This is a genomic window from Limnohabitans planktonicus II-D5 (assembly GCF_001270065.2).
Classification (GTDB): Bacteria; Pseudomonadota; Gammaproteobacteria; order Burkholderiales; family Burkholderiaceae_C; genus Limnohabitans_A; species Limnohabitans_A planktonicus.
The window spans coordinates 57,672-170,773 of sequence record NZ_LFYT02000004.1; the positions used below are offsets into that span (position 1 = coordinate 57,672).

At 59.4% G+C, this 113,102-nt stretch carries 106 protein-coding genes and 1 pseudogene (2 of these 107 cut by a window edge); 69 read left to right on the forward strand and 38 right to left on the reverse strand.

Annotated elements, in window-relative coordinates; translation table 11 throughout:
* A protein-coding gene (locus H663_RS24735) for a sulfatase family protein (protein WP_053171176.1) crosses the window boundary here: on the forward strand, nucleotides 1–105 show its final stretch. Its footprint begins 1,236 nt before the window's first position; the window shows 105 of its 1,341 coding nt (coding positions 1,237–1,341); its start codon lies beyond the left edge, outside the window; its stop codon occupies nucleotides 103–105.
* A gap of 23 nt (nucleotides 106–128) precedes the next feature.
* Entirely contained in the window at nucleotides 129–1,811 is a 1,683-nt protein-coding gene (locus tag H663_RS24740) for a SulP family inorganic anion transporter (protein ID WP_053171173.1), read from the forward strand.
* A gap of 37 nt (nucleotides 1,812–1,848) precedes the next feature.
* On the opposite strand, the gene H663_RS24745 is transcribed toward H663_RS24740, so the two are convergent.
* Entirely contained in the window at nucleotides 1,849–2,805 is a 957-nt protein-coding gene (locus H663_RS24745) for a putative transporter (RefSeq protein ID WP_053171171.1), read from the reverse strand.
* Between the two features lie 330 nt (nucleotides 2,806–3,135).
* Here H663_RS24745 and H663_RS24750 point away from each other — a divergent pair, with 330 nt between their 5' ends.
* A complete protein-coding gene (locus H663_RS24750) occupies nucleotides 3,136–4,215 on the forward strand; it encodes a CobW family GTP-binding protein (protein WP_053171672.1) in 1,080 nt (359 codons plus the stop codon).
* 305 nt (nucleotides 4,216–4,520) lie between these two features.
* Here H663_RS24750 and H663_RS42155 read toward each other — a convergent pair whose 3' ends face one another.
* On the reverse strand, nucleotides 4,521–4,700 hold the full coding sequence (locus tag H663_RS42155) for a hypothetical protein (protein WP_133239965.1): 180 nt from the start codon (nucleotides 4,698–4,700) through the stop codon (nucleotides 4,521–4,523).
* 67 nt (nucleotides 4,701–4,767) lie between these two features.
* Between H663_RS42155 and dksA the strand changes: the two genes are divergently transcribed.
* The 17 genes from dksA to lpxC all read left to right on the forward strand — a co-directional run bounded on the left by dksA (nucleotide 4,768) and on the right by lpxC (nucleotide 24,513).
* Complete coding sequence (gene dksA, locus H663_RS24760) at nucleotides 4,768–5,484, forward strand: RNA polymerase-binding protein DksA (protein ID WP_420844035.1); 717 nt, start codon at nucleotides 4,768–4,770, stop codon at nucleotides 5,482–5,484.
* 537 nt (nucleotides 5,485–6,021) lie between these two features.
* Entirely contained in the window at nucleotides 6,022–6,450 is a 429-nt protein-coding gene (gene mraZ / locus H663_RS24765; protein WP_053171162.1) for a division/cell wall cluster transcriptional repressor MraZ, read from the forward strand.
* Between the two features lie 5 nt (nucleotides 6,451–6,455).
* Nucleotides 6,456–7,385 (forward strand): 16S rRNA (cytosine(1402)-N(4))-methyltransferase RsmH, encoded by a 930-nt coding sequence (gene rsmH / locus H663_RS24770; RefSeq protein WP_053171159.1) that lies wholly within the window; start codon nucleotides 6,456–6,458, stop codon nucleotides 7,383–7,385.
* Nucleotides 7,382–7,672 (forward strand): cell division protein FtsL, encoded by a 291-nt coding sequence (ftsL, locus tag H663_RS24775; protein ID WP_053171156.1) that lies wholly within the window; start codon nucleotides 7,382–7,384, stop codon nucleotides 7,670–7,672. Before rsmH ends, ftsL begins: the two co-directional genes overlap by 4 nt.
* Nucleotides 7,669–9,405: a peptidoglycan D,D-transpeptidase FtsI family protein gene (locus H663_RS24780; protein ID WP_053171154.1), complete on the forward strand. Its 1,737-nt coding sequence runs from the start codon at nucleotides 7,669–7,671 to the stop codon at nucleotides 9,403–9,405. The genes ftsL and H663_RS24780 overlap by 4 nt, the downstream gene beginning before the upstream one ends.
* Nucleotides 9,405–10,910: a UDP-N-acetylmuramoyl-L-alanyl-D-glutamate--2,6-diaminopimelate ligase gene (locus H663_RS24785; protein ID WP_053171151.1), complete on the forward strand. Its 1,506-nt coding sequence runs from the start codon at nucleotides 9,405–9,407 to the stop codon at nucleotides 10,908–10,910. Before H663_RS24780 ends, H663_RS24785 begins: the two co-directional genes overlap by 1 nt.
* Nucleotides 10,907–12,334 (forward strand): UDP-N-acetylmuramoyl-tripeptide--D-alanyl-D-alanine ligase, encoded by a 1,428-nt coding sequence (locus tag H663_RS24790; RefSeq protein ID WP_053171149.1) that lies wholly within the window; start codon nucleotides 10,907–10,909, stop codon nucleotides 12,332–12,334. Before H663_RS24785 ends, H663_RS24790 begins: the two co-directional genes overlap by 4 nt.
* Nucleotides 12,324–13,502, forward strand: coding sequence for a phospho-N-acetylmuramoyl-pentapeptide-transferase (mraY, locus tag H663_RS24795; protein ID WP_053171668.1), 1,179 nt, complete (start codon nucleotides 12,324–12,326; stop codon nucleotides 13,500–13,502). Before H663_RS24790 ends, mraY begins: the two co-directional genes overlap by 11 nt.
* Before the next feature lie 3 nt (nucleotides 13,503–13,505).
* Nucleotides 13,506–15,329, forward strand: coding sequence for a UDP-N-acetylmuramoyl-L-alanine--D-glutamate ligase (gene murD / locus H663_RS24800; RefSeq protein ID WP_053171146.1), 1,824 nt, complete (start codon nucleotides 13,506–13,508; stop codon nucleotides 15,327–15,329).
* Nucleotides 15,330–15,367: 38 nt separating this feature from the next.
* Entirely contained in the window at nucleotides 15,368–16,618 is a 1,251-nt protein-coding gene (ftsW, locus tag H663_RS24805; RefSeq protein WP_240620379.1) for a putative lipid II flippase FtsW, read from the forward strand.
* Nucleotides 16,615–17,679 carry an undecaprenyldiphospho-muramoylpentapeptide beta-N-acetylglucosaminyltransferase gene (gene murG, locus H663_RS24810; RefSeq protein WP_053171143.1) on the forward strand — a complete coding sequence of 355 codons (1,065 nt, stop codon included), beginning with the start codon at nucleotides 16,615–16,617 and terminating at the stop codon, nucleotides 17,677–17,679. Before ftsW ends, murG begins: the two co-directional genes overlap by 4 nt.
* Nucleotides 17,676–19,085 carry a UDP-N-acetylmuramate--L-alanine ligase gene (gene murC, locus H663_RS24815; RefSeq protein ID WP_053171140.1) on the forward strand — a complete coding sequence of 470 codons (1,410 nt, stop codon included), beginning with the start codon at nucleotides 17,676–17,678 and terminating at the stop codon, nucleotides 19,083–19,085. Before murG ends, murC begins: the two co-directional genes overlap by 4 nt.
* Nucleotides 19,082–20,047, forward strand: a complete 966-nt coding sequence (locus tag H663_RS24820) for a D-alanine--D-alanine ligase (protein ID WP_083451093.1) — start codon at nucleotides 19,082–19,084, stop codon at nucleotides 20,045–20,047. The genes murC and H663_RS24820 overlap by 4 nt, the downstream gene beginning before the upstream one ends.
* Nucleotides 20,044–20,832 (forward strand): cell division protein FtsQ/DivIB, encoded by a 789-nt coding sequence (locus tag H663_RS24825; RefSeq protein WP_053171133.1) that lies wholly within the window; start codon nucleotides 20,044–20,046, stop codon nucleotides 20,830–20,832. Before H663_RS24820 ends, H663_RS24825 begins: the two co-directional genes overlap by 4 nt.
* Before the next feature lie 41 nt (nucleotides 20,833–20,873).
* Complete coding sequence (gene ftsA / locus H663_RS24830) at nucleotides 20,874–22,103, forward strand: cell division protein FtsA (RefSeq protein ID WP_053171130.1); 1,230 nt, start codon at nucleotides 20,874–20,876, stop codon at nucleotides 22,101–22,103.
* 132 nt (nucleotides 22,104–22,235) lie between these two features.
* The gene (gene ftsZ / locus H663_RS24835; protein WP_053171128.1) at nucleotides 22,236–23,444 is read left to right on the forward strand and encodes a cell division protein FtsZ; all 1,209 of its coding nucleotides are present in this window, start codon (nucleotides 22,236–22,238) and stop codon (nucleotides 23,442–23,444) included.
* Between the two features lie 145 nt (nucleotides 23,445–23,589).
* Complete coding sequence (gene lpxC / locus H663_RS24840; RefSeq protein WP_053171125.1) at nucleotides 23,590–24,513, forward strand: UDP-3-O-acyl-N-acetylglucosamine deacetylase; 924 nt, start codon at nucleotides 23,590–23,592, stop codon at nucleotides 24,511–24,513.
* Nucleotides 24,514–24,550: 37 nt separating this feature from the next.
* Here lpxC and H663_RS24845 read toward each other — a convergent pair whose 3' ends face one another.
* Nucleotides 24,551–25,438 (reverse strand): DMT family transporter, encoded by an 888-nt coding sequence (locus tag H663_RS24845; protein ID WP_053171122.1) that lies wholly within the window; start codon nucleotides 25,436–25,438, stop codon nucleotides 24,551–24,553.
* Between the two features lie 12 nt (nucleotides 25,439–25,450).
* Entirely contained in the window at nucleotides 25,451–25,924 is a 474-nt protein-coding gene (locus tag H663_RS24850; RefSeq protein ID WP_165803856.1) for a MerR family transcriptional regulator, read from the reverse strand.
* Between the two features lie 61 nt (nucleotides 25,925–25,985).
* On the opposite strand from H663_RS24850, the gene H663_RS24855 reads away from it, so the two are divergent.
* The 5 genes from H663_RS24855 (at nucleotide 25,986) to H663_RS24875 (ending at nucleotide 29,928) form a co-directional block, all read left to right on the forward strand.
* Entirely contained in the window at nucleotides 25,986–26,585 is a 600-nt protein-coding gene (locus H663_RS24855) for a methyltransferase family protein (protein ID WP_053171115.1), read from the forward strand.
* Nucleotides 26,586–26,634: 49 nt separating this feature from the next.
* Nucleotides 26,635–27,486: an orotidine-5'-phosphate decarboxylase gene (pyrF, locus tag H663_RS24860; RefSeq protein ID WP_205872678.1), complete on the forward strand. Its 852-nt coding sequence runs from the start codon at nucleotides 26,635–26,637 to the stop codon at nucleotides 27,484–27,486.
* Nucleotides 27,487–27,532: 46 nt separating this feature from the next.
* Nucleotides 27,533–27,967, forward strand: coding sequence for a nucleotidyltransferase substrate binding protein (locus H663_RS24865; RefSeq protein WP_053171112.1), 435 nt, complete (start codon nucleotides 27,533–27,535; stop codon nucleotides 27,965–27,967).
* Nucleotides 27,954–28,262: a nucleotidyltransferase family protein gene (locus H663_RS24870; RefSeq protein WP_053171109.1), complete on the forward strand. Its 309-nt coding sequence runs from the start codon at nucleotides 27,954–27,956 to the stop codon at nucleotides 28,260–28,262. Before H663_RS24865 ends, H663_RS24870 begins: the two co-directional genes overlap by 14 nt.
* Nucleotides 28,263–28,806: 544 nt before the next feature.
* Nucleotides 28,807–29,928, forward strand: a complete 1,122-nt coding sequence (locus H663_RS24875) for a 3-deoxy-7-phosphoheptulonate synthase (protein ID WP_053171106.1) — start codon at nucleotides 28,807–28,809, stop codon at nucleotides 29,926–29,928.
* Nucleotides 29,929–30,279: 351 nt separating this feature from the next.
* Here H663_RS24875 and H663_RS24880 read toward each other — a convergent pair whose 3' ends face one another.
* The 3 genes from H663_RS24880 to H663_RS24890 are packed head-to-tail and all read right to left on the reverse strand — an operon-like array spanning nucleotide 30,280 to nucleotide 32,646.
* Nucleotides 30,280–30,738, reverse strand: a complete 459-nt coding sequence (locus tag H663_RS24880; protein ID WP_053171102.1) for a DUF3429 domain-containing protein — start codon at nucleotides 30,736–30,738, stop codon at nucleotides 30,280–30,282.
* Complete coding sequence (locus H663_RS24885; RefSeq protein WP_053171100.1) at nucleotides 30,735–31,442, reverse strand: DsbC family protein; 708 nt, start codon at nucleotides 31,440–31,442, stop codon at nucleotides 30,735–30,737. The genes H663_RS24880 and H663_RS24885 overlap by 4 nt, the downstream gene beginning before the upstream one ends.
* Before the next feature lie 34 nt (nucleotides 31,443–31,476).
* Nucleotides 31,477–32,646, reverse strand: a complete 1,170-nt coding sequence (locus H663_RS24890; RefSeq protein ID WP_053171661.1) for an FAD-dependent monooxygenase — start codon at nucleotides 32,644–32,646, stop codon at nucleotides 31,477–31,479.
* Nucleotides 32,647–32,767: 121 nt separating this feature from the next.
* Here H663_RS24890 and ychF point away from each other — a divergent pair, with 121 nt between their 5' ends.
* A complete protein-coding gene (gene ychF / locus H663_RS24895) occupies nucleotides 32,768–33,859 on the forward strand; it encodes a redox-regulated ATPase YchF (protein ID WP_053171097.1) in 1,092 nt (363 codons plus the stop codon).
* Between the two features lie 78 nt (nucleotides 33,860–33,937).
* Here ychF and H663_RS24900 read toward each other — a convergent pair whose 3' ends face one another.
* Nucleotides 33,938–34,180 carry a hypothetical protein gene (locus H663_RS24900; RefSeq protein WP_053171094.1) on the reverse strand — a complete coding sequence of 81 codons (243 nt, stop codon included), beginning with the start codon at nucleotides 34,178–34,180 and terminating at the stop codon, nucleotides 33,938–33,940.
* Between the two features lie 1,200 nt (nucleotides 34,181–35,380).
* Here H663_RS24900 and amrB point away from each other — a divergent pair.
* Nucleotides 35,381–37,069 carry an AmmeMemoRadiSam system protein B gene (gene amrB, locus H663_RS24905; protein WP_205872679.1) on the forward strand — a complete coding sequence of 563 codons (1,689 nt, stop codon included), beginning with the start codon at nucleotides 35,381–35,383 and terminating at the stop codon, nucleotides 37,067–37,069.
* The gene (gene amrS, locus H663_RS24910; protein ID WP_053169735.1) at nucleotides 37,059–38,150 is read left to right on the forward strand and encodes an AmmeMemoRadiSam system radical SAM enzyme; all 1,092 of its coding nucleotides are present in this window, start codon (nucleotides 37,059–37,061) and stop codon (nucleotides 38,148–38,150) included. Before amrB ends, amrS begins: the two co-directional genes overlap by 11 nt.
* A 363-nt stretch (nucleotides 38,151–38,513) precedes the next feature.
* Here amrS and H663_RS24915 read toward each other — a convergent pair whose 3' ends face one another.
* From H663_RS24915 to H663_RS24935, 5 genes are all read right to left on the reverse strand, one after another.
* Nucleotides 38,514–38,999 (reverse strand): RES family NAD+ phosphorylase, encoded by a 486-nt coding sequence (locus H663_RS24915; protein ID WP_053169733.1) that lies wholly within the window; start codon nucleotides 38,997–38,999, stop codon nucleotides 38,514–38,516.
* Nucleotides 38,999–39,496, reverse strand: coding sequence for an antitoxin Xre/MbcA/ParS toxin-binding domain-containing protein (locus H663_RS24920; protein WP_083451039.1), 498 nt, complete (start codon nucleotides 39,494–39,496; stop codon nucleotides 38,999–39,001). Before H663_RS24920 ends, H663_RS24915 begins: the two co-directional genes overlap by 1 nt.
* A 69-nt stretch (nucleotides 39,497–39,565) precedes the next feature.
* On the reverse strand, nucleotides 39,566–40,648 hold the full coding sequence (locus H663_RS24925; protein WP_133239966.1) for a tyrosine-type recombinase/integrase: 1,083 nt from the start codon (nucleotides 40,646–40,648) through the stop codon (nucleotides 39,566–39,568).
* Nucleotides 40,572–41,951: a VCBS domain-containing protein gene (locus tag H663_RS24930; protein WP_165803857.1), complete on the reverse strand. Its 1,380-nt coding sequence runs from the start codon at nucleotides 41,949–41,951 to the stop codon at nucleotides 40,572–40,574. Before H663_RS24930 ends, H663_RS24925 begins: the two co-directional genes overlap by 77 nt.
* Before the next feature lie 97 nt (nucleotides 41,952–42,048).
* The gene (locus H663_RS24935; RefSeq protein WP_053169725.1) at nucleotides 42,049–42,405 is read right to left on the reverse strand and encodes a hypothetical protein; all 357 of its coding nucleotides are present in this window, start codon (nucleotides 42,403–42,405) and stop codon (nucleotides 42,049–42,051) included.
* Nucleotides 42,406–42,621: 216 nt separating this feature from the next.
* Here H663_RS24935 and H663_RS24940 point away from each other — a divergent pair, with 216 nt between their 5' ends.
* The 3 genes from H663_RS24940 to H663_RS24950 are packed head-to-tail and all read left to right on the forward strand — an operon-like array spanning nucleotide 42,622 to nucleotide 45,212.
* Nucleotides 42,622–43,845 carry an MFS transporter gene (locus H663_RS24940; RefSeq protein ID WP_053169723.1) on the forward strand — a complete coding sequence of 408 codons (1,224 nt, stop codon included), beginning with the start codon at nucleotides 42,622–42,624 and terminating at the stop codon, nucleotides 43,843–43,845.
* A gap of 25 nt (nucleotides 43,846–43,870) precedes the next feature.
* Complete coding sequence (locus H663_RS24945) at nucleotides 43,871–44,368, forward strand: nuclear transport factor 2 family protein (protein WP_053169721.1); 498 nt, start codon at nucleotides 43,871–43,873, stop codon at nucleotides 44,366–44,368.
* Between the two features lie 31 nt (nucleotides 44,369–44,399).
* On the forward strand, nucleotides 44,400–45,212 hold the full coding sequence (locus H663_RS24950; RefSeq protein WP_053171431.1) for an enoyl-CoA hydratase: 813 nt from the start codon (nucleotides 44,400–44,402) through the stop codon (nucleotides 45,210–45,212).
* Nucleotides 45,213–45,411: 199 nt separating this feature from the next.
* Here H663_RS24950 and H663_RS24955 read toward each other — a convergent pair whose 3' ends face one another.
* The 6 genes and pseudogenes from H663_RS24955 to H663_RS24980 form a co-directional block, all read right to left on the reverse strand.
* Entirely contained in the window at nucleotides 45,412–46,278 is an 867-nt protein-coding gene (locus tag H663_RS24955) for a CoA transferase (RefSeq protein ID WP_053169719.1), read from the reverse strand.
* Between the two features lie 620 nt (nucleotides 46,279–46,898).
* A complete protein-coding gene (locus H663_RS41530; RefSeq protein WP_420844036.1) occupies nucleotides 46,899–47,660 on the reverse strand; it encodes an alpha/beta fold hydrolase in 762 nt (253 codons plus the stop codon).
* A 135-nt stretch (nucleotides 47,661–47,795) separates the two neighbouring features.
* A pseudogene (locus H663_RS42465) lies at nucleotides 47,796–47,987 on the reverse strand (lipase family protein); the annotation flags it as partial.
* A 4-nt stretch (nucleotides 47,988–47,991) separates the two neighbouring features.
* Nucleotides 47,992–50,655, reverse strand: coding sequence for a DNA mismatch repair protein MutS (gene mutS / locus H663_RS24970; RefSeq protein ID WP_053169717.1), 2,664 nt, complete (start codon nucleotides 50,653–50,655; stop codon nucleotides 47,992–47,994).
* A 190-nt stretch (nucleotides 50,656–50,845) separates the two neighbouring features.
* Complete coding sequence (locus H663_RS24975) at nucleotides 50,846–51,676, reverse strand: TPM domain-containing protein (protein ID WP_053169715.1); 831 nt, start codon at nucleotides 51,674–51,676, stop codon at nucleotides 50,846–50,848.
* Nucleotides 51,677–51,678: 2 nt separating this feature from the next.
* Nucleotides 51,679–52,323, reverse strand: a complete 645-nt coding sequence (locus H663_RS24980) for a LemA family protein (protein ID WP_240620370.1) — start codon at nucleotides 52,321–52,323, stop codon at nucleotides 51,679–51,681.
* Between the two features lie 75 nt (nucleotides 52,324–52,398).
* Between H663_RS24980 and H663_RS42040 the strand changes: the two genes are divergently transcribed.
* The 3 genes from H663_RS42040 (at nucleotide 52,399) to H663_RS24995 (ending at nucleotide 54,108) form a co-directional block, all read left to right on the forward strand.
* Nucleotides 52,399–52,620: a hypothetical protein gene (locus tag H663_RS42040; RefSeq protein WP_205872680.1), complete on the forward strand. Its 222-nt coding sequence runs from the start codon at nucleotides 52,399–52,401 to the stop codon at nucleotides 52,618–52,620.
* A gap of 406 nt (nucleotides 52,621–53,026) precedes the next feature.
* Entirely contained in the window at nucleotides 53,027–53,461 is a 435-nt protein-coding gene (locus H663_RS24990) for an Hsp20/alpha crystallin family protein (RefSeq protein ID WP_053169709.1), read from the forward strand.
* Between the two features lie 185 nt (nucleotides 53,462–53,646).
* Nucleotides 53,647–54,108 (forward strand): CBS domain-containing protein, encoded by a 462-nt coding sequence (locus tag H663_RS24995; protein WP_053171428.1) that lies wholly within the window; start codon nucleotides 53,647–53,649, stop codon nucleotides 54,106–54,108.
* 187 nt (nucleotides 54,109–54,295) lie between these two features.
* On the opposite strand, the gene H663_RS25000 is transcribed toward H663_RS24995, so the two are convergent.
* The 3 genes from H663_RS25000 to kefF form a co-directional block, all read right to left on the reverse strand.
* Nucleotides 54,296–55,255, reverse strand: coding sequence for an inositol monophosphatase family protein (locus tag H663_RS25000; protein ID WP_053171425.1), 960 nt, complete (start codon nucleotides 55,253–55,255; stop codon nucleotides 54,296–54,298).
* Nucleotides 55,256–55,503: 248 nt separating this feature from the next.
* Nucleotides 55,504–57,297, reverse strand: coding sequence for a glutathione-regulated potassium-efflux system protein KefC (gene kefC, locus H663_RS25005; RefSeq protein WP_053169707.1), 1,794 nt, complete (start codon nucleotides 57,295–57,297; stop codon nucleotides 55,504–55,506).
* Nucleotides 57,294–57,842, reverse strand: a complete 549-nt coding sequence (gene kefF / locus H663_RS25010; RefSeq protein WP_083451037.1) for a glutathione-regulated potassium-efflux system oxidoreductase KefF — start codon at nucleotides 57,840–57,842, stop codon at nucleotides 57,294–57,296. The genes kefC and kefF overlap by 4 nt, the downstream gene beginning before the upstream one ends.
* A gap of 159 nt (nucleotides 57,843–58,001) precedes the next feature.
* On the opposite strand from kefF, the gene H663_RS25015 reads away from it, so the two are divergent.
* Entirely contained in the window at nucleotides 58,002–58,733 is a 732-nt protein-coding gene (locus H663_RS25015) for an RNA methyltransferase (RefSeq protein WP_053171422.1), read from the forward strand.
* Nucleotides 58,734–58,744: 11 nt separating this feature from the next.
* Entirely contained in the window at nucleotides 58,745–59,512 is a 768-nt protein-coding gene (gene cysE, locus H663_RS25020; RefSeq protein ID WP_053169703.1) for a serine O-acetyltransferase, read from the forward strand.
* A gap of 725 nt (nucleotides 59,513–60,237) precedes the next feature.
* Here the strand turns inward: cysE and dnaG are convergent.
* Nucleotides 60,238–62,337, reverse strand: coding sequence for a DNA primase (dnaG, locus tag H663_RS25025; protein ID WP_053169701.1), 2,100 nt, complete (start codon nucleotides 62,335–62,337; stop codon nucleotides 60,238–60,240).
* Between the two features lie 136 nt (nucleotides 62,338–62,473).
* Here dnaG and H663_RS25030 point away from each other — a divergent pair, with 136 nt between their 5' ends.
* Nucleotides 62,474–64,132, forward strand: coding sequence for an acyl-CoA synthetase (locus H663_RS25030; protein WP_053169699.1), 1,659 nt, complete (start codon nucleotides 62,474–62,476; stop codon nucleotides 64,130–64,132).
* Nucleotides 64,133–64,266: 134 nt separating this feature from the next.
* Here the strand turns inward: H663_RS25030 and H663_RS25035 are convergent, their stop codons facing one another.
* From H663_RS25035 to H663_RS25060, 6 genes are all read right to left on the reverse strand, one after another.
* Complete coding sequence (locus tag H663_RS25035; RefSeq protein WP_053169698.1) at nucleotides 64,267–64,500, reverse strand: hypothetical protein; 234 nt, start codon at nucleotides 64,498–64,500, stop codon at nucleotides 64,267–64,269.
* Between the two features lie 86 nt (nucleotides 64,501–64,586).
* Complete coding sequence (locus tag H663_RS25040) at nucleotides 64,587–65,135, reverse strand: NUDIX hydrolase (protein ID WP_053169696.1); 549 nt, start codon at nucleotides 65,133–65,135, stop codon at nucleotides 64,587–64,589.
* A 113-nt stretch (nucleotides 65,136–65,248) separates the two neighbouring features.
* The gene (locus H663_RS25045) at nucleotides 65,249–66,565 is read right to left on the reverse strand and encodes a TRAP transporter large permease (RefSeq protein WP_053169694.1); all 1,317 of its coding nucleotides are present in this window, start codon (nucleotides 66,563–66,565) and stop codon (nucleotides 65,249–65,251) included.
* Complete coding sequence (locus H663_RS25050) at nucleotides 66,562–67,050, reverse strand: TRAP transporter small permease (protein ID WP_053169692.1); 489 nt, start codon at nucleotides 67,048–67,050, stop codon at nucleotides 66,562–66,564. Before H663_RS25050 ends, H663_RS25045 begins: the two co-directional genes overlap by 4 nt.
* Before the next feature lie 139 nt (nucleotides 67,051–67,189).
* Nucleotides 67,190–68,221, reverse strand: coding sequence for a TRAP transporter substrate-binding protein (locus H663_RS25055; protein ID WP_053169690.1), 1,032 nt, complete (start codon nucleotides 68,219–68,221; stop codon nucleotides 67,190–67,192).
* 254 nt (nucleotides 68,222–68,475) lie between these two features.
* Nucleotides 68,476–69,171 carry a fumarylacetoacetate hydrolase family protein gene (locus tag H663_RS25060; RefSeq protein ID WP_053169689.1) on the reverse strand — a complete coding sequence of 232 codons (696 nt, stop codon included), beginning with the start codon at nucleotides 69,169–69,171 and terminating at the stop codon, nucleotides 68,476–68,478.
* Between the two features lie 127 nt (nucleotides 69,172–69,298).
* Between H663_RS25060 and H663_RS25065 the strand changes: the two genes are divergently transcribed.
* Nucleotides 69,299–69,736 carry a MarR family winged helix-turn-helix transcriptional regulator gene (locus tag H663_RS25065; RefSeq protein ID WP_053169687.1) on the forward strand — a complete coding sequence of 146 codons (438 nt, stop codon included), beginning with the start codon at nucleotides 69,299–69,301 and terminating at the stop codon, nucleotides 69,734–69,736.
* Nucleotides 69,737–70,054: 318 nt separating this feature from the next.
* Here the strand turns inward: H663_RS25065 and H663_RS25070 are convergent, their stop codons facing one another.
* The 5 genes from H663_RS25070 to rho all read right to left on the reverse strand — a co-directional run bounded on the left by H663_RS25070 (nucleotide 70,055) and on the right by rho (nucleotide 75,331).
* Nucleotides 70,055–70,357 (reverse strand): antibiotic biosynthesis monooxygenase family protein, encoded by a 303-nt coding sequence (locus H663_RS25070; protein WP_053169685.1) that lies wholly within the window; start codon nucleotides 70,355–70,357, stop codon nucleotides 70,055–70,057.
* Nucleotides 70,358–70,467: 110 nt separating this feature from the next.
* On the reverse strand, nucleotides 70,468–71,826 hold the full coding sequence (locus H663_RS25075) for an MATE family efflux transporter (RefSeq protein WP_053169683.1): 1,359 nt from the start codon (nucleotides 71,824–71,826) through the stop codon (nucleotides 70,468–70,470).
* A gap of 3 nt (nucleotides 71,827–71,829) precedes the next feature.
* The gene (locus H663_RS25080; protein WP_240620372.1) at nucleotides 71,830–73,401 is read right to left on the reverse strand and encodes a hypothetical protein; all 1,572 of its coding nucleotides are present in this window, start codon (nucleotides 73,399–73,401) and stop codon (nucleotides 71,830–71,832) included.
* A 322-nt stretch (nucleotides 73,402–73,723) separates the two neighbouring features.
* Nucleotides 73,724–73,984: a type B 50S ribosomal protein L31 gene (locus H663_RS25085; protein ID WP_053169681.1), complete on the reverse strand. Its 261-nt coding sequence runs from the start codon at nucleotides 73,982–73,984 to the stop codon at nucleotides 73,724–73,726.
* An 84-nt stretch (nucleotides 73,985–74,068) separates the two neighbouring features.
* A complete protein-coding gene (gene rho, locus H663_RS25090) occupies nucleotides 74,069–75,331 on the reverse strand; it encodes a transcription termination factor Rho (protein WP_053169679.1) in 1,263 nt (420 codons plus the stop codon).
* A 656-nt stretch (nucleotides 75,332–75,987) separates the two neighbouring features.
* Here rho and H663_RS25095 point away from each other — a divergent pair.
* From H663_RS25095 to H663_RS25185, 19 genes are all read left to right on the forward strand, one after another.
* Nucleotides 75,988–77,268, forward strand: a complete 1,281-nt coding sequence (locus H663_RS25095) for an ABC transporter substrate-binding protein (protein ID WP_053169677.1) — start codon at nucleotides 75,988–75,990, stop codon at nucleotides 77,266–77,268.
* A gap of 89 nt (nucleotides 77,269–77,357) precedes the next feature.
* The gene (locus tag H663_RS25100) at nucleotides 77,358–78,077 is read left to right on the forward strand and encodes an ABC transporter ATP-binding protein (RefSeq protein ID WP_053169675.1); all 720 of its coding nucleotides are present in this window, start codon (nucleotides 77,358–77,360) and stop codon (nucleotides 78,075–78,077) included.
* Entirely contained in the window at nucleotides 78,074–78,766 is a 693-nt protein-coding gene (locus H663_RS25105) for an ABC transporter ATP-binding protein (RefSeq protein ID WP_053169673.1), read from the forward strand. The genes H663_RS25100 and H663_RS25105 overlap by 4 nt, the downstream gene beginning before the upstream one ends.
* Nucleotides 78,766–79,653, forward strand: coding sequence for a branched-chain amino acid ABC transporter permease (locus H663_RS25110; RefSeq protein ID WP_053169671.1), 888 nt, complete (start codon nucleotides 78,766–78,768; stop codon nucleotides 79,651–79,653). Before H663_RS25105 ends, H663_RS25110 begins: the two co-directional genes overlap by 1 nt.
* 17 nt (nucleotides 79,654–79,670) lie before the next feature.
* Nucleotides 79,671–81,212 carry a branched-chain amino acid ABC transporter permease gene (locus H663_RS25115; RefSeq protein ID WP_240620375.1) on the forward strand — a complete coding sequence of 514 codons (1,542 nt, stop codon included), beginning with the start codon at nucleotides 79,671–79,673 and terminating at the stop codon, nucleotides 81,210–81,212.
* Between the two features lie 22 nt (nucleotides 81,213–81,234).
* Entirely contained in the window at nucleotides 81,235–83,568 is a 2,334-nt protein-coding gene (locus tag H663_RS25120) for a N,N-dimethylformamidase beta subunit family domain-containing protein (RefSeq protein WP_053169667.1), read from the forward strand.
* Between the two features lie 105 nt (nucleotides 83,569–83,673).
* Nucleotides 83,674–84,720, forward strand: coding sequence for a helix-turn-helix transcriptional regulator (locus tag H663_RS25125; protein ID WP_053169665.1), 1,047 nt, complete (start codon nucleotides 83,674–83,676; stop codon nucleotides 84,718–84,720).
* Nucleotides 84,721–84,936: 216 nt separating this feature from the next.
* Nucleotides 84,937–85,677 (forward strand): type 1 glutamine amidotransferase, encoded by a 741-nt coding sequence (locus tag H663_RS25130; RefSeq protein ID WP_053169663.1) that lies wholly within the window; start codon nucleotides 84,937–84,939, stop codon nucleotides 85,675–85,677.
* A complete protein-coding gene (locus tag H663_RS25135; protein ID WP_053169660.1) occupies nucleotides 85,674–86,939 on the forward strand; it encodes a cytochrome P450 in 1,266 nt (421 codons plus the stop codon). The genes H663_RS25130 and H663_RS25135 overlap by 4 nt, the downstream gene beginning before the upstream one ends.
* Before the next feature lie 11 nt (nucleotides 86,940–86,950).
* Entirely contained in the window at nucleotides 86,951–88,243 is a 1,293-nt protein-coding gene (locus H663_RS25140; RefSeq protein ID WP_053169658.1) for a type I glutamate--ammonia ligase, read from the forward strand.
* A 10-nt stretch (nucleotides 88,244–88,253) separates the two neighbouring features.
* The gene (locus H663_RS25145; RefSeq protein ID WP_053169656.1) at nucleotides 88,254–89,546 is read left to right on the forward strand and encodes an NAD(P)/FAD-dependent oxidoreductase; all 1,293 of its coding nucleotides are present in this window, start codon (nucleotides 88,254–88,256) and stop codon (nucleotides 89,544–89,546) included.
* Between the two features lie 79 nt (nucleotides 89,547–89,625).
* Entirely contained in the window at nucleotides 89,626–89,940 is a 315-nt protein-coding gene (locus tag H663_RS25150) for a 2Fe-2S iron-sulfur cluster-binding protein (protein ID WP_053169654.1), read from the forward strand.
* A gap of 8 nt (nucleotides 89,941–89,948) precedes the next feature.
* Nucleotides 89,949–91,424: an APC family permease gene (locus H663_RS25155; RefSeq protein ID WP_053169652.1), complete on the forward strand. Its 1,476-nt coding sequence runs from the start codon at nucleotides 89,949–89,951 to the stop codon at nucleotides 91,422–91,424.
* A gap of 16 nt (nucleotides 91,425–91,440) precedes the next feature.
* Entirely contained in the window at nucleotides 91,441–92,925 is a 1,485-nt protein-coding gene (locus H663_RS25160) for an aldehyde dehydrogenase (protein WP_053169650.1), read from the forward strand.
* 18 nt (nucleotides 92,926–92,943) lie between these two features.
* Nucleotides 92,944–94,308: an aminotransferase class III-fold pyridoxal phosphate-dependent enzyme gene (locus H663_RS25165; RefSeq protein WP_053169648.1), complete on the forward strand. Its 1,365-nt coding sequence runs from the start codon at nucleotides 92,944–92,946 to the stop codon at nucleotides 94,306–94,308.
* On the forward strand, nucleotides 94,305–95,564 hold the full coding sequence (locus H663_RS25170; protein ID WP_053169646.1) for a Tm-1-like ATP-binding domain-containing protein: 1,260 nt from the start codon (nucleotides 94,305–94,307) through the stop codon (nucleotides 95,562–95,564). The genes H663_RS25165 and H663_RS25170 overlap by 4 nt, the downstream gene beginning before the upstream one ends.
* Entirely contained in the window at nucleotides 95,557–96,225 is a 669-nt protein-coding gene (locus H663_RS25175) for an HAD-IA family hydrolase (RefSeq protein WP_053169644.1), read from the forward strand. Before H663_RS25170 ends, H663_RS25175 begins: the two co-directional genes overlap by 8 nt.
* 166 nt (nucleotides 96,226–96,391) lie before the next feature.
* Nucleotides 96,392–97,387, forward strand: a complete 996-nt coding sequence (locus H663_RS25180; RefSeq protein ID WP_053169642.1) for a Bug family tripartite tricarboxylate transporter substrate binding protein — start codon at nucleotides 96,392–96,394, stop codon at nucleotides 97,385–97,387.
* A gap of 76 nt (nucleotides 97,388–97,463) precedes the next feature.
* Entirely contained in the window at nucleotides 97,464–99,026 is a 1,563-nt protein-coding gene (locus H663_RS25185; RefSeq protein WP_053169640.1) for a malonate--CoA ligase, read from the forward strand.
* A gap of 99 nt (nucleotides 99,027–99,125) precedes the next feature.
* Here H663_RS25185 and H663_RS25190 read toward each other — a convergent pair whose 3' ends face one another.
* Nucleotides 99,126–100,346, reverse strand: a complete 1,221-nt coding sequence (locus H663_RS25190) for an ABC transporter substrate-binding protein (RefSeq protein WP_165803859.1) — start codon at nucleotides 100,344–100,346, stop codon at nucleotides 99,126–99,128.
* A gap of 183 nt (nucleotides 100,347–100,529) precedes the next feature.
* Nucleotides 100,530–100,973 carry a universal stress protein gene (locus tag H663_RS25195; protein WP_053169636.1) on the reverse strand — a complete coding sequence of 148 codons (444 nt, stop codon included), beginning with the start codon at nucleotides 100,971–100,973 and terminating at the stop codon, nucleotides 100,530–100,532.
* Nucleotides 100,974–101,148: 175 nt separating this feature from the next.
* Between H663_RS25195 and H663_RS25200 the strand changes: the two genes are divergently transcribed.
* The 9 genes from H663_RS25200 to H663_RS25240 all read left to right on the forward strand — a co-directional run bounded on the left by H663_RS25200 (nucleotide 101,149) and on the right by H663_RS25240 (nucleotide 108,986).
* On the forward strand, nucleotides 101,149–103,434 hold the full coding sequence (locus tag H663_RS25200) for a heavy metal translocating P-type ATPase (protein ID WP_053169633.1): 2,286 nt from the start codon (nucleotides 101,149–101,151) through the stop codon (nucleotides 103,432–103,434).
* Between the two features lie 10 nt (nucleotides 103,435–103,444).
* A complete protein-coding gene (gene ccoS / locus H663_RS25205) occupies nucleotides 103,445–103,582 on the forward strand; it encodes a cbb3-type cytochrome oxidase assembly protein CcoS (protein ID WP_053169631.1) in 138 nt (45 codons plus the stop codon).
* A gap of 70 nt (nucleotides 103,583–103,652) precedes the next feature.
* Nucleotides 103,653–105,089, forward strand: coding sequence for a cytochrome-c oxidase, cbb3-type subunit I (gene ccoN / locus H663_RS25210; protein ID WP_053169629.1), 1,437 nt, complete (start codon nucleotides 103,653–103,655; stop codon nucleotides 105,087–105,089).
* A gap of 13 nt (nucleotides 105,090–105,102) precedes the next feature.
* Complete coding sequence (gene ccoO / locus H663_RS25215; protein WP_053169627.1) at nucleotides 105,103–105,729, forward strand: cytochrome-c oxidase, cbb3-type subunit II; 627 nt, start codon at nucleotides 105,103–105,105, stop codon at nucleotides 105,727–105,729.
* Nucleotides 105,730–105,742: 13 nt separating this feature from the next.
* Nucleotides 105,743–105,883 (forward strand): CcoQ/FixQ family Cbb3-type cytochrome c oxidase assembly chaperone, encoded by a 141-nt coding sequence (locus tag H663_RS25220; protein WP_053169625.1) that lies wholly within the window; start codon nucleotides 105,743–105,745, stop codon nucleotides 105,881–105,883.
* Nucleotides 105,884–105,919: 36 nt separating this feature from the next.
* Nucleotides 105,920–106,837 carry a cytochrome-c oxidase, cbb3-type subunit III gene (ccoP, locus tag H663_RS25225; RefSeq protein ID WP_053169623.1) on the forward strand — a complete coding sequence of 306 codons (918 nt, stop codon included), beginning with the start codon at nucleotides 105,920–105,922 and terminating at the stop codon, nucleotides 106,835–106,837.
* 72 nt (nucleotides 106,838–106,909) lie between these two features.
* On the forward strand, nucleotides 106,910–108,376 hold the full coding sequence (gene ccoG, locus H663_RS25230) for a cytochrome c oxidase accessory protein CcoG (RefSeq protein ID WP_053169621.1): 1,467 nt from the start codon (nucleotides 106,910–106,912) through the stop codon (nucleotides 108,374–108,376).
* A 23-nt stretch (nucleotides 108,377–108,399) separates the two neighbouring features.
* Nucleotides 108,400–108,663, forward strand: a complete 264-nt coding sequence (locus tag H663_RS25235) for a nitrogen fixation protein FixH (protein ID WP_053169619.1) — start codon at nucleotides 108,400–108,402, stop codon at nucleotides 108,661–108,663.
* A 29-nt stretch (nucleotides 108,664–108,692) separates the two neighbouring features.
* A complete protein-coding gene (locus H663_RS25240; protein WP_053169617.1) occupies nucleotides 108,693–108,986 on the forward strand; it encodes a hypothetical protein in 294 nt (97 codons plus the stop codon).
* 69 nt (nucleotides 108,987–109,055) lie between these two features.
* Here the strand turns inward: H663_RS25240 and fnr are convergent, their stop codons facing one another.
* Nucleotides 109,056–109,778 carry a fumarate/nitrate reduction transcriptional regulator Fnr gene (fnr, locus tag H663_RS25245; protein WP_053169615.1) on the reverse strand — a complete coding sequence of 241 codons (723 nt, stop codon included), beginning with the start codon at nucleotides 109,776–109,778 and terminating at the stop codon, nucleotides 109,056–109,058.
* Between the two features lie 206 nt (nucleotides 109,779–109,984).
* Here fnr and hemN point away from each other — a divergent pair, with 206 nt between their 5' ends.
* From hemN to H663_RS25260, 3 genes are all read left to right on the forward strand, one after another.
* Nucleotides 109,985–111,367 (forward strand): oxygen-independent coproporphyrinogen III oxidase, encoded by a 1,383-nt coding sequence (gene hemN / locus H663_RS25250; RefSeq protein WP_053169613.1) that lies wholly within the window; start codon nucleotides 109,985–109,987, stop codon nucleotides 111,365–111,367.
* A gap of 64 nt (nucleotides 111,368–111,431) precedes the next feature.
* Nucleotides 111,432–112,109 (forward strand): sulfite exporter TauE/SafE family protein, encoded by a 678-nt coding sequence (locus H663_RS25255; RefSeq protein WP_053169611.1) that lies wholly within the window; start codon nucleotides 111,432–111,434, stop codon nucleotides 112,107–112,109.
* 102 nt (nucleotides 112,110–112,211) lie between these two features.
* The gene (locus H663_RS25260; protein WP_165803860.1) at nucleotides 112,212–112,967 is read left to right on the forward strand and encodes an SIMPL domain-containing protein; all 756 of its coding nucleotides are present in this window, start codon (nucleotides 112,212–112,214) and stop codon (nucleotides 112,965–112,967) included.
* 42 nt (nucleotides 112,968–113,009) lie between these two features.
* On the opposite strand, the gene H663_RS25265 is transcribed toward H663_RS25260, so the two are convergent.
* Nucleotides 113,010–113,102, reverse strand: partial view of a sulfite exporter TauE/SafE family protein gene (locus tag H663_RS25265; protein ID WP_053169606.1) — the final stretch only. The gene runs 723 nt beyond the window's last position; 93 of the gene's 816 nt are visible here — the last part of the coding sequence; the start codon falls outside the window, past its right edge; its stop codon occupies nucleotides 113,010–113,012.

The window sequence follows — 113,102 nt, forward strand, 5'->3', positions numbered from 1 at the left end:
ACCATGCGCGCTGCGTGGGAAGCCTGGGATGCGACCGTGCCCGCCATTCCCGAAGACGCCACGGTGAGCCTGGGCTACTCTGTCAAGGACATGCCCCAGCGCTGAAGCCCCGGCGGCTAAGATCGGTCATGTCTAAGATGCAACGGTATTTAACTTTTCGCCAGTGGCCCCGCCTGAGTGCATCGCTGGCCCGCAACGAAGTGCAGGCGGGTCTGACGGTGGCCTTGGTCATGGTGCCGCAGGCTGTGGCTTATGCGGGCCTGGCCGGCATGCCCCTGGTCACCGGCCTATACACCTGCTTGATCCCCGCGCTGTTGGCCGTGCTGTTTGGCAGTGCTAACCGCCTGTCGGTCGGGCCTGCCGCATTGACCTGTGTGTTGATCGGCGCATCGCTGACCGGCATGGCCGAACCCGGTTCTGCCGAATGGGTCGCTCTTGCGGTGTGGTTGTCGCTGCTGTCGGGGGCCATTCAGCTGCTGCTGGGCTTGGGTCACTACGGCTGGCTCATCAACCTGGTCAGCGCCCCGGTCATGATGGGGTTCACCCAGGCCGCATCCTTGTTGATCATGGCTTCGCAAGTACCCGGTTTGCTGGGCATCCAGGCCTGGAGCTGGGATGTGTACAGCTGGCCTGCATGGTTGACCGGATGGCCTGCACTGTTTGGCTTGACCAGTCTGGTGCTGCTCTTGTTGTTGCGCAGGTACAAGCCCCGCTGGCCCGGCATCATGCTGGTGATGGGCGCAGCCTCTGCCGTGGGCTACGCCACCGATTACCAAGCCCATGGTGCCGTGGTCGGGCAGTTGCCCTCAGGCCTGCCCGATTTTTATTGGCCACATTGGCCGGGCCTGGAGGTGATCAACCAGTTGTGGGTGCCCGCCATGGTGATTGCGCTGGTGAGCTTTTTGGAAACAGCGTCCAGCGCCCGCATCGAATGCCAGCGCGACGGCAAGCGCTGGGACGACAGCACCGAACTCTTCAGCCAGGGCTTGGCCAAACTGGCCTCAGCCTTCTCAGGCAGCTTCCCGACCAGCACTTCGTTTTCTCGCTCTGCGCTCATGCTGTATGCAGGCGCCCGCTCAGGCTGGGCGGTGGTCGCCTCGGTCGCTTTTGTGTTGCTGGCCTTGCTGATCCTCATGCCTGCACTGGCCTACGTGCCGCGCTCGGTCATGGCGGCGGCCGTCATCGTGGCCGTGCTCAACCTTTTTCAGCCCAGGCAGTTTTTGAAAATTTGGCGCATTGACCGGATCGAAACCCTCACCGCTGGCGTGACCTTTGCCATCACGCTGGCCACCGCCCCGCGCATTTATTGGGGTGTGATGACCGGTGTTTTGCTGGGGCTGAGTCACTTTCTGCACACCCGGCTGCACCCTCGCATCATTGAGGTGGGCTTGCACCCCGATGGCAGCTTGCGTGACCGCCATTTGTGGAAATTGCCTCCATTGGCGCCCCATCTGTATGCCCTGCGCATGGACGCTGAGCTCGACTTTGCGGCCTCCAGCGACTTTGAGCGCGCCATTGCCGCTCAACTGGCGAGCCAACCGGACACGCGCCATGTCTGCTTGTTTGCGCAACCCATCAACCGCATCGACGCCACGGGCGTGGAAACTTTCGGGCAAATCCATCGCCAATTGAGCAACCGGGGCATCACTTTGCACATCAGCGGCATCAAATTGCCGGTGGAAACCACCTTGCGCCGTGCGGGCGAATTGAGTGAGGGACCCTGGCTCAAGATGTACCGCACCGATGCGGAGGCCCTGCAAGCGCTCCAAGCGATTCAACCCATCCCCCCGGATACTGGGGTCGCCACCTGAGTTCAGCCCCCTCAAGCGCCGCAGGTCCAAGCCATGCTCAGGCCAGACCCTTTTCAAACTCGCTCAGTCGCTTGTAGATGGAACGCAACTCGGTGATGTCGGTCCAGCGCTCAATCAGGTAAGAAAACGCATCGTTGACCTTGCCAAACGCATTGCTCACCTGCTGGATCACGCCCAGTGTGATCAAGCCCGTGAACAGCGATGGCCCCATCAGCAGATACGGAAAAATGATCATCGTCTGGCTGTAGAAATTGCTCCAGAGGTTGAAGTAGGCATAGTGGTTGAACAGCCGGAAATTGTTCAGCCGCACTCCGGTAAACAGGCTCAGGGCCTGCGACAAATCCATGCGGCTGCGGTCGTCCTCGGCATACACCAGCGTCTTGCGCAAGGCCGCCTCGGTCTTTTGGTTGTTGTATTCCAGACCCGGCAGACGAATGCCTACAAACCACGCCAAGACCGTGCCCCCCAAGGCGGTGGTCAGGGCCACCCAGAACAGCGAGCCTTCAAACTGCAGCCACACTATCGCCATGCCCTTGGACAATCCCCACAAAATGGGAATGAAGGAGACCAAGGTCAAGACCGCCCGCACCAGACCCAGCCCCAGGTTTTCGGTCTGGCGGGCAAAACGCATGCAGTCCTCCTGAATGCGCTGAGAAGCCCCCTCAACGGTGTAGAACGTGCGCTGCCAGCGTGGCAAATACAGCTCGGTCATGGCCTGGCGCCAGCGAAAGGCGTAGTGCGAGGCCAGATAGGTCTCCAGACTGCGCAGCAACATGTAGGGAAAAGCGATCCAGGCAAACTGCTCCATGAACCCCCAGAACTTGTCCAGCCCACCCGCTTGTTCAGGCTTTTGCAGCAAGTCATAAAACTCGCCATACCAAGCGTTCAGACGCACCGTTTGCTGCACCGTGATGAACACCATGGCGATCAAAACGAACAAACCTCCCCAGGCCCACAAGGCCCAGCGTCGAGAGAGGAAGAAACTGCGGAACATACAGACTCCTTGAAATGCGCACCCACGCTGCGACCCGCTTGAATGCCCAGTGGCCATGCACCCATGAGGCCACACCGCCGTCTCTGAGCATACCCGACCACCCATTGAACATTCGAATGGCAGATCCGCACGCTCAGAGTGCAAACTTGAAGCCATTGAATGCCGGGGTGACCGCACAAGCTGCATGCCATACCTTGCTTCGGCATGACAAGACACACTTCACCCATGATGCATGCCAAGCTGTCGGTGGCAATCCTGGGTCAATCACCCGACTTGCTTTCGTCGCTACACTCCCCACCTCTTGTTGTTGATCTTTTTGCGGAGCATTTCATGGCCCTGATTCCTGCGACCATCCTCACCGGCTTTCTTGGCTCGGGCAAGACCACGCTGCTCAAGCGCGTGCTGACTGAGGCTCATGGCCAAAAAATCGCCGTGATCGAGAACGAATTTGGCGAGGAAAACATCGACAACGACATCCTGGTGTCCGATACCGAAGAGCAGATCATTCAGATGAGCAATGGCTGCATCTGCTGCACCATCCGCGAAGACCTGCGCGCCACGCTGCAACTGCTGGCCGCCAAGCGGCGCAAAGGTTTGCTCAGCTTTGAACGCATCGTGATCGAGACCACAGGATTGGCCGACCCCGGTCCAGTGGCGCAGACCTTTTTCATGGACGACGAGATTGCCGAAACCTTTTTGCTCGACTCCATCCTGACGCTGGTGGATGCCAAACATGCTGCCCAGCAACTCAATGACCGTCAGGAAGCGCGCCGCCAGGTGGGTTTTGCCGACCAGATCTTCATCAGCAAGGCTGATCTGGTGTCGCCCCAAGATCTGGACGCCTTGCAGCACCGCCTCAAGCACATGAACCCGCGTGCACCGCAAAAGGTGGTGCACTTTGGTGAAGTGGCACTGAGTGAGGTGTTTGACCTCAAGGGTTTTAACCTGAACGCCAAGCTGGACATCGACCCGGACTTTCTGCGTGATGACGACCACGACCACGCGCACGGGGAACATGGCGATCACCATGACCATGAACACGGCGAGCACTGCGACCACCCTTCGCATGCCCACGAAAACAGCCATGGCCATGGACACCACCATCACCACGATGATGATGTCAAGAGTTTTGTGTTCAGGTCCGAGCGCGCGTTTGACCCGGCCAAGCTGGAAGACTTTCTGGGTGCCATCGTCAACATCTATGGTCCGCGCATGCTGCGCTACAAAGGCGTGCTGAACATGCGCGGTACTGAGCGCAAAGTCATTTTTCAGGGCGTGCACCAACTCATGGGCAGTGATTTGGGCCCGATGTGGGCCGATGGTGAGACCAAAATGAGCAAAATGGTCTTCATTGGCATCGATTTGCCCAAGGACATCTTGTTGCAGGGGCTGGAGCAATGCTTGGTCTGAATGCAGGGCTGCCAGGCGAAACGGCCTTCTTTTTTCTGCCAGACACGTCTTTAATCAGGGACAAGGCGTTTTTTGATGGATCTAGTCGCTACAATCGCCCGCCTGAAAGCCTCCCCTTTGAGGGCGGCTTGAGAACCCCAAAAGGTCTATAACACGGGTTTGAAATGAACATGAACAGGTGTTTTGTGTGTTTGCTGTGTTTGCGCATCGCCCAGTCACCTGCCCTTTCACACGGCTAGGAGACAAGACGTGAAGACCTCGAACAAAGCGGCAAGCAAGACGGCAAGCCCCCAGGCTAAAGCCGCTCAGCCGAAAAAAACGGCAGCTTCTGTCAAGGCAGCCCCCGCCTCGGGCAAGGCGGCTGCAAAAACCACCAAAGCCGCACCCGCGTCCCCGGTGGTGACCCAAGCCGCGCCAGCGAAAAAGACGGCCAAAGCCGTTGCGGAGACCAAAGCCAAAACCCAAGCTGCAAAGCCGACGGCCACCAAAGCCTCTGCTGCAGTCTCTCAACCCAGTTCTGCTGCCCCCTCCAAGGCAGCTTCTGCGGCGTCTGTGAAAAAGTCAGCGCCTGTCTCTCAAGCGAAATCTATGACCGTTAAAAAAGCGGAGCCTGTCATGGCTCCTGTTGCTCAAGCCCCTGCCCCTGTTGCTGTGCCTGCTGGCCCAGATCAATTGGTGCGTGCCACCCGCCCCTCGGCGCGGCTGGCGCAAATCACCGTTCCTTCTTTGCCGCCAGCGGTGGCGTCTACTGCTGCCAAGGCGAGTTTCTTGCCCAGTGCGCCAGCGCCGACCGTGATGTCCTTCGTGCCGGTCAAGAAAGATCTCAAGCTGGCCAACAACTGGAAAACCAAGAGCCTGCAAGAGCTGACGGACGCCGAAATTCTGGCCATGCCCGACAGCGAGTACATGAACGATGTTCAGATGGCGTTTTTCAAGCGCAAGCTGGTCAAGCTCAAGCAAGACATCCTCAACAGTGCTGGTGAAACCACCGAGCATTTGCGTGAAGACACCGTGGTGGTGCCCGATCCAGCAGATCGCGCCACGATCGAAGAAGAGCATGCGCTGGAATTGCGCACCCGCGACCGTGAGCGCAAGTTGCTCAAGAAAATCGAACAATCCATCATGTTGATCGATGCCGGTGACTACGGCTATTGTGATGAAACCGGCGAACCCATTGGCGTGGGCCGCTTGCTAGCGCGTCCCACAGCCACTCTGTCCCTCGAAGCGCAACAGCGCCGCGAGCTCAAACAGAAGATGTTTGGCGACTGAGCCTTTGTCAGGGTCTTCGACCGCCGGGCTGTAAAACACCCACCCCGATGTTTGGGCCAATCGGCCATTCAAGCCCTTGGAGGGCGTGCCTCACCGCGCTTGCCCTTGACAAGGCGTGAGGGTGTGACCGCATTGATGGAGGTTCATGACCGCCGATCTGCGAAAGCCCCCCCAGATATTTTTCAGGTCGATATCCGACGAGTTCGACCTAGGCGGTTCATCGCCTGAGCGCTGGGTCAGCCAGTGCATTGCTTTTGATGAAAATTTTCCTGGTATTTATTTTTTAATGAATATTGTGTATTTGAGATTTTTATTTCTTCAGGCGTCACTTTCACTGCAAACTCTAAGTGTTTAATTTATAAAGATATTCCTTCTTCAAGGATGTTCATTTTCTTCGCTAAGCCATTGATTTCATTGAAAAAAATCTGTCAACGCATCTTTGTGGTGCCATGAATTCCTGATACAGTGCAAAAAAGTGCAATTAAGTGGGTAAAAGTGCCTCTAATTGCCGGTTGCAACTGAAAAAGGGTCTTCGCAGTGTTTCAAGGGGCTTCATCGCTGAGTCTGGATGCCAAGGGGCGGCTGTCTGTGCCGACCCGGCACCGTGACGTCTTGAGCACCAGCGCGCAAAGCCAATTGACCATCACCAAGCACCCCCATGGTTGTTTGATGATGTTCCCTCGTCCCGAATGGGAAAAATTCCGCGAGCGCATTGCCCAGTTGCCCATGTCGGGGCAGTGGTGGCGGCGTATTTTTTTGGGCAATGCCATGGATGTGGAGATGGACGGCACGGGCCGCGTGTTGATTTCTCCTGAATTGCGACAAGCTGCAGGCATCACCAAAGACACCATGCTGCTGGGCATGGGGGCCTATTTTGAGCTGTGGGACAAAACCGTCTACGACGCACAAGAGGCCATGGCCATGCAGGGCGAGATGCCCGATGTGTTCAAGGACTTTGCTTTCTGATCGCCATGAGCACGCCCACACTTACCCACACCACGGTGCTTTTGCAAGAAGCCGCTGACGCCCTGCTCGATGGCGCAGCCGGTGCTGACGGCGCTTATGTGGACTGCACATTCGGGCGAGGAGGGCACTCGCGCCTGATTCTTTCGCGTTTGTCTGCACAAGGGCGTTTGCAAGCCTTCGACAAGGATCTGGAAGCGATTGCCGAGGCCGGGCGCATAGACGATGCCCGGTTTGCCATTCGGCACGATGGTTTCTCGCACCTGGCAGAGCTGCCCGCTGGCAGTGTCGATGGTGTGCTGATGGATCTGGGCATCAGCTCCCCGCAGATTGACAGCCCCGAGAGGGGTTTTTCTTTTCGTTTCGACGGCCCGCTGGACATGCGCATGGACACCACGCGCGGAGAAAGTGTGGCCGATTGGCTGGCAACGGCAACAGTGGATCAAATCACGGAGGTGATACGTGACTATGGCGAAGAACGGTTTGCTTTTCAGATTGCAAAGGCGCTTGTGGCTCGCCGACAAGAGCGGGGCCCAATTTCAAGCACCTCCGATTTGGCCCAGCTCGTGGCTGACACGGTCAAAACCCGCGAGCCGGGTCAGAACCCTGCAACGCGGACATTTCAGGCTTTTCGGATTTTCATCAACGCCGAGCTTGAAGAGCTCGAACAGGCGCTAGAGGCCAGCCTGAGCGTGCTGGCCGAGGGCGGACGCCTGGTGGTGATCAGCTTCCATTCGCTGGAAGACCGCATCGTCAAGCAATTCATCGCCAAGCACTCCAAAGAAGTGGTGGACAGGCGTGTGCCCTTCGCAGCGCCTGTGGCCATGCGCCTCAAAGCGCTGGGTCGTGTCAAGCCGAGTGAAGAAGAAGTGCGTGGCAACCCGCGTTCACGCAGCGCCATCATGCGCGTGGCTGAGCGCACGGGGGTGCCTGCATGACCCGTTTGAACCTTGTGTTGCTGGTAGCGGTAGTGCTCAGTGCCTTGGCGCTGGTGCACAGCCATTACGAGTCACGCCGGATGTTCATGGCCCTGGAGAGCGCGCGCAAAGAGGCCAAACGGCTGGAGCTTGAGCAAGACCGCTTGCAGGTCGAGCGCCGGGCGCAAGCCACACCTTTGCGGGTGGAGCAGATTGCACGCCAACAGCTGCAAATGCGCGACGCCACACCGGCCATCACGCAGTATGTGACGGCCGCATCTGCTGCGGACAAAGGAGGGGCACCATGAGCGCCCGCAGCGTGCAGTTGTCATCAAGCCCCTTGCTGGCCAGCAAGACGCCCGTTTGGCGCAGCAAGTTCATTGTGGCTGCGATCGCTTTGGGCTTTCTGGCTTTGATGGCGCGTGCCGTCTATGTGCAGGTGATTGCCAATGATTTTTTCATCCGACAAGGTGAGGTCCGTTTTGCCCGCACCCTGACATTGCCTGCCAACCGAGGCCGTGTGTTGGACCGCAACGGTGTGTTGCTCGCCTCCAGTGTGCCTGCACCCAGCATTTGGGCCAACCCGGATGAAATGGACCGTGATCCGCGCAAAGAGCGGGAGCTGGCCCGTTTGCTGGAGATGAGCACGGCGGAGCTGGATCGCAAACTCAAGGATGACGAAAAGACATTTGTCTGGTTGCGCAGGCAGCTCGATGAGTCGGTGGTCAAAGACATTCTGGCGCTGGGCATCAAAGGTGTTTATGACATCAAGGAATACAAGCGTTTGTATCCCGAAGGTGAAGCCGCAGCCCACATCGTGGGCTTTACCAATGTGGAAGACCAAGGCCAAGAGGGCGTCGAGTTGGTCTTCCAAAAGCAGCTGTCCGGTCAAGCAGGCTCGCGGCGCGTCATCAAGGACCGTTTTGGCCGGGTGGTCGAAGACGTGGGTGAAACGGTGCCGCCCATCGACGGGCAGGATTTGCAGTTGAGCATTGACAGCAAGGTGCAGTTTTTTGCCTACCAGAAGTTGCGAGAAGCGGTGCTGGAGCACAAGGCCAAAGCGGGCAGTGTGGTGGTGCTTGATGCCCAGTCGGGCGAGATACTGGCACTGGCCAACTACCCCAGCTATTCACCGGCCAAGCGGGTCAACCTGAGCGGCGAACAATTGCGCAACCGCGCTTTGACCGACACCTTTGAGCCAGGCTCCACGATGAAACCCTTTGCGGTTTCATTGGCGCTTGAAAAAGGCATCGTCAAACCCGAGACGCCCATTCAAACCGCTCCAGGGCGCATCAACATCACCGGCTCGACCATCACCGACGCGCACCCGCATGGCATGCTCACCGTCAGTCAAGTGATCCAGAAGTCGAGCAACGTGGGCACGGTCAAGATGGCCATGCAAATGCAAGCCCACGACATGTGGGAGATGTTCACCCAGGTCGGGTTCGGTCAAAAACCGCAGTTGCCGTTTCCGGGTGTGGTGGCAGGGCGCTTGCGCCCTTACAAAACCTGGCGCCCGATTGAACAAGCCACCATGAGTTATGGCTACGGCATTTCGGCCAGCTTGTTCCAGGTAGCCCGGGCCTACACCATCTTTGCCCGCGACGGTGAGGTGGTGCCCTCCACCCTCATGAAAACCGAGCATCAGGTCGCGGGCACCCGTGTGATCAGCGCGCAACACGCCAAGTCCATGCGCAAGATGCTGCAAATGGCCGCAGGCCCAGGCGGCACAGCCCCCAAAGCACAGACCATGGGGTATTCCGTGGGGGGCAAATCGGGCACGGCGCGCAAGCAAGAAGGCAAAGGCTACGCGAGTAAAAAATACCGTGGCTTCTTCGTGGGCATGGCCCCGATTGAGGCGCCACGCATCGTCGTGGCCGTGATGATTGATGAGCCCAGCAATGGACGCTACTACGGTGGCGAAGTGGCAGCGCCCGTGTTCAGCCAGACCGTGCAGCAAACGCTGCGTCTGCTGGGGGTTCAGCCCGACATGGCCGTCAAGCCCCAAGTGGTGACGCATGCCGTGGAGGAGTCGTTCTGATGCAGACCTTGCACACGCCTTTGGAAGCGGCCCAATGGTTGCGCCAGCGCGTGACCGGGCAGTTGCGCACGGACAGCCGCCAGGTTCAGCCGGGCGATGCCTTCATTGCCTGGCCCGGTGCGGCCACCGATGGTCGCCAATACGTGGCGCAAGCCTTGGCGCAAGGCGCCAGCGCCTGTTTGATGGAGCAGCAAGGGTGGGAGGCCTGGCCTGCGCTGAACGGGCCAGTCGCTGACCCTCGTCTGGCGGCCATGCCAAGCCTCAAAGCCCAGACCGGCAACGTGGCCGATGCGTATTACGCGCACCCCAGCCATGCCCTGAATGTGTTGGCCGTGACCGGCACCAATGGCAAGACATCCACCGCCTGGTGGCTGGCGCAAGCCTTGTCATCCTCTGTGCTGAACCAGCGCTGCGGGTTGATTGGCACGCTGGGTGTGGGCCAGTTGCCCCACCTGATCACCACCGGCATGACCACGCCCGACCCGGTGCTGATGCAGCAACAGTTCCGCACGTTTGTGGATGCGGGTGTCACCCATTGCGCCATAGAGGCATCGTCCATCGGTTTGGCCGAGCACCGCTTGGCTGGCACGCATATTCGTGTGGCTGTGTTCACCAACTTCACCCAGGACCATCTGGACTACCACGGCGACATGAACGCCTACTGGGCGGCCAAAGAAGCGCTGTTTGACTGGCCCGGTCTGCAGGCAGCGGTGATCAACATCGACGACCCTCAAGGGTCCCGGCTGGCTGAGCGCTTGCGCCAGGGCGATCTGGCCGTGTGGACATGCTCTCGCCAGTCGGCGGCCCGTCTGCAAGCCCGTGCAGTGCCCAGTCCGGACGGGCTGGCGTTTGAAGTGCGCGAAGGCGATCAGGCGCACACCCTGCACACCGCCTTGGTGGGTGACTACAACATCGACAACTTGCTCGGTGTGCTGGGCACCCTGCGCGCTTTGGGCGTGGCTCTGGCCGACGCCGTGCAAGCATGCTCGCAGCTCTCGGCGGTGCCCGGGCGCATGCAGCGCGTGGGCACGCAGGCCGATGCGCCTTGCGTGCTGGTGGACTACGCCCACACCCCCGATGCCGTGTGGCATGCCCTGACGGCCTTGCGCACGCAAGCGGCGCAGCGCGGTGGTCGCTTGTGGTGTGTGTTGGGCTGCGGGGGCGACCGTGATCCGCACAAACGCCCCTTGATGGCTGCAGCCGCCGAGGCCTGTGCTGATCAAGTGGTACTGACCAGTGATAACCCGCGTTCGGAGTCGCCCGAAGCGATTTTGGCGCAGATGGTGCAAGGCCTTCAAAAACCCGCGCAGGTGCAGATTCAGCCTGATCGTGCGCAGGCCATTGCGCAGGTGGTGGCCCAAGCCGATGCGCGCGATGTGGTCCTGGTGGCGGGCAAGGGCCACGAAACCTATCAAGAAGTGCTGGGCGTGCGGCAACCTTTTTCTGACGTCGCACAGGTCCAGGCGGCCTTGCAGCGCCGTGCAACACAAGGGGTGACGGCATGAGCGGTATGCAGCTGAATCTGAATCTGGCGCTGACTTGGCTCAGCGGGGCCCGTGGCGAACGCCTGGATGGCGTGCTGGCCCAGCGTGTGCACACCGACAGCCGCAGTGTGCAAGCCGGGGACCTGTTTGTGGCTCTGCGCGGCGAGCGTTTTGACGGCAACCAATTCATGGCGCAAGCCCAGGCCCAAGGCGCGGTGGCTGTGGTGTGCGAGCACTCAGGCCAAGTCACAGCTGCCGCTTTGGGTTTGCCCGCATTGGTGGTGCCGGATGCGCGCATCGCCCTGGGCGAGTTGGCAGCGGGCTGGCGCGGGCAGTTTGATTTGCCCGTGATTGCGGTCACCGGCAGCAACGGCAAGACCACCGTGACGCAAATGATCGCCTCGATCCTGCGGGCATTCGCCGGGGACGATGCCTTGTCCACCCAAGGCAATTTCAACAACGACATCGGCGTGCCCCTGACCTTGTTCAACTTGCGTGCGCACCACCGCATCGCCGTGGTCGAGCTGGGCATGAACCACCCCGGTGAAATTGCCGCCCTGGCCCGCATGGCAAAGCCCACGGTGGCACTGGTCAACAACGCGCAGCGCGAACATCAGGAATTCATGGGCACGGTGGAGGCCGTGGCGCGGGAAAACGGCACCGTGCTGCAAGCCTTACCAGGCAGCGGCGTGGCGATTTTCCCGGCCGATGAGGATTACACCGGCATCTGGCAGGCACTGGCGGGACCGCGTGCCCAGCGCACCTTTGCGCTGCAGCAGGCCGATGTCTGCGCCGCTGTGGTGCTGTGGCAATCGGGGGCCTGGCAATTCACCCTCAAAACCCCTGAAGGCACGGCCCCTGTGCGTGTGCATATCGCAGGACGCCACAACGTCAAAAACGCCCTAGCGGCCAGCGCTTGCGCCCTGGCCGCCGGTGTGCCGCTTGAAGCTGTGGCCCAAGGCTTGCAGGCCTTCGAGCCGGTCAAAGGCCGTTCACGGGCCTGCGTGGTGCCCGGTACCGACATCACGCTGGTGGACGACACCTACAACGCCAACCCCGATTCGGTGCTGGCCGCCATCGACGTGCTGGCCGAGTTGCCGGGGCCGCGTTTGTTGGTGCTGGGGGACATGGGTGAAGTCGGCAACCAGGGGCCGGAATTTCACGCCGAAGTGGGGGTCTATGCCGCCGCACGCGGTGTGCAGGCCTTCTACACCTTGGGCGAATTGTGCGTGCATGCGGAAAAAGCATTCAGCGGGGCATGTGCCGGTGCACGGCACTTTGAAGACATGGCCGCCTTGCTGGATGCCGCCACCCGACACGTCCAAGATTTTCAAAGCATCGTGGTCAAAGGCTCGCGTTTCATGAAGATGGAGCGGGTGGTGGATGCGCTCATGGCGCCAGGCGCTACACAACATACACAACAGGGAGAAGCGCATGCTGCTTAGCTTGGCGCAATGGTTACAAAGTTTGTCCCCGGAGTGGGGCTTTTTGCGTGTTTTCCAATACATCACCTTCCGGGCCGTGATGGCGGCGCTGACAGCGTTGTTGATTGGCCTGGCCGCAGGGCCTGCCGTCATCCGGCGCCTGACGGCGCTCAAAATCGGTCAGCCCATCCGGGGCTATGGCATGGAGTCGCACCTGTCTAAAAGCGGCACACCCACCATGGGCGGTGTGCTGATTTTGCTGTCGATTGCCGTGTCCACCTTGCTGTGGTTTGACCTGTCCAACCGCTTTGTCTGGATCGTGCTGATCGTGACCTTGGGCTTTGGCGCTGTGGGCTGGGCAGACGACTGGCGCAAAGTGGTCAACAAAGACCCCGAAGGCATGCCCTCGCGTGAAAAGTATTTCTGGCAATCGGTGATCGGGTTGCTGGCGGCCCTGTACCTGGTCTTCAGCATTTCTGAAAGTTCCAACCTGCGGGTGGTGGACCTGTTTGCCAAATGGGTAATGTCCGGTTTTGATGTCAACTTGCCGCCCAAAGCCGGTTTGATGGTGCCTTTTTTCAAGGAAGTCAGCTACCCGCTGGGCGTGTTCGGCTTTGTGATCCTGTCCTACCTGGTCATTGTGGGGGCCAGCAACGCGGTCAACCTGACCGATGGCCTGGATGGCCTGGCCATCATGCCGGTGGTCATGGTCGGTTCGGCCCTGGGGGTGTTTGCCTACGTGACCGGCAGTTCGGTTTACGCCAAATACCTGTTCCTGCCCCACATTCCCGGCTCCGGCGAGCTGATGATTTTTTGCTCGGCCATGGCGGGGGCCGGTTTGGCCTTTTTGTGGTTCAACACGCACCCCGCACAAGTCTTCATGGGCGACGTGGGCGCGCTGGCGCTGGGCGGTGCCTTGGGCACCATTGCCGTGATCGTGCGCCAGGAAATCGTGCTGGCCATCATGGGCGGCATCTTCGTGGTCGAGGCCTTGTCGGTGATGGCGCAGGTGACCTACTTCAAGTACACCAAAAAGAAATATGGTGAGGGCCGACGCATTTTGAAGATGGCGCCTTTGCACCACCATTTTGAAAAAAGCGGCTGGAAAGAAACGCAAGTGGTCGTGCGTTTTTGGATCATCACCATGCTCTTGTGTCTGGTCGGCCTGTCCACCTTGAAGCTGAGGTAAACCATGCAGCTTCAAGGTCAACACGTTCTGATTCTCGGTTTGGGTGCTTCGGGCCTGGCAATGGCCCGTTGGTGCGCCCGTGCCGAGGCGAATGTGACCGTGGCCGATACCCGCGCAGCACCGCCGCAGCTGGCTGCGTTGCAGGCCGAGTGGCCGAACGTGCGTTTTGTCTCAGGCGAATTCAGCGCCGCACTGGTCGAAGGCACGGACGTGCGGGCGGTCTTTCGCAGCCCTGGCTTGGTACCCGAAGTGGTGGCACCCGTGTTTGATGCGGCCAAGGCCATGGGTTTGTGGCAAGGCGGCGAGTTGGCCTTGTTTGCCGCTGTGCTGCAAGACTTGAAAACCACCTATGGCTATGCCCCGCAGGTGCTGGCCATCACAGGTACCAACGGCAAAACCACCGTCACATCGCTGACCGGGCAATTGGTGGCGCGTGCGGGCAAGCGCGTCAAGGTGGCGGGCAACATCGGCCCCACCTTGCTCGACACCCTGGCCGAGGCCTTGCAAGAAGCCCAGGTGCTGGTGGCTCAGCAAGCGCTGGAGGCCGCTGAACGCGAGGCCGAAAGTGCGGCCGAAAATGCGGCTGAAAATGCCGCGCAGGCCGCAGCGAATGCGCCTGTCACTGCAAGCAAACCGTCAATGGCCAGCGCCCCACCGCAGTCACCCACAGCGCAAGAGGTGGAACAGGCCGATACCGATACCGATCAGCCCATCACTGCGTCTGCTGAGCCAGTCGCCGAGCCCGAAGGGGCGTCTGCCGAGCCCATGTCGCCAGCGTTTCAGACGCCTGCTGAGACAGCCCCCGTGGACCCCATGGCCCTGGCATTGCCGCAGGTCTGGGTGCTGGAGCTGTCGAGTTTTCAGCTCGACAGCAGCGAGGGCTTTGAGCCCACGGCAGCCACGGTGCTCAACATCTCGCAAGACCATCTGGATTGGCATGGCTCCATGAGCGCCTATGCCGCCGCCAAAGCGCGCATCTTTGGCCAGCAAGGACTGATGGTGCTCAACCGTGAAGACAAGCTCGTCATGGCCATGCGGCCCGAGCCCGTTCGCGTCAAGTTGCAGCGCCCGCAAGAGCGGGCCTATGTGTCCTTTGGTGGCGACATGCCTCAGCGCCCGGGGGATTTCGGCATCGAGGTCATGAACGGCATGACGTGGCTGGTGCGCGCCCTGGAAGCGGACGAAACCCGCCGCCGTCGCAAAGACGAGGCCGAAGAATTGCATATCCAGCGTTTGATGCCAGCCGATGCCCTGCGCATTCGTGGACGGCACAACGCCATCAATGCACTGGCGGCACTGGCACTGGCCAGCTCGGCCGGCTGTGCATTGGCCCCCATGCTGTATGGCCTGCGTGAATACCGGGGCGAGCCGCATCGGGTGGAGCCCGTTGCGCTCATCCATGAGGTGGAGTATTTCGACGACAGCAAAGGCACCAATGTGGGTGCCACGGTGGCTGCCTTGAACGGCTTGGGGGCTGACCGCCGGGTGGTTGTCATTCTGGGCGGCGATGGCAAAGGACAGGACTTTTCCCCTCTGGCCGATCCGGTCAGCCGATATGTGCGCGGTGTGGTGCTCATGGGCCGCGATGCTGCCCTGATCCGCGAAGCGCTGGGCCTGTGCGGTGTGCCCCTGCAAGACGCAGACAGCTTGCCTGCTGCGGTCACGCTGGCCAAAGACATGGCCCACAGCGGCGATGCGGTGCTGATGTCGCCTGCATGCGCCAGTCTGGACATGTTCAAAAACTATGAGCACCGTGCCCAGGTCTTTTGCCAGGCGGTGGCCGAATTGGCAGATGCCGCGGGTGTGTCGATGGAGGGCGGTCTGTGAGTGAAACCCTGAATCTGACACAACGCGCGCGCGCTGCACTGGTCCGCCTGGGAACATTGTTCTCCGGCGGCACGCCAGTGGTCAGCCACGCGGGTTTGCCAGTCAATTTAGGGGGTTACGAATATGCAGGCCAGTCGGGCTCAGCCGGTGCGCGGCTGCAAGGCGTGGATCAGGCCCTGGTCTGGGTGGTGGTGGCGCTGCTCATGTGGGGCATGGTCATGGTCTATTCGGCCTCCATTGCCATGCCGGACAACCCCCGTTTGGTGCGCTTGACCCACACCCATTACTTGTGGCGTCATGTGTTGTCGCTGTCACTGGGTGCAGTGGTGGCTTTGCTGGCGTTTCAGGTGCCCATGGTCACCTGGGAAAAAATGGCGCGCCCTTTGTTCGTTTGTGCCTTGGTGCTGCTGGCCTTGGTGCTGGTGCCTTACATCGGAAAAAGTGTCAACGGTGCGCGTCGCTGGATTCCCTTGGGCGTCATGAATTTTCAGCCCTCCGAACTGGCCAAGCTGGCGACCATCATTTATGCAGCCAATTACATGGTGCGCAAGATGGACGTGAAGGAAGACTTCTTCCGTGCTGTGTGGCCCATGGCGGCTGCCGTCACGGTGGCGGGTGTGTTTTTGCTGGCCGAGCCTGATATGGGGGCCTTCTTGGTGATCGCTGTCATCGCCATGGGCATCCTGTTTCTGGGCGGGGTCAATGTCCGCATGTTCATGCTGATCCTCAGTGTGCTGGTGGTCGCCTTTGTGATCATGATTGCGCTGTCGCCCTGGCGTCGTGAGCGGATTTTTGCCTACCTCGATCCATTCAATGCAGCTTATGCCCTGGGCAAGGGCTACCAGTTGACGCATTCGCTGATTGCCATTGGCCGGGGCGAAATCTGGGGCGTGGGCCTGGGCGGCAGTGTCGAAAAACTGCATTGGTTGCCTGAAGCGCACACCGATTTTTTGATGGCTGTGATTGGTGAAGAATTTGGCCTGGTCGGGGTGTCTGTGGCCATTTTCATGTACTTGTGGCTGAGCCGCCGGATCATGGTGATTGGCCGACAGGCCATCGCACTGGACAAGGTGTTTTCTGGCTTGGTGGCCCAGGGCGTGGGCATCTGGATCGGCTTTCAGGCTTTCATCAACATGGGCGTGAACCTGGGTGCCTTGCCCACGAAAGGGTTGACCTTGCCGTTCATGAGCTACGGCGGCTCAGCCATCATGATGAACCTGGTGGCCATCGCCATTGTGTTGCGCATCGACGCCGAAAACAAACAACTCATGCGAGGAGGGCGTTCATGAACAAACCCTGTGCATTGGTGATGGCGGGCGGCACAGGCGGGCACATCTTCCCGGGCCTGGCCGTGGCGCAAGCCTTACGCGCCGAAGGCTGGCGCGTGCACTGGATGGGCGCGCCAAACAGCATGGAAAGCCAGCTGGTGCCGCCGCGCGGTTTCGCGTTTGAGACTGTGGAGTTTGGTGGTGTGCGGGGCAAGGGCCCCATGACCTGGCTCAAGCTGCCCATCAAGCTGGGGCGGGCTTTCTGGCAAAGCCTGCAGGTGGTGCGCCGCGTGCAGCCCGATGTGGTGCTGGGCCTGGGCGGCTACATCACCTTGCCGGGTGGACTGATGGCGCGCTTGTGTGGCAAGCCGGTGGTGTTGCATGAGCAAAATTCGGTGGCGGGTCTGTCCAACAAGGTGCTGGCCCGCGTGGCCAGCCGGGTGCTCACCGCTTTCCCCGATGTCTTCACCCAGGGGGCCTGGGTGGGCAATCCCTTGCGCCCAGAGTTCACCGAACAAGCGCCACCCGCGGTGCGATTTGCAGGCCGCAGCGGGCCACTGCGCGTGTTGGTGGTGGGCGGCAGTTTGGGCGCCAAAGCGCTCAATGACATCGTGCCGCAAGCACTGGCATTGCTGCCTGTTGATCAAAGGCCGCAAGTCATCCACCAAAGCGGGGCCAAACAAATCGAGGCTTTGCGGGCCAATTACGCAGCCGCTGGCGTGCAGGCCGAGTTGACGCCTTTCATTGACGACACTGCCAGCGCTTTTGCGCAGGCTGATCTGGTGATCTGCCGTGCAGGCGCAAGCACCGTGACCGAAATCGCCGCAGTCGGTGCAGCGGCCCTGTTTGTGCCGTTTCCGCATGCGGTGGACGACCACCAGACCACCAATGCCCAGTTCTTGGTGGCGCACGGCGGGGGCTGGCTCATGCCGCAATCGCAGTTGAACGCACAAGGCCTGGCCCTGCAGCTGGCGGGTTTGCAGCGCGAGAGCTTGCTCGCTTGCGCCGAAAAAGCTTACGAACAGAAAAAAACAAATGCCACACGCGATGTCGTGATGGCTTGCAAGGAGTTGAATGCATGAAACACGCCATCCGAAACATCCATTTCATCGGCATTGGTGGCTCGGGCATGAGCGGCATTGCCGAGGTCTTGCTCAATCTGGGTTACCAGATTTCAGGCTCTGATCTGTCCGACAGCGCCACCTTGCGCCGACTGGCCGCATTGGGCATTCAAACGCATGTGGGCCATGCGGCTGATCATGTCAAGGATGCCGATGCAGTGGTCACATCGACTGCTGTGAAAGCCGACAACCCCGAAGTGTTGGCCGCGCGCGAGCGCCATATTCCCATCGTGCCGCGTGCAGTGATGTTGGCCGAGCTCATGCGCATGAAGCAGGGCGTGGCCATTGCCGGCACACACGGCAAGACCACCACCACCAGCCTGGTGGCCAGCGTGCTGGCCGAAGCCGGTCTGGACCCCACCTTTGTGATCGGTGGTCGTCTGAACAGCGCCGGGGCCAATGCCAAGCTGGGCACGGGCGACTACATCGTGGTCGAGGCTGACGAATCGGATGCCTCGTTTTTGAACCTGCTGCCGGTGATGGCGGTGGTGACCAACATCGACGCCGACCACATGGAAACCTATGGCCATGACCTGGCCAAACTGAAGTCGGCATTTGTCGATTTTTTGCACCGCATGCCCTTTTATGGCACGGCCATTGTGTGCAGCGATGACCCAGGCGTGCAATCCATCGTGGACGACATCGCCCGTCCAGTGACCACCTATGGTCTGAACGAAGGCGCTCAAGTGCGTGCCGTGAATGTGCGCGCTGAAAACGGCCAGATGCATTTCACGGTGCAGCGCAGCAACGGTGTCACCTTGCCTGACCTGGATTTGGTGCTGAACCTGCCAGGCCTGCACAACGTGCTCAATGCCCTGGCCGCCGTGGCTGTGGCCGTGGAACTGGGTGTGGATGACGCCGCTGTGCAGCGGGCGCTGGCCGGTTTCAAAGGCGTGGGGCGGCGCTTTCAGCGTTATGGCGATGTGGCCGTGCCGGGGGGCGCTGGGCGCTTCACGGTCATTGATGACTACGGCCACCACCCGGTTGAGATGGCTGCCACGCTGGCCGCAGCCCGTGGTGCTTTTCCGGGCCGTCGTTTGGTGCTGGCCTTTCAGCCGCACCGATACAGCCGCACACGCGACTGTTTCGAGGATTTCGTCAAAGTTATTGGCCAGGGCTGCGACAGCGTGTTGCTGTCCGAGGTGTATGCCGCAGGCGAAGCGCCGATTGTGGCCGCCGATGGCCGCTCGCTGGCGCGGGCCTTGCGCGTGGCGGGCAAGGTCGAGCCGGTGTTTGTTGACGACATCGCCGACATGACGCAAGCCGTGTTGAGCAACGCCCGCGATGGTGATGTGCTCATTTGCATGGGCGCAGGCTCCATTGGGGGTGTGCCCGCCAAAGTGGTTGAGACAGGAGGTGCCCTGTGAGCGCAACAAACGCAGGCAAGGTCGCTGTCCTCATGGGCGGACGCTCGGCAGAGCGGGAAGTCTCCTTGATGTCTGGCCAGGGTGTGCTCAGTGCCCTGCAGGCCGAGGGCGTGAACGCGCACGCGTTTGACCCGGCCGAGCGCGAACTGAGCGAGTTGAAACGCGATGGCTTTGACCGATGCTTCATCGCCCTTCATGGGCGCTTCGGTGAAGACGGCACCGTGCAAGGCGCGCTTGAATTGCTGGGCATTCCCTACACCGGTTCGGGCGTGATGGCGTCCAGCATTGCCATGGACAAAACCATGACCAAGCGCGTCTGGCTGGCTGAGGGTTTGCCCACGCCTGCCTATGTGCTGGTGCGCCGTGCCCAACTGGCCACTGTGTCTGTGGCGCAGCTGGTCGAGACTCTGGGCTTGCCGATGATCGTCAAACCGGCGCGCGAGGGCTCGTCGATTGGCGTGAGCAAAGTGCTGCATGCGCAAGATGTGCCCGCCGCCCTAGCGGCCGCCGCACAGTGCGACGCCGACATCCTGTGCGAGCAATGCATTGTGGGTGACGAGGTCACTTGCCCGGTGCTGGGCGAAGGCGACACCGCCCGAGCCTTGCCCATCATTCGCATCGTGGCACCCGAAGGCAATTACGACTACCAGAACAAATACTTCACCAACGATACCCAGTATCTGGTGCCCAGTGGTCTGCCCGCTTTGGAAGAAGCCGCCATTGAAGCCCTGGTGGTCAAGGCCTACCAGGTGCTGGGTTGCCGAGGCTGGGGGCGCATTGACGTGATGATTGACGCCGCCACACGCCAGCCCTATCTGCTGGAAATCAACACCTCGCCGGGCATGACAGGTCATTCATTGGTGCCCATGTCGGCACGCGCTGCGGGCATCAGCTATGAGGTCTTGTGCAGCCAGTTGCTGGCATCGGCTGCGTTGGACAACGCACAGGAGAGCTTGGGATGAACCCCACCATGCCCTTGCCGCTGGATATCCGGCTCATGAACATGACCACGGCCATGCTGGTGGTCGTGCTCGTGTTGCTGGGTCTGGCCAGTGGGGCATGGTGGTTGATCCGTCACCCGATGTTTGCGATCGAGTCCATCACCGTGCAAGGAGAAGTCGGGCACAACAACGCGGTCACCTTGCGCGCCAATGTGATGCCGCAGCTCAGTGGCAACTTTTTCACGCTCGATCTGGCGCAGGCCCGTGAGGTTTTTGAAGATGTGCCATGGGTGCGCACGGCAGTGATACACCGCGATTTTCCCAACCGCTTACGTGCCATTTTGCAAGAGCACCGTCCGATTGCTTTGTGGGGCGATGAAGATGCGAACACCATGGTCAATGAACAAGGCCAGGTGTTTGAGGCCAATGTGCAAGACGTGGATGTCGAGCAATTGCCCCGAATGAAGGGGCCAGAGGGTTTGTCTTTGGATGTGGTGCACATGTACCGCTACCTGTCACCGTTGTTGGATGCGGTGGACATGGGGATCGAGCAGATTGAACTGACGCCCAGAGGCAGCTGGCGTGTCTTGCTGCAAGGCGGTGCGCAACTTGAATTGGGCCGGGGTACAGAGGCTGAGCTGGGTGCCAATGTGCAACGATTTTTGAGAACGCTGTCACAGGTCACGTCCCGTTACGGCAGAACGCCAACGGCCTTGTTGGCTGCGGATTTGCGTCACAAAGATGGTTATGCCCTGCGACTGCGTGGTGTCAGCACGATTGACACCCCCACGAAGCAAAAGCCCTGAGCGATCAGGCCACGAAAAATGAAACGGAAACGGTGAGTCAAATGGCAAAAGAGTACAAAGACCTGGTCATCGGCTTGGATATTGGTACCTCCAAGGTCATGGCCGTGGTGGCCGAGGTGATGCCGGACGGTGAGCTCAAGATCGCCGGGCTGGGCATCGCGCCGGGCAATGGCCTCAAGCGGGGTGTGGTGGTCAATATTGATGCCACCGTACAAAGCATTCAGCAGGCCCTCAAAGAGGCCGAACTGATGGCCGACTGCAAGATCACCCGTGTGAATTGCGGCATCACAGGCAGCCACATCCGGGGCATCAATTCCAGTGGCATGGTGGCCATCAAGGACAAGGAAGTCACGCCCGCCGATGTGGCCCGCGTGATGGAAACAGCGCGTGCCATCAACATCTCGACCGACCAGCGTTTGCTGTTGGTGGCACCACAGGAATTCGTCATCGACAGCCAGGAAGTCAAAGAGCCCATTGGCATGAGTGGCATGCGGCTTGAAGCCAAGGTGCACATCGTGACGGGTGCCCAAAGCGCGGCAGAAAACATCATCAAATGTGTGCGCCGCTGTGGCCTGGAGGTCGAGCAGTTCCTGCTCAACCCCCAGTCATCGAGCCTGGCCGTGTTGTCCGAAGACGAGCGCGAATTGGGCGTGGTCTGTGTGGACATCGGCGCAGGCACCACGGATGTGGCCATTTTTGCCAACGGCTCGATCCGCCACACAGCTGTCATTCCGATTGCGGGCGACCTGATCACCAGCGACATCGCCATGGCGTTGCGCACGCCCACCAAGGACGCTGAAGACATCAAGGTCGAAAGCGGTTATGCCAAGCAACTGCTGGCCGACCCGGATGCGCAGGTTGAAGTGCCGGGCCTGGGCGACCGTGGCCCCCGCATGTTGAGCAAGCAGGCGCTGGCCGGTGTGATCGAACCGCGCATCGAAGAAATTTTCTCGCTGGTGCACCAGGTCATCCGCGAGTCGGGCTACGAAGAAGTGTTGTCCTCGGGCATCGTGCTCACGGGGGGGAGCGCCGTCATGCCGGGGATGGTCGAGTTGGGCGAAGACATCTTCCTCAAGCCAGTACGTCGGGGGCTGCCCAAATACAGGGGCAGCCTGGCCGATATGGTCAGTCAGCCACGCGCGGCCACCGTCATGGGCCTGCTGGAAGAAGCGCGCATGGCGCGTCTGCGCGGCTACAAAGTCACCCAAAAGCAAAGTTCAGTGAACAACGCCTTTGGCCGTCTGCGTGATTTTTTTGTGGGGAACTTCTGATGAATCCCAAAAAACACTTTCTGATCAGAGGCAGCCCACCCGCATTCAGGCCCAGGCGATGTTGAAACGCCCGCAAGCTGCGCACACACCCCACATTCAGGCAAAACCCATTTTCAGATTTAGGAGAGCACCATGAGCATCGAAATGATTCAAAGCGAAGAATTCAACCAAGGCACACAGATCAAAGTGATCGGCGTCGGTGGCGGCGGCGGCAACGCCGTCGAACACATGATCGAGCGTCAGGTTCAAGGCGTGGAGTTCATCTGCGCCAACACCGATGCACAAGCGCTGGCGCGCAGTGCGGCGCACCGTTTCATTCAGTTGGGTCAAACCGGTCTGGGTGCCGGCAGCAAGCCAGACAAAGGCCGCGAAGCCGCTGAAAGCGCGGAAGCCGATATCCGTGCAGCCATTGAAGGCGCGCACATGTTGTTCATCACCGCGGGCATGGGTGGCGGCACGGGCACGGGTGCTGCGCCCGTGATTGCGCGCATCGCCAAATCCATGGGCATCCTGACGGTGGGCGTGGTGACCAAGCCTTTCGACTTTGAAGGCAAGCGCCGCATGAGCAATGCCGATGAGGGCATGGTGGAGCTCGAAGCCAACGTGGACTCACTGATCGTGGTGCTCAATGAAAAATTGATGGAGTTGCCCGGTGGTGAAGACATGACGCAAGATGTGGCGTTTGCGCATGCCAACGATGTGCTCAAAAACGCCGTGGGTGGCATTGCCGAAATCATCAATGTGCCTGGCCATGTGAACGTCGACTTTGAAGACGTGCGCACGGTCATGGGCGAGCCAGGCAAGGCGATGATGGGCACGGCAGTGGCCAGCGGTCCGGACCGCGCCCGCATTGCGGCAGAGCAAGCCGTGGCTTGCCCGCTGCTCGAAGGCGTCGATCTCAAAGGCGCTCGCGGCGTGCTGGTTCTGATCAGCGCTGCCAAAGGCTCCTTGAAGCTCTCGGAATCCAAGCGCGCCATGGACACCATCCGATCCTGTGCATCCGAAGACGCCCATGTGATCTATGGCACAGCGCACGATGAGAACTTGGGTGAAGAAATCCGAGTCACCGTGGTGGCCACCGGCTTGTCCAAGCAAGGCGCACGACGTTCAAACCCCATGCAAGTGATCCGCACCGGCACCGACAATGTGCCTTTCATGATGGGCGGCCAAGATGCTGTGGCGTCTAGCGCGAACACTGCAACTTCGTTGCCCAACAGCATGAGCACACCTGCCATCTGGCGCAACAACCGCACCCACGCGGCCACCCGTGTGGACGGCATGTCGGCCGCCGGCATGGATGACATCGAAATCCCGGCCTTCTTGCGCAAGCAAGCTGACTGATCGACTCAATCAGACCCAGGTGCTTTTGGGGCCAGAGGGGCTTTGCCCGTCTGGCCCCATTTTCATGGGCCGTCATGTGCAGTGCATGCTCGTCCTGCAAGCCCTTGTCATGACAGCGCCAGGCCTTGCCAACTAAAATTCAGCCATGCTTGCTCAACGCACCCTCAAAACCTTGACCCATGCCGTCGGCGTGGGTTTGCACAGTGGCCAGCGGGTCGAATTGACGCTGCGTCCTGCGCCACCGGACACGGGCATTGTGTTTCGCCGCATCGATTTACCCGAGCCCGTGGACATCCCTGTGAAAGCCGAGTCGGTGACCGACACCCGATTGGCGTCCACCATTTCTGTGGGGCAAGCCAAGGTCTACACAGTGGAGCATCTGATGTCTGCTTGCGCAGGCTTGGGCATCGATAACCTGTATGTGGACATCACCGCTGAAGAGGTACCCATCCTGGACGGCTCGGCCTCTTCGTTTGTGTTTTTGCTGCAAAGCGCAGGCATTGCCGAGCAAGCCGCCCCCAAGCGTTTCATCCGCTTGCTCAAGACCGTGCAGGTCAGCGAAGGCGAGGGACAGAACATCAAGTGGGCACGCCTTGAGCCCTATCACGGCTACAAATTGAGCTTTGAAATCGACTTTCACCACCCCGCCGTGGATTCCACGGGGCAGCAGGTGGTGTTTGACATGTCCGAAGGGGTGTATGCCCGCGACATCGCCCGCGCCCGCACTTTTGGCTTCACCAAAGATGTGGAAATGCTGCGCGCCAATGGCCTGGCCTTGGGGGGCGGCTTGGACAACGCCATCGTCATGGACGACTACAAAGTGCTCAACTCCGACGGGCTGCGGTATGACGATGAATTCGTCAAACACAAAATCCTCGACGCCATGGGCGATCTGTACATCGTGGGCAAACCCTTGCTGGCCGCCTACAGCGCTTTCCGCTCGGGCCACGCCATGAACAACTTGCTGCTGCGCGAGCTGCTGTCCCAGCCCGATGCCTACGAAGTGGTGAGCTTTGACAAAGCCAGCTTGGCGCCCAAAGGATTTGCGGCTTTGCAGCCTGCTTGGTAAGCGCTTGGGGGCTTGCCCCCCAGTGTGGGCAAAGGCATCAGGCCACGGCCTTTTGGGCTGGCCACAGCACAAAAGCAATCGAGGCCGTCATCAATCCAACGGCTGCCCAGTCTTGCCAGTGCAACACCTCACCCAGCCACACCGCGCCGCTGAACACCCCCAGCACCGGGATCAGCATCACGCTCAGGGTGGAAGCCACAGGCGGCAAACTGCGCGCCAGAAAAAACCAGGCAGCGTGTGCAAAGCCAAACACCAGCACCGCGTTGTAGCCAATCGCAAACCAGTTGGAAGGCGTGGGGGCCACCCAGCGATCACTCTCCAGTAGCACGGCCAGCACGCTCATGACCCCGGTGGTCAGCAAGGTCATCCAAAACGAAATCGTCAATGTGGAAATCGGCATCTGCGAGCGGCGCAACATTTGCGTGCCCAGCGCCCAAGTGCTGGCCGCCACCAAGGCCAGCAAGACCCCTGTGGGCCGACCGCTCAGGTTGGACAACTCGTGCCACAGCAAGAGCACCACCCCCAGACTGGCCGCAGCCACACCGGCCCAAGCGCGTTTGGCCAACTGGTCGCCAAACACCCACGCCCCCAGCAAGGCCGAAAACATGGGCATGGTGTAGCCCAAAATCGCCGCGCGTCCGCTGGACAGCGATTGCACCGCGATGATGATCAGCGCGTGCCAAATGAACATGTTGAACACCGCCAACACCAGCAACTCGCGCCAATGCGCACGGGGAATGCGAAACGGCACCTTCATGGCCAGCAAAGCCAGCCCCAATACCGGCGTGCCCAGACACAGGCACATGGCCCGAAAGGTCAAAGGCGGAAAGCCCGTGACGCCCATTTTCATGACCGGCCAGTTGATGCCCCAGACCAGGGTGAGCAAAACCAGCAGGGTCCATTGGCGGGGAGAAAGTTTGTGCATGGGGTGTGTGGTTCAAAGGTGTCGAAGGTGATGGCTGGACCGTGATTTGGAGCTGGCCTCCATTTGCCCCATGGCCGCTTGCGTTGGGCATTCGGCATCGACGGGGTGTTGGCAAAGTCCCTGCAAGGCTTCAAGCCTGCTCTTGAGTTCTTGCAGTTCCTCGATCCTGTGTGCCACATGCTCCAGGTGCTCCAGCAACACCTGTGACGTGACTTCGCAAACGGTGGGTGAATCACCGGGCACCTGCAGCAGGGCTTGAATTTCCTGGATCGACATGTCCAGACTCCGGCAAGTGCGTATGCGCCGCAAGCGTTCAACGTCTTGTGCACTGTAAGCGCGGTAGCCATTGCTGGAGCGTGTTGCCGGACTCAACAGGCCTTGTTGTTCGTAAAAACGGATGCTGGCCGTGCTCATGCCGCTGGCCAGAGCCACTTGGCCAATGCGAAGAGTAGGTGTCGAGAGCTTGTTCATGCAGGGTGTTGACATTGCAGCAGCTTGAAGGTTTCCAATCATCTCATCTTCAATCAAATGACTTCTGGAGTTGTATATGAACCATTTCGCGGGATATTTATGGGTTTACTTTGTCGTTTATGCCGGGGCTGTCATCGTGTGGCGATCGCTGAGTATTTACCGTGCCACCGGGCTGAACCCCATGCGACTGCCCGCCACGGACGATGCGCAGGGGTATGTCGGGCGCATGTTCAAAGGGGTGTTGGCCTTGTGCTTTGTCTATTTGACGGCACTGACCCTGGGGTGGCCTTCCGACGAGATCGCACCGCCCGTGGCTTGGCTGGACAAGGCTTATGTGCGCGCATTCGGGTGGTGCATCTTGGTGGTGAGCGGCTTGGGGGTGGTCTGGGCGCAGCGCCAAATGGGCATGTCCTGGCGCATTGGCTTGGATGCAGACACCCCCGGACCTTTGGTGACGCACGGCCTGTTTGCCCGTTCGCGCAATCCGATATTCCTGTCGATGCGCCTGAACTTGTGGGCGCTCTTGTGCTTGCTGCCCAATGCCTTGACTTTGTTGTTGCTGGTGTGCGGTGAGTTGTTGATCCAGATCCAGGTGCGACTGGAGGAGGCGCATTTACCACTTGTTTACGGCCAGGCGTACGAAAGCTACCGTGTGAAAGTGCCGCGCTGGTGGTGAGGCGGCGTTAAAAAGGGAGGAAAAGGGTGGAAAAGTACAATCCACCCCCATGACCTTCCTCGACATGCTGCGCGCCGCTGAGCGCCAAAACGGCTCCATGCTTTGCGTGGGCCTGGACCCCGAACCCACCAAGTTCCCCGCCGCCTACAAGGGCGACGCGAACAAAATTTACGACTTTTGCGCCCGCATCGTCGACGCCACGGCCGACCTGGTCAGCAGCTTCAAACCCCAAATTGCCTACTTTGCCGCGCACCGCGCCGAAGGCCAGCTCGAACGCCTGATGGAACACATGCGCCGCGTGGCCCCGCATGTGCCCATCATTTTGGACGCCAAGCGCGGCGACATCGGCTCCACCGCCGAGCAATACGCCAAAGAAGCCTTTGAGCGCTATGGCGCCGACGCCGTGACCCTCTCGCCCTTCATGGGCTGGGACTCGGTGGCCCCCTACCTCAAGTACGAAGGCAAAGGCGCATTCTTGCTCTGCCGCACCTCCAACCCCGGCGGTGACGACCTGCAAAACCAGCGCTTGGCCACGGTGGAGGGCCAACCCCGTTTGTACGAACACATTGCCCAACTGGCCCAAGGCCCCTGGAACCTGAACGGCCAACTCGGTTTGGTGGTGGGTGCCACCTACCCAGCCGAGATCGAGCGCGTGCGTGAATTGGCCCCTACGCTCCCCTTGCTCATACCCGGCGTGGGCGCACAAGGCGGCGACGCCGTGGCCACCGTCAAGGCCGGCTGGCGCGGCCATGCCGACGGCTCCAGCGTAGGGGCCATCATCGTCAACTCATCGCGTGCGGTGCTGTATGCATCGAGCGGTGACGACTTCGAGCAAGCTGCGCGCCAAGTGGCGATGCAGACGCGGGACACGCTGGAGGCGGCCAAAGGCATAAAGGCTTGAAAAGACGGTGATCGTCTCAAGCAGCGAAGACATACAAGGAGCGAACATGACTTTGAATGTGACGCATCTGGAGCGCACCGCTGCCACCTTGGAGCAAGCCTTGCTGGCCATTGATCGGCATCCTGAATCGTCAGACAGCGTGCTGTTTGACTTGTACCGCAATGCCGCGATCAAGAGTTTTGAGTTGTCGCTTGAAACAGCGGGCAAGTTGTTGCGCAAAGCACTCAAGGCGTTCGAAGCTTCGCCTCGCAGTGTGGACGCGCTGGTGTTCAACGATGTCTTGCGCCATGCAGGCAAGCACGGCGTTTTGAGCAGCGCCGAGGTGGAGCGCTGGCTGGCCTACCGGGCCAACCGCAACAGCACCGCGCACGACTATGGCGCAGGATTTGCCAACGACACCCTTCAACTTTTGCCTGCTTATCTGCAAGACGTGCGCAATTTGGCGGCCGTACTGCAAAAAGTTTTTGATGCCAGCGCTTGATCTGCCCGAGCGCCACCTGCACACGCTGCTGGCGCTGCTGAAAACTCACACCCCGCAAGCGCAAGTGTGGGCCTATGGCAGCCGCGTCAACGGCAAATCCCACGAAGGCAGTGACCTGGATCTGGTGCTGCGCAACCCCTCCAATTTGAGCCAAGACGTTCCCGGTTGGATCGAGTTGAAACAAGCGCTGCAAGACAGCAACTTGCCCATGATGGTGGACGTTCATCAGTGGTCCCGCTTGCCACAGGCGTTTCACGCCAACATTGAAGCGGGGTACGTGTGTTTGCAGGTTTGAGCAACAAGTCTTTGCGCATGGATCGAGTGGGCATGATTGATCCGGCCCCAAGCTGTTTACATTGCCACCCCTTTGTAGAGGCGGGTAGTGTCAGAATTTCAGTGTGTGAGGCCACACCAAAGAAAAAGGGCCCGAAGGCCCTTTTCTTGATTCTTGTTGCAAGAGTCTTGCGAGTTTCCTTTGCCTCTGCTGGTGTGCAGACCTGTATTGCTACAGGCGGCTGGTTCGTTTGCTCACTCGCTCTCGAACTGTCTTCGTTCAATAACAGCAAATTGTTGCTGGGCCATGGGAAGCGGTTCACCCCCATCCGAACCTTTGCCCACCCCCTTCTTCGGGCAAGCCCTGACAAGTGCCGTCATCAACCTGTGATACATTGAAGCCCATGTCTTCGCGCATCGCTTTTTACTTTTTTTACTTTTGGTTCTCAGTCCCCGGCGGACGAGAGGCGAGCGCATAAGCACCCGAATATCTCGATACATACCGCCGGAGCCCCAAAGCCCGGCGGTTTTTTTTCACCTGTTTTTTCCAATCTGAGGAGTCCAAGATGAATGCCAAAACCACCGCACCAGAGAGCTGGTATCCCCATGCAGCAGACCGCACCGGCCAGACCGACGACGAACGCATCAAGGACATCACTGTGCTCCCACCTCCAGAACATTTGATCCGGTTTTTCCCGATTGCAGGCACTGCTACGGAAACCCTGATTTCCCAAACCCGCAAATCCATTCAGAACATCGTGCACGGCAAGGACGACCGCCTCTTGGTCATCATCGGCCCTTGCTCGATCCATGACCCGGCCGCTGCCCTGGACTACGCCCGCCGCTTGAAGCCTCTGCGCGAAAAATACGCCGACACACTCGAAATCGTGATGCGCGTGTACTTCGAAAAGCCCCGCACCACCGTGGGCTGGAAGGGGCTGATCAACGACCCCTACCTGGACGAGAGCTACCGCATCGACGAAGGCCTGCGCATCGCACGCCAGCTGCTGATCGAAATCAACCGCCAGGGCTTGCCCGCAGGCAGCGAGTTCCTGGATGTGATTTCCCCCCAGTACATTGGCGATCTGATCAGCTGGGGTGCCATTGGCGCCCGCACCACCGAAAGCCAAGTGCACCGCGAGCTGGCTTCGGGCCTGTCGGCGCCCATCGGCTTCAAGAACGGCACGGATGGCAACATCAAGATCGCGACCGATGCCATTCAGGCGGCAGCCCGTGGCCACCACTTTTTGTCGGTGCACAAAAACGGCCAGGTCGCCATCGTGCAGACCCAGGGCAACAAGGATTGCCATGTGATCTTGCGCGGCGGCAAAGCGCCCAATTACGACGCCGAAAGCGTTGCAGCCGCTTGCAAGGAGCTTGAGGCCGCCAAGCTGCCTGCCACCTTGATGGTGGATTGCAGCCACGCCAACAGCAGCAAAAAGCATGAGCGCCAGATCGACGTGGCCAAGGACATCGCCGCGCAGATCAGCGGCGGTTCACGCCAGGTGTTCGGCGTCATGGTCGAAAGCCACCTGGTGGACGGTGCCCAGAAGTTCACGCCCGGTCAGCATGATGTGGCGAAACTGACCTACGGTCAGAGCATCACCGACGCCTGCATTGGCTGGGACGACAGCGAAGGCGTCTTGCAGGTGTTGTCCGATGCGGTGAAGGCACGCCGCGCTGGGTGAATGAGAAACGTCGGACTCTGCGAGTGCCGACCTACGGGGAGAGGCTTGTTGTAGGTCGGTGGTCGAAGACCCCGACAATTCCCCGCAGTTGTAGGTCGGTGGTCGAAGACCCCGACAATTCCACGCAGTTGTAGGTCGGTGGTCGAAGACTCCGACAAATGCCCGCAGACTGATATGGCTCGCTCAGGCCGCGTGGGTGAATGAGAAACGTCGGACTCTGCGAGTGCCGACCTACGGGGAGAGGCTTGTTGTAGGTCGGTGGTCGAAGACCCCGACAATTTCTCGCAGTTGTAGGTCGGTGGTCGAAGACCCCGACAATCGCCTGCAAATCGACAAAGCCAGCGCTGGAGATCAGGTCGCGCCAGCGGCCAAAAAGCAGCTGAGCGACGCCACGATGGTCAGCTGCAAGCGCATGGGCAGCCAGGGGGCCAGGCCTGCTGCGGGCCAGGTGCGGCGGTCCATCACGTAGCAGCCGATCAATATAAAGCCCAGCAAGGGCAGGCCAGCAAAGGCGGGCATCATCACACCCACCCAGGCCAGCAGGGTGGGGACCACACCCCAGGTGAAATGGATGCTCGGTGCTTGAGGCGTGATCAGCGCATTGCGAAAGCCCACGCCCCAGTGAATGCCACCCAAAAACGACACGATGACCGCGCCATAGCCTTGCATGGACAGCGCCACATAGGGGTGCAGCTCAGGCCCGACCAGCCACAGGCACAGGGCCAGAAAAACAAAGGGAATCAGTCCGGCATAGCCCAAACGGCGGATCAGGCGCCAGGTGCTGTCTTCAGGGTGCTTGGTGGGGATCATTTGATGTCGTTCAGCAGTTTTTCGACTTGGGCCATGGGCACGGCGCCGGGCACACGGGTGCCGTCGGCAAACAACAAAGTGGGCGTGCCGGTGATGCGTTGTTTTTTGCCAAATTCGACGATGGCGTCGATGGCAGCGGTGTCGCAGTTGGCCGCAGCGGGGGCTGTGCCGTTGATCATCCAGTCGTTCCAGACCTTGGCTTTGTCTTTGGCGCACCAGATGTTTTTGGACTTGGTTTTGGAGTCTTCACCCAGGATGGGGTAGAGCAGGTGGTAGATCGTCACGTTTTCCAGCTTTTGCAGGTCTTTTTCAAAGCGCTTGCAGTAGCCGCAGTTGGGGTCGGCAAACACCACCAGTTTGCGTTTGCCGTTGCCACGCACCTGGGTGAAAGCGTTTTTCAGGGGCAGTTGGTCAAAGGGGATGGCCGAGAGTTTTTCCATTCGCTCTTCGGTCAGGTTGCGTTTTTGCTTGACGTCGATCAGCGCGCCCTGGATCAGGAAGTTGCCTTCGGCGTCGCTGTACATCACATCGTTGCCCATGCGCAGTTCATACAGCCCGTTCATCGGCGTTTTGCTGATTTCGTCGATCTTGGGCAGGTTGCTCAGGCGCTCGGACAGGTTTTTGCGGATGGTGGCTTCCTGGGCAAAAACCGGGCTGATGGCCAATGCCAACAGCGAAACCAACAGCGGACGTACAAATTTCATGGGATCTCTTTTCTGAGTGTTGCAGGGCCAGGGCTCAGGCCGCAGGAGGGGTGTTGGTGGCGCCCATGGCTTGGCGCGTCATCCAGTGTTTGAGTGGGCCGCTGCGGTCAAAGCCGCGCATGCCCCAATTGCGCAAGTTTTGCCAGACCGGGCCGGGCTGGGCAAACAGGCGCTGCAGATTGTCGGTGACCCAGCCCATGGCCTGCACGTCGGCTTGGCGTGCGCGCTCGTAGCGGCGCAGCAGTTTCAGGTCGTGCAGGGGACGCCAAAATTCCTTGGCTTGGATCACGCGCACCAACTCGGCCACATCGGCCAGGCCGACGTTCAGCCCTTGGCCAGCCAGGGGGTGCATGGCGTGGGCGGCATCGCCTGCCAGGGCAAAAGCCTGCTTGGGCTGACCCGGCATTTGGCCAATCCAGCGTTCGGCTCGGGCCAGTTGCAAGGGCCAGACGGCCCGCTCGGCTGTCAGGGTCATGTGCCCCAGGGTGAGGTGGCAGGCCTGTTCCAGGGTTTGCGCAAATGCCTCAGCCGACAGGGCTTGCAGCTGCAATGCCCGAGCCGGATGCACCGACCAGACCAGCGCCACGTCGCGGCCACCTTCGCCACCCATGGGCAGCAAGGCCAGAATGTCGGCTTGGGGCTCGGACAAACCGGGCACATGGCCCCAGCCAAACCACTGGCGGGCCACGCCGCCATGGGGCAGTTCGCAGTGCAGGCGAGTGGCCAAGGCGTGCTGCGGGTAAGCGGCAATGTCAAAGGCCACGCCCAGCTCGGCGCGGGTTTGGCTGGTGCGGCCTTCACAGACCACCGTGAGGGGCGCGGCCACCGGGGCGTCGATCACCTCGATCAGCGGCTGAAATTGCACCGCAGCCGCCAGACGTGCTTCGAGCACGGGCACATCCACCATCCAGTTGAGTTCGCCTGCGCCCAGGTCTTGCGCGCCAAAAGTCAATGCGCCCCCATGGTCACCAAACACCTGCATCTGGTGTACGGGGGTCACGGCCGTGCCCTCGGGCCAGCAGCGCAGCTCTTGCAGCAAGCGCTGTGCGGCGATGTTGAGTGAGTAGGCGCGAACATCTGGCGCAGTTGCCTTGGGCGGCTGGTCGACCAGCGCCACGCGCAGCCGCTCTCGCGCCAGCAGCAAGGCCAAAGTGCGGCCCACAATGCCTGCGCCACGGATGCAAATATCGGGTTGAGATGCCATGGCTGCATTGTAAGGAGGCCGCCCATCGCAGCCGCTCACCGGGGACATTGGGGCGTGCTCACTTCAGGACAGGGTACCCGCTAAAATCGCCCGCTGTCCTCCGAATCACCGAAAGCCCTCCATGAGCCTCAAATGCGGCATCGTGGGTTTGCCCAACGTTGGCAAATCCACCCTTTTCAACGCCCTGACCAAAGCTGGCATCGCCGCTGAGAACTACCCTTTTTGCACCATCGAGCCCAATACCGGCGTGGTCGAGGTGCCCGACCCGCGCTTGCAGCAGTTGTCCGAGATCGTCGAGCCCGAGCGCATCGTGCCGGCCATTGTGGAGTTTGTGGACATCGCCGGCCTGGTGGCCGGAGCCAGCACGGGCGAAGGCCTGGGCAACAAGTTTTTGGCACACATCCGCGAAACCGACGCCATCGTCAACGTGGTGCGCTGCTTTGAAGACGACAACGTGATCCATGTGGCCAACAAGGTCGATCCGATTGCCGACATCGAGGTCATTCAAACCGAGTTGTGCCTGGCCGATCTGGCCGCTGTGGAAAAAGCCATCCACCGCGTGAGCAAAATCGCCCGCTCTGGCGATAAGGACGCGGTCAAGCAAATGGCGATCCTGGAAAAGTGCCAAGCAGCGCTGAACGACACCCAGCCGGTACGCACCATCGACTTCAGCAAGGAAGAACGCGCCGAACTCAAGCAGTTCTTCTTCATCACGGCCAAACCCGCCATGTTTGTGGCCAACGTGTCGGAAGACGGCTTTGAGAACAACCCCTTCCTCGACCGCCTCAAGGCCTTTGCCGCCAAGCAAAACGCGCCCGTGGTGGCCATTTGCGCCAAGATCGAAGCCGAGTTGTCCGAGATGGATGACGCAGACCGCCTCGAATTCTTGAAGGAACTGGGCCAGGACGAGCCCGGCCTGAACCGCCTGATCCGCTCGGCTTACACCTTGCTGGGCCTGCAAACCTACTTCACTGCGGGCGTGAAGGAAGTGCGTGCCTGGACCATCCATGTGGGCGACACCGGTCCGCAGGCGGCTGGCGTGATCCACACCGACTTTGAAAAAGGCTACATCCGCGCCCAGACCATCGCGTTTGACGACTTCATCACTTACAAGGGCGAGCAAGGTGCCAAAGATGCGGGCAAGATGCGCGCCGAAGGCAAGGACTACGTCGTGAAAGATGGCGATGTGATGAACTTCCTGTTCAGCTCCTAAGGGCTGAACAGCAACTTCTGTGGCAACGGCCCCACCGGGGCTGGCCAAAGTGATGAGCCCTGTTTCGACAGGGCTTTTTTACATCTGTTGCCGCTGCGAGGGCGGCACGGCTTGAGCGGGTTTGAGCAAAGCCCAGGCTGACCAAAGGCCTGCGCCGGCCATGATGGCGCCTTTGGCCCAGGCGTGCATCGCGTCTGAATTGGCCGATTCGGCCGGATCGGCCAAAAGGCCCAGCACCGCACCTGCCAGCAGCAAGGCCCAGCTTGCTGAGCGCAGGGCGTCCAAAGCGGCGTCCCAATGGATGATGAATGGCTGTTTCATGCTGTCTTCCTGAGTGTTTCAGAGGTTGATCAGTTTACTGTATAAAAAGACAGCTGTACATATTGTCAGTTCACGACGGACATGTTGGCCAGGCATGGGGCTTGTGCCAACGCTGACAAACGTCGGACTCTTCGAGTGCCGACCTACGGGGTGCTTTGTAGGTCGGCGGTCGCAGACCCCGACAAAAGCCCGCTGTTGCAGGTCGGCGGTCGAAGACCCCGACGGATGTGGGCAAACCGGCAAGACATGAATGAGGCGCGTGGTTGGCGCGGTAAACGTCGGACTCTTCGAGTGCCGACCTGCGGGGTGCTTTGTAGGTCGGCGGTCGCAGACCCCGACAAAAGCCCGCAGTTGCAGGTCGGCGGTCGCAGACCCCGACGGATGTGGGCAAACCGGCAAGACATGTACGAGGCGCGTGGTTGGCGCGGTAAACGTCGGACTCTTCGAGTGCCGACCTACGGGGCATTGGTTTTTTGTATGTCGGTGGTCGAAGACCCCGACATGGGCCTGGTGAAGCCCACAAACGTTGAATCAGGATCGCGCCCAAGCCCACAAACGTCGGACTCTGCGAGTGCCGACCGACGGGGCATTGGTTTTTTGTAGGTCGGTGGTATAAGGCCCCGACATGGGCCTGAGAAGCCCACAAACGTTGAATCAGGATCGCGCCCAAGCCCACAAACGTCGGACTCTTCGAGTGCCGACCTACAGGGGGACATGTATTTGCAGGTCGGTGGTCGAAGACCCCGACATGGGCCTGGTGAAGCCCACAAACGTTGAATCAGGATCGCGCCCAAGCCCACAAACGTCGGACTCTGCGAGTGCCGACCGACGGGGCATTGGTTTTTTGTATGTCGATGGTCGAAGACCCCGACATGGGCCTGAGAAGCCCACAAACGTTGAATCAGGACAGCGCCCAAGCCCACAAACGTCGGACTCTTCGAGTACCGACCTACGGGGCATTGGTTTTTTGTAGGTCGGTGGTCGAAGACCCCGACATGGGCCTGAGAAGCCCACAAACGTTGAATCAGAATAGCGCCCAAGTCCACAAACGTCGGACTCTGCGAGTACCGACCTACGGGGCATTGGTTTTTTGTAGGTCGGTGGTCGGAGACCCCGACATGGGTGCGCGTAGACCGTTCTGTTCATGCAGTAAGCTTGCCAGTCATCATTCCGTGAAATTTTTGGCAGGAAATCGGGACCATGTCAGACACGTTGAACCACACTTCATCCAACCCCGTGGCCGCTTGGGTTCAGCAGGCTTTGGCGGCCTGGCAGGGCGGGCAGCGCCAAGAGGCGCTGGCTTTTTTGCGGCAAGCCCATGCGCACGCCCCTGATGATGCAGAGATCGAGTCCAATTTGGCGCGGGTTGAATTGGGCGTGGGCCTGGTCGAAGTTGCCAGGCACCGGGCGGCCAACCTGGCCTTGAAGCTGCCCCAGGCCCAGGCTTTGGAACATGAGTTGGCGCAGGCTTACCTGGCCATGGCGCGTCCACCGGCACTGGCCGGGCGGTTTTATGCAGGTGATGCCGCGCAACTGGCCCATGATGTGGACGCCGCTTTGGCGCAAGCCACGGTCGTGCAAGCCCCTGCAGCAGACACGCCGCCCAAGGTGCTGGTGTTGCCGCATGCCGGGCATGTGTATTCGGGCGGCATGGCGGCCCAGGGCTATGCCTTGCTGCGCCCGCACTTGCAGCGCATCCGCAAAATCGTCATCCTGGGGCCGACCCATCGCATGTCCGTGCAGGGCGTGGCACTGCCAGGTGTGGGCAGTTTTGCAACGCCCCTGGGGTCTGTGGAGGTGGATTCTTTGGCCGCGCATGCCGTGGCGGATTTGCCGTTTGTCGTGTCTTTGCCCCAAGCCCATGCGCAAGAGCATTGCCTGGAAGTGCATTTGCCCTTCATTCAGCGGCTGTGGGCCGGGCAGGACATGCCCCGGGTCTTGCCGCTGCTGGTGGGGGCAGTGTCCCCAGAAGACGTGGCCCGGCTGCTGGCGCGCATCTGGGGCGGGGACGACACGCTGATCCTCATCAGCACGGATTTGTCGCACTTTCACCCCTATGAGCAAGCACGCCAAATGGACCTGGCCACCTGCGCGCAGGTGCTGGCGCTGGGCGTGGGGCTGAACCACCAGCAGGCCTGCGGGGCCACGCCATTGAATGCCGCTTTGCTGCAGGCGCGCACGAGAGGGCTGCAGGTGCAGCAGCTGGGTTATTGCAACTCGGGCGACACGGCAGGCAACACACCTGAAGGACGCCAGCGCGTGGTGGGTTATGCCAGTTTTGCCCTGTATGAACATGCCGCCCCCAGCGCGGCAAATGGTCTGGACGCGCAAGCCGGTGCTCAGCTTGTGCAACTGGCGCGCCATGGTCTGCACCGCGCCACAGCGGCCGAGCCTGTGCCAGCGCCCGAGGTCGTGGCGTTGTCAGCGCCAGGTGCCAGCTTTGTGACCTTGACACAAGCGGGTCAGCTGCGCGGCTGCATTGGCAGCTTGCAGGCGCACCGTGCTCTGCACGATGACGTGTTGGCCAATGCCCAGGCTGCCGCCTTGCAAGACCCCCGCTTTGCCCCCGTGACAGCACAGGAGGCACCCACTCTGGCCGTTGAGGTGTCGGTTTTGACGGCACCCGAGCCGCTACCCTTTGCCAACGAATCGCATGCCCTGTGGCAGCTGCAGCCGCATGTGCATGGGGTGATCTTCAGCTGTGAGCACCAGGGGCGGGCCTACCGCAGCACGTTCTTGCCGCAGGTGTGGGCGCAGCTGCCCGATCCGCGCAAGTTCATGGCCCAGCTCAAGCGCAAGGCCGGACTGCCTGCGGACCATTGGTCGGATGCGGTGCGACTGTCGGTGTACCGGGTGCAAAAATTCACCGAGGCGGACCATGCAGCCTGACGCCCCATACCCCGCCCGCTGGTGGCAAGTGCTGGCCGATGGCCGCATGCAGTGCGACCTGTGCCCGCGTGAGTGCAAGCTGCACGAGGGGCAGCGCGGCTTGTGCTTTGTGCGCCAGCGCGTGGGCGATCAGATGGTGCTGGACACCTATGGCCGCTCGAGCGGGTTTTGCCTGGACCCTGTTGAGAAAAAGCCGCTCAACCATTTTTATCCGGGCAGCAGCATCCTGAGTTTTGGCACTGCGGGGTGCAACCTGTCGTGCAAGTTCTGCCAGAACTGGGACATCTCCAAAAGCCGCGATGTGGACAAACTGGGCCAGCGCGTGATGCCCGCAGACATTGCCGCCGCCTGCGTGCAACTGCAAACGCCCATGGTGGCCTTCACCTACAACGATCCGGTCATCTTTGCCGAGTACGCCATCGACACCGCGCAAGCTTGCCGCGCCGCAGGCGTCAAGTCGGTGGCGGTCACCGCGGGCTTCATCCATGATGCGCCCCGGCGTGAATTTTTTGCCCACATGGATGCGGCCAACATCGACCTCAAGGCCTTCACCCAGGACTTCTACAGCCAATGGTGCGCCGGAGATTTGAGCAACGTGCGCGACACCCTGGTGCATGTGCAGCACGCCACCGACTGCTGGCTGGAGGTCACCACCTTGCTGATTCCCGGGGCCAACGATTCAGATGCCGAGCTCACGGCCCTGTCGCGCTGGATGGTGCGTGAACTGGGCCCCGATGTGCCGCTGCACTTCACGGCTTTTCACCCGGACTACAAGATGCAGGACAGGCCCCGCACCCCGCCTGAGACGCTGGCCCGTGCACGGCGCATCGCCATGGGCGAGGGTCTGCGCTTTGTCTACACCGGCAACGTGCACGATGCCCAAGGCGGCACGACCTTTTGCCCGCAATGCCAATCACCCGTGTTGGTGCGTGACTGGCACCTGGTCACGCACAAGGCCTTGCAGGGCAACCGCTGCGGCCACTGCGCGCACCCCTTGCCTGGGCACTTTGCGCCCGAGGGGCAGGCCTTCAAACCTTTTGGACGTCAACGCATTCCTGTGCGGTTTCAGGCGGCGCCTTGACTGAAAGAGGGGGGTGCCAAGTCACCCCTTATAGATTCGGCCTGATGAAGTCTGAACTGTGTGTTTCAAGCTGGGAGGATTTTGTGGGAGCTTGCAGCCAAGCGAAAAGCCTGTGGTCCACAAGCGTCTGATCGCCAGCAGGGCTAGCTCCCACAAAGCGCAAGGCTGCAGTCACCCTGCAGACTTCAAAGGGCCGGATCAATAGGTCGGCTGCAACAGATCCGACATGCAGAATTGATTTCAATCCAAGCTCGCAGGGAAGTCGCGCCGGACCCATACCCCGGTAAACCGCCATTCCAGCACCGGCGCTGAGCCATGAAAAAAAGTGGCACGATGGGTTGTACGGGGATACCTGATTCGACATCATGACGTACTGTTTAACCGCTGGTCATAGAGCCATTTGCGAATCACTTGTGCGTGAATGCCTTGGCTCAGTGAATGATCCGGGTTGATGATCACATTGGTCTCTTCAGGCACGATGACCGAAGGGATCACGAGGATGGGATGCTTTTGCTCTTTGATCCAAAGATCGCCCACATCAAGGCTGGCCATGCCAGCGGGCTCTGCATCCCACCCCACAGGCACATCCGATGGAGAAAGCTCCAGTCGTTTTGCCCAGACATTGGGGGGAATATCGATGCGAACGAGATATCGGTTCAACGGCAGGCTCGCGGCACCCAGATGCACCAGTGTCTCAAGACAAGCCAGTGCAATATTGCTTGAGGTGTAAACGGCAGCCATGCCTTTTCTGTTCCACCGCCCCCCTGTCTGCTTGGCACCCGTCCCACACAGACTGTTCGCCTTGTAGTGAGGTGACTCGGTCGCTATTCGCCAAGTGTTAAACGCCATCAAGCGTAGGCCCCTGACTGCATCCGAGCGAGCACATCGGACACCAGTTCCTGCCCTTGAATGGTGTCCATGAAATGCGCTGGCTTTTGCCCGCCAAGCGCTCCCAAGGGTTGCTCAAGCCATTGAGCAATCCAGTGTGCGGCGTTGAACCCCTTGGGGTTACCAGACTCTTCAACCATGGTCTGCACCTGACCAATCAACTTTTGAAGACCAATCATCCGCTCAGACAATGCCGTTGGAAGCAACTCATCCTTGGAGGTTTTGCGCTTCATGGTGGAAGGCGGGAAATCCAGGGTGATGTAGAGAGAAGATTTCGTGATTCCCATGTCAATGATGGTCATATCCACAACATCAGGTGCGACGCGCTGACGAATCAATTGCACCCGCTCAGCGGCAGACGCTCGGAAAATGCCCTTGTAATCGACCTTGGGGGGTGATTTTCTACGCGCAATTGGAAGCGTTTTTCTATTGGCAGACTCAATGGATTGACGGGGCATGATGACTCCTTTGAGCCTTCATGATAGACCAAATGAGCCTATGGAGGCGACGACCCCGGTAGGGACATGTCAATCGACCGGCTTGTACCCCGAGAGCGCTTGCTGAACTCGCCTCAATGACCCCAATCGGGGATGCACACAGGTCGAGGCCGTCAACTTGATGTCCGCATGTCCCAGCATGTCGGACACGGCCTTGATGTTGCCGCTCCGCTCAAGCATCACCGTGGCGCTGGTGTGGCGCACGCGGTGCGCACTCACCGTGTATCCCAAATGCCGCGACAAAGCCTCGAATGCGCGGCTGATGTGCTCGTCCAGCATTCGGGGTGATTTGATCCTGCCTGGCGTCAGCAAGGGCAGGCAAAACACCTGGTCATCTGGCTTGACCGGCAGGCCCGACTTATGGCCAATCTCGGCACGTAGTTCACGCAACTCCTGGCTGATCCACGCTGGCACAGGAACAAGCCATTCCCGTTGGGTTTTTGACCCATCTGACGACATAAGCAGGGCTGAACGCGAGAGCAGCACATGCTCCCACTTCAGTTCAACAATCTGACGCCGACGCATGCTTGTGAAGTGCATCACCGAAAACAACAAACGCCAAAATTTTGTTGGATTCAATCCGCTCACACTGTCTGATTCAAGTATGGCCATGGTGCGCTTGTACCAAGTGGAGGGGACTGTTTTCGGCCGCTTGACGCCCACAGGAGCTGGCCCAACTTTGACGAAGGGCTGGGACTGGATGTGGCCTTCAGCAAGGGCAAAATTGATCAATGCTCGAAGGTGGCGACGGTGCTTGTTGTAGCTGGTCGCCCGCATGCGCTCCAGGCACCAAACGCGGTGCGAGAGCAGCACTTCTACATTCAAGTCTTCAAGGGGTGCAGCAGCCACGGTGAAGCGTTCCAGGCAACGGATCGCATCTTCGTAGGACCGCACCGTGGATGGCCTCAAGAGTTTGTATCGGGTGTAAACAGCGAGAAGGTCACGCAAGTCAAATAACTGATTCATAGACGAAAAAAAACGGCGCAGTAAAAGTGCTGCGCCGTTAAAGCCCCAACTGGGGCAGGGAGGAAAAGTATTATTCGCTGGTGTAAGTGCTTGTTCTAAACGTAAAGGTCTTTGTGAAAAACCCCGTAGGATTCGTCGCTGAAACACTGCCAGTGTTTTTCCCCTCCACGTACACCGTGTAACTGCTATTGTCCAGAAGTCTTTGAGTGGGAACAATGAAGGCTTCGTTGCTGGCTATCGCATTTACTGTTGTTTTTTGAGGATCATTTTCCTTCGTAAGAATAACTGTATTGACAGCTTGGCCACCGTTCAACGTGATCGACTGCTTTGTAATTTCAAGCGTTGTGCCATTGGCCGTCATGAAATATACAGGTGTTCCATACGGCGATTGACTAAGGTCTTGACCTGGAAATGGATTAGGGTCTTCATTTCCAAATATTGGACTTAAATTACCAGTTGATTCACATGGGAATGAAACAATATCTTCATTTTTGATTCTTTGACCGGCTGGATTGGTGGTGCTTGGGATGCCCATATTAATTACCAGTCTTTTAAACCAACTATCAAAAGAGTTTTGGGAAGTATTCACGCCAAATCCAACTTCGATAGATTGATTAAATAACGCCTTTAGATGGTAAACAGTTGAATATAACTGCTTCAAGTTTACAGTTGCGGATTTTTCTGTTGCTGAGTAAGGAATCGGTGCTCCTATGAAAAAATTCCCAAACTGTTGTGTGGAAATGTTTTCTGTGGCGGGACTGAATGCGTTTTGCATGTAGCCTTGATTTGCTACCCGTATTGCAACCGTTTCGCCTGTAAATCCAGCGAGTGAAGAAACTTCAGTATGAACATTCAAATTATTAATTTTCAAGTAGTCTGCATGGGCTTGTGCAGCCTTATCCAATTTTTCATTCTGTGCAAGCTTTCCAAAGCCACACCGGCTGCGGTCATCGTTGAGTCGATTGAACAGAGCCACTTTATCAGCGGCATAAATGTCAGACGATGAATATGTTGCGGGGGCCACATTGGTAACCAACGATGAAGTTCCATTACCCCCCGCTGTGCCGTTGATGGCGATCTTGATGTCTTGCGTAGCAGTGCCATCGCTCGATGTCACAGTGAGCGTGTCATAGACCACCTGGCCCGAAGACAAAGCCTGAGTAACCGCCTTAGAGTTGTCCACCAGGTAGGTCCATGCACCCGTCGAGGCATTGAATGTGAACATTCCATAGGTGCCTGCAAAGCTGGCTGGTGTTTTGAACACAGCTTGACCAGCGTCAGGATCAGTGATCGTGAGCGTGCCAGACACAGCGTTGCTTGCGCCTTTAGCGGTCGTGCCAGTACTGGTGCCGCTGATTGATGCGGAAGTGTTGTTCGTGCCGCCACCGCCGCCACCGCAAGCGGTCAAGAAAGAAGAAACGGCCAAAGCAGTGAGAGTCAAATTTTTCATGTTGAACCAACCTATGCAATTTGGATAAGCACAATTGCTGTTTTTGCGCCTGAAGATTAGCATCTTAGTGGTATATCAATAATCGGAACTCTTGAATTCATGAGATCTGTACAAGACGCGACAAAATCTCTAACCCCGATGGCATGGGGCCGCTGTTGTCAAACACTGAGAGCGTCAATGGCAAGCCCCTGGCGGCTGAGAAAACGTTCCCCACCCATCCATCACGCTCACTGGGCATGCCAGGCGTCCAGGCGCGACTTGTGTCCAATCTTGTGTCCAATGCCCTTTGATTCAATCGTTCCTCGCGCATGGCCTCGTCACAGAACACCAACACGATGCTCGATCCTGGGGGAATCCATCTCAGATGTTCGGGTGCAGCGGGGAAACCATCACACACGACACGCTCATGTTTGGCTAAATCGTTGACGAGCATTTGACCGAGTTCCATAGACATGGGCGTGCCTGGCGTGACGCGCCCAATGCGGACCATCGTTCGTGGTGCACCCATTTGGGTTGTCGCAGCCACAGAAAAAATCCTCAACCAGATCCAAGAAATGGTCATACGCAGCCGTCTTGGAGACAGCCTGACCCACGCAAGGCAGACCCGGTGAGCCAACGTGACTCGTTTTGGGCCGTTGATGCTTTAGCATGTTTTTTCGAAAGGTTTTTGATGTCCCCAGCGTTTTCTGCATCCTTCCAGCGCCTGGCCTGGTCCAACCTGTTGGCCCAATCAGCCGAGCAGCTTAGCCTGGCCGCTGTGCCCATCGTGGCGGTGCTGTTGCTTCAGGCAGGTCCCGGTGAAATTGGTTTGCTGGCCTCCATCCAATCGCTGCCGTTTTTGTTGTTGTCCATGCCGCTGGGCCTGCTGGCCGACCGCACTTCGCGCACGCGCTTGATGGCGCTGGCCGAGACGCTGCGGGCGCTGGCTTTGCTGCTCTTGCTGGCGCTGATCGTCACGGGGCATGTGTCGATTGCGGCTTTGGCCATCATTGGTTTCATGGCGGCCGTGGGCACGGTGGCCTTCAGCGTGGCTGCGCCTTCGTTGGTGCCTGCGCTGGTGCAGGTCGATGGCCTCGCGCAAGCCAATGGGCGGCTGGAGTTGGCGCGCAGCGCGGCTTTTGCGGCAGGCCCGGCCTTGGCCGGGGCTTTGATCGCGTGGACCGGGGCGTCGGCGGCGTTTGTGCTGTCGGGCATGTTGTCGGTGGCGGCGGTGTTGTGCCTGCGTGGCATTGTCGAGCCCACCCGTGCTGCCATGCCCGCGCGTCACCCTTTGCTGGAGTTGCAAGACGGTGCCAAGTGGGTATGGCAGAGCGACTTGCTCAGGCCCATGATGTTTTGCTCGGTTGCCTGGAACATTTCTTGGTTCATGCTGCAAGCGGCCTATGTGCCCTATGCCATCCACGACCTGGGGCTGGACGCCAGTGGCGTGGGCGTGACGCTGGCTTTGTATGGCGTGGGCATGATCTTGGGGGCATTGCTGGCGCCGCGTGTGGTGCGAGCGCTGCCGTTTGGGCAGGCGATTTTGCTGGGGCCTTATTTTTCGGTGTTGGCGGCAGTCACCATGGCGCTGACCTTGTATTGGCCGCAGGGCTGGCTGGCGGCGCTGTCTTACTTTTTCTTTGGGGTGGGGCCGATCATCTGGACCATCACTTCGACCACGCTACGCCAGACAGTCACGCCTCGCGCCATGATCGGGCGGGTCACGTCGATCAACATTGTGGCCAGCACAGGCGCACGGCCTTTGGGGGCGGCGCTGGGCGGTGTGGTGGGGGTGAGCTTTCCGGTGTCGGTGAGCCTGTGGTGCGTGGTGCTGGGCTTTGGCCTGCAGGCCATCATCATCAGTGCGTCCAAGATCAGGACGCTCAAGCGCTTGCCTGAGCCTTTGCCCGATTGATTTTAAAAACAGAGGAGACAACAGCATGGAACAAGCTGAGTTTGAAGAATTGCTCAAGCGGTTTTCGGCCGCCGCCGAAGCGGGCGATGGCGAGGCTTTTGCGCAGTGTTTCACGTCCGATGGCGTTTACCACGACTACATCTACGGCGACCACACGGGCCGCGCCGACATCGCCCACATGATGAACGACCTGTTCCACCGCGATGCCGGGCCCGATTACCGCTGGGAGATGTTTGAGCCCGTGTGCAATGGCCAGGTGGCCTATGCGCGGTCTTTGTCGAGCTTCACCTCACGGGTGCCCGAGTTTGCGGGGCGGCAGGTGGTGATCGACGGCATCAGCCGCTTTGAGCTGCGTGACGGGCTGATTTGCGATTACAGCGAATCGGTCAATGGCGGTGTGGCCATGGTGCAGCTGGGGGTGGCTGCGCCGCGCCTGGAGAAGGTGCTCAAGCGCTGGAGCCAGCAGTTGATTGACCAGCCTGCCACCCAGGCATTTTTGGCCCGTGGCAAGCGCACCGTTTGATTTGTTCAATCCTTCTTTGAAAGGCGTGGCCATGAGTTTCCAAGACATCCTTTACAGCGTGGAGCACCGCATCGCGACCATCACCTTGAACCGCCCGGACAAGCTCAACGCCTGGACCGCTGTGATGGAGCGCGAGGTGCGCGAAGCCATGGACGCCGCAGCCGCAGACGAGGGCGTGCGTGCCATCGTGCTCACGGGTGCAGGGCGGGGCTTTTGCGCCGGGGCCGACATGGATTTGCTCAAGGGCCTGGACCCGAGCGACATCACCGCGACCACCTGGACGCGGGCTTTTGATGTGAACCAGCGGCTGGACTACCAGACGCGTTACGGCTTTTACCCGGCGATCCCCAAGCCGGTGATTGGCATGCTCAATGGTGCAACCGCAGGCATTGGGCTGGTGCACGCCTTGTATTGCGACATCCGTTTTGCGGCCGACAACGCGGTGTTCACCACCGCGTTTTCAAGGCGCGGCTTGATTGCCGAACACGGCCTGAGCTGGATGCTGCCCCGCATCGTGGGCCACGCCAACGCGATGGACTTGCTGCTGTCGGCCCGCAAGGTGTTGGCCCCCGAGGCGCAGGCCATGGGCTTGGTCAACAAGGTGTTTGCACCCGATGCATTGGCTGCAGCGACGTATGCCTATGCGCGTGATTTGGTGGACAACGTGTCGCCGCGCTCGATGGCGGTGATCAAGCGCCAGCAGTACGACGCGCCGTTTCAGACGCTGGCAGAAAACACCCGCCAGGCCAACGCCGAGATGGCCCGCAGTTTTGCCAGCGATGACTTTCGCGAAGGGGTGGCGCATTTCATGGAAAAACGCGCCCCGCAATTCACGGGTAAATGAGGCTTGGGGAAAGACGTGTATTCCGGCTTTGCGAAGTTTTAAGGAACAAAGATGTTGTAGGTCGGTGGCTTCAGCCCCGACATCTAACCTACGCCGAAGCCAGCAATGTCGGGGCTAAAGCCACCGACCTACGGGGAGCCGGCGAGCAAATTTCAAACTTCAGCGTGCAGTGCCCACAAGGGCAGGTCGCAGGGCTGACTCACTTGAGCGTCATCAGTGGGATGTCTTTTTCCGTCGCCAGTTTGTCGAGCTGTGCGCGTGTCTGGCTGGCCAAATAAGTTTCTATGGCTTTGCGGGTCGCAGGCTTGAACAGGTCCTTGACCGGGTGGGTCAGTGGGACGCCTGCGGCTTCGCAGAGACTCACGGCAAAGTGCGGCTCCAGCGCCGCCACGGCCACGCGGCCGTTCTTGCAGGCGTAGATGCGGTAGCCCGCGTGTGCGCCGCCCACCGCGCCGTCGGGCGTGGTCATGCGCAGCTGGCGCGGCAGGGCCAGCCAGGCGGCGGCGTCTGACAGGGCCACTTCGTGGCGCGAGCCTTTGCCCGTGGTCTTGAGCGAGATGATGGCCTTGAGCGTGGCTTCGCTGGCCATGAGTGCACCGCCCATGTCGGCAAACAAACTCGGAGGCAAGTCCATGCCGTTGACCAAACCCACTTCGGCCTGGTAGGTCAAATCGTGTCCGGGAATTTCGGCCAGCGGGCCTGGGGCGCCGACGACTTCGATCAGGCTGAGCGTGGGGTATTGTTTGCGCAGGGTTTTCCAGCTCAGGCCCAGCTTGGTCAGGGCCGAGGGGCGGAATGAGGTCAGCAGCACATCGGTCTTGGGGAGCAGTTTGTGCAAGGCGGCTTGTCCGGGCTCGGTTTTGAGGTCGAGGGTGTGGTGTTTCACCCCCTTGTGCATCAGCGCGTAACCGTCGGGTGTGTAGTGCTGCATGGGGTCGCCAGCAGGCGGGTTGATCTTGGTGCAGCTGGCGCCCATCTCGGCCAGGCGCATCAGGGCGGCAGGTCCGGGCAGGTTGAGGGCGAGGCTGACGACGCGAACGCCGCGAAGGGGTTTTGTGGATGGCATGTTGTTGATCTTGAAATTGTTGCTTCAGCATTATGTGCAAGGCGCTGACGGGGCACTGTCACTTGCGCTGAAGGGGCACAGGCCCTCGTCGGGGCTGAAGCCACCGACCTACAAATACCGCGCCGCAGGTCGGCACTCAAAGAGTCCGACACCTCTTCGATGACCCGCTGCGCTTGCAAGGGCATGACCCTTCACACGGCAGCGTCGGGGTCTTCGACCACCGACCTACCAATACCGCGCCGCAGGTCGGTACTCAAAGAGTCCGACACCTCTTCGATGACCCGCTGCGCTTGCAAGGGCATGACCCTTCACAAGGCAGCGTCGGGGTCTTTGACCACCGACCTACAAATACCGCGCCGTAGGTCGGTACTCGCAGAGTCCGACACCTCTTCGATGACCCGCTGCGCTTGCAAGGGCATGACCCTTCACAAGGCAGCGTCGGGGTCTTTGACCACCGACCTACCAATACCGCGCCGTAGGTCGGTACTCAAAGAGTCCGACATTTGCACGCTTTGGCACAGGCCCTCGTCGTGGCTGAAGCCGCCGACCTGCGAGGGCATGATCTCGTGGGTCGCTCGCCGGGTGGGCTCCTGCAAAAGACAGGCCTCTCGCAGGACAGTTCAAGCCCCCAGATTGCGCAGGGTGGCCTCGATGGCGGCTGCGGTGGCGATGGGTTTTTCCATGGGGAAGAGGTGGGAGCCGTCGAGCATCATGATGCGGCCTTTGACGACCTGGTGGGTCAGATCGGCACCGGCTTGGCGCATTTCGGCTGAGTGCGTGCCGCCAATGAAGGCCGCAGCGCATTTGAGGGGGTGGCGCTTGAGCAGGCTGTCGAGTTTGTGCGGCAGGCTGTTGTAGATGGCGGTTTCGATGTCGCGGTCAAAATTCAGAACCCGTTGGCCGCCTTCGTCGTGCGTGCCGAACTCAATGTAGTCCCGCAGCACCTGCGGGTCCCAGCGGGCAAAGGATTTTTTGTGCGCAAAGCTTTCGAGGGCGGCTTGGGCGTCGGGCCAATGGTTGCGGCGCTTTTGGCTGATGCGCCCGGGGGAGAGTGCCCCAATCAGGGGGGTGCGTTTGGCCAGGCCCAAAGTGGTGGCGCGCCAACCGCCCAGCACGGGTGAGTCGATCAGCACCACACCGCGCACCAGCTCGGGGTGGCGGGCAGCGCACATGAGGCTCAAGATGCCGCCCAGCGAGTGGCCGACGAGAAAGGCGGGTTCTGATGGGCCATTCGGGCTTTGTGGGGCAGCCTGCGTGGACTGCCGCGCTTCGCTCGCAGTGACGGGGAATAGACCAGCGCCGCCATCGTGAGACTGACGGCTTTCGCTTGCAGTAACGGGGAATCTCTCCACGCCGTCATCGCGAGGAACGAAGTGATCCAGGGATTGCCGGGCTTCGCTTGAAGAGGCGGGGAATCTATCAACTCCGTCATTGCTAGGAACGAAGCGATCCAGGGATTGCCGGGCTTCGCTTGCAGTAACGGCGAGTGCGGCTGCGGTGTAGTCGTTTTGCTTGTCACGCGCAAAGTCGGCCAGTTGCTGCACCAGATAGGGCCAGTTGTTGGTGACCGGGTATTTCGGGTCATGCCCGTACATCTCCACCGCGTCGACCTGAAAGCCGCGCTGGCGCAAGCTGTCCAGCATGACCCGGTAGGTGCTGGCCGGGAAGCTGTTGCCGTGCGAGAAGATGATGCGGGGTGGCTTCTGCATGTGTTTAATGTTTGGGCAGCAGGCGCTGCAAGGCATACAGGGCGTCGAGCGCTTCACGGGGGCTGAGTGCGTCGGGGTTGATTTGCGCCAGCGCCACTTCGATGGGGCTGGGGCCTGTGGCTTCGGATTCGGGCGGGGCGGCGAACAGGTCCACCTGCTGGCGGCTTTCATTGGCTCCGGCCTCCAACGCGCTCAGTGCGTGGCGGGCGTGGTTGAGCACGGCCGCGGGCATGCCCGCCAGCCGCGCCACTTGCACGCCGTAGCTTTTGCTGGCCGGGCCGGCTTGCAGCTCGTGCAAAAACACAATCGACGCGCCCGATTCGGCGGCGCTCACATGCATGTTGACGGCGGCGGTGTGTGTGGCCGGGAATTCGGTGAGCTCGAAGTAGTGCGTGGCAAACAGCGCAAAGGCCTGCGTTTTGTTGTGCAGGTGCGTGGCGATGCCGCTGGCCAGAGCCAGGCCGTCAAAGGTCGATGTGCCGCGCCCGATCTCGTCCATCAGCACCAGGCTGTGCGGCGTGGCGCTGTGCAGGATTTGCGCGGCCTCGGTCATCTCCAGCATGAAGGTCGATTGGGCGTTGGCCAGGTCGTCGGCCGCGCCGATGCGGGTGTGGATGGCGTCAATCGGCCCGAGGCGGCAGCGGCTGGCGGGCACATGGCTGCCGATGCTGGCCAAGAGCACGATCAGCGCCACCTGGCGCATGTAGGTCGATTTGCCGCCCATGTTGGGGCCGGTGATGATTTGCAAACGCTGGCGGGTGCCCAGCACCGTGTCGTTGGCGATGAAGCTGGTGCCCGACATCTGTGCCAGCCGCGCCTCGACCACAGGGTGGCGGCCTTGGCGTATTTCGATGCATGGCTCTTTGGTGAACTCCGGAGCGCACCAATTGAGCGTCAAAGAGCGCTCGGTTAGGGCGCACAGCACGTCCAGGCTGGCCATGGCCTGGGCCAATTCGGTGAGCGCGGGCACAAAGGGCTGCAGTTGGTCGAGCAGGCCTTCGTAGAGCCACTTCTCGCGGGCCAAAGCACGTTCTTGCGCCGACAGGGCTTTGTCTTCAAAGCTTTTGAGTTCGGGCGTGATGAAGCGTTCGGCGTTTTTCAGGGTCTGACGGCGGCGGTAGTCGTCAGGCACTTTGTCGAGCTGGCCTTGTGTGACCTCAATGTAAAAGCCGTGCACTTTGTTGAACTGCACGCGCAGGTTGGCGATTCCCGTGCGCTCTTTTTCGCGGGTTTCCAAGTCGAGCAAGAACGCATCGCAGTTGGTCTGGATGCCGCGCAGCTCGTCCAGCTCGGCGTCCAGGCCATCGGCGATCACACCGCCATCGCGCACCAGCGCAGCGGGTTCTTCGAGCAGTGCCATTTGCAACAGCTCGGCGCAATGTGTGGGCGGGGTCAGCCAGCGGGCCATGCCGGCCAGCAAGCTGCCGGGCTCAGGCTGAAGGGCCTGCACTTGCAACGACAGACCAGCCGCACGCGCCAGCGCATGGCGCAGGGCGACCAGCTCGCGCGGGCGCACCTGGCGCAGCGCGGTGCGGGCGGTGATGCGCTCCACGTCGCTTGCGCCTTTGAGTTGTTCACGCAGACCGCTCCATGCGCCAGCGCCGCTGTCGCCGCGCAAAACGGCTTGGGCTTGCAAGCGGTCGATGGCGACTTGCCGATCTCGCGGTGGGCTGAGCAGCCAGCTTTTGAGCAATCGGCTGCCCATGCCGGTCATGCAGGTGTCGAGCAGCGCAAACAAGGTGGGTGAGTTGGCCGCGCTTTCGCCGCGCAGGGTTTGCGTCAGCTCCAGGTTGCGGCGGGTGCTGGCGGGCAGGTCAATCAGCGCGTCAGAGCGCTGCACTTGCACACGCTGCACATGCGGCAGGCTGCGGCCCTGGGTGTGTTCGGCGTAAGTGAGCAGGGCCGCGGCTGCGGCGTGCGCGTCGGCCAGCGCATCGGCGCTCCAGGCGGCCAGCGACGCGGCTTGCAGTTGCTCCAGCAGCTTGCGCTGGCCCAGACCCGCATCAAACTGAAAATCGGGCCGCATGGCAAAGGACCAGCTGCCCCGGCCTGCGGTTTTGAGGCCGCGCAACTTTTGCTCAAAGGTGGGCGTCATGCCCGCGCTGGCCAAAAGCTCGCTGGGCGCAATGCGGTCCACCCAATCGGCCAACTCGTCCTGTGCGCATTCGGCCAGGTGCACCACGCCTTGGGTGACGCTCAGCCACGCCAGGCCGCAGCGGTTTTTGCCCGCCTGGTGCACGGCCAGCAAAATCGCTTCGCTTTTGTCGGACAGCAGTTCGGTGTCGGTCAGGGTGCCGGGGGTGACCACGCGCACCACTTTGCGCTCGACCGGGCCTTTGGCCGTGGCCACGTCGCCGACCTGTTCACACAGAGCCACCGATTCGCCCAGCTTGATCAGCCGGGCTAGGTAGGTTTCGACGGAATGGAAGGGCACGCCCGCCATGAGCACTGGCTGCCCGGCCGACTGACCCCGGCGTGTGAGGGTGATGTCGAGCAAGCCTGCGGCTTTTTCGGCATCGGCAAAGAACAGCTCGTAAAAGTCGCCCATGCGGTAGAACACCAGCGTGTCTGGAAACTCCGCCTTGATGCCCAGGTATTGGGCCATCATGGGCGTGTGGGCTGACAGGTCGAGTGCGGGCTTTGGGGCGTGGGGGATATCGTTTTGCATCAATGATTGGCCAAATTTTTCCGCGACGGCATCAGGCTGCGCAAGAAAAAATCCCGGGGATAAGGGTGATTCAGGCTGGTCAAATTATCTTTAAAAATGCCAACGATAAATTTGCGGCTCAAAATTTATTGTTCCGGGGGCAAATCCTGTCCTTTGCCTGTGCTCGAAGGCCTGCAATGATCAGGCGGGGTCACCACCTGCCCGATGAGCCACCGCCGCCAAAACCACCACCGCCCCCCTTGAAGCCCCCGCCGGGGCCACCCCGTCCACCGAACCGGGCCCTGAGCAAGCCGGTGATGCCCAGAAAAGTGGTCACCATGGTGATACCGCCAGCAATCAGGGCCATGGACAGCACGCCCAGCAAGAGCCAGCTGACGGTGCCCACGATGACGGCGGTCATGATGGCGCCCGGAAATCGACCCAGGATGGCACGCAGGACAAAGCCCAGGAGCGCGCCCGCCACAATGATCCAGGTGATGTCGGTGTAGGGGCTGGCGGATTGGCCTGCCGCTTTGGCGGGCAAGGGCTCACCGTCGATGATGCGCATCATGCGTTTCATGCCCGCAGAAATGCCGCCCGCAAAGTCCCCTTGGCGAAAGTTGGGGGTGATGATGTCTTCGATGATCCGTTTGGAGGTGGCGTCGTTCAAGGCACCTTCGAGCCCATAGCCCACCTCGATCCGCACGGTGCGGTCGTCTTTGGCAATGAGCAAAATCGCGCCATCGTCCACTTTTTGTCGCCCCAGTTTCCATTGCTCCGCCACCCGCAGGGCATATTGCTCAATGGTTTCGGGTTGGGTGCTGGGCACCATCAACACCGCCAGTTGGCTGCCTTTGCGCTGCTCGAATGCCGTCAGGGCTTGTTCGATCTGGGTTTTTTGCTCTTCGGTGAGGGTGTGGGTTTGGTCAATGACATGGCCCGTCAATGGCGGCACGGGCACCCATGTGGGCACTTGCGCGTGTGCAGCAAAACCCAGCAGGGCGCAAAGCACCAGTCCACAGGCCACCACCGACCGCCACATGGTCACTGCACCGCGCTGGAGCTGGGGGCTTTGGGTGGTGTGGCGCCTGTGCCGAAGTTGACGGGAGGAGGAACAGCAATGGCTTTTTCATTGTCTGCCGAAAAGTTGGGTTTTTCCTTGTAGCCCAACACCCAGGCGGTCAAGTTGGAAGGAAAGGTGTGCACCGTGACGTTGTAGTCCTGAACAGCTTTGATATAACGATTGCGCGCCACGGCGATGCGGTTTTCGGTGCCTTCGAGTTGAGCTTGCAGGTCAATGAAACCCTGGTTGGCCCGCAAGGCGGGGTAGTTTTCTGACACCACCAGCAATCTGGACAAGGAGCTGGACAATTCCTTTTGAGCTTGCTGGAATTTTTGAAAGGCTTGCGGGTCGTTCACCAGCTCGGGCGAGGCTTGTACGGCAGTGGCTTTGGCGCGGGCCTCGACCACAGCTTGCAAGGTGCTTTGTTCAAAGTCGGCCTGGCCTTTGACCACATTGACCAAATTGGGAATCAGATCAGCCCGGCGCTGGTATTGGCTGAGCACTTCGGACCAGCTGGCTTTGACTTGCTCGTTGTTGGTTTGGAACTGGTTGTAGCCGCAACCTGTCAAGCTCAAAGTGCTGAGCATCAGGAACACGGCGATCCAGCGTTGAAATGCTGACTTCATGACTCATCTCCATCGGGTTGTGGCGGTGCGTTGTGGGCGCAACCAGTCAGGGCAGCCTAATCAGGCGGGCTTTGCATGGCTGTGCGGCAGTTCACACGCTCAGTGATGGCGCAGCAGGTGCATGCCGTGGTCTCACGCGGTGGATGGCCCGATCTGGCGGGGCAGAGCGTGTTGGGTAAAGTGACTAGTCCGACCTTGTTGCTGGTCGCGAGTTTTGACGAAGAGGTTTTGACATTGCCCATGTTGCGATACGCCAACTGCAGGCCTTCCACCACTTCTATGGATTCGGCCCTGTGAAGTTTTCAATCCTCAAAGATGTTGTAGGTCGGCGGTCGAAGACCCCGACAGGGGTCTGTGCCCAAACCCATCATGTCGGACTCTGCGAGTGCCGACCTACGAGGTGACATTTTTCACGCATTTCAAAGTTCAGCGTGCCGGATCAATAGTGCGCTGACCAACAGCCTGCATGCTGAAGAGGAAATGCCCTGTTTTCTATGTGTTAGCGCAAAGAAACAGATGTAGCGCAAGGCGTGGCCTTCAAGTCGCCGTGGTGTGTGAATGGGGCAACAGACACCCGCGTCAGCCGGTAAGACAGTGTGCTTGGGGCTGTTGTTTGGAGACGGCCCTGTGCAGCTAGGAGTATTCCTGCCTGCACCCAGTCATGCAGCGATCTTGCTGCGATTCATTGAATGGAGATCACACCATGAGCAACCTCGCACGATTCAACCCTTTCAGCGAAATGCGCGACCCTTTCAGCGACGATTTCTTCAAAGGCTTTGCCTTGCGTCCGATGTACCGCATGCTGGAGGGCGAACCCCAAATGCGTCTGGATTTGACGGAAGACGACAAGAATTTTTTTGTCAAAGTCGAAATTCCAGGTGTCAAGAAAGAAGACATCAAGGTGTCTGTGGAAGGCAACCAGGTGTCCCTGTGCGCCGAACTAAAGAAGGAAACGGAAGAAAAAGAAGGTGCCAAAGTGATTCGCTCTGAGCGCTACTTTGGCAGTGTGACGCGCAGTTTCACGCTCAATGAAAGCGTGGATCAGGCTGCATCCATTGCGAAATACGAAGACGGTGTTTTGCACCTGACGTTGCCCAAAAAACCCAGCGAGCAAAGTCATACCCTCAAAATTTCCTGATGAAGTGGCTTGGGTGCCGACCTCGTTTCAAGCGTGTCCGATGGGGGCGGTGACTCACTGATTCGCTGAAGGATGCAATCACCATGGACATGCTGGCTTGACTTCTTGCCGTCAGGGCGTCGGGCTTTTTTCCCGACATGTCCATGTCGGGTGGCAAGCAATTTCCACTTTTTGAAGGAGCCGTCATGAGCAAAGAATTGACAGCGGGCGAAATCTGCAAACGTAAAGTCACAGTAGCTTATGAGAACACCAGTCTCGTGGCTGCAGCCCAACTCATGCGCGAGGAGCATGTCGGTGCCTTGGTGGTGGTGGCAGATCAAAACGGCCACCGCCTTGTGCGTGGGGTCGTCACAGATCGAGACATCGTGATGGCCGTTGTGGCCACAGGCCTGGACCCCGAGCCCTTGCTTTTGGAGGACATCATGTCCGATCGCCTGGTGACCGCCAAGGAAACCGACTCGCTGCTTGACCTGATGCGGGTCATGCGTGAACACGGTGTGCGCCGTGTACCTGTGGTCGGTGAACAATACGAATTGGTGGGCATCGTCACCATGGACGATGTGCTCAAAGTGTTGGCGCTGGAGCTGAACATGCTGGTGGGCACGATTGACCGCAATATCAAACAAGAGCATGTGCGCAGGCGGTGAGCGTATTTGCAGGTCGGTGCTTGAGCTGCGACACTGTTTGTTTATCCGCAGTCACCAAGTCGGGGCTGAAGCCGCCGACCTGCGAGGGGTTTGCTGGCGCTGCTTGAGGACATTGCGAGCGCCGCACCAGCGTGGGCAGCGCAAGCCACGTCGTGATGTTTGCTGTTGTGCAGCGCCTGCGGCCGGATCAAAAAGGCGCGTCTTTGCGCTCGTCGCTGGCTTGGGCGCTGTCGTCTGAAACCGTGTCTGTGGATTCGGTGTCAGGGTTGTGCGAGTCGTCTGTGCGTTCTCGGTTCAGTCGCTCGACGGCAGTGCGCACGGCAGCTTTGTCGCCCGCGCTGGCAAATTTGCTGTACTTGCCAAGGAGGCCAACCAACTGGCCGTAAATGCGGGGCGCGCCGGCCAGGCATTCTTTTTGTTCCAGAAAGTCGGACTCGCCCGTGAAGTTGCCGATCAGGCCTCCGGCTTCCGTGACCAAGAGCGAGCCTGCAGCCACGTCCCAAGGCGACAGCCCTGTTTCAAAGAAACCGTCGGTGAAACCTGCGGCCACATAGGCCAGGTCGAGTGCCGCCGAGCCGGGGCGGCGCAGGCCTGCGGTGCGCTGCATCACGTCGCCCATCATGCGCAGGTACTGGTTGAAGTTGTCGCCCTTGCGGAAAGGGAAACCGGTGGAGATGATGCATTCCTGCAGGCGGATGCGCTTGCTCACGCGCAGGCGGCGGTCGTTCATGAAGGCGCCACGGCCTTTGGTGGCGGTGAACAGGTCGTTGCGGGTGGGGTCGTAAATGACGGCTTGCTCGATCTTGCCGCGCACTTGCAGGGCAATGCTCACGCAATAAACAGGGAAGCCGTGGATGAAGTTGGTTGTGCCGTCCAGGGGGTCGATGATCCAGATGTGGTCAGCGAGCGGGTTGCCATGCGTGCTGCCCGACTCTTCAGCCAGGATGCCGTGGTCAGGGTAGGCGGTCAGCAAGGTGTCGATGATGACTTTTTCACTCGCGTGGTCGATCTCGGTGACGAAGTCGTTGACCTGTTTTTGCGAGATGCGAACCGCTTCAACGTCGAGCGCGGCGCGGTTGATGATGGCGCCAGCGGCGCGCGCAGCCTTGATGGCCACGTTGAGCATGGGGTGGAGATTGGACGACATGAATTGTGTGAAGAACGGGTGCAACGCACGCACGATCGCGGCGACAAGGGGCGGATTTTCTCATGAAATTGCCCTCAAATGGTATCTGCACGGCTCGGCAGTGCATCGCGCACAGGTGACAGCGGGGACATCACACGCAGCAATGTTGGCCTGCGGTCTGTCAAACGTAGCCTTCGTAGAGTATGAAGGGTGATGGTGCTGTCAGCCTGAAACATGGTTTGTTGCAGGCCAAGGCGTCTGCATCGCCATCAAGACACATGCCATCCCGCCTTGCCATCATGGCGGGCCTGACGCTCTTGGTCAGCCTGCATTTCGCGCTCAAACTGCTCGCGGGCTTGGCGCGCCCGTACGATCATGTGTTCTTCGTTGTTGCGCTCGGCCTGGGCTTTGCGCAAGAAATCCAAAGAATAGCGCCTGAAGTTATCGGCCATCTGTTTGGCCTGGACTCTGTCCATGCCCAGTGCCTCTAGTGTTGAGCGGCCGCTGCGCAACGACGATTCAAATACCTCACGCTCCACATAGGGCACCTTCAACTCGGCCAGATCCATGGCGTGCAAGGCATCCCGTGCGCGGGCGACGATCTGCACATGGGCAAATTGATGGCGCAGGACTTCGACCAAGCGATTGCACTGGGCAGGGTCATCCACGGCGACCACCATGGCTTTGGCATGGTGAATACCGGCCGCATGCAGCAAGTCGGGCTGTGTGGCATCGCCAAAATAAACCTTGTAGCCAAAGCGGCGTGCACTGTCCACAGTGTCGGCGTCGTGGTCAATGACCGTGGGCTTGACCCCCGCGGCCAGCAGCAGGCGGCACACTGTCTGGCCATAGCGGCCAAAGCCAGCCACGATCACCGGCGGGTGATCCTCCTCTATTGCATCGGCCTCACGCGCTTGCGTGTTTTGGCGGCACCAGCGGTCAAACAGCATCAGCAACAAGGGGGTGCTGACCATGGACAGCGCCGAGATCAAAGTCAGCAAGTTGGCCTGAGCCGCTGGCAGGGCGCCGGAGACTTTGGCCGCAGACAGCACGACAAACGCAAACTCGCCCACTTGAGAGAGCAGCACGGCCAGCAGGGCTTTGTCGCGACCTTTCAGCCCCACCCACGGGGCCAGACGCCACAGTGCCAGAAGCTTGAGCCCCACAACGGCTAGTAGACCCAACACTACCTGAACGGGGCTGCTGGCCAGCAGTCCCAATTCCATGCTCATGCCCACCGCAATGAAGAACAAGCCCAGCAGTAGACCTTTGAAGGGCAGGATGTCGGTTTCCAGCGCATGGCGGTACTCTGAGCTGGCCAGCAAGACGCCCGCCAAAAAAGCCCCCAGGCCCATGGACAGGCCCACATGTTCCATCAGCGCTGCAACACCCAGCACCAGCAGCAAGGCAAAGCCGGTGAACAGCTCGCGCACCTGCATGCGGGCGACAAAGCGCATGACCGGATAGGCCACATAGCGCCCGAGCACCACGACGGCAGCGACGGCGCCCATCTGCCAGAGCGGGCCACTGCTGTTGTGCGCCGCCGGCTCAGCGGCGGGTGTCGCTGTGCCCAGCACGGCGGCCAATGCCAGAAGCGGGATGGCCGCAATGTCTTGGTACAGCAGCATGGAAAAGCCACTGCGGCCTACCGGGGTGGCCATCAGATTGCGCTCTTGCATCAAGGCCACGACGATGGCAGTGGACGACAGCGCCAAGGCCAGGGCTCCGATCAAGCTGGCCTGCCAGCTCCAACCCATCAGCAGCCCTACCGGAAACAGCGCTGCCGCGCAGGCCAGCATTTGCAGCGTGCCGCCGCCAAACACGGCGCTGCGCATGTCCCACAAGCGCTTGGGCTCCAGCTCCAGGCCAATGACAAACAGCATCAGCACCACTCCCAGCTCCGAGACATGCAGCAGTGCGGCCGGGTCATTCACCAGGCCCAAGCCCACCGGACCGATCACCACACCTGCGACCAGATAGCCCAGCACCGAGCCCAGACCTAAGCGCACGGCCAGTGGAACAAAGATCAGTGCCGCCAACAAGAAGAGAATCGCTTGCATCATGACGCCGTCACTCCCTGTGCCTGAACCCCTTCAAAGGCTTCGCATTGCTGCTCGAGCGAGGCACACAAGTCGCCCAGCGCCTGCGGGGCGATGGCGTGTCCGCCATGCACCACAAAGGGCCGGAACCACTGCATGCCGCAAAAGCGCGCTGTGTTTTCAATCGGCGTCACATAGTCAGCAAATGGCCGCTTGTGCGTGCCCTCAGGTGTGTATTCGGGCCGTGAGCCACCGGCACTGGCGACCCACCAGCAGGCCTTTCCCTTCAGGGCTTCACCGCCGTGCCCATAGGCCCAGCCATGCGCCAGCACCTGGTCGATCCAATGCTTCATCAAGGCCGGTACGCTGTACCAATAGACTGGTGTCAACCAGACGATGTGCTGGGCTCGCAGCAGGGCCTGTTGCTCGGCCTCCACGTCGATGTCGAAATCGGGATAGAGCTGATAGAGCGAGCGCACCTCGGCACCGGGCCGAGCCTGTAGCACGGACAAAAGGTCTTTGACCACCCGAGACTGGGAAGGCCGGGGGTGAGCATGAACAATGAGCATGGCAAATATAAAAAGGTAAAAAAACAGATCAGTTTCAGTGTGATCCAAGTAAAAAGCCACGAATCTTCTCACGTCAGTGAGGATGTCGGTTGCAGTCACCTTGAGGCCGTGACGACAGTGTGCTGCTGCGGCGGTGCCGCCAGCATGGACAATCGGGGCATGAAAACGCGATTCATCCTGATTGAAACCAGCCATGCTGGCAATGTGGGCGCCGCCGCCCGAGCCATGAAAGTCATGGGCTTTGACGAACTGGTGCTGGTCAAACCGCGCTGGGCGAATGTGCTGCGCAAAGAAGAAACCATCCAGCGGGCCAGTGGGGCCAATGATGTGCTGGACAAGGCCCGCGTGGTGGAGACGCTGGACGAGGCGCTGGACGGCGTGACCCATTTGTGCGCCACGGCCATGACGCCGCGTGACTTTGGCCCGCCGACCCGTTCGCCGCGTGAGCACTTTGCCCAACTGACCCAAGCCGGTGCGCCCGAGCAGTCGGTGGCCTTTTTGTTTGGCTCTGAGCGTTTTGGCATGAAAAACGAGGACGTTTACCGCTGCCATGTGGCGCTGTCGATCCCGACCAATCCGCAGTTCGGCTCGCTCAATTTGGGCTCGGCCATTCAGGTGGTGGCTTACGACTGGCGGGTCGCTTTGGGTGGCTTTCCGGTGGAGGACGCCGTGCCGCCAGCGGACAAGGCCGATGCGCAGCAAGTGGCGGGCATGCTCGGCCACTGGGAGCAGGCGCTGAGCGACATCGGATTTTTGGACCCGGCCGCGCCCAAAAAGCTCATGCCCAGGCTCAACCAGCTCTTCAATCGGGCTGATTTGAGTCCCGAAGAAATCCACATCCTGCGCGGGGTGGCCAAAGCCATGATCCAGACGGCCAGCGCCAAGCGATAGACTTGCAGCCTATGTTTTCACGCCTTCGCTCCGACATTCAATGCATCCTTGACCGGGACCCCGCCGCACGCACTTCTTGGGAGGTGCTGACCTGTTACCCGGGCCTGCATGCCTTGGTGCTGCACCGCCGGGCGCACTGGTGCTGGAGCCATGGCTTCAAGTGGCTGGGGCGGTTCATTTCGCATCTGTCGCGCTGGTTCACGGGCATCGAAATCCATCCGGGTGCCCAAATTGGCCAGCGGGTGTTTTTTGACCATGGCATGGGCATCGTGATCGGTGAAACCGCCGAGATTGGCGACGGTTGCACGATTTACCACGGGGTCACGTTGGGCGGCACATCGCTCTATAAAGGCGCCAAACGTCATCCCACTTTGGGCCGTGACGTGGTGATCGGTGCCGGTGCCAAGGTGCTGGGCGGCTTCTCGGTCGGGGACGGCGCCAAGGTGGGCTCGAATGCGGTGGTCACCAAGCCCGTGCCATCCGGGGCCACGGCAGTGGGGAATCCGGCACGCATCATTCAGGCCGAGCAAGACGCCAAGCGTGAAGAAGTCGCCTCCAAAATGGGTTTTTCGGCCTATGGCGTGACGCAAAACGACGACCCACTGAGCCAGGCCTTGCGTGGCCTGATCGACAACGCCGCAGGCCAGGAGCACCAAATTGCCATGCTCTGGAAAGCGATGGAGCAATTGGGGGCGCACCAGCAGATGCAAGTCCCCCGCGATGCCGCCACCAGCGAAACCTTCGAGGCCGACAAGCTCAACCAGTTGGTGGGTAAGTAAATTCGGCGGGAATGAGCTTTCCGCGTCATGGCGAGCCTTTTCCCCGCCATCGCGAGCCTCTTACCCTCCCTCGCGATCCTCTTACCCGCCATCGCGACCTTTTTTCTCGTCATTTCGAGCTTTCCCCCGTCATTGCGAGCGAAGCGTGGCAATCCAGTCTCTGAGCTTGAACGGCCGCTCAAGGCATTTGCAAGCGCCTCAACTGGATTGCCGCGTCGCAGGCTCCTCGCAATGACAGGAAGAAAACTATCCTCATATCAACGCGGGAATCTTCTCCGCCATTTCGAATCTTTTCCCAGTGATTGCGCGCATCTTCACCGCATTGCGAGCTTATTTCCCGTCATTGCGAGCGAAGCGTGGCAATCCAGCTACTGAGGTCGATCAACCGATTCAGCCATTTTCAAGCGCCTCCACTGGATTGCCGCGTCGCAGGCTCCTCGCAATGACAGGTAGAAAACTAACTGCGCACTATGGGGGAATCTACCCGCCATCGCGAGTTTTCCACGTCAGTCTGAGTTTTCCCCCGCTGTACCGATTTTTCCACCGTTCTTCCGAGTTTTTCTCCCGTCATTGCGAGCGAAGCGTGGCAATCCAGCTTCTGAGCTTGATCTGGCACTCAAGCTTTTTTCATGCGCCTCCACTGGATGGCCCCGTCGCAGGCTCCCCGCAATGACAGGAATAAAACTTTTGCGCACGATGGAGAGCCGCGCATCGCGGAGTCCATATCACTGAACGGTTGTGATTGCTGCCGCAGCGGCCATCAGTTCCTTGCGTCGTTCGTGAAGGCTGCGCCAGCGTTGCTGGGCTTCGGGGTCTTGACCAGTGCTGGCCTGCGTCAGGGCTTCGGTTTCGAGTTGCTTGAGGCGGTCGATCATCAGCATGTTGAGCAGGCGGCGCAGTTCCTGTCGGGCTTCTTGCGGGTCGGGTGGTGGGGCTTCTTCGCTGCCCGGTGTGACCCCCAGATTGTCCTGGGCCATCCAGCGGCGGGCATCGTCAGCAAAGGCCTGGCCCTGCATTTCGGCTTGCAGGGCAGACCAGCCCAAAGCGCCTTGTTCATGAAACTGTGATTCGAGCCAGGCAAACAAGGGACCATGCGGCGCAGGCTGTGCGCAGAGCATGGCGTGGTCTTCTCCGGCCAGGGTTTCCCACAGCGCCATATTGCTCAGCAGCAGGCGGGCGGCATGGTCGGCGCGGCTGGCCGGTGGGGTGCGCGGGCCGGTGTAGACGGGCGGCTGATCGCGCTTGAAGCGGCTGTTGCCCTTGAAGCCGGGTGTCCAGTTGGGATTTTTGCGTGGCCAGTTGTTGCCGCCAGCCCCGGCGTTGCCGTAACCACTTTGCCCGCCATAGTTGCCAGCGGGCGCGGGGTTTTGCGCATAGCCACCCGGCCATGCAGGTGGCTCGCCATACTGGGGCTCGTAGTGGTGGTATTCATCTCTGCTGGCCGAAGCCTGGCTGAAGGCTGCGTTGGCCTGCTGGGGCGAGGGTGTGGCGCTGCGGGCGGCGGGGGCAAACCGTTGATCACTGGCCGCTTGCTGGCCCCAGAGTTTTTCAAGGCCTGCAGTCTCCAGCTGAATCAGTTGCGCCAGTTCCGACAGCAATTGCTGCTTGAGCGCGCCGTCGGGCAGCAGCTGCCACAGCGGGCGGGCTTGGCTCGACAAACGGGCGCGGCCTTCAGCGGTTTGCAGGTCGCAGTCGGCGCTGGCCGCTTCGATCAAAAAGCGCGACAGAGGCATGGCCTGCTTGATCTGTTCGGCAAACGCGTCCTGGCCAAACTCGCGCACATAGCTGTCGGGGTCGTGCTCGGCGGGCAGAAACAAGAACTTGATGCTGCGCACATCGGTGGCGTAGGGCAGGGCACCGTCGAGCGCCTTGCGGGCGGCGCGTCGGCCGGCGGCGTCGCCATCAAAGCTGAAAACCACCGAATCGGTGAAGCGGAACAGCTTTTGCACATGGTCGGGTGTGCAGGCTGTGCCCAGCGTGGCCACGGCGTTGGCAAAGCCGAGTTGCGCCAAGGCAACCACGTCCATGTAGCCTTCGGTCACCAGCACATAGCCCGCGCTGTGCAAGGCCTCACGCGCTTCGTACAGGCCATACAACTCACGGCCCTTATGAAAGACCGGGGTTTCTGGCGAGTTCAGGTATTTGGGTGTGCCGCTGCCGATCACCCGCCCGCCAAAGCCGATGCACTCGCCTTTGATGTTGCGGATCGGGAACATGATGCGGTCCCGAAAACGGTCATACCGTTTGTCGTCTTCTTCGTTGACGATCACCAGGCCCGACTCGGCCAAGAGCGGGTCGTCGTATTTGGGGAAGATGCTGGCGAGACTGCGCCAGCCCTCGGGCGCGTAGCCCAAGCCAAAGCGTTTGGCAATCTGGCCCGACAAGCCCCGGCCCTTGAGGTAGTCGATGGCGTGCGGCGTGATCTTGAGCTGTTCGCGGTAGGCCTCGCCCGCTTTTTCGAGCACATCGCTCAGGCTGTCTTGCTTGGCCTTGGCGGCTGCGGCGCGGGCGCGGTCTTCGGGCGACTGCTGCTCTTCAGGAACCACCATGCCGGTTTGCTGGGCCAGGTCTTTGACGGCCTCGATGAAGGTCATGCCCGCATGTTCCATCAAGAAGCCAATGGCATTGCCGTTTTTGCCGCAGCCAAAGCAGTGGAAAAACTGCTTGGTGGGGCTGACGCTGAAGCTGGGGGATTTTTCGCCGTGAAAAGGGCACAAACCCATGAAGTTGGCACCACCTTTCTTGAGCTGCACGTACTTGCCCACGATGTCGACCACGTCGACGCGGGACAGCAACTCCTGGATGAAAGACTGGGGGATGGCCATCGGGGTATTTTCGCCGATCTGTACCCGCCATCCCGGTTGGCCGACAGACTTGTTTCGGGGCAAACCAGCATGGCTTTCAGCCTCGGGTCAGGCAAACTGTTCAGTATCCAACCGTCAGCCGCAACAGGACTCCTCCATGACCGATACCCAAGTCAGCATCTTTGACCAGGATTTGCCCCAAACCCCCGCCAACCACGCGCCAATTTCGCCGCTGAGTTTCATTGAGCGCACGGCCGAGGTCTACCCCCACCGCCTGGCCATCGTGCATGGCGACTTGCGTCAGGATTGGGCCACCACTTACCGCCGTTGCCGCCAACTGGCCGGTGCGCTGGCGCAGGCGGGCATTGGCAAGAACGACACGGTGGCTGTGATGCTGCCCAACACACCGCCCATGGTGGAGGCGCACTTTGGCATTCCCATGGCCGGTGCGGTGCTCAACGCGATAAACACCCGACTCGACCCGGAGACCGTGGCCTTCATGCTCGACCACGGCGAAGCCAAGGCGGTGATCGTGGACCCGGAGTTTGCGGGCGTGATGAAAAATGCCCTGGCGCTGCGCCAGTCCACCCGGTCCTTGCTCGTGATCGACGTGGAGGACGCGCTGTACACCGGCCCCACCGACAAGCTGGGCTCTGTGACTTATGAAGCCTTTGTGGCCAGCGGCGACGCCAACTTTGCCTGGAGCCTGCCTGCCAACGAGTGGGACGCGATTGCGCTGAACTACACCAGTGGCACCACGGGCAACCCCAAGGGCGTGGTCTACCACCACCGGGGTGCGGCGACGAACGCGATCTCGAACATTCTGGAATGGGACATGCCCAAGCATGCGGCCTATTTGTGGACGCTGCCCATGTTCCATTGCAACGGCTGGTGCTTCCCGTGGACGGTGGCCGCGCGTGCGGGCGTGAACGTGTGTTTGCGCAAGGTGGACGCGCAGGCCATGTTCGATGCCATGCGCAACCACGGCGTCACGCATTACTGCGGCGCACCCATCGTGCACGGTTTGCTGGTGAACGCTCCGGCGGCCATGAAGGCGGGTGTGCCCGCAGGCATCAAGGCCATGGTGGCGGGCGCAGCACCCCCGGCCTCGATGATCGAGGGCATGGAGCAAATGGGCTTTGACTTGACCCATGTGTATGGCCTGACCGAGGTGTATGGCCCGGCCACGGTGTGCCCCAAGCACCCCGAGTGGGATACGCTGGACATTGGTGACCGCGCCCGGCTGAACGCCCGACAGGGCGTGCGCTACCACCTGCAGCGCGATGTGCGCGTGCTCAACCCCGAAACCATGCAGCCCGTGCCGCAAGATGGCGAAACCATGGGTGAGATCATGTTCAAGGGGAACATCACCATGAAGGGGTACTTGAAAAACCCCAAGGCCACGCAAGAGGCCTTTGCGGGCGGTTGGTTTCACAGCGGCGATTTGGCCGTGCAGTACCCCGACGGTTACTTCAAGATCAAGGACCGCAGCAAAGACATCATCATCTCGGGCGGCGAAAACATCTCATCGATCGAGGTGGAAGACGTGCTGTACCGCCACCCCGCTGTGCTGGCCGCCGCCGTGGTGGCCAAGCCCGATGCACGTTGGGGCGAGACGCCGTGTGCCTTTGTGGAGCTGAAGGCCGACGCCCAGGTCACAGCCGAGCAGATCGTGGCGCACTGCAAGCAACACCTGGCGGGCTTCAAGGTGCCGCGTGCTGTGGTGTTTGGCGAGTTGCCCAAGACCAGCACGGGCAAGATCCAGAAGTTTGAATTGCGCAAGCAGGCGGGGTCGGCTGCGGCGATTGATGTGTAAGTCAAGCTAGGACAAGACGTCGGGGAGGCTCTGTATTTTCTCTGTTGCTCTAATGACAAAGGCCACCATGCGGTGGCCTTGGCTTGGGGTCTGACGTGGGTCAGTGCCGTTGGAATTGCGAGGCTTCGATGGACTCAGGCCTTGTTCTTCTTTTTGGACTTTTTGCTTTTCTTGGCGGTTTTCTTGGCTGCTTTTTTCTTGGCAGGTGCTTCGGCTTTGGGGGTGGCAGCTGGGGCAGGTGTGGGGGTCACAGCCGGGTTGGCGGTCACGGCTGGGGCAGCAGCTGGCGCGGGGGCCGTGGCAGCGGTCTGGGCCATGGAGGCGGCGGCCAGAAAGCTGGCCACAAGAGCGGTGATGGACTTGATCATGAGAGGCCTTTGCAGAGATCGATGAGGGAAATACCCTTGCATTATCGAAGGCCTATGTCCACTTTGAGCAAGGGGCACTCATTTATTTAAGCGATGTCGAATGCGTGTGTGCTGAAGTGGCCTGCACGCCGGTCGGCAAAGTAATGCTCCAGCGTTTCCTTGACGGTGCGAAAGGCCAGCTCGTCCCAGGGAATTTCATCCTCTTTGAACAGGCGTGCTTCCATGGTTTCGTGCCCGGGGTCGAACACGTCGCTGGTCAGGCGTGCGCGGTAATACAGATGCACCTGGCCGACACGCGGCACGCTCATCACCGTGAACAGGTCTTCCATGATGAATTGCGCACCGGCCTCTTCGGTGGTCTCGCGGGCTGCACCCTCTGATGTGGACTCGCCCAGTTCCATGAAGCCTGCAGGCAAGGTCCATTTGCCTTTGCGCGGTTCGATGTTGCGTTTGCACAGCAGCACCTGCTCGCCCCAGTGCGGCACCGTGCCCACCACGTTCAGGGGGTTTTCGTAGTGAACGGTGTTGCAGACAGTGCAGATGGCGCGTTCTTTGGTGTCGCCGTCGTCTGGCAGGCGGCGAGCTACCAAAGCGCCACATTGGCGGCAATGTCGGATGGTGCGGTCAAACATCATGAAGAGGCTTTGAATGAGTACGGTGGGCTAAGGGGTCCTGAGAGTCTAACCAGTCCGCCATAAAAAAGCCCCCAGGCATGAGGCTCTGGGGGCTTGTTTGTTTCATTGAGCGATCAAGTGAGGTACTTGATCAAAAACAATGAAATACCTGGGAAGAACAGCAGCAGCAGGGTGCGGATGGTGTCGCTGATCAGGAAGGGCATGATGCCCTTGTAGCTTTCGCTCAGCGGCACATCCTTGGCCATGCCATTGACCACATAGACATTCAGCCCCACGGGTGGTGCCAACATGCCAAAGCCCACCGTCATCAGCACCATGATGCCAAACCAGATGGCGGTGTACTCGGGCGTCATGCCGAAATCGAGCTTCATGATGATGGGGAAGAAGATCGGGATGGTCAAAAGCAGCATGGACAACTCGTCCATCACCGCGCCCAGCACCACATAGAGCAGCAAGATGCCCGCCACCACCATCAGCGGGGCAAAGTTCATGGCCACCACCATTTCGGCCAATTGTGCGGGCACTTGGGTGCGCGCCAAGGCGGCGTTCATCACATCAGCACCCATGAAGATCAAAAAGATCATGGCCGAGCTGATCGCCGTGGAATGGAAGCACTGGATGAACTTTTTCCAGGTCAATTCTTGCTTGAGCAAAGCCGCCAAGAATGTGGAGGCTGCGCCCACAGCAGCACCCTCGGTGGGCGTGAAAAAGCCTGCGTAAATGCCGCCAAAGACAATCACAAAAATGGTGGCAATTGGCAAGATGCCTTTGAGTGACTCAAAAGTCAGACGTTCACGTTCTTCCTGATCGGGGGCTTGACCAGGTACCAAGCGCACATAAATGGCGATGGCGATCATGTAACCGACCATGGCGATGATGCCCGGCATCATCGCAGCGGCAAAGAGCTTGGCGATGTTTTGCTCGGTCAAGATGGCGTAGATGACCAGGGGGACCGAGGGCGGAATCAAGATGCCCAAGGTGCCACCTGCAGCCAATGTCCCTGTGGCCAAGCGGCCAGAGTAACCATGGCGCTTCATTTCAGGCAATGCCACGCCCGTGATGGTGGCTGCGGTGGCCACTGATGAACCACAGATGGCTCCGAATGCGCCGCAAGCCAACACCGCGCCCATGGCCAAACCACCTTTGAATCGGCCCATGACCGCAGCCGCAAACTGGAACAGCGCTTTGCTGATGCCGCCTTGCGTGGCGAAGTGGCCCATCAAGATGAACAGGGGAATCACCGACAGGTCGTAGTTGGCCAATCGGGCGAAAGCCAGGTTGTTCAAGAAATTCAAAAAGGGCTGAATGCCGGTCTGCAAGATGAACCCCGCAGTGCCTGCCAGGAACATCGCTCCCGCGATGGGCACACGCACCACCATGAGCAGCAGCATGATGCCGAAAATCATCAAGGCCAATTGAATGGGGGTCATGCTGTGGCTTCCTCGTTGTGGTCAATTTGGGAGCGCGCTTGCATGAGCGCAATCAGTGCCGTGATGCCAAATGGAATGCACATGCTGGTGAAGACAATCCAGTCAGGAAAGCCCAGCAGCATGGAGGCACCCATGGTTTCTTTGGCATTGATGGCGGCAGCGCCACAGCGCCAGGACAGCAAACCAAAAATCAGGGTCATCAGGACATCGCCCATGCGGTCAAGCCTGTTGACCATGCCTTCGCTGCATTTAGCGGTGAAAAAGTCCACGATGATGTTTTCACGTTTGAGTTGGCACAAGGGCATGAAAAGCGCAATGGCTGCGCCCGCGCCCACGCCGGTCAACTCGAAGTCACCAATCAAGGCAGAGTCAAAAAAATTGCGGCCAATCAGGCTGTAGCAGGTCATGAGCATCAAGCCGGTCATGACCAGTCCGCCCAAGATGCTGCAGAGTCGGGCGATCGGCTCTAGTAAGTTTGAAAACATGGTTAAAGGTCCGCGTTGCGGAAATGTGGAAAAAGTGCTGGCAGTCGCGGTGGCGGCCGCAAGGCGCGGTCAAATTAAGGCTTCTGTCAAAAACCAAGAGCAGGGATGGCCCTGCTCTTGTGGACTTAGGAAAAACAGATTATTTGGTGTACTGCTTGATCAAGTCTGTAGCCGATTGCAGCATGCCTTTGCCGTCCATGCCTTTGCCGGTCATCTCGGTCACCCAAGCATCGTCCAGAGAGTCGGTGGCTTTTTTCCACTTTTCCAGCTCAGCTTTCGGAATGATGCTGATTTTCTGGTTGGCAGAGGCTTCAAAGACTTTCTTGCCAACAGCGTCGTGACCCGCTTGGGTTTTGCCCAAGAAAGCTGAGAACTCGCGGCCAGAGTTTTTGTCGATCACAGCCTTCAGGTCTGCAGGCAGCGAGTCGTATTTGGCTTTGTTCATGGGCACCACAAACACCGTGGTGTACAGGGCGTTGTAGCTGCGGTCGGTTTCGGCGGTGAAGTTGGTCAATTCGTTGACCTTCAGGCTAGGCGCAACTTCGTAAGGGATCACGGCACCGTCGATCACGCCTTTGGACAAGGCTTCGGGGACTTGGGGCACAGGCATGGCCACAGGCGTGGCACCCATCATCGCGACCATCTTGTTGACTTGGCGTGTCGGGGCGCGCACTTTCAGGCCCTTCAAGTCGGCCATGGTGGTCACGGCTTTGTTCTTGGTGTAAATGTTGCCTGGGCCGTGCACGTGAACGGCCAACATTTTGACGTCTTTGAAGTCATCCTGGGCATACTTTTGAGCGTAATCCCAAGCGGCGCGGCTGGTGGCTTCAGCATTGGTCATCATGAAGGGCAATTCAAACACTTCGAGTTTGGCCAATTTTGGGGTGAAAGCCTGCAAAGTCCAAGCCACATCGACCACCCCGTCACGGGCTTGTTCATACAGCTGAACAGGTGTGCCGCCCAGTTGCATGGCCGGGAAAATTTCGCACTTCAGGCGGTCTTTGGAGTCACGGGCAATGTTCTTGCACCATTCGGCCAGCATGGTGGTGTGCTGGATGGTTTGAGGGCTCAAAAAGTGGTGAACTTTGAGTGTGATGGTCTGGGCGTGAGCGCCAAAACCAACGGCCATCAGGCCTGCGGCCAAGGCCGTTTGTTGCAAGAACTTCTTCATCGACTTGTCTCCATCGTGGGTTGAAAAACGAAATGATAAACCAACCGATCGGTCGGTTAATGAAAAAATGGCTCAAGTGGAGCTTTGCTTGGGGAACCCTAAAGCCCTCAGAGCTGCAATGTATATGATTTATGTTGCAACCTGGACCGGCGTTTTTGCGGGTTAACCCTTTGTTCTGGGGCGATGTTCACGTTTGTTAATTGAAAAAAAGTGCTTTTTTGATCCGTCATACGGCGTTTTGCCATTCGTGCAGGTCAGGAAATTTTTATTTGCAAGCTGCCCAATCCCGCCACTTGGCCCACCAGCACATCGCCTGCCACCACGGCGGCCACGCCTTCTGGTGTGCCGGTGTAAATCAGGTCACCGGGCTGCAGTTCCCACGCAGCCGACAGGTGTTCAATGGTTTCAGCCACGTTCCAAATCAGTTTGGCCACATTGCTGCGCTGGCGATCGGCCCCGTTGACCTGAAGGCTGATCTCGGCGTTGTTCACATCACCGGCCTGGGCGATGGGGGTGATGGGGCCGATGGGGGCCGAATGGTCAAAGGCTTTGCCAATGCACCAAGGGCGGCCTTGTTTTTTCATCTCGTTTTGCAGGTCTCTGCGGGTCATGTCCAAGCCCACGGCGTAGCCGTAGATGTGCTTGGCCGCATCGACCGCCGAAATGTTGCGCCCACCTTGGCCAATGGCCACCACCAGCTCAATTTCATGGTGTAGGTTGCCTGTCAGGCTGGGGTAGGGCATTTGACCGGTTTGCCCAGCATCCACCACCACCAGCGTGTCTGCAGGTTTGAGAAAAAAGAAAGGGGCTTCGCGGCCGGTGAAGCCCATTTCCTTGGCGTGTTCTTCATAGTTGCGGCCCACGCAATAAATTCGGTGAACCGGAAAACGATCTGGCTGGCCCACAACGGGGACGCATACAACAGGCGTGGGTGGGAACACAAAACTCATGGCCGACTTTCAGAGGATGAAGCTCAGATATTAAGCCCAGAATTTCCATTCATTACACTCTTGGCTGGTTTCGGGTCTGCTTTGTTGATCCGTGAAAACCCTTGGTTTGAACAGAGAGTGAACAGCGATGACAACGCGCCTTGATGTAGCTGCAGCCCCTGGGCATTTGATTCGCCGCGCGCATCAAATTGCTGTGGCTTTTTTTTCCGAGCATCTGGCGTTGGCAGATGTCACGCCGGTGCAATTTGCGATTTTGAGTGCAGTGCTGGATGCGCCGGGAATCGACCAGATTTCCTTGGCCAAGCGCGTGGCTTTTGATGCCGCCACATCAGGATCGGTCATCGGTCGTCTGGAAGCCAAGGGTTGGCTGCGCAGGCAGCCAGATGCTGCAGATCGCCGTCGCAAGTTGCTCGTTGTGACCTCCGAAGGCGAGCAGGCGCTGCACGGCATGCAACAGGCTGTGGCCCTGGTGCAGGTCCAGATACTGTCACCCCTGTCGCCCGATGAGCAGGCCCGGTTCGTGGATTTGCTGGCCCGCCTGGTGCAAGGCCATGAAGCCGCATAAGTTTTCTTGTAGGTCGCTACTCGAAGAGTCCGACGTTGAATGATCACCGGCTTCGCTTGGCCCTGATAAGGCGATTGATGCAAAAGTGTCGGGGTCTTCGACCGCCGACCTACGTGGCCGCATCTGCCTTCTTGTAGGTCGGCACTCGAAGAGTCCGACGTTGAATCTTCACCGTCTTCTCGTGGCCCTGATAAGACGATTGACGCAAAAGTGTCGAGGTCTTCGACCGCCGACCTACCTGGCAGCACAAGCTTTCTTGTAGGTCGGTACTCGAAGAGTCCGACTTCTTTTCAATCTGCCGACTTTGTAATGTTCAATTCATGCCGACTGGTAAGTCAATTCGAAGTGTTCAACCTGGGGTGGGCCTGCAAAAAACGGCCCCACGATGGCGCGCCATTGCTTGAACAGGTCCGATTCGCGAAAGCCCACGGTGTGGTCTTCCAGGGTATCCCAGAAAATTTGCAGCACAAAACGTTCGGGCGTTTCGATGCAGCGGTTGACTTTGGCGCCACGAAAGCCCTTGGCCTGGCTGGCCACGGTCTTAAGTCCGCGTTCGATGGCTTGTTCAAAGGCGGCTTGTTGACCTGGGTGGATGCGGATGTCGGCAAGTTCGAGGATCATGAAAAGGCATTCAGGGTGAATGAAAGAGGCTGTTACCTTAACCGAGAAGTGCGCCGTTGAACGTCATGCGCGTGTCAACTGCTTGCGTGACATGAGGCCGTGTCGATGGCTCAGTGGCTGGGCAGCGTGTGAGGTGCCCGGGTGGCTCGCCAGACCAGCCAGACAAAGAGAGCCGACACGACCACCAGGGCTGCTGTGCTGGTGATCCAGAAGCTGTCTACGCTGGGACGCGCCTCCAACGAGGCCCAGGCCAAACCCGAGTAGGCCAGTTGGTAACCGCCATATAACCCGCCGCCCCACAGCAAGGTGGTGTAGATGAGCAGGGGTGCCAGGGTAATCCGGTAGCAGCGCAACAAAAAAGCGCAGACGGCTTGCACGGCATCGGCGAGGTGATAGATCGCCACCCAGACCAGCCAGAGGCTGGCTGCTTGTGCCACTTCGGGGGTGTTGGTGAACACCTGGGCCAGACTTTCGCGGCCCAGGAACAGCAGTCCTGCACACAGCAAGGCTGCCGCCACCGCCATGCCCATGCCCAGCCCGGCGGCATGCCGGGCTTTGCCCGGTTGATTTGCGCCCAGCCAATAACCGGTGCGGGAGCTGCTGGCAATGCCAAGAGCCAGCGGAACCATGTACAGCACGGATGCCACCGTGGCAGCAATTTGGTGACTGGCCGAAGCCACTGCACCCAGTCGTGCGATGAACAGTGCCATCAGGGTGAAGGAGGTGATTTCCACCATGATGGACAGGCCTGCAGGCACACCCAGTTGCAAAAAGCGCCGCAAGGTGAGTAAGTGTGGTTTTTCAAGGCGACGCCAGAACCGGTAGGGGGTGTAAATGTCCTGTGTGCGCAGCATCCAAAGCCCGGTGAGCATCATCAAGGTGTTGACGATCAGTGTGGCCCAGGCGCAGCCCACCACGCCCAAGCCTGGCAAGCCCGCAGCGCCAAAAGTCAGGCCATAAGACAAGGGCACCTTGACAAACAATGCGCCTGCTTGCAGCCATGTGACTAGACGTGGGTAGCCCAGGCTCTGGTTGAGGGTGCCATACATGCGAAACAGCTGCGACGGCACCAGCGCCACGGCCAGAATGCGCAAATAGGCGCGTATGTCCGGCCACAGATGGGCTGGCACATCGGTCAACGACAGCCAGGGGTCAGGGAACCACAGGCCGCAAAAACCCAAGGCTGTGGCACCTGCACAGATGTACAGCGCTTGCCGAAAGGATCTGCCAATTTCGGCCGGACGCCCGGCACCATGCAGTTCGGCCCAGACGGGCAGCAGGGCTTGCAGCATGCCGTTGAGGGCCACATAAATGCTGATGTAGATCGACGAGGCCAGTGACAAGATGGCCAGGGCATGGGGGCTGTAGCGACCTGCGATCAGTGTGTCGGCCACACCAAAGGACATGACGGCCAGTTGCCCGATCAACACAGTGCCCGCGTGGCGGGCGATGGTGCGCAACTCGGACATCGGTCAGCGCGATGTTGGGACTGTGGGTGGGGCCGGTACAGGGCCAAAGATCACAAAATTCTCAAATCGGTCGGTCGGTCGCGTGATGCGGGTCTGTTCTGTCCAGCCCAAAGATTCGATGCGCTGCGACAGCAGGGGCAGGTTTTGCTGGTCCACGATCAGCCAGGCGCAGTCAGGCAGGGGTTTTTCCAAGGGTTTGAGAGTGACTTTGGCGTGATAAATCAAGCCCGCCCCCTGAGGTTTGGTGATGCCCGCGTATTGATAGCAGGGGCTGGGGCCCGTGACGTCGACGACTTTTTTCATGAAAGGCGCGTAGCTGCGGGCATAGTCCAGCAAGGGTAGCCACAAGGTGGTCAGCAACAACCAGCACAACACCGCACCGCTGGCGGGCAGGACCAGGCTTTTCCAGATGGCCGATCGGTGCGCGCCGGTGCGCCACTTGACCAGACCCGCCCAAGCCAGCGTGGCGAGCAGGGCGAGCGTGAAGGCGGTCGCAGAAAATTCCGGCACAAACTCAGGCGCCAGGCGCTTCACGTTTGCCGCTGGTTGGGCCGGGAAACCGGTTTGCATGGCCACCCAAACCACCCAGATGGTCAAGGCACAGATGCTGAAAAAAAGTAAGGTGAACCAGTCGATCAAGGCACTCAGACTGCGTTTGAGTGTGGGTAAGGCAAACGCTGCCAAGGTGGCAATGGCGGGCAGTGCCACCAGCAGGACACGATCAGAAATACCTGTGAACCAACTCGTTCCAAAGGTGACGATGACAAACCACAGTGGCAAGGCCAGATGCGGGTGCAACCATATTTGCGAGAGTTGGCCCCGCCAGCGCCACAAAGACCAGATGGCCAAAGGCCAAGCAGGCCAGGTGAACCATGCCATCAATTGGGCCATGTCGTGAACATTCAGCAAGGCATGGGGCGCGATGCGCCAGCGCCAAAGGTCCAAAGCCCCAGCCGTGGTAATGCACAGCAAGCCAATCAGTGCCAGCAGCCCCAGATCGAGCATGCTCAGCCGCCTGTGTGTCGGATCGGCAGGCATGGCGGTGCTGATCACCGCGCCGCCGACACCCAGCATCAAGGCCATGCTGGGCGCGCCAGACAAGGTCAGGCCCAACATGCTGGCGGCAATCGCCAGTCTGCCATGCCAACGTTTGCGCCCCAGGTGAGTCAAGCCAAAAAATAAGCCAGCACCAAAGCTCAGTTGCATCAAAAATGGCGTGGTTTCATGAGAACGGTGGGCTAAACCCAGGCACGCCAACAAGGCCAGCAAGCCCCCGTCAGCCAGGGCGCGGGCATAGTCGGCGGGTTTGGCTTCGCCGCCAAACGCAAAGGCCACAGGCTGCGCTGCCGGGTGGCGAGCCAGGGCGTAAACGCTGTACCAAGTGGCGACCAGTGTGAGTGCCAGCATGGTCACAAAGGGCGCTCGGGCAAAGGCTGCCTCCCAGCCTGTAGGTGCCAATTTGATGGCCAGGGCACCCAGCCAGTGGGTCAGCAATGCCAGGTTGTCATCCACTTGGCCCAGCAAGGTGGGTTTGAGCCAACTGACGATGTCTCCGGGGGTTGGTTGAGCCAGCATCAGCATGTATCCCAAGGCTTCTATATCTTGAGATTTCCAAGGCCCCCGTCCCCAGAAGCCGGGCAACACATAAGCTGCGCAAAGTAAAAAGAGCGCCCAGCGTGGCAGTCGACGGACTGCGTGTTGAGAAACGATGGCAGGGGTGGGGTGGTTCACGACGTCAGAAGATAGCAGGTTCGGTGCGAGGCGGCTTGCTCAGGGTACATACAGGTGTTGGTGATGCAGCACCGATCCTGTTCACAGTGATTCTGGCTGACCCGCAAGCATAGAAAAAGGGCAGGCCGGTTGCCCGGGCTGCCCTTTGGCGTCTGCCAACCACCAATTACTTGGCAGTGGAAATCTTGCCGAAGCGGTTGCGGAATTTCTCCACGCGGCCACCCATGTTGTCCACCGACTTTTGCGTGCCGGTGTAGAAGGGGTGCGACTCACTGGTCGTGTCCAGCTTGTACCAAGGCAACTCGCGGCCGTCTTCCATTTTGATCATCTCTTTGGTGTTGGCGCATGAACGTGTCACGAACTTGAAACCATTGGACATGTCTTGGAAGCAAACTTCACGGTAGTTGGGGTGAATGCCGTCTTTCATGGGGAAATCCTTTTATTTCGCTACGGTAGCCACTCTGCAGCCTATCTGAGAGCACTTTCCGCAAAACCTGTCGATTATAGGGTATCAACCGCCCCGTCGCATCATGTCAAAGAACTCGGAGTTGTTCTTGGTCGCTTTCATGCTCTTCAAGACCATCTCCATCGCCTCGATTTCGTCCATGTTGTACATGAACTGACGCAGGATGCGGGTTTTTTGCAGCACTTCGGGCTGCAGCAGCAACTCTTCCCGGCGGGTGCCGCTGCGGTTCAAGTTGATGGCTGGGAACACACGCTTTTCGTACAGGCGGCGCTCCAGGTGAATTTCGCAGTTGCCGGTGCCCTTGAATTCTTCAAAGATCACCTCGTCCATGCGGCTGCCGGTGTCGACCAGGGCCGTGGCAATGATGGTCAGGCTGCCGCCTTCTTCCACATTGCGGGCTGCGCCAAAGAAGCGCTTGGGGCGCTGCAGGGCGTTGGCATCCACACCGCCTGAGAGTACTTTGCCCGACGAGGGCACCACGTTGTTGTAGGCACGGGCCAGGCGGGTGATCGAGTCCAGCAGGATCACCACGTCTTTTTTCAGCTCGACCAGGCGCTTGGCGCGTTCGATCACCATTTCGGCCACGTGCACGTGGCGCGAAGCGGGTTCGTCAAAGGTGGATGAAATCACTTCGCCACGCACATTGCGCTGCATTTCGGTCACTTCTTCGGGGCGCTCATCGACCAGCAAGACCATCAGGTGCACATCGGGGTAATTGGCCGTGATGGCATGCGCGATCTGCTGCATCATCACCGTCTTGCCCGACTTGGGCTGGGCGACGATCAGGGCGCGCTGTCCGCGGCCGAGCGGGGCGATGATGTCGATCACGCGAGCGGTGATGTTTTCCTCGCCCTTGATGTCACGCTCCAGACGCATCTGCTCTTTGGGGAACAGCGGTGTCAGGTTCTCGAACATGACTTTGTGTTTGTTGTTCTCGGGCAGGTCGTCGTTGACCTTGTCGAGCTTGGTCAGGGCAAAGTAGCGCTCGCCGTCTTTGGGGATGCGCACTTCGCCTTCGATCATGTCGCCGGTGTGCAGGTTAAAGCGCCGCACCTGGCTGGGGCTGATGTAGATGTCGTCGGTGCTGGCCGTGTAGCTGGAGTCAGGGCTGCGCAGGAAGCCAAAACCGTCGGGCAGGATTTCCAGCACGCCGTCGGCAAAGACCTGTTCGCCCGCTTTGGCGCGTTTTTTGATGATGGCAAACATCAGCTCCTGTTTGCGCATGCGACCGGTGTTCTCGATTTCGAGCGTGTCGGCTTGCTTCAGGAGTTCGGACACATGAAGTGCCTTGAGTTCATTCAAATGCATGGGATTTGGCCTGTGTCCAAACGATCCGTTATGGATGCGTTTTCAGATAACCGGGTGGAAATATTCAGAAGAGAAAAGGGCCCGGGGTTGGGGCTGGTCTTTCAGTGAGCTAGGCGATATTCCCTGATGAGAATTCCCAGCTGATAAATTATGACAGATTTTCATGTGAGCGCTGATTGATCGCTTGTCACGGGTGCAAGGTACTTTGAATGAGTTCATTTTCGATCAATCAAAAAAAGACCCAACATGCATTCATGTCGTGGCCACTGGCCAATATGGAATGGCTGCTGAGCACCAGATGGCAGTCCATCAGGTTCTGGCGGCGTGAATACCCAGGGTGAATGCGTGCCCCAATTTGTTGCAGCATCACATCAGGCAAATTGGCTTGATGGATGCGCACTTGGAACTGGCCAGTTGTTCACGCTGCAGTGCCCAGTCTTGTTGCGCTTGGGCGTATTCATCCATCTCCTGGTGGTTCTGCTGCACATCTCGAGAGTGAAAACCTGGGTGGATCAGGGTTTACCACTGGTGCATTTGAACGATTGGTACAGACCCGGGGTCGTTCATGTGTTGGATAGGAAAGCGATACGCAGCTGCTTAAAGTTCGACGCAGCCTGCAGCTTTGCATGGCCAGTTCAACCACAAAGAGGAAGACCATGAAAAACCAACGTCCAGCATTGAACCGCCGAAGCCTCGGCTTGTCCTTCATCGCCGCAGCGGCTTTGGCCAGCGCGGCTGGTGCATGGGCACAGGCCAAGCCCATTGTCATTGGATTGCCTATTGCGCAAAGCGGCCCTGCGGGTGTCGCCGACCACGCTGATTACCTCAATGGTGCCAAGCTCGCTGCCAAAGAAATCAACGCCGCTGGGGGCGTGAATGGGCGAAAAATTGAACTGAAGGTGTTTGACATTGACATCATGACACCCGAAGGCACGCAGGCCACGTTCCGCAAAATGGTCGATGCCAAGGTCCATGCGATCGCCTCGCCCTTTGTCCTGATTCCAACGCCTGCCATGGAAGCGGTGGCGCGTTACAAGGCACCGTATTTGCACGGCAACACACAGGAAGCATCGCTCGATTTGGTCAAAGCCAACCCGAGCAAATTCAGTCACATTTTCCAGATTGACCCGCCTGAGACCTTCTACGGTGCGGGCTTTCCGGCCTTTTTGGAGCAACTGCAAGCCAGTGGTGCGTGGAAGCCGATCAACAACAAGGTCCACATCATCCGCGAGCAAATTGCTTACACCCAAACCATCTCCAAAGCGACTGAGGCTGCGCTCAAATCCAGCAAGTTTGAGTTGGCCAAAGTCACCGACATCCAGTTTCCCGTCCAAGACTGGGGTCCGGTGCTGCAAGACATCCGCAAAACCGGTGCAGGCGTGGTGATGGTCAACCATTGGGTGGCCGCAGAATTGGCCGCATTTGCCAAGCAGTTTGCTGCCAACCCTTTGCCCGGCGCCTTGGTTTATTTGCAATACGGCCCATCGCAGCCTGAATTCCTGAATTTGGCGGGCAAAGCTGCAGAGGGCTTTGTGTGGGGCACGGTGTATGGCGCTTACGCCGACAAGCAAGGCCAGGCCTTCCGAGATGCTTACCGAAAGGAATACTTGGCTTCAGGGGGGGTGATGGGCTTGGTCTACACCGGCGGTGGTTATGACACCGTCAAAATTTTGGCCCAGAACTGGAAAACAGCCGATCCGGAAAAATTTGACGAGGTCAATGCAGGTTTGCGCAAACTGAGCTACCGGGGTGTGAATGGCTTTTACAGCTTCAACAACCCCCAGCAAGCGCCCAAGCACTACCCACTGGAAGTGAAAAACATTGAGCAAGGCATGGCCCACCTTTTTGTGCAGGTGCAAAACGGCCAACACCAAATCATTTCACCCAACGTCTTGAAAGAGGCCACGTTCAAGCCCGCACCCTGGATGGCCAAATAAACATCCAGACCGCGTGCCCACAAGCCGTCGTTTTGGCGCGGCTTGTGGTGTTGATTTGATTCATTCACCACCCCCGATTGGGATTGGCCATGCTTTTTTCTTGTGACAACATCCACATGCACTTTGGTGCACGCCCGGTCTTGCAGGGCATTTCTTTGGGTGTCCACGCTGGTGAGGTGCTGGGGATCGTCGGCCCCAATGGCGCTGGCAAAACCACTTTGCTTGAGATTTTGTCGGGGCGCACAAAACCCACCCAGGGCCGCGTGCTCTTCGAAGGCCAAGATGTGACCGCCATGCCCTTGCACCAACGCGCCCGTTGTGGCCTGGCACGGACCTACCAGTCGCCAGTAGTGCCTGAGCAGTTGAGCGTTGACCAGGTGCTCAAGGCTGCACGTCAAGCCTTCACGCCTTACCTCACCTCGCACCATGCGCAATGGGCTTGCGACCAAGTGGGGCTCGCGGTCAACCCGGCGCAAATGGCAGGTTCACTTGAAACACTGAACCGCCGCAAGTTGCTGTTGGCGTGCTTGCTGATGCGCAAGCCCAAGGTCTTGTTGATGGACGAACCTGCGGCCGGTTTGCTGGGCGCGGAGGTGGACGAGATAGACAGCATCTTGCGCTACTTGGCGCAGCAAATGGGCGTGGGCATCATTTTGGTTGAGCACCGTTTGGAGCTCATGACGGCCATCGCGCAAAGGGTGGTCGTGCTCGATGGCGGGGAGCTGATTGCCGAAGACAAACCTCACCGGGTGTTTGACCACCCGAGGGTGAGGGCTGCATATTTTGAGACAGCGCAGGAGGCCGCATGACCGCTCCGAGTACCGAAGTCTTGAGGGTCACGCGCTTGTCTGCCGGGTATGGACCGCTGACGGTTTTGCACGATTTGGATTTCACCGTCCATGCCGGAGAGCGCATTGGTTTGGTGGGGCTCAATGGCCACGGCAAGTCCACATTGTTCCGTGCCATCTCAGGCCTGACCGATTGGCAAAGGGGCTCGATCCAGTTGAGCGGCCATGAAATAGGCGGCACCCGCAGCCAAGGCGCTGGCCGCAACACCCACCGCATTGTGCGTTTGGGCCTGGCCCACATGCCGCAAGGCGATGCGATTTTTCCGGGGCTGAGTGTGGCCCAGCACCTCGATTGCGGGGCCTACACACGGCAGGCCTGGCGTGAGCGGATGCAAAGGCGCGATGCTGTTTTGAAAATTTTCCCGCCTTTGTCCAAGTTGTTGGACGCCCCTGTGGGCAAGCTATCCGGGGGCGAGCGTCGCATGGTGTCGCTGGCGCGTGGACTGATGGTCGATGCTGTGCTTTACCTGGTCGATGAGCCTTCTTTGGGCTTGGCTCCCAAAATCAGTCGGGGGGTGATGGACGCGTTGATGCGGGTGGATTTGCGGGGTGGTGCCATGGTCATTGCAGAACAAAACATGTCCTTGCTTGAAGGCCGTTGCAACCGGATCCTGGGCATGCACGCGGGCCAACTGAAAGGGAGTGCCTGATGGCTGATTTTGAGTTGTCGTTTGTGTTGCTGTCGGCGCTGACCCTGGCCTCCATTTATGGGTTGTTGGCGGTCGGCGTGTCCATCATTTGGTCGAGTCTGGGCATGCTCAACATGGCCCATGGCCTGACCTTCACCGTGGCCGGTTACGGCGCGGTGTTGGCCGCCACGCACCTGAGCGAGCATGGCGCAGTCGTCTTGCTGGCGGGCATGGGCAGTGGCATGTTGTGTGGCATGTTCATCAGTGCGGTGGCCTTTATTCCTTTGCATGACAAACCTAACTTTGTGGTGCGCAGTCTGATTGCCACATTGGCGCTCAGCCTCTTGGGCACTCAAGCCATGCTGTGGCTGTTTGGACCCAGCGCCAAAAGCCTGCCGCCTTTGTTTGGCAGCGAAGTGATCTCGGTTTTGGGCATGAAGCTGTTGCCCGACAAGTTGGGGGCCATTGTGGTGTCTTTGGTCTTGATGCTGGCCACTTTGGTGTGGATGAAGCGCAGCCGCACCGGCTTGGAGATCCGCGCCATGATGCAAAACCCTGAAGGTGCCTCTTTGGTGGGCATTGGTGTGCGCAGCACCGCCATGGCGGTGATGGCCGTGACCGGGGCCTTGGCAGGCCTGGCCGCCGTATTGCTGTCTCAAACTTATTTTGTCAGCCCGTTTTCGGGCACCACACCGCTGATCAAGGGTTTGATTGTGGCTTTGTGTGGTGGCCTGGGCAGCATCCCAGGGGCATTGCTGGCGGCCGCCTTGATGGGCACCCTGGAGGCCTTCACCGGTGCATTGCTGGGGGGGCAGTATGTGCTCATGACCCAATTTATGTTCGTGATTGCAGTCCTCATCGTCAGGCCGCGGGGCATTGCAGGCATGTTGGACCAAACGCGTGAATGACCGATATGGAGTCCACAGTGAATCAATCAAAATCTCCACCCGTGATGTATTTGGTGGGCCGCCGTCGGTGGTGGCCTGTGCTGGGGGGGCATGGTGCCAAAGTCTGGTCACGCCTGCGTTACCCCTTTACCCGGCGCACGGTGTTGCAGCTCGAAGGTGTGTACAACCCCAAAACCTTGGCGCGTGAAAAAAAATTCGTCCACAAAGAACCCATTTGGTGGGCTTTGGGTTTGTTGGCTTTGGCCATCATCCCGCCGCTGGCGGGCATAGGGCTGGACAGCAACAGCTTGCTGTCGGCGGCAGCGATTTTTTTGTTGTATGCCGCCATCAACATCGTGTGGACCTTGATCATCGGCACGGCGGGCATCTTCTCCTTGGCCACCTTGGCCGTGGTCGGGTCTGCGGCCTACGCCGGGGCCTGGTTGTCCATCACCTTCGGTTTGCCCTGGTGGGGCATGATTGGCGTAGGGGGTGTGGTGGGCTTGCTGGCCGGCGTGGTCATTGCCATCCCCGCCACCCGCCTGGAAGGCTTTTACTACGCCTTGCTCACCTTGGGGCTGGTGGAGTTGTGCCGGGTCTCGGTGGTGCAATCCAAAGCCCTGGGTTCAGCCACTGGGGGCTTGTACGGTGCCGACTCTTATGTGCCCGACAGCTTCAGTGAAATGGGCGAATTGATGCTCAATTACTACGCTTGCTTTGCGGTGATGCTGCTGGCCTTGTTGTTGTATCGGGTCGTCAATGGCCAACGCCTGGGGCGCTTGCTGCGTGCCGCGCCCGAGAAGCAAGAGGCCTTTGCCCAGGCCATTGGCATTGACTTTTTGCGCGCGCGCATTGAGGTGTTTTTGATCTCGTCGACCGCGTTGGGCTTGATTGGCGGTTTTTACGCCAGCCATTTCAAAGGGGCGTCGCCTTCTTTGTTTGGCATGGACAACCTCTTGCTGCTCTTGGCCATGATCGTGATCGGAGGCTTGGGCACTGCCCAAGGGGCTGTGGTGGGCACTTTGCTGGTGGTGGGCATTGACAAACTTTTTGTGGATCTGGGGCCCATGCGCCTGGCCTTGATTGGCCTGTTGATGCTGAGCACAGTGTTGTTCACACGCAATGGCCTGTTTGGCATGAAAGCCCAATTTGAAGCCTGGCGCGACCGCATTCGCAGCCAGGCCCGTGCCAGCCGTTCTGAACATGGAGGAGAAGTGATGCCTGAAGAAGCCGTGGACATTCTTGACAAAAACGACATCGCCCATCGGCGCTTTGACAAGCGCACTCGCGATGCCCTCAAACCCTTGGTGACGCCTGAGGTTTTGGAAGAGCACCGCTTGTGCCCCCGGGGCCAACACAGCGACGCTCTGATGCGCTTGCTCAACTACTTCCGGGTGGCCGGTTTGGAAGACAAGTACGCGCTGTTGGCCGAGGTGCCTTTTCAACGCTACAAGATCATTGCCATCTCGGGTGTGCGGGGCGTGCCGCCCCGCATGGTGGATGACAAAACCTATGGCAGCGTTGACGAGGCCTACCACGCGGTCTTTCTCAAACGTTGTCAAGACCTGCTTGAATCCTGATCCTTTTTTCGAAAGCATTTCCATGGCGCAAATTCGCATCCACGGTTACACCGACCAACTCTCTGTCAAAGCAGGCCACAGCGTCACAGCACACATCAGCGCCGAAGGCGTGAACCAGGTTCAAGCCCAGTTGGTCAAACTCATCCACGGTGATGAAAACCCTGAAGGCCCGGGCTTCATCGAGCAAGAAATCGATTCACCCATCAACCAGGCCTGGCCCGTGACGCGCCAGTACATTCAGGCGGGCAATTTTTTGCGTGTCGATGACCCGCAGGGCCGACTGAACTCAACGGGCGCCATGACCTTGCACGCCTTCGTCTATGCCACCATTCCCCAAGTGGGGCGTCAGGTGATCTTGGGCAATTGGGACATTGACCGCCAATCGGGTTTTGCTTTGGGCATCAACACCCAAGGGCTGCTGGAGTTTTGGCTGGGCGATGGCGCGCAAGTCGATGCGGTGGTGGCTGAGGTGCCCTTGATGGCCAAAATTTGGTATTTTGTGGCCGCCACTTACGACCCCGCCAGTGGACTGGCGACGGTGCACCAAGAAGCCGTGCTCAACCGTTACAACTCGCTGTTGTCCAAAATTGTGCCGCTGGACTACCGCTCACACGTGCAAACGCGCATGCGGGTCAAACCCGCGGTCGGCACCTCATTTCTGATTGCAGGCGCACACGACCGCAACCCCAGCCGCGGCGATTTTGTCGCCCAGTGTTTCAACGGCAAGATCGACCGTCCCGGCATCATGAAAGGGGTGGCCGATGAAGCTGTCATGGCCCAATTGCGCAGCGGTCAAGCCTCGCACCACGATCTGACTTTGGCCTACTGGGACACCAGTGCCGGCTATACCGACCATGGCATAGGTGACACCGTCTATGACCAAGGCCCCTATTTGCTGCACGCGCAAGGGGTCAATTGCCCTGTGCGGGGGCAAACCGGTTGGAACTGGAACGGCCGCAATGACTGCTACCGCTTGGCTTTCCATGAATATGGCGGCGTCGAGTTTCACGACGACGCCATGACCGACTGCCAATGGGCCCCGACCCTGACCCTGGATGTGCCGGTCGATCTGAAAAGCGGTGTCTATGCCATCCGCTTGCGCCCCACGGCACAAGACAATCACCCCGAGGCGGGTGCCATGGCCGAGGAGTACTTGCCGATTTTTGTCCGGGCGGCCCAGCCCAAAGCCGCATTGGCCATGTTGATGCCCACGGCCAGTTACATGGCTTATGCCAATGCGCAGCTGACTTTCGAAATCCCGGTGGCGCAGTCCATCACTGCCTGTGTGCCGATTTTTCAAGCCATCGACATTGACTATTACAAAAACGGACTCCAATTTGGCCTGTCCACTTACGACGCTCACCGCAGCGGTCATGGTGTTTGCTACACCTCGCGCCGGCGCCCCATCATCAACATGCGACCCAAGTGCCGCATGCCCGGCGTGGCTTGGCCTTGGCAGTTTCCGGCAGATTTGTCGGTCATTGCCTGGCTGGAAAAAATGGGCTATGACTACGAAGTGGTGACCGACGAGGACCTGCACCATGAAGGTGCCGATGCGCTCAAGCCCTACAAAGCCGTGATCAACGGCACCCACGCCGAGTATTACTCCGAGCCCATGTTGGACGCGACAGAAGACTACTTGGCCGAAGGTGGTCGCATCCTGTATTTGTCGGGCAATGGCTACTACTGGGTGGTGGGCTTCAAGCCGGACATGCCTTGGGTGATGGAGGTGCGCAAACTCGAAGCCGGTTCGCGCGCTTGGCAGGCCAGACCGGGCGAGCACTACCTGGCCACAACCGGTGAGCGCAGCGGTTTGTGGCGACACCGAAACCGTGCACCCCAAAAACTGGTGGGCACGGGTTTCGCTTCCGAGGGCATGGACGAGTCGGTGCCGTTTCGCCGCATGCCAGACAGTTACCACAAGAGCGTGTCCTGGATTTTTGAGGGCGTCACCGAGGAGGTGTTTGGTGACTTTGGCTTGGCAGGCCATGGTGCGGCCGGGGTTGAAATCGACCGGTACGACTTGACCTTGGGCACGCCCCCTCACGCCCGCATCTTGGCCACCAGCGAAGGGTTTTCAGACAACTACCCGTTGGTGCAAGAAGAGATCATGTACAACCATCCGGGCATGGGCGGGACGCAAAACCCAAGTGTGCGCAGTGACATCGTGTATTTCACCACCCCGAACAACGGGGCCGTGTTTTCACCCAGTTCCATCGCTTGGGGGCAGGCGCTGCCGTGTCGCGATTTTGACAACCCGGTGTCCACCATCATGAAAAACGTGGTGGATGCTTTTATCCAAGAAGGTGAGCTGCCGGGAATGGCCTTTTGCGCCGAAGAAAAGCAATGGCGTTGACGTGGCCTTGGGGCCATCGAACACCTGTGATTCGGAACTTCCCTGATAGACGAGAGGGCTTAAACCTTGTTCAATGAAGCGATTCGCACCTCCAATCGCTTGCCGATGAACACAGAAACCTTTGGGCAAACGCTGTTTGATTTGTACCAACTCTCTCGACACTCACCCATGCCAGACTTCCAACGTCTGGCTTTGGACACCATCAGCAACCGTTTTGACTTTGACTCCGCCTGGTGGGGCATGGCCTCTCAACCCCCGCAAGGCGAGATGGAAATCCACGTGTCCTTGCCCTACCGATTGCCCAGCTTCTACCCGGGACTGTGGGATGAGATCAAGCAAGAAGACACCATTGTCTCGGCCGTCATGGAAAAGCCCGGTGTTTGCGTGAACTTTGGGCGCAAGTCGCTCAACGCCTCCCCCGGCTTGGCCTCCTTGATGGCCCGCTTTGGCATCACCAGTTGCTTGTGCGTGGTCACCTTGTTGCCCGAACTCAACCTCATGGCGTTTTTGTCCCTGTACCGGGTGGAGGGTAAACCGGCCTTTTCTGAGACTGAGCGTCGTTACACCCAATTGCTCATGCCGCATTTGACGGCCGCCTTGTCGTCCAATTGGCTGCTCCATTTAGAACGTGTGCGGGCCAACAACGCGACAGGCAGCGCTTCCCTGGGGGTGGTCGACAGCCGCGGCATGTTGTATGTGGCCGACCAAAACCTCATATCGATGATGCGTGTCGAATGGCCCCAATGGCAGGGCCCTCTGTTGCCCGATGCCATGGTCAAGCAGCTTCGCGCTGGAGCGCCTTACCGGGGCAAGCGCCTGAGTATGCGCACGCACCCTGTGGGTGATTTGTGGCTGATCGACCTGCGCTTGGTCACCGTTGGTGGCCACCTGTCGCCCCGTGAATTGGAAATCGCCCAGATGTTTTCCACAGGCGCGAGTTACAAAGAAATCGCGCGTGATTTGGGCATTGCCCCCACCACAGCCCGCCACCATTTGCGAGAGATTTACCGAAAGCTCGGTGTGTCTGACAAAGCGGCATTGGCGCACAGGTTATTGGCTCAAAACGACTCCGAAATCGTTCTGGACGGGCACAGCCATTTTGAAGAGTTACCGGGCGCATCGTCGGCCTTTGGTGATGTCAAGCCGGTCTGAGGATCTGCCCATGGTGGACAGGCGCATCAGGCCCAGTTTTTCCCCTCAAAACAACCCAGCCCGTTTGCATGCGGGCTTTTTTCATCGTGTTCTTTTTTTGTTTCAACATCTCAGCTGTGTCAATGGGCTCGTTCATTTGTTCGGGGGTGAAAACCCCGGGTGGATTGATGCTCAAAGTTGATACTGGTGTGAGATCCTTTTGCTTAGCATGAGGCCATGCCTGAAAAAACCCAATTTACGCCGCGCTTGGCGGTTTTGCTGACCAACGACGACACGTCTGCATTTGCCATGGATTTTCCCAATGATGGGCAAAAAGTGGTTCAGCTGCTGCAACCCTTGCGTCCCCACTGGCAGTTTGACGTGGTTCCTGTCAAGGACGGTGTCTTTCCTTCGCAAGCCTATGACGGCTATGTCATGACCGGAAGCCCGGCTTCGGTCAATGATTCCAGCTTGCCTTGGATGGCCCCCTTGCTGGATTTCATTCGCCAGTTGGACGCCGAACAGAAACCCCTGATCGGCTTGTGCTTTGGCCACCAGGCGGTGGCCAAAGCCTTGGGCGGCGAGGTGGCGCGTCACAGCGCGGGTTGGGGCTTGGGCACTGCGCCCACGCACTGGACCACCACGGCAGAGTGGATGCAACCCAGCCAAGCCACCACCACCTTGATGGCCGCGCACAATGAGCAAGTCACCCGCATGCCTGAAGGCTCGGTGTGTCTGGGTGGCAGTGACTTTTGCCCCATCGGCTCGATGCACATCGGCCAGCACATCTGGACCACCCAGTTTCACCCCGAAATGCCTTTGGTTTTCATGCAAGCCGTCTTGGCGCATTTGGCCGACAAACTTGATGCGCCGACCATGGAGAAAGCCCACGCCAGTTTGGCCAATCGCGCCGATGCGCCCTTGTTTGGGCAATGGATGGTGCAGTTTTTTGAAGCCTGTTTTGAAAGAAAGTTATGACGGTTTGGAACCCTAGCGACGACGGCCATGCCGACCTGTCGGACCACGACAGCTATGTGAACGGCACGCCGCACAACACCTTCAAGCGCCTGCGCGATGAAGACCCTATGGCCTGGTGTAACTGGGCCGATGGCAAAGGCTTTTGGTCGGTCACGCGGCATGCCGACATTCTGGAGCTCAACCGCAACCACCAGCGCCTGTCCTCGGCCCAAGGCATCCGCATGGAAGACCAGTCGCACGATGAGTACATGGCGCGGCGCACCTTTCAGGAAACCGATCCGCCCGAGCACACCCGCACCCGCATGCTGGTGGCCAAGGCCTTTTCCAAGCCCATGATGGCGCTGTACGAAGAGCAGATCCGAGAACTCTGCGTGGGCATCCTCGACCAGGCCCTGGCGCTGGGCGAGTTTGACGCCACGCACCAGATCGCCCGCCAGCTGCCCATGCGCATGCTCGGGCGCATCGCGGGCCTGCCCGAGGAGGACCTGGACTGGCTGGTGGACAAGGGCGACGCGCTCATGGCCAACACCGACAGCGATTTCACCACCCATGTGGTCGACAAGATGGACACTGAGGCCTACCGCTTCATGCCGTTTCGCTCGCCCGCCGGGGCTGACCTGTTCGACTACGCTGCCCAGATGATGGAACGCAAGCGCGCAGCGGGCGACACCAGCGGCGTGCTGCACCTGATCACCCAGCCCGACGCCCAGGGCAATGTGATCAGCGACACCGAATTTCGCAACTTCTTTTGCCTGCTGGTGGCGGCGGGCAACGACACCACACGTTATTCGATCGCTGCCGCCTTGCATGCGCTGGCCAACCAGCCTGGCCTGATGGCGCAGCTCAAGGCGGTGCAGGGCGAGGCCGCCTGGGAGGGCGTGTCCGACGAGTTCATCCGCTGGGCCTCACCCGCCACGCACTTTCGCCGCACCGCGACCGAGGACTTCGAGTACCACGGCAAGGCAGTGAAGGCGGGCGACAAGGTGCTGCTCTGGTTCATCTCGGGCAACCGCGATGAGCGCGCTTTTGACCGGCCGTTCACGGTCGACCTGAATCGGGGCGTGAACCGCCACCTGTCGTTCGGGCAGGGCGGTGCGCATGCCTGTCTGGGCATGTGGCTGGCGCGGCTGGAATTGCGCGTTTTGCTGCAGGAGCTGATCAAGCGGGTGGACCGCATCGAGCAGACGGGTGAGCACGCCTTTTTGCGATCCAACTTTGTCTCCGGTATCAAACGCTTGCCCGTGCGCATGCACTTAATCTGAAAGGAACCACCATGTCAAATGTTCAAGAACGCCTGCGGGTGCTGTATTGCGACCACCTGGCCATTGCGCGGGGCAAATACGTCACGCTCAAACCCGGTCAGGGCGGTGGTGCCCGTTTTTGCCGAGGCACCTTTGGCGTCACTTACGAAAAAGAGCTGATCCCGGCCCCGGGCGCGATGGTCATGGAAGGCCTGCCCGACATGGAGGCGGCCTACACCGCCGAAGACATCCGCCAGGGCTGGCAGCCGTTCACCCAGGTGGCCATTGGCGATCTGAAAGCCAACGACGGCACGCCCCTGCCCATGTGCGGGCGCAGTGCCTTGAAGCGCGCCGTGGCCGACTGGCAGGCCATGGGTTACGACCCGATGGTGGGCATTGAGCTCGAAGCCTTTGCCTTCCAGATCGAGCCTGACGGCTCGCTCAAACCCTACGACACGCCTGCGGCCCATGTGTATTCCACAGGCCCATTTTCCGACCCGAGGGGCTTCACCGACGCCCTGTGGGAAAAGGCCTCGGCAGCGGGCTTTCGCATCGACAGCATGAACACCGAATACGACGCGCCGCAGTTCGAATTCACGCTGACCTACGACCGTGCCGTGAAGGCGGTGGACGACATCTTCTTGTTCCGCCTCTTGGCACGCGAAGTCGCTTTCCAGCACGGCATCGTGCTGACCTTCATGCCCAAGCCCATACTCACGGTGGGAGGCAGCGGGGTGCACATCAACTTCAGCCTGCGTGATGGTCAAGGCCACAACGCGATCTCGGGCGGCCATGACGCGAGCCAGTTCAACGCGCTCACCCTGGGCTGCACCGCCGGGCTGATGCACCACCACCAGGCCTTGGCGGGCCTGCTGGCACCCAGCGCCAATTCATACAAGCGCCTGCAACCGGCCAGCCTGTCTGGCTTTTGGAAAAACTGGGCCGTGGACCACCGGGGCGTCACGGTGCGTCTGTCGGCAGAAAGTGGTTCGGGCGCACGCATTGAGCACCGCATGGGTGACGCCGCCGCCAACCCCTACACCCACACCGCCGCAGTCTTGCAGGCGGCGCGTCTGGGTGTGGTCAATGGCTATGCGTTGCAGCCAGCCGAGACGGGTGACTGTTTGGAAAACAAAGATGCCACCGAAAGCGTGTCGGAAACCTTGTCGGGTGCGCTGGATGCGCTCGAAGCTGACACCGTCTTGAGTCAGGCTCTGGGCCAAGGCTTGGTGGACAACCATGTGGGGATCAAGCGCCACGAAATTGAACGCACCGCAGCCCTGGAGGGTGATGCGCTGCGGGATTACTACATCCGTTACATCTGAAGGACAGCACATGCAAGCCTGGGAGGCCTTGGGACCTGACGCCACGGTGGTGGTGGTCGGGGGTGGTCATGCCGGTGCGGCCGTGGTCTCGCAGTTGCGCAGTCAAGGCTTTGCCGGGCAGTTGGTGCTCATTTCTGCCGAAAATGGCTTGCCTTACCACCGGCCGCCCTTGTCTAAAAAGGCCTTGCTGGAGGGGGCGGACATGGCTTCAATGAGCCTGCGTCCCGAGTCCTGGTACGTGAGCAACCGGGTGACCCGCTATGCCTCTACCACGGTCACCGGTATTGACCGCGCTGCCCGTCGTGTGCACTTGCAATCGGCATCAGCCCCCGAGGTCATGGCCTATGACGCACTCATTTTGGCCACTGGCGCGGCACCTCGGCCATGGACCGATCCAGTCACAGGCGGCGACGCTTTGGGTCTGGCCGATGGTGTTCATGTGCTGCGCGATGCGGAGGACGCGCAGGCCTTGCGCGCTGCGTTGCTGGCCAGTGGCCATCTTGTCATCGTCGGCGGCGGCTACATCGGTCTGGAAGTGGCAGCCACGGCCAGGGCCTTGGGGTGCGCGGTGTGCATCGTGGAGCAAGCGCCGCGCATTTTGCAGCGCGTGGCACCTCAGGCCACCAGTCAGCTGCTGCGTCAGCTGCACCAATCCCATGGGGTGCAGCTGTTTGAAGGTGCCCAGGTCGTAGCGCTGCAGCGCGAAGGACAAAAAATCAGCAGCGTACGCATCCAAACCGCCGAAGGCGAGTTGCGCGATCTTCAGGCCGACTTGCTGCTGGCCGGTATTGGTGCGGTACCCCGTGACGATTTGGCCAAAGCCTGTGGTTTGGAGGTGGGCAATGGCATTGTGGTCAATGCCCAAGGCCAAACCCAAGACCCCGCCATTTGGGCCGTGGGGGATGTGGCCAGACACCGGGACCAATCGATCCGCATCGAGTCGGTAGGCAACGCCAACCACCAAGCCGCCTTGGTGGCTGCGGCATTGATGGCCCGACCAGAACCACTGCCTTTTGTGCCCTGGTTTTGGTCCGACCAATACGGTGGGCGTTTGCAAATTGCAGGCTTATGGACAACGGCAGACCGTTGGGTGGAGCGCCAAGAGGGTGCGCAGGGGCGCAGCATTTGGTCTTACCAAGGCACGCGGCTGGTTGCGGTCGATGCGTGGCAAGCCCCTTTAGCCTATGTCTTGGGCAAGAAATGGTTGGAAACCGGCCAATATCCTCCTGCCGAATGGTTGGCCCATCAGGACCAAAACTTAAAGGACTGGGTGCCTCAAGCCCCCAGTGTCGTGTCGCCATGATGTTGAGTGAGCGCGACAAGCATTTTTTTCGATGGGCTGAATCCAGCCCCATGTTTTTAACTTTGAAAGAGAGCACACCATGCCTAAAGTGCACTGGATTTTGCCCAATGGTGACCGCGTCAGCGACGATGTCAACGAAAACAGCAACCTGATGGATGCGGCCCAGATGAATGGCATTGCCGGCATCGATGGCGAATGCGGCGGTTGCTTGTCTTGCGCCACCTGCCATGTGGTGGTGGATGACGCTTGGCTGGCCCTGTGCCCCCCCATGGGCGAGGTGGAGAACGCCATGCTGGACATCGTCAGCTCACCCCGCCAAAGCGGCAGCCGCTTGAGCTGCCAATTGGCCGCATCGCCCGTCCTCGATGGCATCGTGCTTCATGTTCCTCAATGAGCTGACGCATGTCTGATCACCAACTCCAGCGCAACCAACTCGGTGTCGCGTCCATTGTGTTTTTTGTCGTCGCCGCTGCAGCCCCGCTCTTGGGGATGACCGGCGCTGCGCCCATGGCCATTGTGTTGGGCAATGGGGCCGGTGTGCCCGGATCGTATTTGCTGGTGGGCTTGACCTTGCTGTTGTTCAGTGTGGGTTACTGCGCCATGAGCCGTCGCGTGACCAATTCGGGCGCATTTTTTGCCTACATTGGCAGCGGCTTGGGTTTGTCCGTCGGTTTGGGGGCGGCCTTGGTGTCAGTCTTGGCCTACGCTGCCATCCAATTGGCCATTTATGGGTTTTGGGGTGGGCTCTTGGCCATGCAATGGGGTGTGCTGCCTTGGTGGGGCTGGTCTGGCTTGGCCTGGTGCTTGGTGACGATTTTGTCCATGCGCCAAGTCGAGGTGGGGGCCCGCTTGTTGGGCGTTTTGCTGCTCATGGAGATGGCCTGTCTGCTCGTCACCGCTGTGGCCATCTTGTTGCACGGTGGTCCAGAGGGATTGTCTTGGGGTGCGGCTTTTTCGCCTGAAAATGTGTTGTCGGGAGGGTTGTCAGGCTCTGCAGGCGTGTCTTTGGCTTTTGCTTTGGCTTCGTTCATTGGCTTTGAAGCCACGGCCATTTATGGCGAAGAGTCAATTGACCCCAAAACCACGGTGCCTCGCGCGACATACTGGGCCGTTGCCTTGATCACGGTGTTTTTCGCGCTGACCTCGTTTGCCATCGTCACCGGTCTGGGCGCTTCCCAAGTGGTGGATGAGGTGGTCAAGCGCACCACAGTGAATGGTCAGGCCTTGGCCGACCCTGCGGCGGTGTTGTTGTCCTTGGCCAGTGAATTCGTCGGTCCTTGGATGGCCAGTGCGATGGCGCTTTTGGTCATCACCAGCTTGTTTGCCGGATTGCTGGCGTTTCAAAATTCGGCGGCGCGCTACTTGTTTGCATTGTCTCGGGGTGGCGCATTGCCTGCTTCGCTGGCCCAGGTCAATCGCCAAGGTGCGCCGTTCAAGGCGTCGGCTTGTGTCAGCGTGCTCACGGCCTTGGTCATGTCGGCCTTTGCCGTGTCCGGCTTGGATCCCATTGTTCAGCTGTTCGCTTGGTGCAGTGGCGTGGCGGTGGTCGCGATTTTGATGATCGAGGTCTTGGTTTCGTTGGGCGTTTGGGCCTATTTCAGACGCTCGCACGAGAAGGTGGGTGCCTGGGCCAGCACCATTGCACCTTTGGCCTCGGCCGTGCTGTTGAGTCTGGGTTTGTATTTGCTGCTGTCGCGCTTTGGCTTGCTCACCGGCTTGGTGATGACGGGGGTAGACCCCGCCGCTACAGCATGGGGACTGAGCCCCCTGGGTTGGTTGCTGGCCTTGTTGCCCGCTTTGGTCGGGGTTGTGGGCTGGGCCACGGCACACTGGCGTCCCTTGGGCAGCAAGCAATTGCTCAAAGACATCCTTTCCTGAATTACAAAGGTCATCCATGAAACAAGAACACATCGACGCACTGCGTCACCAAACCATCCCTGATCAGGGCTTGCTGATCGACGGGCAGTGGGCAGCTGCAGCATCTGGCCAGGCCTTGCCCGTGGTGTCGCCCATCGATGGGCAGCAGCTGTGCACCATCGCAGCTGCCGGGGCTGTGGATGTCGACCGCGCCGTGCAGGCAGCCCGCCGCAGCTTTGAGCAAGGCGTGTGGTCACGCATGGCGCCAGCCGAACGCAAGAAAATTCTGCACCGCATTGCTGACCGCATTGAGGCCCACCACGCCGAACTGGCGGTGCTGGGCGTGCGCGACAACGGCACCGAGATTGCCATGGCCTGGAAGGCCGAGCCCGGCAGCGCGGCGGGCACCTTTCGCTATTACGCTGAGTGTGTGGACAAGATCAACGGCGAGATCGCCCCAACGCCAGAAGGCACACTGGGCTTGATCCACAAGGAGGCGGTCGGCGTGGTGGGGGCCATCGTGCCCTGGAACTTTCCGCTGATGATCGGTGCCTGGAAGATCGCGCCGGCCTTGGCGGCAGGCAATTCGGTGGTGCTCAAACCTTCTGAAGACGCCTCGCTGTCTTTGCTGCGCCTGGCGCAGCTGTGCTTGGATGCGGGCTTGCCTGCGGGTGTGCTCAATGTCGTCACCGGCTCCGGCGCGGAAGCGGGCGAGGCGCTGGCGCGGCACATGGATGTGGACATCCTGACCTTCACCGGCTCCGGCCCGGTGGGGCGCATGTTGCTCAAGGCCTCGGCCGAGTCCAACCTCAAGCGGGTGTACCTGGAGCTGGGTGGCAAGTCGCCCAATGTGGTGTTTGAGGATGCGCCCGATCTGGCACAAGCGGCCAAGGTCTCGGCCATGGGCATCTTCCGCAACAGCGGGCAGGTGTGTGTGGCGGGCTCGCGCCTTCTGGTGCAGCGCTCGGTACACGATGAATTTGTGGATCGGCTGCAAAACATCGCATCCAGCCTGCGCGTGGGTGATCCGCTGGATGTGACGATGGACATTGGCGCAGTCAGCAGCGCCCGCCAGCTGACCCGCAACCAGAGCATGCTGGCCCGTGCTTTAGAGCAGGGCGCTCGTTTGCGCACCGGCGGTCAGGTGATTGCGCCTGTGCCCGGTGGCCAGTTCATGAGCCCCGCCGTGCTGGATGGCGTTCAGCCCGAGATGGAAATCGCCCGGCAGGAGGTCTTTGGACCGGTGCTGGCCGTCATGCCGTTTGATGATGAGGCCCATGCTGTGCGCCTGGCCAATGGCACCGAATATGGGCTGGCCGCAGGGGTGTGGACCGGCAGTCTGTCTCGTGCCCATCGCATGGTGCGCGCCATCAAGGCCGGGCTGGTGCACGTCAATACCTATGGCGGCCCCGACATCACCGTGCCGCTGGGCGGCGTGCGGCAGTCGGGCAATGGGCACGACAAGTCGATGCATGCCCTGGACAAATACCTGGACCTGAAAACGGCCTGGATTCAGCTTTGATTTTTGAAAGTAAATGACATGAACAACGACCAACTCAAGGCGGACAACGCCCAATATCTGTGGCACCCCATGGCCCACCCGGGCGCGATGAAGAAATCCACACCCGACATCATCGCCAAAGGCGAGGGCTGCTGGATCTGGGACGTGGACGGCCACAAGATGCTCGACGGCGTGGGGGGGCTGTGGGCCTGCAACCTGGGCCACAGCAACAAACCTGTGCGTGACGCCATCGTGGCGCAGATGGACGAGCTGCCCTTTTACAACGTGTTTCGCGGCACCACCCATGTGCGGGCGATCGAGTTGTCCAAACGCCTGGTGCAGATGATGGAACCTGAGGGCGTGGCCACGGTGATGTTTTCCACCGGCGGATCGGACGCGGTGGAGGGCGCGCTGAAAGTAGCGCGTCAGTACTGGAAGCTCAAAGGCCAGGCCGACCGCTTCAAGTTCATCAGCCTGCGCCAGGGCTACCACGGCGTGCACTTTGGCGGCATGAGCGTGAACGGCAACACCAATTTCCGCCGCGCTTACGAGCCGCTGCTGCCCGGGTGCTTTCACGTCGACACGCCCTGGGCTTACCACAACCCCTACACCGATGACCCGATTCGCCTGGGCGAAATTTGTGCCGAAATGCTCGAGCGCGAAATCGTGTTCCAGGGCCCGGACACGGTGGCGGCTTTCATTGCCGAGCCGGTGCAGGGCGCGGGTGGCGTGATCGTGCCGCCGCCCAATTACTGGCCGCTGGTGCGCCAGATTTGCGACAAGTACGGTGTGCTCTTGATCGCCGACGAGGTGGTGACCGGCTTTGGCCGCAGCGGCGAAATGTTTGGCACGCGCCTGTGGGGCGTGAACGCCGACATGTGGTGCTTGGCCAAGGGCATTTCTTCGGGCTACATCCCGCTCGGGGCCACGGCCATCAACCGCCGTATTGCCGAGGTGTTTGACGCCGACACCACGGGCGCCGCCTCGGTCTCGCACGGCTACACCTACAGCGCGCACCCGATCGCGGCTGCGGCGGCGCTGGCCACACTCGACCAGATCGAGGCGCTGGACATCCCCGGCCACGCCGCCCGCGTGGGCGAGCACCTGCAGACCCGTTTGCGCAAATTGGTCGACACCTGCGCCTTTGTGGGCGATGTGCGCGGTGTGGGCCTGATGCTGGGCATCGAGATGGTGAGCGACAAGGCCAAACGCACGCCCATGACCCGCACCAGTGACATCCCGGCGCGGGTGGCCAAGGCCGCCTACAAGGCAGGTTTGATGGTGCGCATCTCCGGCCCCAACCTGATCCTGTCGCCGCCGCTGATCATCACCCGCGAGCAGGTGGACTTGATGTGCGACGTGCTCGAAGGCGCGTTTGCCGCTGTGCAGGAGGGTCGCGCATGAAGAGCCCGGTCATTCTGATCGTCGGTACCGTCGACACCAAGAGCGACGAGATCGGCTTCATGCGCGAGCAGGTGCAGGCCGCAGGCGGCCAGGCACTGATCATGGACGTGGGCGTGCTGGCCAAAGGCCGGGTGATCCCGGACATCGCCAACACCGATGTGGCTGCGGCTGCGGAAGTGACGCTGCAGCAGGTCATGGACAGTGGCGACGAAAACAGTGCCATGGCCTTGATGGCCCTGGGTGCAAGTCGCTTGGCGGTGCAACTCCAAACCACGGGACGCATTGACGGCTTGCTGGTGCTGGGCGGCACCATGGGCACCGATCTGGCGCTCGATGTCGCCAGGAGTTTGCCGCTGGGCGTGCCCAAAGTGGTGCTGTCCACCGTGGCGTTTTCGCCCCTGTTGCCACCTGAGCGCATGCCGCCCGATTTGATGATGGTGCTGTGGGCGGGCGGCCTTTACGGCCTCAACAGCCTGTGCCAGTCGGCCCTGGCCCAAGCCGCAGGCGCGGTGGTGGGCGCGTGCCGTGTGGCGCGGGTGCCGCGCTTTGACCGGCCGGTGGTGGGCATGACGTCTTTGGGCTCTAGCTGCCTGAAATACATGGTGCAACTGCAGCCCGAACTGGACAAGCGCGGGTTTGATTTGGCCGTGTTTCACACCACGGGCATGGGGGGCCGGGCGTTTGAATCGCTGGCAGCACAAGGGCAGTTCGCCTGCGTGATGGACTTCAGCCTGCAGGAAATGGTCAACCAGATGGGCGGCTCGGTGGTCAGTGCAGGCCCCGACCGCCTGATGGGCGCAGGCCTCAAAAGCGTGCCGATGATCGTCGCGCCGGGGGCCACCGATTTGGTGGATTACCCCGCCTGGGGCCAGATGCCCGAGCGCTTTGCCGGGCGACCCTCGCACGACCACAACCGCCTGATCGCCTCGGTGGGCATCGACGCCGACATGCGCCGTGAATTCGCCCGCGAGCTGGCCAGCCGCTTGCGTCAGGCCCAAGGCCCGGTGCACCTGGTGTTGCCTTTGCAAGGCATTCAAGAGTGGGACCGGGCCGGTGCACCGCTGCACGATCCAGAAGGTCTGGCGGCGATGATGGACGAAATGGCGCGCTGCGATTGGGGCACAGCCGAGGTCTCGCGCATCGACGCGCACATCAACGATGCTGCGTTTGTGCAGCAGGTGCTTGGAGTGTTTGACGACTGGCTGGCCCAAGGGCTGGTGGAGCCTGCTGCGGGCATGAAAGCGACCCATGTCTGATGCGCTGAGACCCGAAGACAAGGCCCTGATTCTGGACTTTGGTGGTGTCATCAGTCGCACCCTGTTTGAAACCCACGCCTTGAGTGAAGCCGCTTTGGGCCTGGCCGCCGGCACGCTCACTTGGCAAGGCCCGTTTGCACCTGAAACCGATGCGCTGTGGCAAGCCATGCAGGCCGATCAGATCAGTGAACGCGATTACTGGATGCAACGCACCCGCGAGGTCGGTCGCTTGTTGGGTGAAGACTGGACCGAGATGCAAACCTTTGTGCAGCGCGCTCGGGGGGCTGATGTGGCGGCTGTGATCCGGCCTGAGGCGGTAGCGGCCATCCAACAGGCCAAGGCGCTGGGCTATAAGCTGGGCATTTTGTCCAATGAGCTGGATCTGTTTTATGGGGCTGATTTTCGCGAGCGTTTGCCCTTGCTCCAGCAGTTTGATGTGATCGTGGATGCCACTTACACCCAGATCCTCAAGCCCGATCCGCGCGCTTACCAGGCGTGTTTGCAGGCTTTGGGGGTGCAGGCCAAGCACGGGGTATTTGTGGACGACCAGCTGCGCAACGTGTTGGGGGCTCAGCGCTGCGGCTTGCCCGTGGTGCATCTGGATGTTTGCCAACCGGGTGCCGGTTTTGCAAAAGCCCTGCAGATGCTGGCAGCGTTGTGATGCGCGGTTTGGGCCTTTGGCCAATGGCATAGCGGGGTCAGAACAGGGCATGAACTGGGTGAATTGACGGGGGGTGGGGCTGGAATCGAACGTGACACCCCCGGTGCACGTCCGTGTTTGCAAAAACTTTATGATGCCGCTTCCAAACAAAACCCGGAGACACGACATGAACGACTTGAACCCCTGGGGCCAACGCCGCGATTTCTTGAAGGCCATGGCCGCTGTGACGGGCTCACTGCCTGTGTGGGCCCAGGCCCAAAGCAGCTGGCCTTCCAAACCGGTGACCATGGTGGTGCCCTTTCCGGCAGGCGGCGGAACCGATGCCTTCGCCAGGCCCCTGTCGGCCCAGTTTGCCAAGCTGACCGGCAAGCAGCTCATCATTGACAACCGTGGAGGTGCCGGGGGCACACTGGGGGCTGGCGTGGCCGCCAAATCAGCGCCCGATGGCTACAACCTGTTCATGGGCGCGGTACACCACACGATCGCCCCCAGCATGTACCCCAAGCTGGACTACGACCTGGAGCGTGACCTGATTCCCTTGATTTTGGTGGCCAACGTGCCCCAGGTCCTGGTGGTCAATCCCAAAAAAGTGCAGGCGGCCGACTTCAAGGCCTTCCTGGAGATGGTCAAAAAGAACCCCGGACGCCTGAATTACGGCTCTGCCGGGGGCGGCACCTCGCACCATCTGGCCGGCGAGTTGTTCAAGCTGCAGACCCAAACTTTCATCACTCACATTCCCTACCGGGGTGCTGGCCCAGCCCTGCAAGACCTGATTGCGGGCAACGTGGACATGATGTTTGATGGCCTGGGCTCGTCGGCGGCCCACATCAAGGGCGGCCGCATCAAGGCCCTGATGGTCTCGGGAGCCAAACGCAATGCGGCATTCCCTGACGTGCCTTGCTCGGCCGAGTTGGGTTTGCCCGATTACACCGTCTCCACCTGGTACGGTGTGTGGGCACCCAAGGGCACGCCCGCAGATGCCCAAGCCCGCGCCATTGAAGAAATCCGCCGAGCCTGCCAAACCGACGAGGCCAAAGCCGTCTGGGCCAACCAGGGGGCGGAATTCCCCAACCTGACCACAGCCCAGTTCGATGGCTTCATCAAGAAAGAGCTGACCAAGTGGGCTCAGGTGGTCAAGGCTTCGGGGGCCAAGCTCGATTGAGTCTGGCACTGGATGTTCAACGGGCCTGTGATCGGGCCCTTTTTCATGCCTTCTTTCACGTTGCGATTTTGAAACCATGACCCACAACAACCTGTTTTCGGCCCTGCGGGCTGCATTTCCTGCCGATTTGACTGCAGTGGCGGTCGAGACCGACGAAGGCCTGCGTTACAGCTGGCACGACCTGGACCGCGCCACGGCCATGATGGCCAATTTGCTGCAATCACTGGATTTGCCCGAAGGCAGCCGGGTGGCGGTGCAGGTCGAAAAGTCGGTCGAGGCCATGATGCTGTATTTGGCGACGCTGCGCGCTGGGTATGTGTTCTTGCCCCTGAACACGGCCTACCAAAGTGCCGAGATCGAATACTTCATTGGCAATGCCGAGCCTGCTGTGGTGGTGTGCAGTCCGGCCAATTTTGGTTGGGTCAGCAAGATCGCCTTCAAGGCGGGAACGCAGCATGTGTTCACGCTGGGCGATGACCGCACGGGCAGCTTGCTTGAGCGGTCCGCGCACCACAGTGACCAGCACACGCCCTTGCCGCGCCAGGCCGATGACCTGGCCGCCATCCTCTACACCAGCGGCACCACCGGCCGCAGCAAGGGTGCCATGCTCACCCACGGCAACATGCTGAGCAATGCGCTCACGCTCAAGGATTACTGGGGCTGGACATCAACCGGGGGGGCTGATGGCCGTGGCGATGTGCTCATTCACGCCTTGCCCATTTTCCATGTGCATGGCCTGTTTGTGGCCATCCACGGCGCCTTGATCAACGGCAGCAAGATGATCTGGATGGCCAAGTTCGACCCCAAGCGCGCGATTGCCCACATGGCCAAAGCCACCGTCTTCATGGGGGTGCCCACGCTGTATGTGCGCATGCTGACCGAGCCGTCACTGAACAAAGAGGCCGTCAAGCACATGCGCCTGTTCATCGCAGGCTCTGCGCCCTTGTTGATTGAGACCTTCACTGAATGGCAAGAGCGCACGGGCCACACGATTTTGGAGCGTTATGGCATGAGCGAGACCGCCATGCTGACCTCCAACCCCTATGCTGCCGATGCGCGCTACGCCGGGCAAAGCGAGCGGCGCGGCGGCACAGTGGGCTTTCCCTTGCCGGGTGTGTCGCTGCGTGTTCGAGGGGATGATGGACATGATCTGCCTGTGGGCGAGATTGGTGGCATCCAGGTCAAAGGCCCCAATGTGTTCAAAGGCTACTGGCGCATGCCCGAAAAAACAGCCGAAGAGTTCACAGCAGACGGGTTCTTCAAGACCGGCGATGTGGGCCAGGTCGATGAACGTGGCTATGTGACCATCGTGGGCCGCAGCAAAGACCTGATCATCAGCGGTGGCTACAACGTCTACCCCGCAGAGATCGAGGGCTACATCAACGAGATGCCCGGCGTGGCCGAAAGCGCCGTCATCGGTGTGCCCCATTCCGATTTTGGCGAGGTGGGCGTGGCGGTGGTCATTGCCAAACCAGGTGCCAACTTGAAGCCGGAAGCCATCGTGGCCGATCTCAAAGCCAAACTGGCGAACTTCAAGATTCCCAAGCGCTGTTTTGTGCTGGCCGAGTTGCCGCGCAACACCATGGGCAAAGTGCAAAAAAACCTGTTGCGCGATCAGTACAAGGGCTTGTTCGTTTGACAGCAGTTGGCTGTGATCTCATACAAAAAAAGACCGCCTCGGCGGTCTTTTTTTGCGGCATGCGCAGTGCCCGACATGGGCGCCCAACTTGCCGTGTCGTCATTTCAGATAAGCGTTTTTTTCCTGGATGCGCTGGATGTATTGTCCGGCTTGCTCGGGCGTCATTTCCTGATTGAGCACTTTGACGTTCGCGTACCAAAGCTCTTCTTCCATAGAGGGCCAGACGCGGTTGAGTTTTTCAGCGTTGATCCGGATGGTGTCGTCGCATTCCTTGCGCCAATTCATCATTTCCTGACCCAAAGGGTCATTGACAGCGACATGGTGTTTGGACATTGAGAAAAAGCCGCTCAAGGTGTCTGTCATCAACTGTGCGAATTCAGCGGAGGCCAGCCATTCAATGAATTTTCTGGCCGCTTCAGGGTGCCGGGTGTTTTTGTTGATGCCAATGCCGAAATCGGGGTGGACCGACAGGTGGCATTGCTGGTTTTTGTTTTCGACGGGGGGTTTGAACACGCCCATATCAATTTGTTTTTTATAGGCAAAGCTGGTGCTGCGCAAAAAATCGATGTCCCATGAACCTGTGGGGTAAATCGCGGCGTTGCCCGTGGCAAACAAAACCTGCATGTCGCTGTTGGACATTTCCCGTTGCTTGGGATGCATATAGGGCTTGAATTGGCTCATCATGCGCCAGACTTTGAGGAATTCGGGGTCTGTGAATTTCTTGGTTCCGTTGAGCAGGCCCAGGCGTGCTTTTTCCCCACCCCAGAAGTTGGGGCCCATGCCTGTAAAAATCACCTGTGTGGATTCCCACATATCGGCCGTACCCAGAGCCAAAGGGGTGGTTTGTCCTGCATTGGCCACTTTTTTCAGCCTGTCCATGAATTCGGTCAGGGTCTGTGGTGGTTCGAGTTGAAGCTGCCGGAAGATCTGTTTGTTGTAGAAAATTCCGTGGATGACATAGGCCACGGGCAAGCAATAAGTTGTTTTGCCATCGTCTGTTGTCCAGGCGCGACGTGAATCGGCGCTGAAGTTTTCCAACTCTTTCTCGGTCAAGGCTTGCAGAAAACCCTTGTCGTTCAATCGCAAGCCACCATCAAAGGGGCGACAAAAAACAACATCGCCAGCAACGCGGGTTGAAAGGCGTGAGTACAGCCGTCCGTCATAGAGCAGGGCTTCTTCCGGCGCGAATTTCAGACGGATGCCGGGGTGTTTGCGCTGGAATGCGGGAATGATCACCCGATCCCAGAAGATTTGGTCGTCTTTGCGCCAGCTTTCGATGACCAACTCTTGCGCATTCAAGGTGGAGCTGAATGAAAGCATCCAACATGCAAGCACCAGCATCGGCAGCAAGACCCGGCGCAGGGCAGCCACGATGGCGGCGAGTGCTGGTTGAAATCTGAAAGTAAACACGTCATCCCCATTTTTTGAGTGGGCACTATTGTAGTATTTGAAGACGTGTTCGGATTCTCTTTTAACGTGTTGTTGAGCCTCCGTGCGCGGCCTTCAGCGCAGCACCAGCACGGGAATGTGCGAGTGGGTCAGCACTTGCTGGGTTTCGCTGCCCAGCAACAAGCGCTTGATGCCTTTGCGGCCGTGCGAGGCCATCACAATCAGGTCGGCTTTGTGTTTTTTGGCCGTTGCAATGATGGCGTCCGAAACCACGTCCGATTTCACGGTGACCGTTTTGACGCTCACACCTTTGGTTTTGGCAAGCTTTTGCACCCCATCCAAGTTGCTTTGGGCGGATTCTGTCCATTGTTTTTCGACGCGCGAAATTTCTTCCGCCGACAAGGGAATGCTGCCCTCGAAATAGGCCTGCGGGTAACGGGGAACGATTTTCACCGCCACCAGTTCAGCGCCACAGGTGGCGGCCAGTTGAATCGCGCTGGTCACGGCTTTTTTGGACAATGTGGAGCCATCGGTGGCCACCAGGATGCGTTCGTACATAAGGATGCTCCTCAGCGTGTTGAAAGCTTCAGCTTAAAACGCATGCATACGTTTGTGCTTGATGCATGTCAAGCTTTGTGTCGGGCCTTTGGCTTATCTTCATGGCATGACTCCTGTCAATGTTTTGCCATCTCCTGTTCGCAGGGTTTCTGCCACAGCGCTGACAACGCCAGACATGGAGAATGCGCTTCGCCACAAGTTGCTGGATGACCCGCAAGAGTGGGCCAGCTTCAGCTTGCCGGAAAAAGCCCAACCCGGTTGCTGGAGTTCGAGCGTGGTGTTTGAGGGCATGCATTGCGCTGCTTGTGCCATCACGCTGGAAGATGCTTTGCGCGCCGTGCCGGGGGTCGAGTCTGTGCAAATCAGTGGGGCCAGCCATCGTGGCCGCATTGTCTGGTCACCAGATCGGACGCTGCCTTCTGAATGGATGCAATCGGTTGAGCATTTGGGCTACAAGGCGATCCCGGCCAATGACGCCCACGCCCATGAGCGGCGCAGGCTGGAAGCCCGGCGCATGCTGTGGCGACTGGCGGTGGCTGCGCTGTGCATGATGCAGGTGATGATGTATGCCACGCCGGCTTATGTGTCCGAGCCAGGAGACATCACGCCCGAGATGCTGCATCTGCTGCGCTGGGCGTCCTGGGTCTTGTCCTTGCCGGTGGTGTTTTTTTCTTGCACCCCATTTTTTCGCAGTGCCTGGCGAGACCTGCTGCAGCGCCAGGTGAGCATGGATTTGCCGGTGGCCTTGGGCATGGCGGTGACTTTTGTGGTCAGCAGCCTGGGTACCTTTGAGCCGCAGGGTCCCTTCGGAGCAGAGGTCTATTTCGATTCCCTGACCATGTTCGTGTTTTTCCTGCTCATGGGCCGCTGGCTGGAGTTGCGTTTGCGTGACCGCACGGCGGGTGCCTTGGAAGCAGTGCTCAACCGCTTGCCCGGCAGCGTGCGCAAGCGCCTGCCCGATGGCCAATGGGAGGTCTTGTCCATTCGCCGTCTGGGGGTGGGTGATGTGATTGAAGTCTTGCCTGGTGAGGCCCTGGCCGGAGATGGCTTGGTGGTGGCAGGGCAGACCCAGGTCGATGAGGCTTTGCTGACGGGGGAATCCCGGCCCTTGAGCCGACAGCCTGGGGACCGCGTGATTGCGGGCAGTCATAACCTGAGCGGCACCATCGAGGTGCGCATTGAACAAGTGGGTGCATCAACCCGGTATGCCCAAATCGTCGCTTTGATGGAGGGGGCCTCGGTCTCCAAGCCGTCCATGGCTTTGTTGGTCGATCGTTGGGTCAGGCCTTTTTTGGTGGCGGTGCTGTTGGCGTCTTTGGCGGCGGCCATGTATGGGTGGTCGTCGGGACCCGCGCATGCCCTGATGGTGGCGGTGGCCGTGCTGATCGTGACGTGTCCCTGCGCCTTGTCCCTGGCCACACCTGCAGCGATGCTGGCCTCGGCCGGTGCTTTGGCGCGCAGTGGCGTGTTGGTGCGTCGTCTGGAGGCTTTGCAGAATCTGGCCGCCGTGGACACCGTGATTTTTGACAAGACCGGTACCTTGACGCGGGATGCCTTTGAGGTGTCCGAGATCCACACCCGCGCAGGGGTCAGCGGTGCACAAGCGCTCCAATGGGCATCGTCCTTGGCGCGCCATTCCTTGCATCCGGTCTCGCGTGCCTTGTGGTCGCAGGCGCGCAGCAGGGCTCAGGCCTTGGGTCAATGGCCTGAACTGGAGGCCCTCGTGTCGCAAGATGTGTCCGAAGTGTCGGGCTCGGGTGTGCAAGGTGTCCTGCGCCTTGCAGGTCAGCCGGATCGGGCCTTGCGTTTGGGCTCGGCCGTGTTTTGTGCAGCGCCTGCATTCGGGGGGCACCGATTACAAGTCAGTCTGGCCGATGCTGCTGGTTGGATGGCCACTTTTGAGCTGGTCGAAGAAGTGCGTCCCGAAGCGGCGCAGGTTGTGGCGCAATTGAAGCGTCTGGGCCTTCAAGTTCGCATCTTGTCCGGTGATGCCCAAAGCGCCGTGGACCCGATAGCGCAAATGGTGGGCATCACCGAAGGGCAGGGCGCGTGCAGTCCGCAGGACAAACTGCAAGCGGTACAGACCCTGCAGGTGCAAGGTCATCGCGTGCTCATGGTTGGAGATGGCTTGAACGATGGCCCCGTGTTGGCCGGTGCAGATGTGTCATTCGCTTTGGGGCAAGCGGTGCCTTTGGCGCAATCCAAGGCGGATTTTGTGTTGATGGGCAGTCAGCTGGATGTGTTGGTGCCCACCTTTTTACGCAGTCGACAGACGCTGCACATTGTCAAGCAAAACCTCATGTGGGCGGCGGTCTACAACGCCGCTTGCATTCCTTTGGCGATGCTGGGCTACTTGCCTGCCTGGGCTGCCGGTCTGGGCATGGCCCTGAGTTCTTTGTTGGTGGTCCTCAATGCTTTGCGTCTGGCGAAGGCCTTGGTGCCCGGTACCTTGAAAGTTTGAGTCAACGCCCATGGACATCCTTTATTTGCTGATCCCCCTGTCGGTTGGTTTGATTTTTTTCATCCTGGCGGGCCTGTGGTGGGCCATCCACCGGGGTCAATTTGAGGACATTGAGGCCGAAGGCGAGCGCATTTTGCGCAACGATTGATGTTGATCAAGTGCCGTGGGTATACACCCGGGCAAACTGGCCAGGAAGTATTTAAAAAGATGAGGTGAAAATGAAATTTGCCAATATGCAGGCAACTTCGTACAACGACACCGTTGTCCGGCAGTTCGCCATCATGACCGTGGTCTGGGGCGTGGTGGGCATGCTGGTGGGCGTGATCATCGCGGCCCAGCTGACCTGGCCCGAGTTGAACCTGGGCATTCCATGGCTCAGCTATGGGCGCTTGCGTCCGCTGCACACCAATGCGGTGATTTTTGCGTTTGGTGGATGCGGCTTGTTCGCGGCCGCTTATTACGTCGTGCAGCGCACCTGCAACGTCCGCTTGTTCGGTGACAAACTGGCTGCGTTCACCTTCTGGGGCTGGCAGTTGGTCATCTTGCTGGCGGCCATCACCTTGCCTTTGGGTTACACCAGCGGCAAGGAATACGCCGAACTTGAATGGCCCATTGACATCCTGATCACCCTGGTCTGGGTTTCGTTTGCCATTGTGTTTTTTGGCACCTTGGGCACCCGCAAGGTGCGTCACATCTACGTGGCCAACTGGTTCTTTGGTGCCTTCATCATTGCCGTGGCCTTGTTGCATTTGGTCAACAGCGCGGCGCTGCCCGTGGGCATGATGAAGTCCTACTCGGCCTATGCAGGTGTGCAGGACGCCATGGTGCAGTGGTGGTACGGCCACAACGCTGTGGGCTTCTTCCTGACTGCAGGTTTCCTGGGCATGATGTATTACTTCATCCCCAAGCAGGCAGAGCGCCCGGTGTACTCATATCGCCTGTCGATCGTGCACTTCTGGGCCCTGATCTTCACTTACATGTGGGCCGGTCCTCACCACCTGCACTACACCGCCTTGCCTGACTGGACCCAGTCCATCGGCATGGTCTTCTCGCTGATTTTGTTGGCACCCAGCTGGGGCGGCATGATCAACGGCATCATGACCTTGTCTGGCGCGTGGCACAAACTGCGTGACGACCCGATCCTGCGTTTTTTGATCGTGTCTCTGTCTTTCTATGGCATGTCGACCTTCGAAGGCCCGATGATGTCCATCAAGACCGTCAACGCCTTGAGCCACTACACCGACTGGACCGTGGGCCACGTCCACTCAGGTGCTTTGGGTTGGGTGGGTCTGGTCACCATGGGCTCCATGTATTACTTGATTCCCCGCCTGTTTGGCCAAAAACAGATGTACAGCGTCAAGGCCATTGAGGTTCACTTCTGGACCGCCACCATTGGCATCGTGATCTATATCGCAGCCATGTGGATTGCCGGTGTGATGCAGGGGCTGATGTGGCGCGCCGTCAACGCCGACGGCACCTTGACCTACACCTTCGTAGAGTCGGTGAAAGCCACCTTCCCGTTCTATGTGTTGCGTCTGGTGGGCGGCTTGCTGTACCTGGGCGGCATGTGTGTGATGTTGTGGAACGTGTTCAAGACGGCAACGCAAGGGCGTTCCGTTGAAGTCCAGATTCCTGGCCTGACCGCTCACGCCTGAGGAGAAATAAAACATGGCTGAAAACCAAAAATCGGGTGGTCTCTCTCACGAAAAAATCGAGACCAATAACTTTTTGATGATCGTGTTGATCCTCATCGTGTTGTTGGTGGGGGGCATGGTCGAAATCGTGCCGCTGTTCTTCCAGAAATCCACCACGCAACCGGTGGCAGGCCTCAAGCCTTACACCGCGCTGCAGGTGGCAGGCCGCGATGTGTATGTGCGCGAGGGTTGCTACAACTGCCACTCGCAAATGATCCGCCCTTTCCGTGCAGAGACGCTGCGTTACGGTTCTTATTCCGTGGCGGGTGAGTTTGTCTATGACCACCCCTTCCAATGGGGCTCCAAGCGCACCGGTCCGGATCTGGCCCGCGTGGGTGGTCGTTACAGCGATGAATGGCACCGCATCCACCTGAACAACCCGCGTGACGTGGTGCCCGAATCGAACATGCCTGCCTATTCGTGGCTCGAGAAGAACCCTGTGGACGGTGCCAGCTTGCCTGCGCACATGAAAGGTCTGCGCACACTGGGTGCGCCTTACAGCGACGAAGAAATTGCCAAGGCCTCAGACGAGGTCAAAGGCAAGACTGAACTGGATGCTGTGATTGCCTACCTGCAAGGTATGGGCATCCACCGCAAGTAAAGGGAGCACAACCATGGACATCAACCTACTGCGTTCGATCGTGACTGTGCTCACTTTTGCCATCTTCCTGGGCATCATCTGGTGGGCCATGTCAGGCCGCAACCAAGCCAACTTTGACGAGGCTGCGCAACTGCCGTTTCGTCAGGATGACTGAACTGTCCTCAGCACATCACCCATCAAAGGAATCGACATGAGTGACTTCACCAGCAATTTCTGGCACCTGTATGTGGCTGGCATCACGCTCGTCAGCATCATCGCCTGTCTGATCCTGCTCTGGTTCAGCGGCAAAGCCAAGGCCATGACGGCCAACGACAACACCACAGGTCACGTCTGGGATGGCGACCTGCGTGAAATGAACAACCCGCTGCCGCGTTGGTGGGTGGGCTTGTTCGTCATCACCATTGTGTTTTCGCTGGTTTATTTGGCCATGTACCCCGGCCTGGGCAATTTGGCTGGCAAGTTTGGCTGGACATCTGCGGGTCAGTATGACGCTGAAGTGGCCAAAGCCAACGCCGTAGTGGCCCCTTTGTACGCCAAGTTTTTGGGCATGCCCCCGGAAGATGTGTCCAAAGACCCACAGGCCATGGCCATGGGCGAGCGCTTGTTCATGAACAATTGTGCGCAGTGCCACGGCTCTGATGCACGCGGGAGCAAAGGCTTCCCGAACCTGGCGGATGGCGACTGGTTGTACGGTGGCACACCCGACATCATCAAGACCACCTTGGTCCAGGGCCGAAACGGCAACATGCCGCCCATGGCCGCTGCTGTGGGTTCGCCCGATGATGTGCGCAACTTGGCCCACTATGTACTCAGCCTGTCGGGCAGCCCACACGATTCCTTGCGTGCTTCATTAGGCAAGTCCAAATTTGGTGCTTGCGCGGCTTGCCACGGCATGGACGGCAAGGGCAACCACGCCCTGGGTGCCCCCAACCTGACAGACGATATCTGGCTTCATGGCTGGGGTGAAAACGCCATCGTCAACATGATCAACAACGGCAAAGTCAACCAGATGCCTGCACAGGCCTCCAAGCTGACTGAAGGCCAGATCCATGTGCTGGCATCCTATGTCTGGGGCCTGTCCAACAAGACAGCCACCGCAGCCAAATAAGGTCGTTCATCCATCATTGACCGATTCAGGACATCCCATTGAGGGCGTCCTGCTCTTTTGAAAGCCCGTGTTTTGGACTCCCAAGAAAATCCCTCAAGAAAGTTCGTGCCCATCGTGCCGGTGGCAGTTGCTGCGAATTCTGAGGATGATGCGCAGATGGTGTCGCTGTATGCGGCGACGCAAAAAATTTACCCGCGCAGTGTGCAAGGCATATTTGCCAAATGGCGCTGGTTCATGGTGGTCCTGACGCAGTTGGTTTTTTATGGCTTGCCTTGGCTTGAATGGGGTCAACGCCAGGCAGTACTGTTTGATCTGGGGGCCCGCCGTTTTTATATTTTCGGACTGGTGCTGTATCCACAGGACTTCATTTACCTGACCGCGATCCTGGTGATCTCGGCGTTTTCCTTGTTCCTGTTCACGGCCATTGCAGGACGCTTGTGGTGCGGCTATGCCTGCCCTCAGACGGTCTACAGCGAGATTTTCATGTGGGTGGAGCGCAAGATCGAAGGTGATCGCAGTGCCCGTATCCGGATGGATGGCGAAAAAATGTCGCTCGAAAAGCTGTTCAAGAAAGTCTACAAACACATTTTCTGGCTGACCATCGCCATGTGGACCGGCTTCACCTTTGTGGGTTACTTCACCCCCATCAAGGACTTGGGCATGGAGTTCCTCATGGGCGAAATGAGCTCCTGGGAGGTGTTTTGGGTGTTCTTTTATGCATTTGCCACTTATGGCAATGCCGGGTTCATGCGCGAGCAGGTCTGCAAATACATGTGTCCCTATGCGCGCGTCCAAAGCGCCATGTTCGACAAAGACACCCTGATCGTGACTTATGACGCAGAGCGTGGTGAGCCCCGTGGTGCCCGTTCCAAAAAAGCCGACCCTGCAGCGCTGGGCTTGGGCGCGTGTGTGGACTGCAGTCTGTGTGTGCAGGTGTGCCCCACCGGCATCGACATCCGCAAAGGCCTGCAATACGAATGCATTGGCTGCGGTGCCTGTGCCGACGTGTGCGACACCGTCATGGACAAAGTGGGCTATCCGCGCGGCCTGGTCAAATATTCGACCGAGCACGCCATTAAATATGGCTGGACCCAAGAGCAGACTTTGCGCCATGTTTTCCGGCCCCGAGTGGTTGGGTACATCACCATTTTGTTGGTCGTGGTTGCGGCCTTGTTGACCAGTTTGGGCTTGCGCAAGCCGTTCAAGGTGGACGTGGAGCGTGACCGTGCCTCGCTGGCCCGCATTGTGGCAGGCGGAAAAATTGAAAACGTGTACCGCTTGCAAATCATGAATGCCGCCGAGAAGGCCATGAATTTTGATCTGTCGGTGGACGGTTTGCCTGACATCAGTTTGCAACTCGAAGGCGCTGCGCGGGTTGAAGCCACCGAGTCACGCTGGATTTCGGTGCGCGTTCAACTGCCCTACGCTGCAGCAGCACCGGGCGCTCACCCCATTCAGTTCAAGATTCGTGCCATCGATGTGGGCGGCCATGTGCAGTCCGAGTTGACTGAAAAATCTGTTTTCCTCGTGCCGCGTTGAGCACATCACACAGGGTCTTCACCATGCCTTCACATTCTTCACTGTCTTTGCAAGATCGCCCTTGGTGGACGCACGGTCATGTCTGGTTGATCATTTCCGGCCCTTTGCTTGTGGTGATCGCGAGTTTTGTGACTTTTTATTTGGCTGCGAACGGACAAGATCCCGTCTTGTCGACACAAGAGGTCAGCACCCAGAGTCAGGGCGATGGCATCACTTTGGCTCCTGCGGTTCAGGCCCGTAACCACGCGGCCACGGGCGAGTTGCCTGAGCACAAATCCAATAAATAAGCCCCTCGGTGCCATCAAGGAGATGAAGCATGAAAGCGCAAAGAATGATGTGGATTGCCTGGCCCGCTTTTTTGGTGGCTGGATTGCTCGAGTTGATAATTTTTGGTCTCGTGGACCCACAAGATTTGCAGTGGTTTGGTCATCCCTTGGCGCTGTCCAGGCAGGGGGTTTACACCTTGGCTTTTTTTGTCTTTTGGGCACTGACCATGGTGTCCAGCGGTTTGACCATGCTGTTGTCCATTTCACCCTTGGAGGTCAACAGTTGCCCTGTGCCTAAATCCGCGCAACCACAAGATGGTGCGCGTGACCACAACTGCTGCTGACATGGAAAAAGAGGCTTGAGTCCCTTTGTTCGCATGCATCATTTGAGAGGGCGCGAACCCTTGGCGATTTCAATGGCAATGGGCGGGGTTGTTGACCAAGCGCTGCAAGCCTTCCTTGTCCAGAATGCGCACATGCCGCTGCTTGACTTCTACGGTGCCTTCATCCACAAACTTTGAAAAAGTTCGGCTGACCGTTTCCAGCTTGAGACCCAGATAACTGCCGATTTCTTCTCGGGTCATGCGCAACACCAATTCGGACTGAGAGAACCCCCGGGCATGTAAGCGCTGAACCAGGTTCAACAAAAAGGCGGCCAAACGTTCTTCAGCCCGCATGCTGCCCAAAAGCAGCATCACGCCGTGTTCGCGCACGATTTCTCGGCTCATGATCTTGTGAACATGGTGTTGCAAGGCGGTCACTTCACGAGAAATTTCTTCGATCCGGTCAAAGGGCATCACGCATACTTCAGCGTCTTCCAGTGCCACGGCATCGCAGCTGTGTTGGTCGTTCACGATGCCGTCCAATCCAATGATCTCGCCCGCCATCTGAAAACCTGTGACCTGATCGCGTCCATCTTCAGTCGCCAAGCAGGTTTTGAAAAAACCAGTGCGAATGGCATAGAGAGAAGTGAATTTTTCGCCATTGGTGAACAAGGTATCGCCACGCTTGACCTTGCGTCGCACAGCCACCAGGTCGTCGAGTCGGTTCAAGTCATGGCCGCTCAGGCCTACGGGCATGCACAACTCGCGCAAGTTGCAATTGGAGCAGGCGACTTTGATGACTTCGGGATTCATGGTTTATCTCGTATTGAGCGGTGGATTTGCCTTGGATCAAGGTTTGAGCTTAAACCTAAAAATCTTTCAAAATCGGGCGAGTACCTGCTCTGAGTGGAAAATCCTCTAAATCAAGTATTTCCTTTGACTTGCGTCAAAACCAAAGCACCTTCATCCAGTCACAGTCTCTTCCATCTGTTGAAGACGTTTGTGTGAAGGGACAAGCCATGACTGTCATCACCCCCGAATTGTTGTCCCGTTTTGATGTGCCGGGGCCTCGCTACACCTCTTATCCGACGGCAGACCGTTTTGTGGAAACCTTTAGCGAAGCTGATTACATCCATGCCTTGACCCACCGCCAATCCGGTTCAGTGGGCAAGCAGCCGCCTCTGTCGCTGTATGTGCACATTCCTTTTTGTGAGTCTCTTTGCTATTACTGTGCGTGCAACAAAATCATCACCCAACACAAAGCGCAAGCGACGATTTATTTGCGTTACTTGAATCAAGAGGTGGCGCTGCACACCCGCCATCTGGGACGCGGCCAAGCGGTCAGTCAACTGCATTTGGGGGGCGGTACGCCCACATTTTTGAGCGATGCCCAGTTGCGCCAACTCATGGCCATGCTGCGAGAACACTTTGCCTTTACCCCCGGCGGTGAATACTCGGTCGAGGTGGACCCACGCACCGTGGACGAAAGCCGTTTGGCGGTTTTGGCCGAGCTGGGTTTCAATCGCCTGAGTTTTGGCGTCCAGGACTTTGATCCTGATGTGCAAAAAGCAGTGCACCGCATCCAGCCCGCCGATCAAGTCTTCCAACTCGTGGACGCTGCCCGTCGTCTGGGATTTGAGTCGGTGAATGTGGACCTGATTTACGGCTTGCCTTTGCAAACCCCGCAATCATTTGAACGCACCTTGGCACAGGTCAAACAGTTGGGCCCTGACCGCATTGCGCTGTATGCCTACGCGCACTTGCCCGAGCGCTTCAAGCCTCAGCGTCGCATCCACGCGCATGAACTGCCATCGGTTGCTGACAAGGTGGCGATGCTGTCGCGCTCGCTCGATGCTTTGACCGATGCTGGCTATGTCTACATTGGCATGGACCACTTTGCTTTGCCTGATGACAGCCTGGCTGTGGCCAAGCGGCAAGGTCGTTTGCACCGCAATTTTCAGGGCTACAGCACGCAAGCCGATAGTGACCTGATTGCCCTGGGCGTGTCATCCATTGGTCGTGTGGGATCGACCTACAGCCAAAACGCCAAGACCATGGCCGAGTATGGCGACTTGCTGGATCAAGGCCATTTGCCGGTGGTGCGTGGTTTGTCGCTATCGCGCGATGACCTCATCCGCCGTTCGATCATCATGGCGCTCATGTGTCAAGGGCATTTGCAATACGAGTCCATCAATTTGGCTTGGCTGATGGAGTTCAAGACCTTGTTTGCCCATGAACTGCATCAGCTGGAAGATATGCAATCGCAGGGCTTGGTGCAACTCAACGATGGCGGCATTCAAGTCACCGACATGGGCTGGTTTTTTGTGCGCGGCGTGGCCATGGTGTTTGACCGTTATGTGCAAAAAGACCGAGATCGCAGCCGATTTTCCAAAATCATTTGAGGCTTGGTTTCCATGTTGGCTGCATCTCAGGCAATGCGGCTCACGATCAACAAGCGGATATTCCATGCAAAGTTCTTTGGCCATCACGGCCTTGATGATGGGGGTGCTGGGTGGACCGCACTGCATGGCCATGTGTGGCATGGCCTGCGCGGGGCTGGGTCAGGCGGCGGGCGAGCGCCGCGGCCAGGCCTTGCTGGCCTTTCAGTTGGGGCGCTTGGGGGGCTATTCGTTGTTGGGAGCAGTGGCTGCCGCCAGTGTGCAAGGGCTGGGCTGGTTGACGACCCAGTTGGCCGCCATTCGCCCGGTTTGGACCTTGCTACACCTGGCCGCCTTCGCTTTGGGCTTGTTGCTGATGCTGCAGGCACGGCAACCCGTGTGGCTCGATGGCGCGGCACGCCGATTGTGGGCGCGCGTGCGGGCCTTCAACACCCGCTGGGGACGCGCCGCACCCTGGATGGTGGGCGGGCTGTGGGCCTTGATGCCTTGTGGCTTGCTGTATTCGGCCTTGATGGTCGCAGCATTGACCAGCCAGCCTTTGGAGGGCGCAGCCACCATGGCCTTGTTTGCGCTGGGCAGCGGCCTCAGCCTGTGGGCGGGTCCCTGGTTATTTTTGCGCATGCAGACCCTGGGTGATGGGGCCTGGGGCATGCGTGCGTCGGGCTTTGCGCTGTCAGCCATCTCGGCCTGGGCCTTGTGGATGGGACTGGTGCATGACCAGGCCCCTTGGTGCGTTACACACTGACACCAAAGTGCAGGGCCAAGGGTGAGTGAGGGCCGCTCCGGCACTCACAATCAGGGCGCTTCGTGCATGCTGTTTTTGCCACCTTCTGCGAAAGACTCCCCCATGAAACTGATTCCAACCCCCTCGATGGCTTGGGCTCTGATGATCGCGCTGGCGCTGCCTGTTGCATCCGTTCAGGCTCAAAGTATTGCCAGTCCTCCCATTCCTCATGCGACACCAGCCGCACTCCACCATGACATTTACCAGGTTTTGCATCTGAGTGCTTCGGCCCAGACCGACGTACCGCAAGACTGGCTGGTGGTGAGCCTGTCGGTTCAAAAAGAGGGCTTGCAAGCTCCGGCAGTTCAACGGCAGCTCAACGCGGTTCTGTCTTCTGCCTTGGCTGTTGCCACCCCGATGGTCAAACCTGGGGCCTTGGAGGTCAGAACAGGCGAAATGAACGTGTCACCGCGTTATGGGCGAGACGGCAAGATCAACGGTTGGACAGGCTCCGCGCAACTCGTTTTGCAGGGGCGCGATGTCGAGCAAATCACGACGCTTGCAGGGCGTCTGCAAGAGCTGACGGTGTCGCAGATCGATTGGCTGCTGAGCCCTGAGCAACAAACTGCAGCCCAAGCCCGCATCCAAGCCGAAGCGGTGGAGCGCTTTCAGAGCAAAGCCCAATCCCTGACAAAGCAGTTCGGCTTTGCGGCCTACACCCTCAGGGAAGTGCGCGTCAGCGCTCAGGAAGCGGGCGAGGGCGTGGTCATGCCGCGCATGGCCATGGTTGCCATGGACGCTGCGCCTGCACCCCTGCAGACGGTTGCAGGCAAGTCACGCGTGGTGGTGAACATCTCGGGCAGCATCACCCTGCGTTGAGTGATCATGCCTGCACACGCCTTGGGTGCGGATTGCTGTAACTCAGGCAGACAGGCCCTTGTAAAGCATGTAGGCCGCCAAGGTGTACAAGATGCTGGCAAATACGCGCTTGAGTTGTTTGACGGGCAGTTTGTG

What these genes read in the sequence shown, in the direction of transcription:
- H663_RS24740 (WP_053171173.1), top strand. Translation starts at nt 129, where the DNA reads ATGTCTAAGATGCAACGGTATTTAACTTTTCGCCAGTGGCCCCGCCTG.
- H663_RS24745 (WP_053171171.1), bottom strand. Translation starts at nt 2,805, where the DNA reads ATGTTCCGCAGTTTCTTCCTCTCTCGACGCTGGGCCTTGTGGGCCTGG.
- H663_RS24750 (WP_053171672.1), top strand. Translation starts at nt 3,136, where the DNA reads ATGGCCCTGATTCCTGCGACCATCCTCACCGGCTTTCTTGGCTCGGGC.
- rsmH (WP_053171159.1), top strand. Translation starts at nt 6,456, where the DNA reads ATGAGCACGCCCACACTTACCCACACCACGGTGCTTTTGCAAGAAGCC.
- ftsL (WP_053171156.1), top strand. Translation starts at nt 7,382, where the DNA reads ATGACCCGTTTGAACCTTGTGTTGCTGGTAGCGGTAGTGCTCAGTGCC.
- H663_RS24780 (WP_053171154.1), top strand. Translation starts at nt 7,669, where the DNA reads ATGAGCGCCCGCAGCGTGCAGTTGTCATCAAGCCCCTTGCTGGCCAGC.
- H663_RS24785 (WP_053171151.1), top strand. Translation starts at nt 9,405, where the DNA reads ATGCAGACCTTGCACACGCCTTTGGAAGCGGCCCAATGGTTGCGCCAG.
- H663_RS24790 (WP_053171149.1), top strand. Translation starts at nt 10,907, where the DNA reads ATGAGCGGTATGCAGCTGAATCTGAATCTGGCGCTGACTTGGCTCAGC.
- mraY (WP_053171668.1), top strand. Translation starts at nt 12,324, where the DNA reads ATGCTGCTTAGCTTGGCGCAATGGTTACAAAGTTTGTCCCCGGAGTGG.
- murD (WP_053171146.1), top strand. Translation starts at nt 13,506, where the DNA reads ATGCAGCTTCAAGGTCAACACGTTCTGATTCTCGGTTTGGGTGCTTCG.
- murG (WP_053171143.1), top strand. Translation starts at nt 16,615, where the DNA reads ATGAACAAACCCTGTGCATTGGTGATGGCGGGCGGCACAGGCGGGCAC.
- murC (WP_053171140.1), top strand. Translation starts at nt 17,676, where the DNA reads ATGAAACACGCCATCCGAAACATCCATTTCATCGGCATTGGTGGCTCG.
- H663_RS24825 (WP_053171133.1), top strand. Translation starts at nt 20,044, where the DNA reads ATGAACCCCACCATGCCCTTGCCGCTGGATATCCGGCTCATGAACATG.
- ftsA (WP_053171130.1), top strand. Translation starts at nt 20,874, where the DNA reads ATGGCAAAAGAGTACAAAGACCTGGTCATCGGCTTGGATATTGGTACC.
- ftsZ (WP_053171128.1), top strand. Translation starts at nt 22,236, where the DNA reads ATGAGCATCGAAATGATTCAAAGCGAAGAATTCAACCAAGGCACACAG.
- lpxC (WP_053171125.1), top strand. Translation starts at nt 23,590, where the DNA reads ATGCTTGCTCAACGCACCCTCAAAACCTTGACCCATGCCGTCGGCGTG.
- H663_RS24845 (WP_053171122.1), bottom strand. Translation starts at nt 25,438, where the DNA reads ATGCACAAACTTTCTCCCCGCCAATGGACCCTGCTGGTTTTGCTCACC.
- H663_RS24850 (WP_165803856.1), bottom strand. Translation starts at nt 25,924, where the DNA reads ATGTCAACACCCTGCATGAACAAGCTCTCGACACCTACTCTTCGCATT.
- H663_RS24855 (WP_053171115.1), top strand. Translation starts at nt 25,986, where the DNA reads ATGAACCATTTCGCGGGATATTTATGGGTTTACTTTGTCGTTTATGCC.
- pyrF (WP_205872678.1), top strand. Translation starts at nt 26,635, where the DNA reads ATGACCTTCCTCGACATGCTGCGCGCCGCTGAGCGCCAAAACGGCTCC.
- H663_RS24865 (WP_053171112.1), top strand. Translation starts at nt 27,533, where the DNA reads ATGACTTTGAATGTGACGCATCTGGAGCGCACCGCTGCCACCTTGGAG.
- H663_RS24870 (WP_053171109.1), top strand. Translation starts at nt 27,954, where the DNA reads ATGCCAGCGCTTGATCTGCCCGAGCGCCACCTGCACACGCTGCTGGCG.
- H663_RS24875 (WP_053171106.1), top strand. Translation starts at nt 28,807, where the DNA reads ATGAATGCCAAAACCACCGCACCAGAGAGCTGGTATCCCCATGCAGCA.
- H663_RS24880 (WP_053171102.1), bottom strand. Translation starts at nt 30,738, where the DNA reads ATGATCCCCACCAAGCACCCTGAAGACAGCACCTGGCGCCTGATCCGC.
- H663_RS24885 (WP_053171100.1), bottom strand. Translation starts at nt 31,442, where the DNA reads ATGAAATTTGTACGTCCGCTGTTGGTTTCGCTGTTGGCATTGGCCATC.
- H663_RS24890 (WP_053171661.1), bottom strand. Translation starts at nt 32,646, where the DNA reads ATGGCATCTCAACCCGATATTTGCATCCGTGGCGCAGGCATTGTGGGC.
- ychF (WP_053171097.1), top strand. Translation starts at nt 32,768, where the DNA reads ATGAGCCTCAAATGCGGCATCGTGGGTTTGCCCAACGTTGGCAAATCC.
- H663_RS24900 (WP_053171094.1), bottom strand. Translation starts at nt 34,180, where the DNA reads ATGAAACAGCCATTCATCATCCATTGGGACGCCGCTTTGGACGCCCTG.
- amrB (WP_205872679.1), top strand. Translation starts at nt 35,381, where the DNA reads ATGTCAGACACGTTGAACCACACTTCATCCAACCCCGTGGCCGCTTGG.
- amrS (WP_053169735.1), top strand. Translation starts at nt 37,059, where the DNA reads ATGCAGCCTGACGCCCCATACCCCGCCCGCTGGTGGCAAGTGCTGGCC.
- H663_RS24915 (WP_053169733.1), bottom strand. Translation starts at nt 38,999, where the DNA reads ATGGCGTTTAACACTTGGCGAATAGCGACCGAGTCACCTCACTACAAG.
- H663_RS24920 (WP_083451039.1), bottom strand. Translation starts at nt 39,496, where the DNA reads ATGCCCCGTCAATCCATTGAGTCTGCCAATAGAAAAACGCTTCCAATT.
- H663_RS24930 (WP_165803857.1), bottom strand. Translation starts at nt 41,951, where the DNA reads ATGAAAAATTTGACTCTCACTGCTTTGGCCGTTTCTTCTTTCTTGACC.
- H663_RS24935 (WP_053169725.1), bottom strand. Translation starts at nt 42,405, where the DNA reads ATGTCTATGGAACTCGGTCAAATGCTCGTCAACGATTTAGCCAAACAT.
- H663_RS24940 (WP_053169723.1), top strand. Translation starts at nt 42,622, where the DNA reads ATGTCCCCAGCGTTTTCTGCATCCTTCCAGCGCCTGGCCTGGTCCAAC.
- H663_RS24945 (WP_053169721.1), top strand. Translation starts at nt 43,871, where the DNA reads ATGGAACAAGCTGAGTTTGAAGAATTGCTCAAGCGGTTTTCGGCCGCC.
- H663_RS24950 (WP_053171431.1), top strand. Translation starts at nt 44,400, where the DNA reads ATGAGTTTCCAAGACATCCTTTACAGCGTGGAGCACCGCATCGCGACC.
- H663_RS24955 (WP_053169719.1), bottom strand. Translation starts at nt 46,278, where the DNA reads ATGCCATCCACAAAACCCCTTCGCGGCGTTCGCGTCGTCAGCCTCGCC.
- mutS (WP_053169717.1), bottom strand. Translation starts at nt 50,655, where the DNA reads ATGCAAAACGATATCCCCCACGCCCCAAAGCCCGCACTCGACCTGTCA.
- H663_RS24975 (WP_053169715.1), bottom strand. Translation starts at nt 51,676, where the DNA reads ATGTGGCGGTCGGTGGTGGCCTGTGGACTGGTGCTTTGCGCCCTGCTG.
- H663_RS24980 (WP_240620370.1), bottom strand. Translation starts at nt 52,323, where the DNA reads ATGAAGTCAGCATTTCAACGCTGGATCGCCGTGTTCCTGATGCTCAGC.
- H663_RS42040 (WP_205872680.1), top strand. Translation starts at nt 52,399, where the DNA reads ATGGCTGTGCGGCAGTTCACACGCTCAGTGATGGCGCAGCAGGTGCAT.
- H663_RS24990 (WP_053169709.1), top strand. Translation starts at nt 53,027, where the DNA reads ATGAGCAACCTCGCACGATTCAACCCTTTCAGCGAAATGCGCGACCCT.
- H663_RS24995 (WP_053171428.1), top strand. Translation starts at nt 53,647, where the DNA reads ATGAGCAAAGAATTGACAGCGGGCGAAATCTGCAAACGTAAAGTCACA.
- H663_RS25000 (WP_053171425.1), bottom strand. Translation starts at nt 55,255, where the DNA reads ATGTCGTCCAATCTCCACCCCATGCTCAACGTGGCCATCAAGGCTGCG.
- kefC (WP_053169707.1), bottom strand. Translation starts at nt 57,297, where the DNA reads ATGATGCAAGCGATTCTCTTCTTGTTGGCGGCACTGATCTTTGTTCCA.
- kefF (WP_083451037.1), bottom strand. Translation starts at nt 57,842, where the DNA reads ATGCTCATTGTTCATGCTCACCCCCGGCCTTCCCAGTCTCGGGTGGTC.
- H663_RS25015 (WP_053171422.1), top strand. Translation starts at nt 58,002, where the DNA reads ATGAAAACGCGATTCATCCTGATTGAAACCAGCCATGCTGGCAATGTG.
- cysE (WP_053169703.1), top strand. Translation starts at nt 58,745, where the DNA reads ATGTTTTCACGCCTTCGCTCCGACATTCAATGCATCCTTGACCGGGAC.
- dnaG (WP_053169701.1), bottom strand. Translation starts at nt 62,337, where the DNA reads ATGGCCATCCCCCAGTCTTTCATCCAGGAGTTGCTGTCCCGCGTCGAC.
- H663_RS25030 (WP_053169699.1), top strand. Translation starts at nt 62,474, where the DNA reads ATGACCGATACCCAAGTCAGCATCTTTGACCAGGATTTGCCCCAAACC.
- H663_RS25035 (WP_053169698.1), bottom strand. Translation starts at nt 64,500, where the DNA reads ATGATCAAGTCCATCACCGCTCTTGTGGCCAGCTTTCTGGCCGCCGCC.
- H663_RS25040 (WP_053169696.1), bottom strand. Translation starts at nt 65,135, where the DNA reads ATGATGTTTGACCGCACCATCCGACATTGCCGCCAATGTGGCGCTTTG.
- H663_RS25045 (WP_053169694.1), bottom strand. Translation starts at nt 66,565, where the DNA reads ATGACCCCCATTCAATTGGCCTTGATGATTTTCGGCATCATGCTGCTG.
- H663_RS25050 (WP_053169692.1), bottom strand. Translation starts at nt 67,050, where the DNA reads ATGTTTTCAAACTTACTAGAGCCGATCGCCCGACTCTGCAGCATCTTG.
- H663_RS25055 (WP_053169690.1), bottom strand. Translation starts at nt 68,221, where the DNA reads ATGAAGAAGTTCTTGCAACAAACGGCCTTGGCCGCAGGCCTGATGGCC.
- H663_RS25060 (WP_053169689.1), bottom strand. Translation starts at nt 69,171, where the DNA reads ATGAGTTTTGTGTTCCCACCCACGCCTGTTGTATGCGTCCCCGTTGTG.
- H663_RS25065 (WP_053169687.1), top strand. Translation starts at nt 69,299, where the DNA reads ATGACAACGCGCCTTGATGTAGCTGCAGCCCCTGGGCATTTGATTCGC.
- H663_RS25070 (WP_053169685.1), bottom strand. Translation starts at nt 70,357, where the DNA reads ATGATCCTCGAACTTGCCGACATCCGCATCCACCCAGGTCAACAAGCC.
- H663_RS25075 (WP_053169683.1), bottom strand. Translation starts at nt 71,826, where the DNA reads ATGTCCGAGTTGCGCACCATCGCCCGCCACGCGGGCACTGTGTTGATC.
- H663_RS25080 (WP_240620372.1), bottom strand. Translation starts at nt 73,401, where the DNA reads ATGCTGGCTCAACCAACCCCCGGAGACATCGTCAGTTGGCTCAAACCC.
- H663_RS25085 (WP_053169681.1), bottom strand. Translation starts at nt 73,984, where the DNA reads ATGAAAGACGGCATTCACCCCAACTACCGTGAAGTTTGCTTCCAAGAC.
- rho (WP_053169679.1), bottom strand. Translation starts at nt 75,331, where the DNA reads ATGCATTTGAATGAACTCAAGGCACTTCATGTGTCCGAACTCCTGAAG.
- H663_RS25095 (WP_053169677.1), top strand. Translation starts at nt 75,988, where the DNA reads ATGAAAAACCAACGTCCAGCATTGAACCGCCGAAGCCTCGGCTTGTCC.
- H663_RS25100 (WP_053169675.1), top strand. Translation starts at nt 77,358, where the DNA reads ATGCTTTTTTCTTGTGACAACATCCACATGCACTTTGGTGCACGCCCG.
- H663_RS25105 (WP_053169673.1), top strand. Translation starts at nt 78,074, where the DNA reads ATGACCGCTCCGAGTACCGAAGTCTTGAGGGTCACGCGCTTGTCTGCC.
- H663_RS25110 (WP_053169671.1), top strand. Translation starts at nt 78,766, where the DNA reads ATGGCTGATTTTGAGTTGTCGTTTGTGTTGCTGTCGGCGCTGACCCTG.
- H663_RS25120 (WP_053169667.1), top strand. Translation starts at nt 81,235, where the DNA reads ATGGCGCAAATTCGCATCCACGGTTACACCGACCAACTCTCTGTCAAA.
- H663_RS25125 (WP_053169665.1), top strand. Translation starts at nt 83,674, where the DNA reads ATGAACACAGAAACCTTTGGGCAAACGCTGTTTGATTTGTACCAACTC.
- H663_RS25130 (WP_053169663.1), top strand. Translation starts at nt 84,937, where the DNA reads ATGCCTGAAAAAACCCAATTTACGCCGCGCTTGGCGGTTTTGCTGACC.
- H663_RS25135 (WP_053169660.1), top strand. Translation starts at nt 85,674, where the DNA reads ATGACGGTTTGGAACCCTAGCGACGACGGCCATGCCGACCTGTCGGAC.
- H663_RS25140 (WP_053169658.1), top strand. Translation starts at nt 86,951, where the DNA reads ATGTCAAATGTTCAAGAACGCCTGCGGGTGCTGTATTGCGACCACCTG.
- H663_RS25145 (WP_053169656.1), top strand. Translation starts at nt 88,254, where the DNA reads ATGCAAGCCTGGGAGGCCTTGGGACCTGACGCCACGGTGGTGGTGGTC.
- H663_RS25150 (WP_053169654.1), top strand. Translation starts at nt 89,626, where the DNA reads ATGCCTAAAGTGCACTGGATTTTGCCCAATGGTGACCGCGTCAGCGAC.
- H663_RS25155 (WP_053169652.1), top strand. Translation starts at nt 89,949, where the DNA reads ATGTCTGATCACCAACTCCAGCGCAACCAACTCGGTGTCGCGTCCATT.
- H663_RS25160 (WP_053169650.1), top strand. Translation starts at nt 91,441, where the DNA reads ATGAAACAAGAACACATCGACGCACTGCGTCACCAAACCATCCCTGAT.
- H663_RS25165 (WP_053169648.1), top strand. Translation starts at nt 92,944, where the DNA reads ATGAACAACGACCAACTCAAGGCGGACAACGCCCAATATCTGTGGCAC.
- H663_RS25170 (WP_053169646.1), top strand. Translation starts at nt 94,305, where the DNA reads ATGAAGAGCCCGGTCATTCTGATCGTCGGTACCGTCGACACCAAGAGC.
- H663_RS25175 (WP_053169644.1), top strand. Translation starts at nt 95,557, where the DNA reads ATGTCTGATGCGCTGAGACCCGAAGACAAGGCCCTGATTCTGGACTTT.
- H663_RS25180 (WP_053169642.1), top strand. Translation starts at nt 96,392, where the DNA reads ATGAACGACTTGAACCCCTGGGGCCAACGCCGCGATTTCTTGAAGGCC.
- H663_RS25185 (WP_053169640.1), top strand. Translation starts at nt 97,464, where the DNA reads ATGACCCACAACAACCTGTTTTCGGCCCTGCGGGCTGCATTTCCTGCC.
- H663_RS25190 (WP_165803859.1), bottom strand. Translation starts at nt 100,346, where the DNA reads ATGCTTTCATTCAGCTCCACCTTGAATGCGCAAGAGTTGGTCATCGAA.
- H663_RS25195 (WP_053169636.1), bottom strand. Translation starts at nt 100,973, where the DNA reads ATGTACGAACGCATCCTGGTGGCCACCGATGGCTCCACATTGTCCAAA.
- H663_RS25200 (WP_053169633.1), top strand. Translation starts at nt 101,149, where the DNA reads ATGGAGAATGCGCTTCGCCACAAGTTGCTGGATGACCCGCAAGAGTGG.
- ccoS (WP_053169631.1), top strand. Translation starts at nt 103,445, where the DNA reads ATGGACATCCTTTATTTGCTGATCCCCCTGTCGGTTGGTTTGATTTTT.
- ccoN (WP_053169629.1), top strand. Translation starts at nt 103,653, where the DNA reads ATGAAATTTGCCAATATGCAGGCAACTTCGTACAACGACACCGTTGTC.
- ccoO (WP_053169627.1), top strand. Translation starts at nt 105,103, where the DNA reads ATGGCTGAAAACCAAAAATCGGGTGGTCTCTCTCACGAAAAAATCGAG.
- H663_RS25220 (WP_053169625.1), top strand. Translation starts at nt 105,743, where the DNA reads ATGGACATCAACCTACTGCGTTCGATCGTGACTGTGCTCACTTTTGCC.
- ccoP (WP_053169623.1), top strand. Translation starts at nt 105,920, where the DNA reads ATGAGTGACTTCACCAGCAATTTCTGGCACCTGTATGTGGCTGGCATC.
- H663_RS25235 (WP_053169619.1), top strand. Translation starts at nt 108,400, where the DNA reads ATGCCTTCACATTCTTCACTGTCTTTGCAAGATCGCCCTTGGTGGACG.
- H663_RS25240 (WP_053169617.1), top strand. Translation starts at nt 108,693, where the DNA reads ATGAAAGCGCAAAGAATGATGTGGATTGCCTGGCCCGCTTTTTTGGTG.
- fnr (WP_053169615.1), bottom strand. Translation starts at nt 109,778, where the DNA reads ATGAATCCCGAAGTCATCAAAGTCGCCTGCTCCAATTGCAACTTGCGC.
- hemN (WP_053169613.1), top strand. Translation starts at nt 109,985, where the DNA reads ATGACTGTCATCACCCCCGAATTGTTGTCCCGTTTTGATGTGCCGGGG.
- H663_RS25255 (WP_053169611.1), top strand. Translation starts at nt 111,432, where the DNA reads ATGCAAAGTTCTTTGGCCATCACGGCCTTGATGATGGGGGTGCTGGGT.
- H663_RS25260 (WP_165803860.1), top strand. Translation starts at nt 112,212, where the DNA reads ATGAAACTGATTCCAACCCCCTCGATGGCTTGGGCTCTGATGATCGCG.